This window comes from Spirosoma fluviale (genome assembly GCF_900230225.1).
Taxonomy (GTDB): Bacteria; Bacteroidota; Bacteroidia; order Cytophagales; family Spirosomataceae; genus Spirosoma; species Spirosoma fluviale.
The window spans coordinates 2,305,886-2,421,228 of record NZ_OCNH01000001.1 but is presented as its reverse complement, the minus strand read 5'-3'; the positions used below and the strand labels follow the sequence as shown (position 1 = coordinate 2,421,228).

Sequence of the window (115,343 nt, the reverse complement as noted above, 5' to 3'; positions counted from 1 at the left end):
GCTTTACATTAATACTAATTCATGCGACAGTTTCTTAAATATGTACTGGCCACAATCGTCGGCCTGCTGTTGTTTTCCTTTGTAGGCTTTCTACTCCTCATTGGGATAGGAGCGGCCTTGTCGTCTTCGGATAAAAAAACAACCGTTAAGGAAAACACCGTTTTAAAATTAGACCTGGATAAACCGATTGAAGAACGGAGTGTCGAAAATCCGTTTAAGGGGTTTGGGCCAATAAGTGGCGGAGGTGATGCCATTGGCCTCATCGAACTGAAAAAAGCGCTGAAAGAAGCGAAAGACGATGATAACATCAAAGGGATCTACCTCCAAACCGAAAGCCCACAGGCTGGATGGGCATCGCTCGAAGAAGTTCGTGATGCGCTGGTTGATTTCCGGCAATCGAAGAAGTTCGTGTATGCTTACGGCGAAACGATGACCGAAAAAGGATATTACCTGGCTTCCGTTGCCGATAAAATTTACCTGAATCCGGCCGGCGATCTGGAATGGAATGGCCTGAATGCGGAGCTGTCCTTTTTTAAAGGAACACTTGATAAGCTGGGCGTTAAAGCCGAAATTTTCAAAGTGGGCGAGTTTAAAAGCGCCGTAGAACCGTTTATTCGGGAGGATATGAGCGACCCCAACCGCAAACAGGTGAACTCGTTCCTCAACTCCGTGAACGACCACATGCTGGTTCGGGTGGCGCAAAGCCGAAACCTGCGGGTCGATTCGCTCAAACGCTATGCCGATAATTTGACTATCCAGAAACCTGCCGATGCGCTTCGTACCAAACTGGTTACCAACATAGGCTACCAGGATGAACTGGAAAGTGTGATCAAAAAGCAGTTGGGCGTCGACGAGAAGAAGAAAATCAACTACGTATCCCTGAGCAAATACGAAGATTCGGAGAAAATCGAAACGGATTCGGAAGGAACGGGTTCGAACCGGATTGCCGTCATTATCGCTTCGGGCGATATTCAGTCGGGTAAAAGCGGAGATAACAGCATTGGTTCGGAAACGATTGTGGAGGAGATTCGCAAAGCTCGTCTCGACGACAAAGTGAAAGCGATTGTGCTGCGGGTTAACTCCGGTGGAGGCAGCGCCCTGGCGTCGGATGTGATGTACCGCGAAGTGCAGCTGGCCCGGAAAAGCAAACCTGTTATCGGCTCCATGTCCGACTATGCGGCTTCGGGCGGGTATTATATGCTCATGGGTTGCGACAAAATTGTGGCCCAGCCAAACACAATTACGGGATCAATCGGCGTTTTTTCGCTGCTGTTCAACACCGAAAATTTCTTTAAAGACAAACTTGGTATCACCTACGACCGGGTGAAAACCAACACCAATGCCGACTTCCCAACAGGCACGCACGAAATGACGCCGTTTCAGAAGCAGACCATGCAGCGTGCAACCGAGCGGATCTATGCCGAGTTTACGGGCAAAGCCGCAGCCGGTCGGAAACTGCCGATCGATAGCCTTCGGGCCATTGCCGGTGGCCGGGTCTGGACGGGTTCGCAAGGGAAAGCCATTGGCCTTGTCGACCAGCTTGGTGGCCTCGACGACGCCATAAAACTGGCGGCTCAGACGGCTAAACTAAAAGAGGGTGATTACAGACTGAAGTATCAGCCCCGGAAAAAAGAATTCTTCGAGCAACTGATGATGTCGTTCGGTAATGACGAGGAGGCCAAAATTCAGGCACAGCTTGGCGAACTAGCCCCGTATGTGAAGTACATGAAAAAGCTAAAAACGATGCAGGGCATGCAAATGCGATTGCCCTTCGAAGTAGAGATTCGATAACTACTCTGGTTTACCTGATTCAGACCTATACGCGTTAAAGCCAGCAGTGGCCCGGTGTATAGGTCTTTTTTTTACCTTGCAATCAGCAACGTTATCCTGATGCAGATCCTTCCTGTTCGTCTTGACCTCTTTGCCCTTATCATCCTTCTGGGCGTGGCACAGGGAATTTTTCTGGGCGTTTTCTTTCTGACCGGCGATCGGTCCAAACAGGTAGCAAATCGCTGTCTGGGCTTCTTCATGCTGGCTTTGTCCGCCATAAGTGGCGAGATCTTTCTGAATTACACCAACTACACGTTCAGGGTACTGTGGACGAGTGATTTTGCGGAACCCTTCAATTTTGCCATTGGGCCGTTGTTTTACTTCTTTGTTTATGGGCGAATCCGACAGCGATTGCCCCGTTTCTGGGGCTGGCATTTGTTCCCATTCGCTATCTGGCTGGTTAACTCAATAACCTGGCATTATCAGCCTATAGAAGTCAGGTACAATGCCTATGTAAACGCACAGCATCCTGAGTTGCCGTTTATTCACCAGAAACCGTATTGGCAGGATGACTTTACCGGGCTTCGGGACTTTATTGATGAGATGACATTGCTCAGCTGCATGGTGTATGCCGTACTAGCCTTTCTGACCATTCGAAGGGCCAATCGCGGAGAAGAGGGGAAAAAGGAATCCGCAATCCGTACGTCATTACGCCTGTTAAGTTTGCTCTTCGCGTTGGTGCCGTTTTTGATCGTCGTGGTAAAACCCCAATTTTACCACGACGTGGGCGATTATCTGCTGGCTACCTACATGGCTGCTACCATTTATGCCACCAGTTTTTTGGTCATGCGGGGTTCGGATTTTTTTCTCGACACGCCACCGCCTGAACCAACAGTGGTTGCAGCGGAACCTCTGGCAGAACCGAAAAAGAAATACGGAAAATCGGCGTTGTCAGGAGAAGTTGAAGATGCCGTTTTAAGTAAACTCACCCGTTTGCTCGAAACGGAGAAACCTTACCTCGACAGTGAATTGTCATTGCCGAAACTGGCCGCCCGGCTGGATACCAGTCCGCATCATTTATCGCAATTACTCAACGACCGGCTTGGGCAAACGTTTTTCGACTGGCTGGCAACGTACCGAATTGCCGAGGCTCAGCACTTACTCAGCGATTCGGCCACCAGTCACCTGAAAATCGACGAAATTGCCGAACGGGTGGGGTATAATTCACCCTCTTCTTTTCATACGGCCTTTAAACGGTTGACAAGCGTGACTCCGGCGCAGTTTCGGGCAAGGGGGCTTGGGCAAGGGGCCGAGCGATAGCCGAATATGCCGTTCTTTATTCATCCCGATAGGCGCGAAGTGCTTACTTGCCGGGAAATAGGGTATTGAGGGCTTTAGGAGCGCACTTTTGCTGCATCAACTCCATAAAGCGTAACACCATGCAACCAACCTCGTTTCCTGCTCCGACTCTCTCATCGACTACGATTTCTACCCGACGCCATGACCTCGACTGGCTCCGGGTAATCGCCATTGTAACTCTGCTATTCTACCATACCGGTATGATTTATGTTTCATGGAACTGGCACATTAAAAGTGCCGAACACAGCCTGCCCATGGAAGTCGTGATGCGTTGGCTGCATCGATGGCGCATGCCGTTACTGTTCTTTATCTCCGGTGCCGGTGCCTTCTTTGCCCTCAAAAAACGCGCGTATAGTTCCTATGCCGGTGAGCGCGTCCGGCGGTTATTTGTACCGCTGGTTTTCGGCATGTTCGTGATTGTACCCCCGCAAATTTACATCGAATGGCTGTTTCGGGGTCGTTTCTCGGGCAGCTATGCCGAGTTCTATCCGGAGGTCTTTCACTTTCAACCGTACGAAGATGGCGGAACGGGTGGGGCCTTTAGCTGGCATCACCTTTGGTTTGTCTGTTACTTGTTTTTGTATTCGCTGATTAGTATTCCCGTGTTTCGTTGGCTGAAAGGGGAGTCGGGGCAATGGTTCGTTGACCGCATCGGGCGGTTAATGGCCCGGCCTGGTGGAGCGCTCTGGTTAGTTGGCTTTTTATTGCTTAACGATGTGGTGCTTGGCGGATTCTTTCCCCACGAAACCCACGCACTGATCAATGACTGGGCGTATTTCATGAATAACCTGCTGCTCTTCTGGCTGGGTTTTATCCTGATCAGTCGAAAAAGTTTCTGGCAGATTATTACCGACCAGCGTCGTTATTTTGTGGTGGCTACGGTTATCTGTACAGTCATTATGTATGGCTCCCGGTCGTTACTTAGCGCTGATACCGTTGAAGCCTCCAAACTACTAACTACGCTGTTTAGCTTCAATCGGCTTGGGCTCACGTGGTTTTCCGTATTGGCCACGATTGGGTACGGGTATCGGTATCTGAACGTAAACCACCCGATTTTGCCGCACTTGAACGAAGCCGTTTATCCTTTTTATATCCTACATCAGACCGTTATTGTGCTCATTGGGTACTACGTCTTAACCCGTACACAATTAGGTATTTACAGTGGATTTATGGTTGTAAGTCTGACCACGCTGCTTATTTGCATAGCGCTGTATATGTTACTGATTCGGCCGTTTAAGTTGATGAGAGTAGTCTTCGGGCTAAAATGATTGTTGGTTTCTGACTTTTGATTTGCGATTTTTGATAACTCATAGCCATTAGGCTAACGCGTTTCACTGCTCCCTGTTTATTTCGGAGCTTATCATTAAAAAAGTAAATCCATGCGTACCGATTGGACTCGCGCTGAAATTGCCGAAATCTATAACTCGCCCGTTCTGGACCTGATGTACCGGGCCGCCACTGTTCACCGTCAACATCACGATCCGCAGGAAGTACAGGTATGTACGCTGCTGTCGGTCAAAACCGGCGGATGTCCCGAAGATTGTGCCTATTGCCCACAGGCTGCACGGTATCATACGGCGGTGAAGGTCCATAAACTGATGGAAGTGGGCGAGGTACTGACGGCCGCTCAACGGGCCAAAGACACGGGGAGTACCCGCTTTTGCATGGGCGCTGCCTGGCGCGAAGTACGAGACAACAGCGACTTCGATAAAGTGCTCGACATGGTACAGGGGGTCAATGAAATGGGGCTTGAAGTGTGCTGCACCCTCGGTATGCTCACCGAAACCCAGGCGCAGAAACTGAAAGATGCCGGGCTGTACGCGTACAACCACAACCTCGATACCAGCGAAGAGTTCTATGGGGATATTATCAGCACCCGTACGTATGATGATCGCCTGGATACACTTGGCCACGCCCGAAAAGCCGGTATATCGGTTTGTTCTGGCGGAATTATCGGCATGGGTGAGTCGGATCAGGACCGGATCGGGATGCTGCATACACTGGCAACCCTGCCACAACACCCCGAATCGGTGCCCGTTAATGCACTGGTACCGGTAGAGGGTACACCCCTGGAAGATCAGCCCCGGGTGTCGGTCTGGGAAATGATCCGGATGATTGCCACGGCCCGGATCATCATGCCGAAAGCCATGGTTCGGCTTTCGGCCGGGCGGGTACGGATGAATACCGAGGAGCAGGCCCTTTGCTTTCTCGCAGGAGCCAATTCCATCTTTGCCGGGGATAAACTCCTCACAACGCCAAATCCGAATGAGGATGCCGACCAGCAGCTCTTCCAGACCCTGAACATCCGTCCCCGTAAAGCCTTTAAAGACGCTACGCAACCCGCCGTAGTGTTTGAGCAGATTCCAATGTAAGTTTTGGAGTAAGTTAAGCAACTGGCTTGGTGCGAACTCATTAACGGAGGTAGAGAAATTGATTCAATGAGGGAAATCGTTCAAATGCAGACTCGGGAAGCGTATAAGCTGTTTCTGCTGCATTTGAACGATTTTTTTTGGTTAAGCTATTCATCATTAGCTAGTAATCTGGGTGGTTGCGTGCGTAGGGTATTGTAACCGTAAAGGTTGTACCGATACCTTCAGTGCTTATTACATTAAGGCCGCCGTTCAGTAGTTTGAGGTATTCCTGACAAATAACTAAACCCAGCCCGGTTCCCTTAAATTGGGAGGCATTTGTCGCTCTGAAAAATTTACCAAACAAGTTGGGAAGATCGGCTTTGGGAATGCCGATTCCTTCGTCTATAACCTCCAGTATTGTCGACTGAGACGTATACCTGATTTTTAGTCGGGGATTTTTAGCAGAAAATTTGAAGGCATTACTCAACAGATTCGTTAGAACATGTTGTAGCAGCTTTTTATCGGTCGTTACGACGGTGGGTGTCCCGGTTGTTTCCAGTTCCACTTGTCGACGGTCTTGCCGGTCACTGAATGTTGATTTTACTAACTCCCAACAAAGTATGGCAATATCTAGATCTTCCAGGTTGATTTGAATCTTTCCTTCTTCCAGTTTACTGATCGCCAGTGTATCGCCAATTAATTCATCAAGGGATATAACCTTACTGGAAATTGTGTTCAGATGTTTGCTGATGAGGGGTGCTAGTGAATTACTGGCTTCCCGCTCAACGTAGAATCTCATTAATTCGACGCTGGAACTGATGGCCGTCAGTGGCGTTCGGAACTCGTGCGAAGCTGTAGCAATAAACTGTGATTTCAAGGCATTTAACGCTTGCTCTTTTTGTAAAGATTCTTCTAACAGATGCTGTTTCTCAATGGTGGTCGTTATATCTGTTGCTACACCAATTCGACGTGTTACTTTTCCTGCCTCATTTGTAGCCTCAAATCCGCGTGCTTTCAACCAGCGAAGGCCACCATCGGCATGACGAATCTGATACTGGAGAATTGTACTCCATTCGTTTTCTACTACTGCGTTTAGAACCAGTGGGCGATCTTCTTCAACAATCAGGGCCAAAAATGATAGTGGGTTTTCGTTTAGGTCTTCCAGCGTAAGTCCCGTAAACTTTTCATAAGCCGGGTTAACGTACAGAAACCGGTTACTAACCCCATCCCGAACCCAGAATAGCTCGTCGACATTTTCGGCAATTTCCCGAAACCGCTCACTACTTTCAAGCATTGCCTCTTCAGCCGTTTTGCGGTCAGTAATATCGGTCAGAGTACCTGTAAAACCCGTTGGGGTATGGTTTTCATTTACTAATAACTGTGCGTGTAGACTAAACCAGCCATAGCCTCCTTCTTTATGACTGAATCGTACTTCCTGTCTAACCGTTGTACGTCGCCCAATTAGGGCTTCTTCATACAGTAAACGGGCCGTGTCCCGATCATTGGGTAAAACCCAGTCCAGAAATAAACCGCCTGTTGTTTCGTCGATCGAGAAGCCAGTGATGGTCTCCCAGGCTGGATTTAGATAAGTCCAGCAACCAGTTAAGTCTGTTTGAAAGACTACAGTATCCAGGTGATCAACTAACAAACGGTAGCGAAGTTCACTGGCCCGGAGTGTATCGTCTGCCAGCTTACGCGGGGTTACATCCCAGGCAACGCCCATCAGTCGGCTTGGCTTACCCTGATCGTCCTGCATCACCCGCCCGCTGATTTCGACGTAAAAAACTTCACCATCCGCTCGTAATCTGCGGCTGGTATGTGAAACAACCACGTTGTCTTCCTGTAAGTTTGTTTGCTCCAGGGGCAGCAAATGAGATCGGTCATCGGGATGAATCAGTTCCAGAAAACGCTCGAAGCTGAAGCCCGGTGTGTCGGTTGGTAGGCCATGAAGTTTCAGCAGGTAGTCGTCCCAGATGACAAGATCTTTACTGATATCATACTCCCAGATTCCCTGATTCGCAGCTTGGGTGGCTACTTGAAGGCGTTGGTTAATGCTTTGCAACTGGGCTTTGGCCGTGTTGAGGGCTGAAACATCACTGGCAATGCCTACATACCCAATGATTAGTCCATTTTCATCATCTAATCGACTGACTGTTAGTGTTAAATGGATTTTTGTGCCTTGTTTGTTCAGGAAAATGCATTCCTGTTTAACAGATTTTTGATCAACCAGCAGCGGTTTGAAAAAAGGAAAGCTGGATTCGTCAGGATTGTACGCACAAAACTCAAGTACGGGGCTTGTAGCCTGATCGAAATCGAATCTCAGGCGAACAACCCAACCGCAAAGCTCCTGAGCTGAATAGCCCAATAGGGTTTCTGAAGCCTGATTTACTGTTTGAATGATACCCGCCGAATCGGTTGTCAGGATGGCTTGACCAGTATAATTCAGAATTGCATTTTGCCAGATAGACAAAGATTTAACCTGTCTGGCTTGCTCGATAACCTGTTTTTCTAACTCCTCATTTCGTTCACGAAGATTGGCTGGACCGACTTCATTACTATGGGGAATACTGGTGGTAACAGATGGATTACTTTTTCCGAAGTGGAGTTCTGAGACGGGCATCGGCTCGGACAATGTCCTGGAAATTTTCTGGACTTGGTAGCCTTCATCGAGGGGAGTAATGTTCAGCTGGTCTGTTTCTGAGGAACTCACGCTGTATGTCAAACTGCAGGGTGCCCCTTTTTCCAGTGCCTGTAGCAAGGATGTGAACAAGGCTGGTGGTTGACTCCTTAACCAGTCGGATAGGTACGTAGGAACCGTGTCTTTTGCAGTGTGATAGCGAGTAACCCGATGACGCTTTAAGTCGACTAAGCAGCCTTTTCGGTCGAAGACAGGATCAAAAAAGAACAAATTTATAGGATCTTGAGTCAGAAAAGATAAATCCATTGGCCTAGCGGTTCATTAAAAACTATTCATGATCAGTAAGATAGTTTACCAAGATTTAGACACTTATATCCTCAGTATGTACTCTTATTACCACAATAAGCTTTTTAACCTTTTGCCAATGGAGTAAAAAACGAGTTAGTTAGTGACAATGTCAACCGTCTTTTTATTGGCTAATGTAATAAAAGGTATACTTATTTTAAGGCTATTGTGCGTATTTTTTCTTAAACCTATTTGTAAATATGTTATTGTTATTTAACCAGAGTCCTAAAAGAATTAATTAGTGAAAATATAGGCTAAGACGGATAGAGTGCGTAAATGTATAGTATGTATGTATTATCTATTGGGATTACGGTTATGTCAATTAGGCATAAAAAAAGGTAGCTGAAATCATTCAGCTACCTTTTCAATGGAGGTATCAGGAGTTACAAGCGCTTCGTGTATTCGTTTTCGGCGATCTTGTCAATTAAAACCTCGGCCAGACTCTGCGCGCGTTCTTTCTTAACCTCAGCCTTATCTTTCGATTCAACAGTTACGTTGATGATGTGATTGTTGTACAGGACGTGCATAACACCCGTCGATGCGTCCCAAACGGCTTTGTCACCAACATTCGAAACGGCCTCAAAGTGGCCTGTGCTTACCGCATGGCCGGTAAGGGCTGGTGCTGCGGATGTAACACCGGCATGTTGCGGGTGGTTATCGGCAGTGGTGTGCTTCGTTTCTTCCGGTACGGTTGTTTTCGCTGAAGTCTCCGAGTTGGTTCCTTCGGTTTCAGGACCGCTGGTGGTCGAGTCATTTGCTGTTTCAATCGGCTCCGTCATGGCAATGGCTGGCTTGCCTTGAAACTGTTTGTCGAACGTATACTCGGCCAGATAGGTAGACGAGTAGGGACGCTTACCACCAAACGAGACAAGAACTTTATTGCCTGCCCACTCAAATCCGCAACCGGAATGCTCAATCGATTCTTCCAGTTTCGTTGTTTCGTCCAAATTGAATGTTCGGCGAACATACTCTTCCCCAAGCAGGTTACAAGGTTCGTCGTAGTTAGCATCGGTTGATAGTGCGTTGACACCTGCGACACTTCTGGCCAGTACCGGGCTGGCATCCATTTGATTGGCAGAATCAGTAGTAGGAGCGGGGCTGCTGCAGGCTAAACACAAAACCGGGAAAGCCAGTATCAGTGATTTGATTTTCATGGGATGATTTTGAGAAAGCCCAAAATTAGCGTTTTCTTACATACCAGATGAGTAGTACAGATGTTTTTGTCGTACAGACCAGCTTGTCAATAAATTATTTTACTGAAAGGAACGGCAACAGTGAGGCTAACGCTAAGGCGATCAGCCGTTGTCCTTCCCGACAGAAAAGTATGCGTAATGTCAGAATAGTTAAGCTGAAACTCGAAATTTGCCGCTGGTGCGCCGACTTTATCAATCAGCACAATCGGAATACCAATGGCCCAGTTTAAAGCGTGGTAGGTACCCATGTTTTGTTCGAGAGACGAACTGAGGCCGATGTGCGATTCGGCCGGGTAGTAAACAACGTTAATTTTGGCCCTGGGCGTGAGGAATGACGCGTAATCGCCCACGAAAAGTGAGCGTGTATTCCGCTGTTTCAGGGTAAGTGTATCCAGCCCACCTGAATTTTTGTACTGGCTATAACTGATCGCTTCCGGTGAAAAGCTCTTAACGGAATTATTCAGGAAAACACTGCCCTCGAACGAAAGAAATAACCTCCCCATTTTTTTTGACTCCCAGAATCGTGTATGCGTAATCGCTAATTCGAACGGATACGATTTTTTCGTTTCCAACGGTTGAGCGTTTGAACGAGCTACGGTAAAGCGCTGAAGGATGATGGGTAAATAGGCGTTAAGGGTTGTCCAATGGGTAGTGATTTGCCTGAAACGCGCCGTTTCGGCTAATTCGAGGTATTGCAGGGTGGCAAACTTTCGCGAGAACTCATCCAGTAAACCAACATAGAAGTTTTGGTTCAACTCGACTTTGATTTGAGCAAAGTCGGCATCCGAAAGGCCGTCCTGGTTAAGTGAGGCTATGGATTTAGTGAAGTCAGCTTCTTTATTTTGTAGTTCACGTTTGAGCAGGTTTAACATGGATGCCCGCTTTGTGTCCATTATGTTTTTCTCCCGGCAATTGTTTATCGTGGTTTTAGGCTTTGCAATCCATGCCTTTTTTAGGGTAGCTCCCAATTCATTCGTAAAGGGTTTGTCCGTAAAGGTCGACGCCAGGGCGGTCATCACGTTGGCTTTGACGCCTACAACAAGAAATGATCTGACGGGTTCATCGACGCCGGTTGCCTGAAAGAAATTATGGTTCAATGAAAAGACGCCCTCTCTGGTATTAAACGTAACGTAGTTTTTGTAGAAGGAAAGATCTTTGTAATCAGCAAGGTAACTCCCAATCCTGTCGGACAGGTACAGGTTCATGGCCCGGTTCGAAATTACCTGTTGGTTCGCGCAGGCAGTACTCTGAATAGCTTTATGAATAGAATCCAGCTCAGCAATCAACTTTGCCGACTCTTGTGCCTGTACTCCGTAACCTGGCCAAATTAGTAAGATTGAGATAAGAAGCGTTCGGGAGAGCTGATACATCTTTTAGCCTTAAAGATGTATTTTTTATCGACATCCGGTCTGGTTCACTGAGTGAACGGTAATCGTTGTGTAGTTTTACGGTCGAATTCCCGTATGCATGTCTGATATCGAAACCATTTCGCTTGCCCCTGGCCGTAACGTTTATTTTGCGTCCGATTTTCACCTCGGTACGCCGTCAATCCAGAAAAGCCTCGACCGGGAACGGGCCGTGGTGGCCTGGCTGGATGCCATCCGACACGATGCTGATGTGATTTTTCTGGTAGGCGATGTGTTTGACTTCTGGTTCGAATACAAGCATACCATCCCCAAAGGATTTATCCGCTTGCAGGGAAAGCTGGCCGAACTAACGGATGCCGGTACGCGGATTATCCTCTTCACGGGCAATCACGATATGTGGATGAACGACTACTTTACGAAGGAGTTGGGCATACCCGTCTACCGAAACCCGCGTCGGTACGCCATCAACGGGAAGCAGTTTTTCATCGGGCACGGGGATGGCCTCGGCCCCGGCGATTTCGTTTATAAACGCCTGAAAACGGTTTTCGAAAGCAAACTGGCCCGTGGTCTGTTTCGCTGGTTACACCCCGACCTGGGCATTGGTGTGGCGCAGGCATGGTCGCGCCGGAGTCGCATGAGTAATCAGGAAAAAGGGGAGGATCATTTTCTGGGCGAAGACCGGGAATGGCTCATGCTGTACAGCCGTGAAATCGAAGCCAAACTTCATCATGATTATTACGTGTTTGGCCACCGCCACCTGACGCTCGATCTGGCCGTCACGCCATCGAGCCGCTACATAAACCTCGGTGAATGGGTATTCGCCAAAACCTACGCCGTATTCGACGGAAGTCAGCTGAGTCTGAAAACGTGGGCGGTATAGACGATATACCCGGTAGAAGAAAAAAGCGGAGCAACTGGTACCAAATCGTGGACTCAATTACCGTCCTGAAGAATATCTTTCCGCGTCATATTTTCGCGCGGGGCTTTATTTAGCTCACTTCGCCATTCTTTATTTTTAAGATCACCCCGCTTAACGGAGCGAATAAAGTTAGCCCAGGCAAAGGGGTTTGTAAAGGCAAACGTGGGGGTTGCACTTCGGCCAAGGAGCGATTCTCGCCCAAAAAACTGCTGATTCACGAAATTCTGGTGGTTGGCCAGAGCGCCCATAGGCATAGTAGCCGCCTGCCGCATGATGGCTTCGGGACTAGTGTTGCGGGCTAAATTCTCGCGTTCTTTTTCGTCGGGGAGTTTTAAATTGACGAAGGCTTCTTTAAACAACTCTTCCGTAGCATACGGGTAAACCTTTACTTCGGCCAGGGTTTTTACATCTTCCTGCAACGCTACAACCGCCGAGTACGTAAGGTCAGTTAAACGGCGGGGAATGATATGGTACTGCGTCCGGAAACCGACATAGCTGAAAATAACACTGTCGCCCGGAAATACCGGCAGCGCAAAATAGCCGTTTGGCGCCGACAAGACGCCTTTTCCTGCTTTGGGAATATAAATATAGGCACCGGGAAGCGGTTCGTTCGTTTTACCACCGGTGATAAAGCCAGTGAACGTGATTTGCCGTTCCTGCCCCTGCGCCTGTGCGGTGGAAAAGAGTCCACCCAGCGCCGAAAGCACCAGAAGACAGACCAAAAACGTCAATGACTTCTTCATAGACAAATGAACCATACTACAAAGTAAACGAGGAAAAGGCAGGTTATGGTTTCTGTTACCCGAATTTTAAGAGATTTTAGGCTTTTTGGCGTTATTTTAATTTTACTTACCTCAGGCAAACAGCTTCAGAAACGTGATGATAAAAGGTGCCGCCAGCAGTAAACCGTCGAATCGATCCAGAAACCCACCGTGGCCGGGAATACTGCTGCCGGAGTCTTTGATGGCAATACTCCGCTTAAATAACGACTCGACCAGATCACCATACGTGCCGGTTACGACGATGATACCCCCCACGCAGTACCACTGCCAGGGCCGTAACTCGGGTGCCCAGAAGGTAAGACCCAGCGCCACCAGTGCAGCAGCGGCTGCACCGCCAATGCTGCCTTCCCAGGATTTTTTTGGCGATACCCGCTCAAAAAGCTTGCGACGGCCAAATTTAGTACCGGCGAAATAGGCACCGATATCGCTTGCCCATAAAAGAAGCAAACAACCGGTAATGATCATCGGGTGAAACTTGCCTCCCTGAAGCGCCAGAATGATGAGCAGGGCAAACGGCATGGCCACGTAGATGATCCCCAGAAACGTAAAGCCAATATTGGTGAAGGGCTTCATGTCCTTCTTTTTGTATAGCTTGATGAGGAAGATCATTGACGATGCCGGGCAAATAAGAAAATAGTTACCCGTGCCCATCTGGTCCGTTTCGATAAAATAAGCCAGTACGCAGATCATGGTGCCCACTACCGTCCCGTAGGCCGTTAGCGGTTCGAAGCCGTCGAGGCCGAGCAACCGGTAAAATTCACGCTGGGTTAGCGCACTCACCAGACAAAAGAGGAGCGCAAATGTCCAGTCGGCATACCAGATCATAAATAAAATAAAGGGAACTCCCGCTACGGCCGCAACGACCCGTTGTTGAAGGTTCGTAAGTTTAGCTAAACGTTGCTTCATTCTCCAGGATTACTTTGGCCAGGATGGCGTCTTGGGTTGGTACATGCACTTCGCTTTGCCCCAAGCCATAGGTGGGGTAGCTGCTGCTTTGTTTGTTAATAACTACGGCTGCGATTTCGTGTTCGAGCAACAGGGCCTTTACCAGTTCGGCCCGGTGAGGCAGCGGTGTTGCATAAATTACTTCCCAGTTTTCGGTCATATTCATGTGAGGGTTAGGTGTCGGCAAAAGGAAAGCGCCAGCATACTTGCCGTGGTCAGCTCGCCCGGCTTGCTGCCGCCTGCCCGTCATTACTTTTCTTGAAATAATAAAGTAACACCAGTGTCAAAGCGCCTGAAACCAGAGCGCCGGCCAAAGGTACTGTTTCTGTATCTTCAATATTCATGGAGGTCACTTTCTGCTGGTGCAAATAAACCATCAATACGGTAAAGCCATTGTTGACAAAGTGCGCCAGAATCGGAATCCACAGATTACCCGACCACAAATAAAGGTAACCAAACAATGCCCCGAGGAGCATTCGTGGAAAAAAGCCGAGAAATTGTACGTGAATCGCACTGAACAAGGCAGCCGCCAGCCAGATGCCAACGTGAACATTGCCCGTCCAGTAACTCAAATTGCGCTGAAGAACACCACGGAACAAGGTTTCCTCACCAATAGCCGGGATAATGGCGATCACCAGAAGAGCCATAATTAACTGTCCCGGTGTTCGAAAAGTAGTAAGGTATTTGGTGATGCCTTCCAGGCCTTTCTCTTTATCCCGAATCCACTGCTCAACCGGCGCAAGCGTTTCCGGCAAATGCAGATTCTGGTTCCAGTCGATGATCAGCCCATCGAACGGCATAAAGACAATGACGATGACGCTGACAAAGCCCACGCCCGCCACCTGCCAGATAGACCGGTTATTAAACTCCGACCACGTTCGCCGTTCGATCAGGTACCAGTAAGCAAGGCTGGGTAATAGAAAGGTGCCCAGGTGGTTAACGGCTTGCAGGGTCATTAGCTCGTACCAACTGCCGGGTGAGTTCGCTGGTTGAGTGGCCAATGTAGTCAAATAAGCCTGGGCCTCGGCAAGACTCATGCCGTTGACAACGGCCAGAAGTACAAACAGAATCAGTGTGCTGATAACCCCCCCGATGAGTACAAACCCAACGAGCATGGATAGGCCGCCGAGGGTGGGTGGTCGTGATGTAGCGCCCTGGGGCGTATAACTAGGTTGCATAATTTCCGGTCAATTTATTGAAAATCGGGCACCCCGTTAGTATATAAGTCATTTAAAAGACGCTGCTGAAGCATTACAGAAAGGATCAGTGGCTTTAATCGCAAATGGCGCAATTTACACCTAAAAAAATAAACCCCGACCGCATTCGAGTCAGGCCTTCCTAATCTACCCTTAAAAAGTTATTTAACATGCCCGGCCAATCGACTAACTTCGTCTTTGCGAAGGCTTTTCTAAGTTGGCTCTTTAGTCGGAGCGGCTTATGCAGGTCTGTTGTAAAGAGTAGCTGTGTTTGGTTAAACGTTATTTACTCAACGTATGAAACAGATTTTTCAGAAGTACACCCTGAGAGCAATACTGTTCTTGCTCCCACCCATGTTGATGTGCTGCCGGGAGGTTACAGTCCTTAATCGGACATCCCAACGCATCCACATCACCGATTTTTCGGTACCGGTTCGTACCGTGCTTCCTGCCCCCGAACCCTATCCAAACTCCATGACGATTCGGGTTAGTGGTACCATTAGCCAGCCGGTTACGATGCATGTCGATCCACTTACGCCCAGTCAAGGAGGTTCTTATCCGATTCGGCGGGATACGCTGGCGGCCGGTACCTATATGGATAAATCCTTTCAGGGCGACTTTTATTCAACTTATCAAACCGAACTGGTGGTAACGGGGGCTCCGGGCACCACCGGCGCTCTGACCATCGAATGGTTCTGCCAGTAAACTCCCTATACGTTATGAAACATTATTTTCTCCTGCTCATTGGCTTGTTGGTATCGGGTTTACTGAATGCCCAGACTCCCATTGGCCGAAATTCTATCCGTTTTGGTGTTGACCTGACCACACTCGATGGGCCTGACGATGTAGGACCGCGTTACGTAGGCCGGTTGGCGCATCATTTCCGAAATGATCGTGTTTTGATAGCCGCCGAACTGGGTTATATGCGGGTTTCGTCAATCAATCTACCGTTCAATGACGTTGTTCCGGATCCTGACCGCAGAGATCGGTTCACCACCGATGTTACCCTACTCGTGGACCTGCTGCGGCACCCGCGTCATGCACTTCGACTGGGTGTGGGGTTTTCGGCCTGGTATCGGCGTGATGATATCTACCGGGGTGGAGCGGCTCTGTTCTCGCCAAACCGCTTACAGGCTGTCGCGATCAATCGGCAAATAGACCATGCGTTGAACACCGGCGGGCACGTCGCTACTGAATACGAGTGGCTTTTTGATCCACGCTGGAGTGTCGATGCTCGACTGCGGATGGCCAATTTTAAGGATACAGGCATGAGTTTCATGCTTGGCACGGGCATCAGTCACCGGTTTTAGCCAGGTCTGTTTAAACGTTTTAGTTATGCACTCCCTCTCAGTCAAAACGGCTAGGCAAATTGGTCGTTTTGGATGCTCAGGCCGTTCCGTAAGGTTACCGGCCGGTTTGCCGAAAACGCACAGGGGAACCAATTTGCTTCATGGATTGTGCTAAATCAATAGTACGCGTCGGAGCCGACTTCTCAAATTCTAATGAATTAACCGGAAATTTGTGTCTCGTTTAACGGCTGAATTATAACATAAGCAGACAATGGTCAACATTGGCAATATACAATTACCGGATTTTCCGTTATTACTGGCTCCCATGGAGGATGTGAGCGACCCGCCGTTTCGGGCGGTTTGCAAAGCAAATGGTGCCGATTTGATGTACACGGAATTCATTTCCTCGGAAGGGCTCATTCGGGATGCCGCCAAAAGTGTTCAGAAACTCGATATCTTCGAGTACGAACGGCCCATCGGCATTCAGCTCTTTGGCTCCGACGTGGAAACAATGGGCGAATGCGCCCGGATTGCTTCCCGCGCCAACCCCGACTTAATTGACATTAACTACGGTTGTCCTGTTAAAAATGTAGCCTGCCGGGGTGCCGGAGCCGCTTTGTTGCAGGATATTCCCAAGATGGTGCGCATGACCGATGCCGTTGTCAAAGCGACCCATTTGCCCGTAACGGTAAAAACGCGGCTTGGCTGGGACGAGTCTACCAAAAACGTGGGCGAAGTGGCGGAACGACTACAGGATATTGGCATCAAAGCGCTCACCGTGCATGGCCGCACGCGGGTGCAGATGTACAAAGGTGATGCCGACTGGACGCTCATCGGGCGCATCAAAGAAAATCCCCGCATCCAGATTCCGATCTTTGGCAACGGCGATATCGACTCCCCCGAGAAGGCGCTGGAATACAAAAACCGGTTTGGCGTGGATGGCGTGATGATTGGCCGGGCCAGCATTGGGCATCCCTGGGTTTTCAACGAAATCAAGCACTTCGTGCAAACGGGTCAGCATTTGCCCCCGCCAACCGTAGCCGATCGGGTATCCGTTTGTCGGCAGCACCTCGATTTCTCGATTCGCTGGAAAGGCGAAATCCTGGGTCTTTTTGAAATGCGACGTCATTACGCCAATTATTTTAAAGGCCTGCACGATTTCAAACCCTACCGGATGCGGCTGGTTACCACCGATTCGTACAGCGGAGTGAGTGACATTCTCGACGAAATTCAGGAGAATTATATTGTAGAACTTGTTTGAGGGGATCGCGGATATTTTCCGCGATTCTGTTTCCACTGCTGATGACTACCGAAGAACCCGTTGTTATTCCCCAAAGCCGCCCCTTGCTGGCGTGGGTATTGTTATGTGCCCTGGCGCTGGTTTGGGGTAGTTCATTCATTCTCATCAAGCGAAGTCTAGGCATCTTTCCACCGGAGCAGGTAGCCGCCGGTCGACTGGTGTTTGCTCTATTATTTTTTAGCCCTTTCCTGGTCCGGCAAAGTCAGCAGTCTGATATTCGGGTTATGGTTCGGCATCGCTGGGTGGCGTTGCTGGCATCGGCCATCATCGGGTTTGTAATACCGGCGTTTTTATTTGCCGAAGCGGGTGCCCACCTCAACAGTTCCCTGGCCGGGGCGCTCAACTCCCTGAGTCCCCTGTTTACGCTTATTCTGGGAGCTGTTTTCTTCGGACAGGCACTCAGGCTGAAACAGGTGGCCGGGATTTTACTCGGGCTGGCGGGGTCACTGTTATTGGTGTTTTTTAGTGCTACCGGTTCCTTTCAAATCAACGGGTACGCGCTGCTTATTGTCCTGGCAACCATCTGCTACGGCCTGAATACCAACCTGATTGGCCGGTATCTGAGTCACTTACCGGCCCTGGTCTCAACGGCCTGGCTCTTTGCCTTTGCCGGACCTATCGCCTTATTAACGTTGGCACCTACCGATTTTTTTAATCGCGTAGTGGATGCACATAGCAGCTGGTCGTTATGGGCGCTGGTTACGCTGGGCGTATTTGGCTCGGGGCTGATGTCCATCTTCTTTAACCGGGTCATGCAACTGGCTTCTCCCTTGTTCGCGGCCTCCGTCACGTACCTCATTCCCATTGTAGCCCTCATGTGGGGCGTACTGGATGGCGAAACAATTTATCTGATACAGTTTGCCGGGATGGGTGTCTGCCTGATCGGCATCTGGTTAGTAAATAAATCGTAGGTTGCGGTTTTAGAAATGTAACGCTTCGCTGGACGAAGGCTGCACCCCGAACTTCAATACGACACAACAAGTATTCGACTATGTACACGGCAACCCTGACCAATACAGATACTCCGCCCGTTAGCATTGATTTCCTGAACGGACAACCCGTTATTAACGGCGAGCCCTTTGACTGGGATCTGGTTAAACTCAACGACCGGACATTTCATATTCTTCACGACAACAAGTCGTTTACGGCCGAAGTAGTGGAATTCAATACAGCCGATAAGACGGTTACCCTGAAGCTGAATGGCCATATTCACTTTGTTCAGCTAAAAGACCGGTTCGACCTGCTGCTCGAAAAAATGGGCATGAGTTCGGTGGCCAGCAGCAAGGTCAATGAACTGAAAGCACCCATGCCGGGGCTGATCGTTGGCATCAGTGTACAGCCGGGCGATGAGATTCACAAAGGCGATAGTCTCCTCATTCTGGAAGCCATGAAAATGGAAAACCTGCTCAAAGCACCCGGCGATGGTACCGTAAAAAACATCCGGGTCAACAAAGGCGACCGGGTTGAAAAAGGACAGGTACTGGTAGAATTTGCGTAAGCAGGCTTTTGCTGGTATGGATACCCTCTACACCCGACGACGCTTTGTCAAGCAGACGGCCCTTGCTGCCGGTGCGCTTCCGCTGGTAGCGGCCTCGTTTCCCGCACTGGCTGGGGAAGCCGCCCTGCCGCTGCCCGACGTGCATATTTTCTCGAAGCATTTGCAGTTCCTGAACTATGCCGATATGGCCACTGCCGCGGCCGAAATGGGATTCGCCGGTGTTGACGTAACCGTTCGTCCGGATGGGCACGTTCGTCCGGACAGGGTTGAAGAGGACTTGCCGAAAGCGGTCGAAGCGCTGAAAAAAGTAGGCTTACCTCCCAAACTCATGACCACGGCGGTGGGTGATGCCACAAATGCCGTTGATGTTCGGTTGCTCAAAACCGCGTCGAAAGCCGGATTTAAGCTGTATCGGATGAAGTGGTATCAGTATGAGGAAAAAAAGTCCATACCCGACTCTATCCAGGGGTTTCAGCAGCAGTTGCGGGCGCTGGGTGAGCTGAACAAATCATTGAACCTGATTGGCTGTTATCAGAACCATGCAGGTTTGCTGGTAGGTGCCTCCGTCTGGGAAATCTGGGAAATGCTGAGAACGGCTGAACCAGCCCACATGGGCGTGCAGTATGACATACGTCATGCCACCGTAGAGGGAGGCCAATCGTGGCCCAATGGCCTTCGCTTGCTGCAACCTTCGGTTAAGTCGATTGCCATTAAAGATTTTGTCTGGTCGACGAAAAATGGCGTCACAACCGTACAGGACGTACCGCTGGGCGAGGGCATCGTTGATTTTAAACGCTATTTCTCTCTGCTGAAGAAATATGCCATTCAGGTGCCTGTCTCTCTGCACATTGAGTACCCGACGGGTGGGGCCGAACATGGCGCAACTCAGTTGACTGTCCCCCAAAAAGAGGTGTTTGCCGCCATGAAACGGGATTTAAAACGACTCCGTGAACTTTGGGAATCGGCCTGACATTAATTTTCCTGGCCGAACGTTCGGCCTTTTTCTTATCTTTGCCCGCAAATTTTCCCTTCATGACATCGCAAACAACGTATAAACGCATCCTGCTCAAGTTGAGCGGGGAGGCTCTTGCTGGGCCTAACGGATACAACATTGACCCGGCTATACTGGAGCAATACAGTCAGGAAATCAAACAAGTCGTTGACTTAGGTGTCGAAGTAGCCATTGTTATTGGCGGGGGGAACATCTTCCGGGGTGTCTCGGGCGAACGTTCCGGTATCGACCGCGTACAGGGCGACTACATGGGTATGCTCGCTACGGTTATCAATGCTATGGCCCTGCAAAGCTCCTTCGAAAAACACGGTATGTACACCCGCGTGATGTCGGCCATTAAAATGGAGCAGGTCTGCGAGCCGTATGTACGTCGGCGGGCGGTGCGTCACCTCGAAAAAGGCCGTGTCGTGATTTTTGCAGCCGGTACCGGAAGTCCCTATTTTACCACCGATACCACGGCCAGTCTGCGGGCTATTGAAATCGAGGCCGATGTCGTCCTGAAAGGCACCAAAGTTGATGGTGTGTACACCGCCGACCCGATGAAAGACAAAACGGCTACCCGATATACCACCATTACCTTCGATGACGTTTACGAAAAGAAACTGAGTGTAATGGACTTAACCGCCTTTACGCTTTGCCAGGAAAACAGCCTGCCCATTATCGTGTTCAACATGAATACAAGAGGCAGCCTGCTCAAACTGGTGCAGGGCGACAGCGATCAGGGTACACTCATTACCATGAAATTACCAGAATAAGTAGTCTGAATTAATCTGTTTAATGAGTAAGGTGATTGAATCGACTAAGTAACTATTCACTCATTCGCTCATTCACCCATTCAATTAGTATAAAATGGAAGAAATTGAGTTATATCTCGACGATGCAAAAGATACAATGGAGAAGGCGCTCAAGCACCTGGCCATTGAATTGACAAAAATCCGCGCGGGAAAGGCGAACGCGGGTATGCTCGACGGGATACAGGTAGAGTATTACGGAACCCTGTCACCGTTGCACACGGTCGCGTCTGTCAATACGCCCGATGCCCGCACCATTGTTATCAAGCCGTTCGAGAAGAAGCTCATCAGCGAGGTCGAAAAGGCGATTCGTAACTCCAACCTCGGCCTGAACCCCAACAACGACGGCGAACAGATTCGTCTGAGTATTCCACCCCTCACCGAAGAACGTCGGCGCGACCTCGTCAAAAAGGTGAAACAGGAAGTGGAAACGGCAAAAATCAACGTGCGCAACATCCGCAAAGACACCAACGACGACATTCGTAAACTAACCAAAGACGGTGTCTCGGAAGATGCGGTGAAAGTAGGCGAGGAGCGCGTTCAGAAACTAACCGATGCCTTCATCGCCCGCATTGAAGAGGTATTCGTCGCCAAAGAAAAAGATATAATGGTGGTGTAATCCTTTGGATACCTACAACGAATAAGAGCCGCTTACCATCGAGGTGAGCGGCTTTTTGTTGTAACGTGGACGGGGTCGCCCGAGCGATGGTATTCCGCGTAGCCGTCAGTCTACAACAGGGTGCGTTTGCTTAGGGGACACAAAGATGCCGCCCCTGCCGGAGCGGGTTGATATGGGAAACGCCCTCCCCAATCGGAAACACCGTTGGCATTTCCGATTGGGCTACAAAGATGCTGCTCCTGCCGGAGCAACACGGTGTGAGTTCCATCGCGTTGTGCGTGGCCATTGCATGGCATGTGGGGGCGCTCAATCCGGTAATGGGGATGGTTGCGGCTGGCCGGCGTAAAATACGCCAACAAAAGGCTCCAGAGGAGCCCAATCTTTGTAGCCTTGATGACCGGATTACGTGATGATTGTCTAATGAGAACGCCGTTCGCTTACAAAAACGATAATCTCATGGCCGACACCTACACCCAACTCTACATACATCTGGTTTTTGCTGTGAAATACCGGCAATCGCTGATCCACGAATCCTTTCGCGATGAACTTGAAAAATACATGTGCGGTATCGTCAACGAAAAACGGCACAAACCCCTGGCCATTTACTGTATGCCCGATCACATTCATCTGTTTGTGGGGTTAAATCCTGCCGAAGCTATCTCAACCCTGGTGCGCGATCTGAAAACAGCTACAAATACTCTAATCAAAGAAAAACAATGGGTGGCTGGCCGGTTCCAGTGGCAGGAAGGCTACGGTGCTTTCTCACACGCCCGGTCGCAGCTGGATACTGTGGTGCGGTATATCCGAAACCAGCCTATTCATCACCAGAAACAACGATTCCGAGATGAATACCTCGATATGTTACACAAAGCAGGGGTCGATTTCCAAACTCAATACCTGTTCGACTGGCTTGACGAACCTCTTGGAAATGTAACTACCGAGTCTGTTGTACCTTATGGTGATTCCAGCAAAACCAACGTACCAAACCCATGAAAAAAGGACTCGATGCCACCTTCGTGCATTACGGTATTCGCAAAGACGATTTGCCGCTGATCGAAGCTATCTGCCATCAACACGGTATTGATTTCGATTGGCTACAAGAAGATGTGCTGAAACGCTACCACGCTCATTAAACGCATCCCCGCCATCAATTTTAAGACCTGCCTGAACTTCGACCTGTCGGTCACCACCAGCGACCGGCCTATCATTCTGATTGGTTAGGTATGGGGAAACGATACAAGGTAATTAAGGTGCGGCATCTGGTTTAATCGTAAGGAATTCAGAGCCAGTTAGCTTGTCTTTTGTTTGTTTTGTTTCACACCCGTCTGCCGCATGGCCGATTTTATATAATCCAAGGCAATTCGCCGTATGACGGGCTCCTCTATGTCTGCTGTGCGTTCGCCCCGGTGTTGGTACGGGATGATTTCGCCCGTGAGCATATCGAAAATGCCGTAGGGAAGCAGTTCGTATTCTTCGTAACCCCAGAATAAAAAGTCGACTGCATCGGAAGGATCTTCGAACGCAACGGCATAGCTGATTTCCTGCTTGGCAAAAACAACGATGTAACGCATGCCAACCTATACGAAATGTGGCGTCAAAGGGTTGCGTATCAGGAGGGGTTTTTCGTTACCGACTGCCAGCCCCTCCAGCCTTTCCAGTTTAACAATCATCCTGGCACGTTATCCGTTTTAGTACAAACATGTATCTTTGGGCTACGTACCTGTTGATTTTATGAACCAACCAACCCTTTTACAACCGAACCGGCGTACCGGCCTGGTCCCACACCTGATTGCCGTGCTTGGGCTTTTTGTGCTGGCCGTTATTTATTTCTCGCCGGTCATGTCCGGTAAAACGCTCGCCATGCACGATGTGCAGGAATCCGTGGCATCGGCCCGCGAAATCCGCGAAATCGCCAAACAAACCGGCGAGAAGCCGCAATGGACCGACGCCGTCTTTAGCGGAATGCCCGCCTACATGATTGATTATCGGTACCCCTATATTCTGGTCTACAAAGCCGTAATGGGAGTTGTGGAAGCACTGCCCAACACGGCCAACGTCATTTTCGTGGTACTCCTGAGCATGTACGTGCTGCTGGTTGTACTCGGCTGTAATCCCTGGCTCTCGGTATTGGGAGCCGTTGCTTATGGGTTCGGGACATTCAGTATTGTCAGTCTCGAAGCAGGGCACGTGTCAAAATTATTCGCACTGGGTTACGGAGCCGGTGTACTGGCCGGGGTAATTCTGGCGCTGCGGGGCCGGTACCTGCTTGGGGCTGCGCTGATGGGCTTTTTTACCTGTATGGAGTTTGGCGCCAACCACATCCAGATTACCTACTACCTGTTCATGACGGTGGGCCTGTATGTACTTTTTGAAAGTGTTGCCCTGATTCGCGCCGGAAAAGGACGGCAGCTGGCGTTAGGGCTGGCCACACTGGCTATTGCCGGTGCGCTGGGTGCCGGGAGTTTTGCCAAGCGGGTACTGGTACTGAACCAGTACACTAAAGAGACCATTCGTGGTAAGTCGGAACTGACGGCTAAGACGACGAACCCCGACGGAAAAGCGCCAGCCAGCGAATCAAAAGGGGGACTGGATAAAAATTACGCCTTTACCTATAGTTATGGCAAAGCCGAAACATTGACGCTCCTCGTCCCGAATGCTGCGGGCGGATCGTCGGCGGGGGGCGGCTTAACGACCGATTCTGAATTTTACAAAGCGATGGCCAGTCGCGGCATTGACCCGGCGGCAGCTAAGCAAATGGCTGAACTCGGTGCGCCAACTTACTGGGGCGACCAACCAATCGTGGGCGGTCCCGCGTATGCCGGGGCGGCTCTGTTATTCCTGTTTGTGCTGGGGTTGTTCGTCATCCGGGGGCCAATCCGGTGGTGGTTGCTGAGCGCTGCCGTGCTGATGATTATGCTGGCCTGGGGTAAAAACCTACTGTTCTTCAACGAGTTCCTGTTCGACTATCTGCCTTACCTCAATAAGTTTCGGGCCATGACTATGGCGTTTTGTTTGGCGCAGCTATTCTTTGCGGCTGGCGCTGTGCTGGGACTTCAGACGATCATCACACAAAAGCTGACTCTGGCTCAACTCCGACAGCCCTTGCTCATTAGTCTGTGCCTAACGGCTGGTGTGGCGCTTATTCTGGCGGTGATGGGTGGTGCCCTCTTTAGCTTCCAGTCACCCGGTGACGCTGATATGCTGTCCAGAATTTTTGGCGAAGCGGGTCGCGAGTTTCAGTCGGCGCTCATTAGTGACCGGCAGAGCCTGTTGCGGGCCGATGCGTTTCGGTCGGTTATCCTGATCCTTCTGACAGCCGCGGCCCTGTGGTTGTTCCTGACGAATAAGATCAAAGCCGGGCTGTTTTATCCGATTGTCCTGGCGATTGTAATTTTCGACCTGTTCTCGGTCGATAAGCGTTTCCTGAATAATGCTGATTTTGTCTCGAAAGCTGCGGCAAGCGTTCCCTTTGAACCAACGCCCGCCGATCAACAGATTTTGCAGGATAAGTCGCTGGGGTACCGCGTGTTCGATCAGACGGGCTCGTTTATGGAAACGAACCGGACATCGTACTTCCACCGATCCGTTGGTGGGTATAACACGACGCGCTTACGGCGGTATAACGAGTTGATCAATTATGCGTTTCAGAACAATACGCTGCATATTCTGAACATGCTGCATGCGAAATACGTGATTCAGCCGGGGCAGCCTGATCCCGCCAATCCGCAACAGCAATCGGGGCCGGTTGTTATTCCTAATCCCGATGTACTCGGTGCTGCCTGGTTTGTGGGTACGGTGCAGCAGGTAGCCAATGCAGACGAAGAATTAGCGGCCATGAAAACGCTCAATCCACGGGATTCGGCCGTTGTCGATAAACGGTTCGCGGCTGAACTTGGTAATCTGCCCGCCACGATGGACCATACAGGCAGTACTATTGAACTGACAAGCTACCGCCCGGATAAGTTGATCTATACGGCAAATGCTACCCGCGATGGCCTCGCTGTTTTTTCGGAAATATACTACCGGGGACACGAGGACTGGCAGGCATTCATTGATGGCAAAGCGGTGCCCCATCTTCAGGCGAACTACGTACTGCGGGCTTTGCGGATTCCGGCCGGGAAACATACCATCGAGTTTCGATTCGACCCACCGCTGGCGCATACCGGCGATACCATCGACTTAATTTGCAACGTGTTGCTGATTGGTCTCATCGGTTTTGTCATCTTCGCCGAAGGCCGGAACCGGCGTACGCAGCCTGTAAACAAGCCTGAACCTGTACTGCCGGTAACCCCGGTTGAGGTAACGCCCGTCGCTGAATCAGCAAAACCGAAATCGGGAGGAGCAAATCCAAAAGGGACCAGGTCCCGCTAGTGTATCTGTAATGCGACCGTCCCGGTCGGGTGTAAGTTTAGTTGCTTTACACCCGACCGGGACGGTCGCATTACAGATATCATCAGGCTTCTACTTCTGGTACGGCTTCTGGCTGTTTAGCGACAGGAACCGGTTTATTTGCTTGCTTAGGACGGGTTTTACCGTACGAACCTCTGGCAATCTTACCTCTCTTTGACTTTATATCGCCCCTTCCCATAATCGTAACGGTTTTTGGATTTGTGTACTGTACAATACATGAAAACCGCTTGCTTTGTTCCAACGTACATTTACTTCGACTGGCTGGGGAGTAATCGATTACTTCAATAACCGGGCTTCCACGCCCTCAACCGTGATTTTGACGGGTTTTATCTTGCCATCGGCATCAAAATACATTTTGTCGATGCAGGTTTCGCGGTGGTTGCCATCCGTTTCAGTCAAGGGGCGACGGTGATACACAATGTACCACTCATCTTTGCCGGGAACCTGAATAACCGAGTGGTGGCCCGCTCCAGTGGCTACCCTGGGGTCTTGCTGCAAAATTTTGCCCACCCGCTCAAATGGCCCAAAAGGTGAGTCGGCTACGGCATACGCAACCGAATAGTCAGGCCCCGTCCAGCCTCCTTCCGACCACATAAAGTAACACTTACCCTTCCGGACAAACATCGTCGGACCTTCGACGTAGCCTTTGGGCGTGATTTCCCGGAACATGGTGCCATCGGGAAAGGGCAGGAAGCCCGTAAAGTCGTCCTTTAGCCGGGCAATGTTGCAGTGACCCCAGCCGCCATAGTATAGATAATACTGGCCGTCTTTGTCTTTAAAGGCAAACTGGTCGATGGGTTGCGCGCCATTATGAATTTGCCCGACGAGGGGTTTGCCCAGGTAATCACGAAACGGACCGGCCGGATTGTCGGCCACGGCTACGCCAATGCCGCCAACTTCTTTTTTGTCGTCGTGAATATCATTGGCACCAAAAAACAGGAAGTACTTGCCCCCTTTTTCAACGATAGCGGGTGCCCACATGGCTCGTTTCGCCCATTTAACGGCGGTAGAGTCCAGAATGCGGGGATGTTTTGTCCAGTTCACTAAATCGGGCGACGAGAAGGCGTCGAAAAAGACCTGTTGGTTGTAAGGAGCCGAATAGGTTGGGTAAATCCAGTATTGTTTTTTGAAGAGGACGCCTTCGGGGTCGGCGTACCACCCAGGAAAAATGGGGTTGCCGCTTTTTCGACCAGCCGAGGCCGAACGCTGAGCGAATGAATAAATCGAAAGTTGAGTAATGAGCAGGAAAATGATACTGAAGCGGTACATACAGCGTATACGTTTGTTAGGAATGCCGTAAAAGTAAAGCCGAAAGCGCGAATAACGTAATCAGAGGACGCCACTCATCAACTATACACCACCGCGTACTTTTTCCCGGGCATCGAACGGATAAAGCCCTGAAATTCCAGCGTCAGCAGGAGGGAGGCCAGCCGACCCATTGGAATCTGACTTTTCCAGCTTAACTCATCCACGTGCAGATCGGTCACTTGCCGGAGCAAAGCCAGAATCTGACTTTCTTCTTCAGTAATAGACACGGGTAAAGCCGGGGCCGTCTTCGTTCGGGAGGCCGACGCACTGGATTGATCCCAGTTCATGGCCTCGATGATGTCTTTCGGGCTGGTATAGATCTGGGCTTTGTTCTCCCGGATGAGCTTGTTGCAACCCGCCGAGAAGGCCTGATTCAATTGGCCGGGTACGGCGAACACCTCACGGTGGTAATTATTGGCGTATTCGGCCGTGATCAGCGCACCCCCTTTGGCGGCTGCCTCCACCACAACCACGGTGTCGCTCAGGCCCGCAATGATCCGGTTTCGGGCGGGGAATAAATGGGCATCCGGTTTCGTGCCGGGGCGACTCTCCGTGAGTAAACCACCTTGAACAAGCATTTCTCCGGCTGTTCGCTGGTGAACGTTCGGGTAAATAACATCCAGTCCGCTGGCCATGACCCCAATGGTAGGCAGGTTGTGCGTCAGGCTGGCCCGGTGAGCGGCAATGTCGATCCCATACGCCAGGCCACTAATGACGTGAACACCCAAAGGTGCCACCGCTTCAACAATCTCACTGGTAATTCGACGGCCATAATCCGTGGCTTGCCGGGTGCCCACCAGCCCGATTGTACGCGGGGCATTCAGGTTGCCCGTACCCTGAAAATAGAGCAGGGCGGGGGCGTCGTACAGCGTTTTAAGTCGGGTTGGGTAGGCTTTATCGGTGTAAAACAAGGCCGTGGCACCCAGTTTCTCCAGCCGACTGAGCACTTGTTCGGCCTCGGTCAGACTGCCGGGTTTGAGAATAGCGCGGGCCGTAACCTCCCCAACCCCGGGAACTTTCATTAGCCGCGCCAGTGGCGACCGGAAGACATCCGGGGCCGAGCCGCAGTAGCTTATTAACTGACGGATTAAAATACTGCCAACGCCGGGAACCAGCGTCAGGGCAATTTGATGGTGAGTATCGGTGGACACGAAACAGGAATCAGGTTATGTATACGAACGGGCAGTATGCGTAACGTTTGCAAGCTTACAGCTTTCTGACGGGAAAAACCAGTTTGATCTGGATTGATGAACGATTGGCTGTAATTCGGTAGATTTAGGTCGGGCCGGAGCCGGATTTAACACTTAACAAAACCAGATCTTAGTGGCACTTTAGCGATGATCGACTTTGACGCAAAAAATGACATAAATCCAGAAGCGCCCCTGGTCAACAAAGCGTATGTTCTCGAAAAATTCCCCGTTAGAGGTGGCTGGACCTATGCCGTTATCCCGGAAATACTGCCGAACCCACACGCGCATTTTGGGTGGGTTCGCGTTCGGGGGACGATTGATGGCTTTGCAATCAGTCGCTACCATTTGATGCCAATGGGTAATGGCAATCTGTTTTTGCCCGTCCGGGCTGAAATCAGGAAAAAGATTGGGAAACAGGCAGGTGATTCCGTTCAGGTGATATTGTACGGCGATGACCTGCCAACCGAGCTTCCCGAAGAATTGCGCCTGTGTTTACAGGACGAACCTGCGGCCTATAAAGCCTTTTTAACGTATCCGGAGACCGAACAAAGCACTCTGATTGACTGGATCTATTCGGCTAGAACGGAGGAGACGAAAGTCGAACGTATCGCCCAAGTAATCGACAAGCTGGTCAGAATAGGTAAGTAATCAATGGGAGTAGGGCAGGAATGGCGTACGCGATACCCATTCAGTCAGCGTCTGGTTCTTTTTCCTGATCGGGCTGGGGTTTATCCAGACCAGCCCGCATTTTCTCCATAAACGTTTTAATGCGTTTCAGCTTATTTATATAAACAGCGTGCTCGCGCTGGTTGGACTCTTTGATTTTGAGGTACTCCCGCGCACCGGGTAGGGTGTAGCCTTTTTCGTTGGTCAATTCCAGAATTTCTTTCAGATGGTCGATGTCGGCCTGGGTGTATATGCGGTCGCCGGAGCGATTTTTTTTGGGCTGAAGGGTCGGAAATTCTTTTTCGTAATACCGTAGTTTGGAGGCATTGATGGCAAACATATCCGCTACTTCCTTAATCCCGTAATACAACTTACTGCCGTTTTCCATACCGCAAACTTGGAAAGCCATCGGAATAAACGCAAGTTTTGGCGTAAATTTGCGGCACTTACGTGAACTACATGATGACTTCCCACGAAATACGTCGGCATTTTCTCGACTTCTTCCAGTCTAAACAACACCTGATTGTTGCCTCTGCTCCGCTCGTCGCCAAAAACGACCCGACGCTGATGTTCAACAACTCGGGCATGGCTCAATTCAAGGATTTCTTTCTGGGCAACGGCACGCCCCCGTCAAAACGGGTAGCCGATACCCAAAAATGCCTGCGCGTATCCGGTAAGCATAACGACCTTGAGGATGTTGGGTTCGATACCTACCACCACACCATGTTCGAAATGCTGGGAAACTGGTCGTTCGGTGATTATTTCAAGAAAGAAGCCATTACCTGGGCGTGGGAACTGCTGACGGAAGTCTATAAACTGCCGAAAGACCGGCTGTACGTGTCGGTGTTTCAGGGCGATGCCAAAGACAATGTTCCCTTCGATCAGGAAGCATTCGACCTCTGGAAACCCATCGTGGGCGAAGACCGGATCATCTACGGCAACAAAAAAGATAACTTCTGGGAAATGGGCGATACGGGTCCGTGCGGCCCCTGCTCCGAAATTCACGTCGATCTGCGTACGCCCGAAGAGATTGCCGAAAAGTCGGGTAAAGAGTTGGTGAACGCCGATCATCCGCAGGTTGTCGAAATCTGGAACCTCGTGTTCATGCAGTTCAACCGCAAAGCGGATGGTTCACTGGAGCCGCTGCCTGCCCGGCATGTCGATACAGGCATGGGTTTTGAACGCCTGTGCATGGCGATCCAGAACAAACGGTCGAACTACGACACCGACGTATTTACGGGTACGATAAACGTGATCGAAGAGATTTCGGGCATCGCCTACACCGCCGGTACCGGCATGACCGACGTGGCCATGCGCGTAATCGCCGACCACATTCGGGCCGTTTCGTTCGCCATTGCTGACGGGCTGGTGCCGTCCAATGCCAAAGCGGGTTACGTTATCCGGCGGATTCTGCGCCGGGCCATTCGGTACGGGTACTCGTACCTGAACCTGACCGAGCCATTCATGACCAAACTCGTGCCGACACTCGCCACGCAGTTTGCCGACGTATTCCCCGAGCTCACCGCCCAGCGCGATTTTGTCGCTACTGTTATTCGGGAGGAGGAGATTTCGTTTCTGCGGACGTTGGGTACGGGTTTGGGTCGCCTGGATCAGATCATCGGCCAGCTAACGACCGAAGGCAAGACCGAAATTCCCGGCGAAACAGTTTTTGAATTGAACGACACCTTCGGCTTCCCCGCCGATTTGACCGCCCTGATCGCTCGCGAAAAGCGTCTGACGATTGATGAAGCCGGTTTTTCGAAAGCCTTGCAGGAACAAAAAGCCCGGTCGCGGAAAGATGCGTCCTCGTTGGCAGGTGACTGGATCGACGTAAACGAAACCGACCGCGTTGAATTTGTTGGCTATGATCAGCCCGAAGCGTATGCCCAGATTGTAAAATACCGGAAGATTCAGAACAAGCAGGGTACTCAGGTTCAGGTGGTGCTCGACAAAACGCCATTCTACGCTGAATCGGGCGGGCAGATTGGTGATACGGGTACGCTTGAATTGTTTGCCGGCTCCGACCAGATCGGGACGCTGACGGTGCTGGATACAAAAAAAGAAAATGACCTGACCATCCATATCGTTCAGGACGTTATGGGCATCGACGAACTGCTCACCGAAGCCGATTCGGTCTATGCGGTTATTAATACCACCCGTCGCGGCCTCACCAGCAGCAACCACTCGGCAACGCACCTGCTTCATGCTGCCCTGCGCGATGTATTGGGTACGCACGTAGGTCAGAAAGGTTCGTACGTTGGGCCGGACGCATTACGGTTCGACTTCTCGCACTTCAGCAAAGTGACGGATGAGCAACTTGCCGAAGTGGAGCGGATTGTAAATGAAAAAATCCGCGAGGACATCAAGCTGGACGAGAAACGCAATGTACCCATCGGTCAGGCCAAAGAATTAGGCGCAACGGCCCTGTTCGGGGAGAAGTACGGCGATTTCGTTCGGGTGATCACGTTCGATCCCAACTATTCCGTTGAACTCTGCGGAGGAACGCACGTACCCGCAACGGGCCACATCGGTCTGTTCAAGTTCACGGGTGAAGGTTCAGTATCGACGGGTATTCGCCGGGTCGAGGCTAAAACGTCGAAGGGTGCCGAAGCGTTGGTCAACGAACAGATGGCCGTGGTTTCTGAATTGAAAGAACTGCTGAAAGCGCCCAAAGACGTTGTGAAAGCGGTTCAGTCGTTACTCGACGAACGGACGGCTTTGCAGAAACAGGTTGAAGCCTTGCAGAATGAGAAAGTGCAGCAGTTGAAAAATCAGCTTCTGGGTAAAATCGAAGCGGTAAACCACAACGGCGGACCGGGCCATTCCCGTCTGGTGGAGCGCGTGGAGGTTCCCAATGCCGATGCCCTTAAGCAACTGGCCTACGACCTGAAAGCGAAGGTCGACAATCTGGCTCTGGTGCTGGGTGCCGACATCAACGGGAAGCCCCAACTGGCGGTCATGCTGCCCGATTCACTCATTCAGGATAAGAAACTGAACGCCGGTCAGGTGGTGAAAGAACTGGCGAAAAACATTAAAGGCGGTGGGGGAGGCCAACCCTTCTTCGCCACGGCGGGTGGCACCGATTTGTCGGGACTCGATGCGGCTCTGGCGCAGGGGAAAGAACTGCTGGGGTAAACTGACTGGAAAGCCACAGCAATAAGTCAACTGGCACGAGTATATCCATCATCTGTAAAGGAAAATCACTGGCTATCACTTAGTTCTCATTTCTGGATGAAAACTAAGTGATAGCCAGATTACTCATACCAATGGTCTTCCTATAGATTCAAGCAATTCTCTATCAAGCGAAGTGAACTAATTATTATTTTAAATACGAAATTGCCTATTTTTGTTTCTAAAGCGTATACTCTGAGTTTCTTGACTATCTGAAAAATATACTTCTATTACTTTTAGTAGCTTTTTTGTCAAGTTGCCGGCAAACGACAATAGAGTCGCATAGAAGTAATTTTAAGCCAATTGAAAGTTTCATACTAAGGCCTGGGCCACAGATTCTACTACATGAATAACCTTGATGTCAGTTATTACATATTTCAGGATTGGAAGGCAAATCGAGGCAATGTAAAGGCTCAGTTTGTGTTAACTCTATTTCGCTTAGCCACATGGGCTCGAAGCAATAAAATTCTAATTATACTCTTTTTCTGGTACTTACTCTTCTATCGGTTTTTTGTAGAGTGGGTGTTGGGCATTGAACTACCGTGGAGTTTAAAAGCAGGCAGTGGCTTAAGACTTCAACATGGCCAGGGCCTGGTGGTACATGGACAAACCATCATTGGAAAAAATTGTAGTATCAAACACTCGACAACCATTGGCATCCGCATCAATCCTGATGGTAGTATTGGCAGGGCTCCTATTATTGGTAATAATGTAGATATAGGCACGCACGTATGTATTATTGGTGAAATAGAGATTGGCGATAATGTAGCGATTGGGGCAGGCTCTATCGTTATCAAGAGTATTCCACCGAACTGTGTAGTCGTAGGAAATCCTGCTCGTGTTGTTAAAGTTAAAGAGGTCACAGAGAGTATTCTATAGGCGTCGTTAGACACTCCGCACAGAATGGCTATTACCTCTCAACCTATTGGCGTATTTGACTCCGGCTACGGCGGCCTGACCGTTCTTCGGGAAATTGTTAAAAAGCTACCTCAGTACGATTACATCTATCTGGGCGACAACGCCAGGACGCCTTACGGAACCCGCTCCTTCGACACTGTATACCACTACACCCTCGAATGTGTACAGCACCTGTTCGACCGGGGATGCCGATTGGTCATTCTGGCCTGTAATACTGCGTCGGCCAAAGCACTGCGGAATATTCAGCAGCTCGATTTACCTGTACAACACCCGGATCGGCGCGTTTTGGGCGTTATCCGGCCAACAACCGAAGTGATTGGCAACTATTCGAAAACCGGTCAGGTGGGGGTGTTAGCAACGCGTGGAACCGTAACGTCCGAGTCGTATGTGGTTGAAATTGAGAAGTTCTTCCCCGACTTGCGCGTTTTTCAGGAAGCGTGCCCGATGTGGGTGCCGCTGGTCGAAAATGGCGAGTATGCCAGCCCCGGTGCCGACTACTTCGTCAAACAACACATCGATCGCCTGCTGACACAATCCCCCGACATTGACACAATCCTGCTGGCCTGTACTCACTACCCACTGTTGCTTGATAAGATAAGACAGCTTGCGCCACCCAACGCGACCATTTTGAGTCAGGGCGGCATCGTTTCCAATAGCCTGTCCGATTACCTCGTTCGTCACCCTGAAATAGAAGCGCAATGCAGTAAACAGGGTCAGCGAACCTTCCTGACCACAGATTCAACCGAGGATTTTGACCGGCAGGCCACCGTTTTTTATGGGCAGCCTGTTCAGTCAGTGCATCTGGCTTTGTAAGACCTCAAAACGCAACCCGATAGCTCAGAACGGGAATCAGGCCATTGGCATAACTGGTTCTGACCAGACCACTGGCCGGGTCGAAATAATAACCGAAAACGTTTTTGCGGTTGATAGCATTCTGTAAATCGAGGGAGAGGGTTCGGGTCGAATGGGTGCGGTTTTTCTTCCAGCTTAAGCGAATGTCGGGGCGCAAATATTCGGGAAGCTGTTCGGTATAGGACTGGTCATCGACAAAAACGGTTTCGCCCAGCCGCTTCGATTCGGCAATGGCAACGGGGGTATACCGGTACCCGCCGTAGTAGCTCATTTTCAGGTTTATGCCGAATACATTCGCCCCAGATACCCATTCCCTGCCGATCAATAAGCTCTGAGCATGTCGGCCATTCCAGCGGGTACTTCGCCAGATCTGGTCCGACCCCTGATACTCGGAACTATACAGCGACGACGACAGCAGAAAGTACAAACTGTTTCCGGAGGCTGCCTGAATCAGGAACTGTTCCAGCGTGAGTTCCAGCCCGTAATTTCGGCCAATGCCTGTGTTGATCAAGGGCCTGTCGGTGAGGCCGTCGAATTGGTTGATGATCGAAAAGGCGTCATGCTGGCCGGCACTGATCGGAATATTGACCAGATGCTGGTAATACGTCTCAACTTTCAGCCGTAAGGGCGGGCCGTCACTCCGGCTGTTGAGCCGCTGGTCATAGGCAAGCACATACTGGTGGGATCGGCTGAAACCAAGATTTCGGTTAGATGCCGTATTCTCCGACGGCTCAGCAGGCAGCACAAAATACGTAGCCGGATTCTGCAACTGACTGTGCAGCCCGTAACCCAGGCTGACCGATTTGTCGGGCGAAAAGGCCCAGCGTACCGAACCGCGTGGTTCCAGACTCGATGTACCATTGAGTGCCAAATGAAGGTAATGCACCCCTGCATTCATGGTTAGCTGCTCCGACAGTCGGTAATTCCACTGCCCGAATGCTTGCAGCGTGCTGGTTTGGTCGTTCACACGAACGCGGGTCAGTAGCCGCTGACGCTCCGCTTCCCACGATTTCTGCGACAGATCATAACGTAGCTGCGCCCCAATCAGGCCGGTTCGGAACGTGTGCCGGGGAGTGAGTTTATACGTGAGGGTGGTCGAAAGAATCCGCTTCTGCGTTAAAAACGATTCGTCATTTCGTTCCGAAGGAGTATAGTCAAAGGCCGGTTCCAGGCGAGCACTTCGGTACCGGTTTTCATACCCGGAAGCCAGCAGTACCGTTTTCAGTACAGCTTTCCGACCAATGGGCAGGGTATGCGTGAGGCCGATGGCACCTGTATTCGCCCGAAAATCTTCATTATAACTGTCATAGTCTGACGACCATTTTGTCGAATCGGCCGGGGCGTCGATTTTGCTGCTGCTGAGGCCGCCAAAGCCAAATAGCGTGAACGTACCCGCTTTCCGGGTTGGCAAATACACGTTGAACGACAAATCCTGAAACACCCGGTCGCCGGTGCCAATGTCGACGCCTAGTTTTGAGATCAAACCCAGGGTCGAGTACCGGTAGTTGACCAGGAATGAACCACCATACCCTTTGGCAATGGGTCCTTCGGCCGCCAGATCGACGCCCAGCACCCCGGCCTGAATGGTGTACTCCCGTTTGGTCGTGTTGCCCCGGCGAAGTTTCAGGTCAAATACGCCGGACAATGCATTGCCGTATTCGGCAGGGAAGGCACCGGTGAGAAAATCGGAATTGGCCAGGAGCTGGGCGCTGAGGATGGAGATGCCCCCGCCAGCCGCGCCCAGATTCGAGAAGTGATTCGGGTTGGGGATTTCGACGCCCTCCATGCGCCACAGAAGTCCGTTAGGGGCGTTTCCCCGAATAACAATCGAGTTGCCGCCATCATCGGCACCCACAACCCCGGCATACGCGGTAGCCATCCGGGCTGGGTCGTTCACGGCGGCCGCAAATTTCTGCGTTTCTTCCACCGAAAACGTCCGGGCCGACACGGTAGCCATCTCGTTGAGAGGTTTATCCTTGTCGACCGTCGGCTTTACCGTTACTTCCGATAACTGGCTGACGGCCTCTTCCAGGGAAACGGTCAGCACCAGCTCTTTCCCCGCATCGACCGTGATGTTTTGCAGGGTAGCGGTCTTATAACCCACAACGCTTATTTGCAGCGTTTGCCGACCCACAGGAACCTGAGTGAGCCGAAACTGCCCGCTGGCATCGGTACTGGCTCCTTTTAGGGGTGAACTGTTGAGGAGCGTAACGGCTGCACCGGGCAGGGGCGTTTGCAGACTTTGGTCGACAACCGTGCCCCGGATGGTCTGGGTGAATGATTGAGCATGAAGTAGTGACGAGGTCAGAAGAGAAACGAGAATGAAGCACCGAAAAGCGAGATTCATGGCTGATGGATTGGATTGATTTGCCTTCCTGACAGGCCTATACCGATTTACCCCTATGCCCGATGTTGTTTTTTGTGTAGTACCGAGCGTCGCCGGGCCTACGGTCGGTACTACACAAAAAATAAATTTTCAACACTCGTAGGGGTATACCGTCTGCTAATTGTCATAGGGCCAACCAACTGTGTGTTCCGCGAAAAATGATAGCTTTACAGCCTCCTATCATCCAAAAGCCTTTCGTTGTGCTACCGAACGAGCAGGATATCCTTTCGGCCATTCGCGATGGCAATGAGCGTGCGTTCGAGTCTGTCTTTCGGCAGTACTACGCACCTCTTTGCCGCTATGCCCGGCAACTGGTGCCCGACCCCGACGAGGCCGAGGAGGAAGTGCAGGCTATGTTTTTGACCGTTTGGGAAAAGCGGGAGAACATAAGCATTGCCATTTCGCTGAAAGCTTATTTGTACCGGGCCGTACATAACCGATGCCTGAATCGAATCAAGCACGTTTCTGTTCGGGATGAGCACCGCGAGCATACCCGCTACCTGGGCGAAACGCTGGTGGAGTCGCCCATGCAGACGCTCCTGGGCCACGAACTGTCTGACCGGCTTCAGCGGGCCATTCAGAAATTACCCGAACAATGTCGGCTGGCGTTTACGTTAAGTCGGTTCGACGAGTTGAAATATGGGGAAATTGCCGATCAACTGGGTATTTCAATTAAAACCGTTGAAAACCAGATCGGGAAAGCCCTACGCATTTTACGTACTGAACTGAGTGAATATTTACCTGTTTTAATCCTGTGGCTACTAAGTCACCCTGAGCAATGGCCGATCAACAACCCATAGACGACGCCCTGCTGGGTAAGTTTCTGGCGGGCGAAACCGATCCAGCCGAATCGGCGCGGGTGAGGCAGTGGCTGGCCTCCACCGAGGATGGCCCCACACAACCCAGCCCCGACGATTTTACCCGGTTCGAACACATCTGGGATGCGGCAAAGCCAGACTCCACCGAAGTCGATACCGACGCAGCCTGGCGGTCCCTTCAGCAAAAGATGCGGGTGTCGGACCGAAATCCGGTCAGACGACAAGAGCCGGTTGTCAAACCGATGCCTGTCCCGCAACCGGAACAGCGTGTGTTCGGCGCAGCGTCGTTGTGGCGGATTGCTGCCCTGCTGACGCTGGTAGCGGGTATGGGCTGGCTGACGTTAAAACTCCGGTTCTACGGGCATCATCATCCAGCCGAAGGCATCGTGGTGCTAACCGCCAATGAGCAGCCAATCAGCAAGACTCTGCCCGATGGCACCCATATTTTACTGAACCGGCATTCGACGCTGCGGTACCCGACGGCTTTTGCGGAGGAACGCCGGGACGTTACCCTGACGGGTGAAGCTTTCTTCGAGGTGACTTCTGATTCCACCCGGCCGTTTCATATCGACGCCCGCAACAGTGTAGTTCAGGTGTTGGGCACTTCGTTTACCGTTCGGGCGTACGACGCCAATGTCAGCGTGGCCGTTCAGACGGGGAAGGTGCGGTTTTCGAGGGGGCGCAAAGCTGTTTTGCTGACGAAAAACCAACAAGCCACCTTTGAGGCTTCGGGCGATACCATTCGACGGCTACCGGCTTCCCCAAACGCGTTTGCGTATAAAACGGGGGTGCTGGTGTTCGAGAAAGAACCGCTGCGCGATGTTATTCAGGCCATCAATCAATATTACAATGCTGATGTTCAACTGGCCAATGCCAAACTCGGCAACTGCCTGCTAACGACCCGTTTCGAGAAAACGCCCCTGGAAACCGTGCTGAATGTGACCGCCGAAACGCTTGGTCTACAGCTGCGCTACGTGGGCAAACAGGTAATTTTAGACGGAAATGGCTGCCAGTGATAGGGGGAAACCGGCATACGGCTGTCATGAGGTAAAAAAAGAACCTTCTGATGAATTCGCTTCGATCTTGTCTCCTTTTGCTCTGTCTTCTTGCTCAATCGTACGCATTTGCCCAAGGCGTACCGCCACTCGAACGTCTGATTACGGTCGACATTCGAAACGCAACGCTTGAAAACGCCCTTCGTGAGATTAGCCGGGCCGGACGGTTTGAGTTTTCGTACAACCCCGCCCGCATCGACGGGAAAGCTGTGGTAACTGTCCGACTGACGAACGCGCCCGTTCGGGAGGTGCTGAACCGGGTCTTTCAAAGCCAGATGACGTTTAAGTCGCGGGGAAATTATGTCATTCTGGTTCGTACCGACGCGCCTGAATCAAGTCCGAAAAACTTTCTCCTCGACGGCTATATTCTGGACGAGCAAACCGGCGAACGAATTGCACAGGCCAGTATTTTCGAAAAAACGACCCTGGCCTCTACTGTCAGCAACCCCTTCGGCTACTACCGCCTTCGCTTGCCAACCGACCTCCCGGCGGTGCGGCTCGACGTTCGGAAGCAGGCTTACGTGGGCGAAACCGTCCTGATTCGCTCGCGGACTTCGCATTCCGTGAGTATCCGGATGACACCCGTTCCGCCCCGGCTGTCGCTGGAAACGCTGCCCATTCGGGTGTCGGAAGATACGACCCGGCCGGTGAATACACTGGCCGCCGTAACGGTCGACCTACCTGCTCCAGAACTGGATTCCACAGCGCAGACGCGGCCAAAATCCATCCTTGATAAAGGCCGCGATGGTATCACCCGGTTTTTCGTATCGGCCCAGCAATCCATCCACGATGTGAACCTGAGCCGGGATACCCTCTACCGCGACTGGCAGGTGTCGTTTTTGCCCTTTATCGGTACCAATCACCGCCTGAGCGGACGCATCAGCAACCGCATCTCGGTCAATGCCTTGATTGGGTATTCGTTCGGCGTTCGGGCCTTTGAAGTGGGTGGTTTGTTCAACCTTGTCCGGTCGGATGTGACTGGTTTTCAGGCGGGCGGCATTGGGAATATAGTAGGGGGCAACGTAAGTGGCGTGCAGCTTGGTGGCCTGTTTAATCTCAATGGGGGTATGGTACAGGGCGTACAGGCGGGCGGGTTATTCAACGTTAATGTGAAACAGGCGCAGGGTGTTCAACTAGGCGGTCTGTTCAATGCCAACGCCGGTGAGCTGACGAATATCGTTCAGGTTGGCGGGTTGTTCAACGTAGCGGGGAAGTCAGTAAAAGGGCTTCAACTGGCGGGAATTGCCAATTTAGCCGTGGGCGATGTTCAGGGCTGGCAGGTGAGCGGAATCGTCAACCGTGCACGGTCGGTGCAGGGCGGGCACCAAATTGGTCTGATCAACCTGGCCGATTCGGCAGGTAATATCCCGATTGGTCTGTTTAGCCATGTGCAGAAAGGGGGCTTCCGGCGGTTCGAAGTGGCCGCTACGGAAATCAATCTGCTCAACCTGACCTACCGAACGGGCGTTCGACGGTTCTACAATATTATTTCGGCAGGGTCTAATTTTGGGCGGGAGGGAAGTGCCGATCTGACGGCGGGCTATGGACTGGGTACGGGCTTCGTACTGTCGCGGTCGACCCTGTTCACGCTGGAAGGAACGCACCATCATCATTTCTACTTTAACCAACCAGACAATGGTGGCTGGAACAATCAGATTCGCCTGAGCACCCTCTTCGAAACAAAACTAAGCAGGCACCTGTCCCTCGCCTACGGACCATCGCTCAACTGGTATTTCAGTGGCGACGACACCACTCCACCCACCCGGCGGCCCAGCGTTCCGCTTTTCTCCAATGGCACGGATGCGTTCAGTACCAGCCGCCACTGGGGTTGGGTAGGTTTTCAGGTCGGGCTCCGGTTCGGAAATTCGTAAGAGCAGGGTAGTTTGCTACGACTATTTGTTACTTTCTTCTACCTTTTTATCGATGGGTATTACCGCCACATCCCGTTCCCGCTCGGTTTGTTCGACGTACACGGCATAGTCCGCCGGTTCGATTTTTATCCCGAAATGGTTGGCATACGCCTGGGTAAACTCCGCCCCGAAGTACAGAATAGCCGCTGTGTAGTAAATCCAGGTCAGGATCACGATGAGCGACCCGGCGGCCCCGTAGGCTGAACTGGTGCTGGTTGTTTCGATGTACAACCCAATCAGGTACCGGCCCAGCATGAAGAGCAAGGCCGTGAAAAAGGCACCCCATCGCACATCTTTCCAGGAAATCTTGGCATCGGGCAGCACTTTAAAAATGATGGCGAATAAAACGCTCACAACGGCCGTGCTGATCAGGAAATTAAAAGCACTGACCAGGTAAACGCCGATGCCGGGCAAATAGCGGGATAAGAAGTCGCTCATGGCCAGGATGATGCCATTGACGATCAGCGAAACCAGCAGTAGAAAGCCCAAACTAACGACTAGTGACGACGATAGAAGCCGGTCTTTAATGAGTTTTAGCCAGCCCCGTTTGGGTTTCGCTTTCACCCGCCAGATCATGTTGACGGAATCCTGTATTTCGACGAATATACTGGTAGCACCAATGACGAGTGTAAGGATACCAATGGCCAGCGCGGTATTTGTCTTCCCCGACAGACTCACGCTTTTGATCATGTCCTGAATCTGTTTGGCGGCTTCGTTGCCCACCAGTCCGTTTATTTGGGAGAAAATCTGCCCCTGAATGGCATCCTGCCCCAAAAAGATGCTCACTACCGAAATGATTAGTACCAATAATGGGGCCAGCGAAAAGACAGTGTAATACGCCAGTGCTGCGCTTAGCTTCAAACACCGGTCGTTCAGAAAACCATTGAAGGCGTCTCTGATAACAATCCAGGCGTTGGTAAAGAAGAGTTTAAGTGTGTTGGCGGTCATGGTCGTTGAGTGGTTTACATCGGCACCGATAGGCGTCACCCATACGGATAGACGGCTGGTGTCTACAGAAACAACCAGAATGCAGGGGAGTTGTTGGCTTTCCGGTTTCGGAAAAGCAGGTGGATTGATCATTCAGGATATTTTCCCATTCATTTAGATTTTCAAACAACCGACCTATACACGTGTTTCGACACTATATCTCGACTTACTTCAACTGCTATGAATCCTGCTGTAGAAACCTACCCGCCCGATGTGCGGCCCCCTTCCCTGCCTCCCGTTCACTCGGTAAAACTTACGGTCAACGGCAAAGACACCGAATTGCAAATCTCCCCCTGGACAACCCTGCTCGATGCGCTGCGGGAGTATATGGACCTGACCGGTACCAAAAAAGGTTGCGACCACGGCCAGTGCGGGGCCTGTACTGTGTTGATAAATGGTAAACGCATCAACTCCTGCCTCACGCTCGCCATTATGCAGGAAGGTGCCCAGATCACAACGATCGAAGGGATCGCGCCGACCGAAGGCAACGCAAGTCAGCTGCATCCCCTGCAAAAGGCGTTTATCGAGCACGATGCGTTTCAGTGTGGCTATTGCACACCCGGCCAGATCTGTTCGGCAGTAGGGCTGATGAACGAAGGCAAAGCAAAAACGACTGCCGATATTAAAGAGTTGATGAGCGGTAATATCTGCCGGTGTGGGGCCTACACGAACATCGTGGATGCCATTGAGGATGTTATGAACCAGAAAAACGCATGAATAGCTTCACCTACTTCCGAACGGATGCCGTAGATACCGCCGTACGCGAACGGGCATCGGAGCCAACTGCCAAATTCATTGCCGGGGGCACCAATCTCCTCGACCTGATGAAGGAAAATGTGGAGCATCCAACGCACCTGATCGACATTACCCGGCTGCCGCTGACCACCATTTCCGACAATGTAGATGGCGGTCTTCGTTTAGGGGCGCTTGTCACCAATGCCGATACGGCTTATAATGAGCAGGTTATTCAACGATACCCGTTGTTGTCGCAGGCAATTCTGGCGGGGGCATCGCCCCAGTTGCGGAACATGGCTACCGATGGCGGAAACCTGTTGCAACGCACCCGTTGCTACTATTTTTATGATACGGCCACGCCCTGCAACAAGCGCGAACCGGGTTCCGGTTGCTCAGCTCTTAACGGCTACAACCGAATTCATGCCATTCTGGGCGCGAGCAATCACTGCATCGCCACCCACCCATCCGACATGTGCGTGGCGCTGGCGGCTCTCGAAGCGGAAGTTCGGGTAACGGGCAGTAACGGCGAACGGACCATCCCATTTGCGGACTTTCATCGCTTACCCGGCGATACCCCCAACATCGACAACACCCTCGAACCCGGCGAACTGATCACCGCGATAGACCTCCCCGCCAGAGGATTTCCGGAATACTTCCAGTATCTGAAACTCCGCGACCGGGCCTCGTATGCCTTTGCGTTGGTGTCGGTGGCGGCTGCTCTGGAGATGGAAGGCGGAACGATCACCGCTGCCCGGATTGCCCTGGGCGGGGTAGCACACAAACCCTGGCGCAAGCCCGAAGCCGAAGCCGCGCTGGTCGGAAAACCCGCCAATAAGGAAAACTTCCAGGCCGCAGCCGAATTACTACTGGCTGGCGCACAGGGCTATGAACATAACGCATTTAAAATCGAACTGGCAAAACGCGTTATTGTGCGCGCATTGGGCCAGGCCGCTAAACTTGAACCAACCGCATGAGTACGCCACTAGTTACCAATACAATAGGAAAGCCCATTAACCGCGTCGACGGGGTCGAAAAAGTGACGGGCAAGGCCAAATATGCGGCCGAATTCAATGTGCCTGATCTGGCTTATGGCGTGGTGATCTCCAGCGCCATTACCAAAGGCAAGATAAAGTCGTTCGATGCCAGTGATGCCCTCAGTCTGGAGGGTGTGCTACAGGTGTTCACGCACGAAAACCGGCCCAAACTGGCCTGGTTCGACATCAGTTACAAAGATCAGGATGCTCCACCGGGGGCACCGTTCCGACCCCTGCATAATGCAACCATAAAATACAGCGGCCAGCCCATTGCGCTGGTCGTTGCAGAAACCTTCGAGTTGGCGCGCTATGCCGCCACGCTGGTACGGGTCGAGTACGAAGAACTTACGCACGAAACCGACCTGGAGGCTAACCTGCATAAAGCCCGAAAGCCCAAGCATGGCGTTGCGGATCTGTTAAAGCCACCGCCACCTAAGCCCCGTGGCGATTTTGACCGGGTTTATGCCGAAGATCCGAATAAAGTAGCCGGACGCTATGTGCATTCGGCCGAGCACCACAATCCGATGGAACTGTTTGCCACGACGGTGTCGTACGAGAAAAATGGCAAGCTGACCATTTATGACAAAACACAGGGCGTAACGAACAGCATCCTGTACGTGACCCAGGTGTTCAACATCCCATTCAGCGATGTTCGGGTACTTTCGCCGTACATGGGTGGTGGATTTGGTTCGGGGTTACGTCCGCAATACCAGCTATTCATGGCCGTGATGGCGGCTCGTGAACTGAAGCGTTCGGTACGGGTTTCGTTGACGCGCCAGCAGATGTTTACGTTTGGTCATCGCCCGGCCACCGTGCAGCAAGTGGCGCTTGGCGCTTTGGCTGATGGGTCCATGAACGCGCTTTATCACGATGCGATGAGCGAAACCTCGAAGTTTGAGGATTATACAGAAGTGGTCGTAAACTGGGGTGGCCAGCTTTACCCGCCCGAAAACGTTACGCTGGATTATAAACTGGTGCCGCTGGACGTATACAGTCCGCTCGATATGCGGGCGCCGGGGGGTGTAACGGGGATGTCGGCGCTGGAAGTGGCCATGGACGAACTGGCCTACAACCTAGGCATGGACCCGCTTCAGTTGCGGCTGAAAAATTATACCGATCACGATTACAATCAAAACAAGCCCTATTCCAGCAAGGAGTTACGGGAGTGTTACCGGCAGGGGGCCGAACGCTTTGGCTGGCCGAGCCGCAACATGGAACCGCGCTCCATGAAGAAAGACCATAACCTGATTGGCTGGGGAATGGCCACCGGCATGTGGGAGGCCAACCAGATGCCCGCCCGTGCCGAAGCCGTTCTGATGGTGAATGGAAAACTCCGGGTAAGCAGTGCTACCGCCGATATTGGTACGGGTACCTACACGATTATGACCCAGATTGCCGCCGATACACTTGGCCTGCCCATTAGCGATGTGTTGTTCAAATTAGGCGATACCGACATGCCGGTGGCCCCCATTTCGGGCGGTTCCTGGACGGCGGCTACCGTTGGGACGGCGGTACAGACTGTGTGTCAGGAAGTGGGGAAAAGCCTACTGAAGCTGGCGAAGAATATGCCCGATTCGCTTTTTAAGGGGGCAAAGTGGGAAGATATCACCTTCTCCGACAAGCACATGCGGCTCAAAAACGATCCGAACGTAGCGGTTTCTCTGCAAACGCTCGTTGATTTGAATGGTGGAAAAGCCGTTCGCGAAACATCGACCGGGCTGCCAAATGCACTGAAACAGAGAAATTTCTCGCGCGCTACGCACTCGGCTGTTTTCGTAGAGGTCATGGTCGACGAAGATCTTGGAACGGTTAAGGTAACCCGCGCCGTGACCGCCGTTGCGGGTGGCCGTATCCTGAACCCCAAAACGGCCCGCAGTCAGATTCTGGGCGGCATGGTCTGGGGTCTCAGCAAAGCCCTCGAAGAGGAGAGTGTTATGGATCACAACTTTGGTCGGTTTATGAATCATAACCTCGCCGAGTACCACGTAGCGGTCAACGCCGACATTCACGACCTCGATGTTATTTTCGTGGAAGAGCATGATGATGTTGTTAACCCGCTGGGTGTAAAGGGACTTGGTGAGATCGGTATTGTGGGCATGCCAGCCGCCATTGCCAACGCTATTTTCCACGCCACCGGTCGCCGGGTAAGGGATTTGCCGATCCGACTGGATGCGCTGTTGTAAATTCGTGGAGTATAAAAAAACAGATGGGACAAACGCCATATCTCCAACGATATGGTGTTTGTCCCATCCGCATTTTTATACCTTATTACGCCACTACTTTCCCGTCCAGAACCGGCCGTTTGTCTTTTGTTTTGTTCAGGATACTCAGGCTGCTTTGAAACTCAACCTGAACGCCCTCTTTACCAAACCGGCAGGTAACTTTATCATAATGGGCCGTTTCCGTGAAGCGCCACAGCATAGCGAAAGTCGTATCGTCCTGCCAGCCGCCACTGCCGGCCACTTTCCGGACATTACCACCCGGCACGACCGTTGGTGTCAGGGAAAGCGGGGCCACCGAAAACGTGGTCGTCCCGTCGCGCCAGCGACCCATGCCGCACAGCACCTGATGGTCGCCCTGCTCATCGTTCAGTTTGAAAATACAGCCATCCTTGCCAAATGTCAGTGAGACATTTTTTACGTGCGAGGCATTATCGGCAACAACAAACGTCTTTCCGCTGATCTGGCTGGCTACCGATGAACTTGCCTGAGAGGCAGCGGGGGGCAAGGTCAATGCCCCAAGCCTTTGCGTCAGTGCTGCCTGTTTGATTTTCTCGGCGGGCAGACCTGTACCCTGAAGGGCTGGCAATATGTGGTCCCAGACAGCATTGAGAATGCCCTGCATATCCCCCGTTTCGGACGTTATCGCAATAACAGCATCTTCTTTGGGCAGTACGATACAGTACTGACCGAAGGCCCCATCGCCCCGGTAAGCGTCGTGGCGGCACCGCCAGAACTGATAGCCATAGCCCTGTATCCAGTCGTTGACACTCGCATCCCCTTTACCGCCTTTCGATTGAACTTCCTTACTCGTCGCATCGGCAATCCACGCTTCGGAAATGAGCCGTTTGCCGTTCCAGACGCCTTTTTGCAAATAAAGCTGCCCGAATTTGGCAATATCTTCTGTACGCAGTCGCAGGCCCCAGCCACCGGTGTTGATGCCGTTCGGATCAACTTCCCAATCCTCGCCCTCGATACCCAACGGTCCGAACAGGCGCGGTTTCAGATATTCGACAACGGGTTGCCCCGTGAGTTTCTGCACGATAGCCGACAGCATGTACGTAGCACCGCTATTGTACACGAAGAATGTACCCGGTTTGTGTTCGACGGGCTGGGCCAGAAACGCTTTGATCCAGTTGGTATTGCCGCCTTCGCGCAGGGCAGGGGTTGAATCCTTGTCGTGCCCCGTGGACATGGTCAGCAGATCCTTCACCCGCATGGCGGCCAGATTTTCGCTCACCGTGGCGGGTAACTCCTTCGGAAAGAAGGAAACGACTTTATCCTCAACGGTCAGCCGTTTTTCGGCAACGGCCATGCCAATGGCGGACGATGTGAAACTCTTGCTGAGCGAATACAGCGTGTGCTTCAGCTGGGGTGCATACGGTGCCCACCACCCTTCGGCCACGACGTGGCCGCGCTTCAGCACCATCATGCTGTGTACATTGAGCTTGTTGGTTTCGATGGTGTTGACGAAATCCAGCAGGCCGCCCGGCGCAACACCTTGGGCTTCGGGTAGGCTGCGGGCCAGTTTGCCCGTTTTGGTGGGTAATGCCCAGCCCGTTTCGGGTAGGGTTGCGGCAACGGCCAGCCCGGCCGCACCGAAGCCAAGTTGCCGGAGAAAATCGCGTCGATTGAGGTTCATAGGTTTTCGCAGGAAATTATAGGAAACGTGACGTACGTCAGTAGGTACAACAAATGAAGTAAGGGCAAAAGAGGATGGATTGGTAGAATTACTATTCCCGATGGGGTAAATAAGCCGACTACCTTATATTCGTGGATTACTTACGAATGGCCCGTGTCATTCAGTCAATTTATGACCAAACGCTTCGCATTTATTTTCCGACTTGCCGCTTTAAGCTTGTGCATATTACCGTGTCTGTTTCTGCCTGTTTTCGGTCAGACGAAAGCCCCGGACCTCACCCCATATGAGCGCGATACCACCCAGACCGCCACGTATCCGCAGATCATTGAGTGGTACCAGAAGCTGGACCGGCAGTACGATCAGGCCAAATTGATCGAAATCGGCAAGACCGACATCGGGAAGCCCCTGCATCTGTTTCTGCTGGCGGCTGACAAACAGTTCACGTCCCGTCCAGATCGCGTTACGCTATTGATTAATAACGGTATACACCCCGGCGAACCGGAAGGAATTGATGCCTGCATGATGCTGGTGCGTAACCTGCTGAAAGCGAACAAACTCCCCAAAAATGTGCTCATCGCCATTGTGCCCGTTTACAACGTGGGCGGTAGTCTGAACCGGGGTGTGTCGCGGGTGAATCAGAACGGGCCAGCGTCCTACGGGTTTCGTGGCAATGCCCGTAACCTGAACCTCAACCGCGACTTTATCAAGGCCGAAGCCGAAAATACAAAAGCCTTCCAGGCGATGTTCCAGTCCCTGAAGCCACAGGTTTTTGTCGACAATCACACCAGCGACGGTGCCGATTACCAGCACGTGCTGACCTATTTTGCCACGCAGAAAGACAAACTGAACCCGACGGTTTCGGGCTATATGACGACGCGCTTCCAGCCGGAGCTGGATAAGTTGCTCATCGCCAAAGGGTTTCCGCCCGCGCCGTACGTGAATCATGCCGGGGATACGCCCGAAAGCGGTTTGGTCGGGTATAACGATACGCCCCGCTATTCGACCGGGTACGCGGCCTTGTTCAACTGCTTCGGATTTACCTTGGAAACTCACATGTGGAAACCCTTTCCGGCGCGGGTCGAGGCATCGTATGTGTTCGACGAGGCCGTCATCCGCTTGTGTGAGCGTGAGGCCCAGACCATCCTGGCGAATCAAAAGCAGGCTAATGAAGCCGTTCGAACCCAGAAATCATTTGTGTTGAATACAAAGCTGGACCGAAGTAAAACGGATTCGGTAACGTTTCTGGGCTATGCCGCTGCCTACAAACCCAGCGATGTATCGGGACTGAAACGACTTTATTATGATCGGTCAAAGCCGTTTACCAAGCGCGTTCCGTACTGGAACACGTTCTCGGTCGAAACGAAGGTGGATAAGCCCCACAGCTATGTCATTCCGCAGGCGTGGCAGGAGGTTATCGGCGAACTAAAACGGAATGGCGTCCAGCTGCAAACCCTGTCCAAAGATACCCTGATGACTGTTTCGGCCTATTACATTATGGACTATAAAAGCCCCCAGCGACCATACGAAGGGCATTTTATTCACTCGGGTGTGAAGGTTCGGACAGAAATGCAGCCCATTCAATTTTACAAAGGCGATTACCTGGTTCAAACCGATCAGCCCACCAATCGGTACATCGTCGAAACGCTGGAGCCGCAGGGTGTCGACTCCTTTTTTGCCTGGAATTTTTTCGACAGCACCCTCGATCAGAAAGAGTATTTTTCGAACTACATCTTCGAAGACACAGCCGCCGAACTGGTAAAAAACGACCCGTCATTGCGCAAACAACTGGACGAAAAACGAGCTACGGATAAAGCCTTTGCCGAGAGCGCCAATGCCCAACTGGACTTCATTTACCAGCGAACGCCTTATTACGAAAAAACGCACAATCGCTACCCGGTTTACCGGCTTAATTAATTTACCATCATGTACGTACTGCGTTTCCTTCTGGTAATCCTCCTGCTGGTGCCCTACTCCTTAGCCGCGCAAAACAAGGTTCGTGCCAATACGACTGAATCAGCGGACGCGACGCTTATTCGGGCCTTGCGAAAACAGTCCAACCTCGCCATCGAACACCGTGACATTAGCGGCTTCGGCGAAACCATGATGCCGGAGATCGACGTCACGCGGGGGAGCGGGTCGCACGTATCGGGCCGGGATTCGGTACTGGCTTCGGTGGCGGTGCAGTTCAAAGACCCTGATTTTCTGGGGTATGTGCGTATGCCGGATAGCATACAGGTCAGCACGTCCAATCCACTGGCGGCCGAGCACGGGCACTGGACCGGGCGATTCAAACGCCCCGACGGCATTCAACTTATAACGGGAACCTATCTGTCGATGTGGCGTAAAACCGGGCAGGGCTGGAAAATCCGGTCTGAGCTGTTCGTGAGTTTGACGTGTACCGGGAGCGCGGCTTGTGGGAAGTGAAAATAGAATTGGTTTGACCGGGTGGGTCTCTGAACTTAATGCTTGCTATGGCAACCCGGTTCTTCGTTGAATAGGCTTATCAGATTTAAGTACTTGTCCTCCATTGCCTAGGGGCGGGTTTGCGGGATTCGAATAATAAATTGTCTTGGCGCGTCGAATGAGTTTCAGCGCAGCAGCCAGCCGTTCCTGTGGCGTTTTAGCCCACCAGTATTCCTTATCGTACGCCGGAATGTCGTTGATATTGCTGGATTTTCGGATGATAGACATAAGCAATAAAAATAGTGAAAGAATCTATTCGCTCTGCGAGGAAAAATGCAGTTGCGAATAGACTCTTTCACTGTCCTGTGATAAGTTGTCGTTCATTAAAACGTTACCCTTTCTTCTGCTCCTTCGCCCAGGCGTCTTTCAGCGTGACGGTTCGGTTGAAAACGGGGCGCTCGGCGGTAGAGTCCTGATCCAGAATGAAGTAGCCTTTGCGCATGAACTGGAAATTGGTCTGCGCACCCGACCGGGCCGCGTCGACCAGGGCAGGTTCCACAAACGCACGAACTACCTCCAGCGAATTTGGATTCAGTAAATCCTTGAAATCACGCTCGTCGGCGGCCGGGTTCTCGACGGAGAAAAGCCGGTCGTACAACCGAACTTCCGCTTCGACCGCGTGAGGCACCGAAACCCAGTGAATTGTACCTTTTACGTTAATGCCTGACGTATCGGAACCGCTCCGGCTTTCGGGAATATACGAACAGCGCAGTTCGATGATCTCGCCCGCGTTGTCTTTTACGACTTCATCACACTTGATGATGTAAGCACCTTTGAGCCGCACCATGCCGCCCGGAAAAAGCCTGAAGAACTTCTTCGGCGGATTTTCCAGGAAATCATCCCGTTCGATGTACACCTCCCGGCTGAACGGCACATTACGCTCACCCGCCGACGGATCTTCGGGATTGTTTTCAATCGACATGATCTCTTCCCGACCCACCTCATAATTGGTGATGACAAGCTTCAGCGGCTTTTCGTCGAGAACGGCCATTACGCGATGCGTCGTCTTGTTTAGCTCTTCGCGAAGGCAGAACTCCAGCAAACCCACGTCGATGAGGTTATCACGCTTGGCAATGCCTATGCGGTCGGCAAACTCGCGGAGGCTGGCGGGCGTGTAGCCGCGCCGACGAATACCCGCAATGGTTGGCATCCGGGGATCGTCCCAGCCGGTTACGTGGCCTTCTTCCACCAACAGCTTGAGTTTACGTTTGCTCATGACCGTATAGGTCAGGTTGAGCCGGGCAAATTCAATCTGGCGGGATGGGAAAATCTCCAGTTTGTCGATAAACCACTCATACAGCGGCCGGTGCACCTCAAACTCCAATGTGCAAAGTGAGTGGGTGATGTGCTCGATAGCGTCCGACTGTCCATGCGCGAAATCGTACATCGGGTAGATGCACCAGGTATCGCCGGTGCGGTGGTGATGCGCGTGTTTGATGCGGTAGATGATCGGGTCGCGCAACTGCATGTTCGGCGATGCCATATCGACTTTGGCCCGTAGTACTTTTGCCCCATCCGGATATTCGCCCGCTTTCATCCGTCGGAACAGATCAAGATTTTCGTCTACAGGGCGGTCGCGGTACTGGCTGGGGCGACCCGGTTCGGTAGGTGTCCCTTTCTGAGCGGCTATTTCTTCGGCCGTAGAGTCGTCGACGTAGGCTAAGCCTTTCTGAATCAGCGTTTCGGCGAATTGGTAGATCTGGTCGAAATAATCGGAGGCATAAAACTCGTTCTCCCATTCGAACCCTAACCAACGGACGTCATTCTTAATTGAATCGACGTATTCGGTATCTTCCGTAACGGGGTTGGTATCGTCGAAACGGAGGTTCGTTTGCCCGCCGTACTTATCGGCCAGCCCGAAGTTCAGGCAAATTGACTTGGCATGACCAACATGCAGATAGCCATTCGGCTCGGGAGGAAAACGCGTATGGATACGGCCCCCGTTTTTGCCGGTGGCCAGATCGTCTTCAACAATTTGTTCAATAAAATTCAATGAGCCCCCGGCATGGCTGGGTTCGTCAGTGTCTTTGGTTACGTCGGACATGTGGCTAAATCGCTACTGATAAAGGCCCGAAATTACAGTATTTGAGCGCGTTTGACAAACATGATAACGAGTTGTTCCGAAATCAAAGAGGATAGGTAATTTCTGGCAGATGGTTGTACGTAGAGGTAGTAGAGGCCGTAGCCGACCAAAATTGATTATTCTATTTTTCGGCCGATCAATCGGTTGAATAAGGCAAACTGTTTGAAAATCAGTTGAATATAATTAGTTAATTTCCAAGAGTGATACTTGACAATATTACTTAAGTAAGCAAAGTTCTTTAATTAATTTATTATGAATTGCGAACAAAAGCGCAAGCAGAAACAGTTGTTGGATAGTACACACTGTTGACTATCCCTTGTTGCGGTGTACCAATGCCACTTGTTGTTTTATGAAGAATTGTTGGTTTATCCTCTTAATTGCGCTGATGAGCGCACATTCGGGGGCGGTTTTCGCGCAAAAAACAACCGATTCGTTAGCCAGACAGGCCTACCTTCCCGATTGTATTCAATACGCCCTCGGGCATCAGCCCATTATTCGCCAATCCGTCATTGATCAGGAAATTGCTGAGCGAACGGTTCAAAGTTCGTTATCAGCCTGGTATCCGCAGATAGGGGCCGGGTACAACATCCTGCACTACCTCAAACTGCCCGTCACCCTTATTCCGGATGCCACTACCGGCGAACGCCGACCGGTTGCGCTGGGTGCTCAGAACACATCGACGGCCTCGTTTTCGTTGACGCAGAGTATTTTCAGTCGCGACCTGCTGCTGGCCAGTCGTACGGCGGATACGTACCGGGCGCAGGCGAATCAAACGACGGTTCGTAACAAGATCGACGTTGTGATTAACGTTAGTAAAGCGTTTTACGATGTCATTCTGACCCAGCGTCAGGTGGAAATTCTGAGTGAAGATATCGTTCGGCTCCAGCGCAGTTTGCAGGATGCCACCAACCAGTATCAGGGAGGCATTGTCGATAAGACAGACCCCCAGCGTGCGCGTATTGCGCTGAATAACTCCCGCGCCCAGCAAAAGCAATACCGCGATCTGGTCGGCGCTAAAGTGCAAACGCTTAAACAGTTCATGGGCTATCCGCCCAATATGAACCTGAATTTAACGTACGATACGCTTCAGCTGGCGAACGAGGTCATCATGGATACGACCCTGCTGGCAAATCCACAGACGCGCATCGAATACCAACTGCTGCAATCGCAAGGTCGGTTACTGGAAGCCAATGTGCGGTACAACCGATGGGCGTATCTACCCACAGTAAGCGCCAATGCAAACTATAACCTGCTGTTTCAGAATAACTTCTTTGGCCAGTTATATAATCAGACATTTCCTAACTCACTGATCGGCCTGTCCGTTGCGTTGCCCATTTTTCAGGGAGGTCGACGGATACAGCAGACGAAGATCGCCGAGTTACAGGTGCAGCGGCTCAACTGGGACCTGGCGGCTTTGACCAGTGCTGTCGATGCTGAATATGCGCAGGCACTGGCCAACTACAAGGGTAACCTGGCCAATTATCTGGCCCTGCGCGAGAATCAGTTACTGGCCGAAGATGTGTACCGAATTATCAACCTTCAGTATCGTTCGGGTATAAAAACGTACCTGGACGTTACCATTGCCGAAGCCGACCTGCGAACGGCCCGGCTGAATGTGTTCAATGCCTTATATGCCGTACTTATCAGCAAGCTGGATGTTCAACGTGCGTTGGGCGCCATTCAAATTTAATTTTTTGTTCAGTCGTACTGACGATGCCAGCCGGTGCCGTAGCACGACCAACGAGTCTCTGGAATTATGAAACAGTCTATAAATCTGGCCATTGCTGGTACTGTACTAACCATTTCGCTTGCAGCCTGCGGGGGTAAAAAAGAGGAACAGCAACAGGCTCCGCCACCACCTACGGCCGTTTCGGCGGTGAAAGTAGAGAAAGGTAACGCAACGTACTACGATCAGTTTCCGGCTACGATCACGGCGCTGGTTGAGGTTGAAATACAGCCGCAGGTAGCGGGCAATATCACAGGTATTTTCTTTCAGGATGGGCAGCAGGTTCGGAAGGGCCAGAAACTCTACACCATTGATCCGCAGCAATACCGGGCGGGGTACGATCAGGCCGTGGCGAATCTGAATGTGCAAAAGGCAAACCTCAACCGGGCGCAGAAAGACGCCGACCGGTACAACACGCTGGCGCAGCAGGACGCCGTTGCCAAACAACTGGTCGATAATGCCAATGCCTCGCTGGAGGCTACCCGGATGCAGGTGGAAGCCGCCCAGGCAACGATTCGTCAGGTGGGTACCAATCTGAAATACACGACTATATACGCACCGCTCAACGGCACCATCGGCATCTCGCAGGTACGGCTTGGCGCGGCTGTAGCACCGGGTTCGGCACCGCTTAACATCATCTCATCGGATAATCCGATAGCGGCCGATTTGCAGGTCGATGCAACGGAAATTCCGCGTTTCCTGAAGCTACAGAGTCAAAAGATGGCTGGTCGTGATTCGACGCTTGTGCTGGTGATGCCGGATGGCAGTACCTATAAATATCCCGGTACGGTTCAGATCGTTGACCGGGCTGTCGATCCGCAAACGGGTACCCTGCGTGTTCGGGTGGCGTTTCCAAACCCGGATAAACAACTAAAGGTTGGCCTGAACGCCAATGTTCGCGTGAAAAACAGCACGGGACAACCCGAGATCATGATTCCCTACCAATCGGTAACCGAGCAAATGAGCGAATACTTTGTCTTCGTGGTGGGCGACAGCAGCAAAGTGACGCAGAAGAAAGTGACGTTAGGGGCGCGCATCAACGACAAGGTCATCGTTAAAGAAGGCCTTAAAGAAGGTGAGACGGTGGTGACAGAAGGAACGCAAAAGATTCGTGAAGGCGCAAAGGTGAGGGTTAGTAATGGTAAGTAATAGGAGCGAGGAGTGAGGAACGTACCTACGGGTTTTAACCCGTAAATAGCAATATCATGATCTACGGGTTAAAACCCGTAGGTACGTTCCTCGCTCCTAACTCCTCACTCCTTAAAAAAAACACATGTTCGCAGAAATATTCATCAACCGACCTGTTACGGCTATCGTAGCGTCCATCGTCATTGTGTTGCTGGGCGTGCTGGCCTTGCTAAGCCTGCCGGTCAGCCAGTATCCGGATATTACGCCCCCCGTCGTGCAGGTGACGGGTACCTATACCGGTGCGGATGCCCAAACGGTGGAGCAAACGGTAGCGACGCCCATCGAAACCCAGGTGAACGGTACGCCGGGCATGGATTACGTGCAGACCAACGCCACCAACGACGGCCGCATGAGCATGAACGTGACCTTTAAAGTAGGCACAGACGTAAACATTGCCGCCCTCGACGTACAAAACCGGGTGGGTATCGCACAGCCGCAGTTACCGCAGGAAGTGACCCGCCTTGGGGTAGTCGTTCGGAAACGGAATCCATCGCTTTTTATGCTGGTGGCGATGTATTCGCCGAAGGGTACGCATAACGTTTCTTTCCTGGACAACTACACCAATATTTATATCCGGGATGCCTTGTTACGGGTGCCGGGTGTGGGCGATATTTTCAGCCGGGCCGACGATTTTAGTATGCGGATCTGGCTCAAGCCCGACCGGCTGGCGCAACTGAACCTGACTCCGGATGAGGTTGTAGCAGCCCTGCAGGAGCAGAATTTACAGGTAGCGGGTGGTTCGGTGGGGGCGTCTCCTCAGCCCGCGTCCCAGGCATTTGAGTACTCGGTCTTTACCAACAGCCGACTCAGTAAAGAAGAAGATTTCCGGAAGATAATTGTGCGAAGTGATCCGTCAAAAGGGTCACTGGTGTATCTGAACGATGTTGCCCGGGTGCAGCTGGGTAAATTCTCCTACGCCAGCAATTCGTTCGTCGATGGCAAGCGCGCGTCTTATCTGCTGGTTTATCAGTTGCCGGGCAGTAATGCGCTCGAAACGGCCAAGGGCGTTTATGCGGCCATGGACAAACTGAAAGAGACGTTTCCCAAAGACATCGAATACGTAGTGCCGTTTGAATCGGTTTCTGTGATTCAGGTGTCAATTGGCGAAGTGGTCGAGACATTGGCCGAAGCGCTGGTACTGGTTATTCTGGTCGTGTTCCTGTTCCTGCAAAGCTGGCGGGCTACCCTGATTACATTGCTGGCCATTCCGGTGTCCATTGTCGGTACGTTTGCCTTGTTCGTACCCCTTGGTTTTACAATCAATACACTCACACTTTTCGCGTTCGTACTGGCCATTGGTATTGTAGTCGATGATGCCATTGTGGTGGTGGAGGCCGTACAGGTGAACATCGACAAAGGCATGTCGCCCAAAGAGGCCACCCGAGAGGCCATGCGAGAGATTTCAGCGCCGGTAATTGCCATTGCGCTGATTCTGGCGGCCGTGTTTGTACCGGTGGGTTTCATCCCCGGCATCGTTGGGCGATTGTATCAGCAGTTTGCCATTACCATCGCCGTTTCAGTATTGATTTCGGCTTTTGTAGCCCTGTCGCTGACACCGGCTTTGTGTACGTTGTTGCTGAAGCCGATGCACATCGACGAAAACGCTAAAGGACTGAACAAGTTCTTTTACAAGTTCAACCAATGGTTCGAGCGGGTGACGAACGCTTACTCGAACGGGGTTCAACGGCTTATCAAAGCCACTCCGCTGGTCATTGTCGGGCTGGTGGTGGTATATATTGGAACCGGCTTGTTGTTCCGGGCGAAGCCAACGGGCTTTATCCCAACGGAAGATGAAGGGCGGTTGATCGTGACTTATGAAATTCCCGAAGCCGCTTCGACCACCCGTAGCCTTGAGGTGCTGAACCGAATCATGACGATTCTGAAAAAGCAGCCTTACGTCAATCACTTTGCAGCTTTGGGTGGTCTGAACGCCATTACGTTTGCTTCCAAATCGAATAGTGGTACCGTATTTATGCAGTTGAAACCCTGGGACGAACGCAAAGAGCGGAATATGCAGGCCGATTCGCTGGTGGTTAAACTGCAAAAGGAATTGTCAGTGTTGAACGACGCCCGCCCGCAGGTGCTGCAGCCACCCGCTATTCCGGGCTTGGGTCAGTCGTCCGGATTTACCTTCGAGATCCAGCAACGGGAGTCCAATGACGATGTTCGGGCATTCGATAACGTGGTACAGAACTTCCTGGCGGAGGCCAACAAACGTCCCGAAATATCCCGTGCTTTCACCTACTTCACGGCTAAATCGCCCGCCTATCGGGTCGACGTTGACCGGGACAAGTGTAAGAAACTGGGTATACCTGTCAGTTCAGTCTACACGACAATGCAAACGTTGCTGGGTAGTCAGTACGTCAACGACTTTATCATTTACGGTCGGAAATTCCGGGTGGTGGCCCAAGCAGACACCATGTACCGGGCCGATATAAAGGCGTTGAATAATTATTACGTCCGGAATAGTGGGGGGCAACTGGTGCCAATTAGCACCGTAATCAAAACCAGTGTGATCGAAAATGCGCCGTTGATCTCGCACTTCAACCTGTTTCGTTCTGTCGAAGTGAACGGTGGTGCCAAACCGGGGTACAGCACCAGTCAGGCCAACGATGCTCTGCGCGAAGTGGCGGCCAAAGTGCTGCCTGCCGGTTATGCGTATGATTTTGGTGGACTAAGCCGCGAGGAAATCAACGCGGGCAGCAGCTCGATTTATATATTTATGCTGTCGATTGGGTTCGTTTTCCTCTTTCTGGCTGCCCTGTACGAAAGCTGGTCGGTGCCGTTCTCGGTACTTCTCTCCGTTCCGATTGGAGCGCTAGGTGCCATTGTTGCCCTGATTATATTCCCGTACCTGACAAACAACGTCTATGCCCAGATTGGTCTGATCACACTCATTGGTCTGGCAGCCAAGAATGCTATCCTGATTGTGGAATTTGCCAAGGAACGCGTCGATAAAGGCGAAGACTTGCTTGAATCGACCATCGAAGCGGTTAAGCTGCGTCTTCGTCCAATTCTGATGACGTCGCTGGCGTTCATTCTTGGTGTGTTCCCGCTGGCATTGGCCAGTGGAGCGGGTGGCGTTGCCCGTGCTACCATCGGGCGGACGGTATTAGGCGGTATGCTGGCGGCTACCTCGTTAGCTATTTTCGTGGTACCGGTACTGTACGTCGCCATTACCCGGCTGGCATACGGTAAAAAAGGACTGGCAGCCCTGAAAGAGAAGGGTGAACAAGCCAAAAAAGATGAAAATCAACATGAAACAACTGAATTGACACCGCAACCTGTATTGTCAAATGGTCATTCCGGCGATAAGGTTCGTCACTAAATAGTTCACGCTTTTGCCAAACAAAAAGGCCATTCCTATCGGGGATGGCCTCTTTGGTTAACAGGTCTGGACTTGATGCCAGACTGGATTTTTCAGAACGATTATTTACATTTATCTGGAAACAAACAGTTCTCTAAAGAAGCCTATCATGTTAGACCAGGTTATCACGGCCCGATCCGCGTCTATTGGCAATGGTTTTGATGTAAAACGTATTCTGCCGTATCGACTGCGACGAATGCTCGGGCCATTTATTTTCATGGACCATGCCGGGCCGGTCAGTAAAACACCCGCCGAACTGGTGAAAATGGACGTGTTGCCGCACCCGCACATCGGCTTATCCACAGTAAGTTACCTCTTCGACGGGCAGGTGACCCATCGCGATAGCCTGGGCGTACAGCAGATCATACGCCCTGGCGAAGTAAACTGGATGACGGCCGGGCGGGGTATCGCCCATTCCGAGCGGTTCGAAGACCCGGCTCTGCTGGCGGCAACGGCCTTCGAAATGGTGCAAACCTGGGTAGCTCTGCCCGAAGCCGCCGAAGACAAAGCGCCCACCTTTACCAATTACCAACCCGACGCGCTGCCCATTTTTACGGAAACGGGCGTCTGGATGCGGTTGATTGCCGGGGATACCTATGGGCTCAAAAACGGAGTGGCGACCGATTCACCGCTTTTTTATGCGCACGTAGTCTTACAACCCGGCGCTCGTTTCGGTCCCCCAACCGGCTTTTCTGAACGTGGGGCTTACATTGCCAAAGGGAGCGTTGAGGTCAACGGGCATACGTATGGCGTGGGTCAGTTGCTGGTGTTCAGCAAAGGCGTCGATCCCATTGTGATCGCCAAAGAACCCAGCACGCTTATGCTGTTGGGTGGCGAGCCACTGGGTGAACGCTATATCTGGTGGAACTTCGTTTCATCGAGTCGGGAGCGTATCGAGCAAGCCAAAGCCGACTGGCAGGCGGGCCGTATCCCGCTGCCACCCAACGACAACGCCGAGTTTGTGCCCCTGCCGCCCGACGATAAGTCCCGCCCGGCGAGTTCCAATCCGCAACCGCAGGCGCTGTCCTAACCGCAATCAATCATCCATATTGTCGGTAGGAGGCAATGCCAGTTCAGCTAACGGGTGATTGAGCCAGGCCGCCAGTACTTCGACTAGGATACCGTGATCTTCGCGCATCGGCACGCCCGAGATAGTGATGGTACCAATGCAGGCCGACCCCCGAAGCCGGATCGGAAAACCACCGCCCGCAGCCGCATTGTCGCGCAGGGGAAGTCCCGCCTGGTCGGTGAGGGTGGTTTGTTTTTTCTTTAACGCAAGCCGTACAGCGTATGAACTGCGATGAAAGCGTTCGACAACGTTCCGTTTCCGCCGAATCCAGTCGATGTTGTCGGGTGTGGTGCCGGGCATGGCGTAAAAAAACAATGGATGGCCAAAGAGTTGAATGTCGATGGCTACAGCCTTACCACGGGCTTCGACGGCTTCTTTCAGCCGCATACCCAACTGCCAGGCCGTATCGGCATTGAAGGTGTCGAATTGGAGTTGCTCTTCCTGAAGCGCCAGCAGCGCCAGGTCGGTGTCAATGTATGAGTTCATGGGGCAAACATACGTAAAAGGGAGAATTGACCAGTCACGTTACTACTATACCGCACCAGCACGAGACTTTTACATTTCCTTTACATTGTTTTACAGCCGTTTGACGAATGGCAGGTTCATTGGCCAGTACATTTGTTACATCACTTAACAAGCAACTATCATGAAGAAGGTAATGCAATGTGTACTGTTTTGCGTTGGCTGCTGTTTCTCAACGATGAGCCTGGCGCAGGAGAAATTTTCCAATTGCTCAGCCGCTTTCGTAGGCAGCAAACTGATCGTTGATCGCTATACCCCAACCGGGACGTGTCGGCTGTCGGCCACTACCAAAGGGAATCTATCCGTTTCTACCGTTGCACTTACGCCAGCAAAAACGAAAGCGCTGAACAAAATTGATTTTAAATTGGCCATCCGTGATAAAGAAACCAAAACGGTACATCTGTTTTCGGAAAAGAGCTTCCGGCAAATTCCGGTGCAGAACGTATTGAGCCAATGTAAAAAAGGGGACCAGATTTTGCTGTTGACAACAGATAAGCGGTATTCGTTGCCCCATAATGAGATTCTGGTACAGTAAGTTATTAAATTTCAGACCTTTACTTAATGATACGTATGTTTTATCGACCCTTTGTTCTAGGTTGCCTTTTGCTTTTTGTCGCTCTTTCGGGGAATACCGAAGATAGATCAATTGTGTATAACAACGCCGTAACAATGGACGGCCATCCTATAAACTACGATGCCTTACCAATGTATAGCCGGGGTGTTTTAGCGTTTGTCTCCGGTGATCCAAGGTCGCCGAAACACAAGCCGATGCTCTTTCAGGTAACGCTGCGTCGGTCGGGAAAGGCCGTGCAGCAGTGGTCTGGTAAGAAGGAGGAAGGTATTTATTCGATTCAACTTGACGAAATCTGGCCGTTAGTTCAACTGGGCGATGAACTGGTTGTCGAGCCGGTTTATACCGCTGGTGAGACTCATAAACCGGGCAAACGAGTTTTTAAGCTCGGGATAATTAATTTGTTTACCTGGAATAAATGTTAGAAACAGCTGGCTGTGATGCGAAAACAAGGGGGCTTATTTACGGGTTTGCGTGTGCTGATCGTCAGTGGTTTTTTACTGATGACGGGGCTGCTGTTTATTCGATTTGTTGGGAAAAGTGCGCAATCGGATAGTCCCTACGCCCCCGAAAAGGTAAATCTGGCTCTCCGTCGGACGGCGCATCATTTGCTGCGGGCGGCTGGCGATTCCACATCCCGAATCCCAACTGTACAGCAAATTAATCCACAACGGTTTCGCATTCAGTTGGGTCGTAATTTCGATTATGATCAACTTCCCGGCATTCTTCAGACGTCTTTTCGGCTTCATAAGGTGAAGCAGCCGTACGACGTTGCCGTTTTGGACTGTGCTCGTGGACAATTGCAGGTAGGGTATTCATTCAACGACCTGTTGGGTGGCAATTCCATTCCCTGTCTGGGTCGATCCATGAGTGCGGGTTGTTACGTGTTGCAGGTTACGTTCGATGTTTCGGCTCCGGCTGATCAGCAAATGCCAATCTGGCCCATCATGAGCCTGACGGGATTATTGGTCGGTTTATTAATTATTGGCTGGAGCCGAAACAAGCGCACTAACGGGGAGTTTTCGGAAATTCCACCGGTGGCCCCAGACCCATCTCTGCTTTATTTTGGGGGCTCCGTGCTCGATTTCAATAACCTGACAGTTTATATTGGTATGCAACACCACAAGCTCACTTACCGAGAAGCCAAGCTATTGCGGCTATTGGTGAGCCATCCCAATCAGGTACTCGAACGCGACCAGATTTTAAAACTGGTTTGGGAGGACGAGGGTATCACGGTGGGCCGGAGCGTCGACGTGTTCATTTCCCGCTTACGGAAACTCCTGCAACCTGATCCGACTGTGACGATTGCGGCTGTTCATGGGGTCGGGTATCGGCTGGAGGTGCAGGAGACAAGACAGTAATGTTCATCCCATTTTTTGAGACGTTCACCCCATTTTTAACATACACCCGGTAGCCCCGCCTACTTTTGGTGAGTAATTAATTCAGTCAATGCGGGATTTACAACGTTTCCAACGTTACGAACTCATCTTCGTACTAACCACAATTCTTATTTACGTTTCCAGACGCTTGATCGAGGAGATCAACTACCTGAACGACATGGTGGAATCAGTCCAGAGGAACGGCATTAGTTCGGCTTCCGTCTGGCGAAATCTTGCCCGGTACGACCATACGCTCAATAATAATCTCCCGCTTATTGCCAGTGCCTGCCTGATACTGGGGGCCTGGTACGTCTTTCATTCGCTGGCTTTTCCACTCATCAACGACCTTTTGGACGATAAAAAAGGCTGGTTGTCTATAGGGCTGTCGTTCCTGCTGATTCTCGTAAGTGTTTTCATCTATCATTACCTGAAGCTATACGTTCGATTCAGAATGGACGAATCGGGTAGTGTAATTAGCTTACATGTGTTTTCGCTGTATCGAAAGCGGACGGTGCTGGCCGATACCATTGGCTTTGGGATTCTGATTTGTACGTATGAATTCTGGTTTCAGTGTTACAGGTACCTGTCGGCTCGAATCAGGCAGGAGTCCGAAGCGTACTTCCGGATTGTAAGTCTACTACTAGTAGGGGGTATTACTGTATTCGTCTTTATAGTCGCGCTGTTTGGCCACCTGCCACCAACGTTGTTTAAGGGGGACTGGCGAAATGCGTTGCTGGTTATGGGGATAGGTGTGCAGGTTTGGTTTCTTCAGGGATATTTTTACGCTTTTGTTCTACCTCTAACAAAAACTTCCTCTGCAATTGATGTACTGCGAGCAGGACGTATCGCGACGTACATGCTCTTTATCATGCCATTTCTGAAAACTTCCCTGACATCGGAAGTAGTACTGGCCAGTAGAATAGCAACGTTTCTTGTGATGGTTATCATAACCAGCTTACTCCTGTGGGGGGGCTGTACTGGATTTCATTATACCAATCGTACTCCGTTTCTGCTGATGTGCGTGGCGTTAACGGTCTCTGTTTCCGTTGCGTTTATTCGACAGTCGTTTCAAAAAGAGAAAACAGAGCTCCAGACGCAGGTATCCGCCACATCGGCAGAACTGGCCAGTCTACGGGCGCAAATCAATCCGCACTTTCTGTTCAACGCCCTCAATAGTTTATACGCGACGGCTTTGAAAGAGAATAGTGAGAAAACAGCCGATGGGATTCAGAAACTGGGCGATATGATGCGGTTCATGTTGCAGGAAAATAACCACGACCGCATTCCCCTTGATAAAGAAATCGAATACCTGCGCAACTACATTCAGATCCAGCGCTTACGCATTGACGAGACGCAGGGCATCGAAATTCGGGTCAATATTCAGGAACCGAACCGCGCTATCTACATCGCACCAATGATGCTGACGCCTTTTGTCGAAAATGCGTTCAAACACGGCATCAGTCTTCGGCACCCGTCCTGGATTTACATTACGCTGACGCTGGACGATACCCGATTGTATTTTAAAGTACACAATTCCCGGTATCCTAAAGCTTCTAATGACCCCGAAGAAGCACAGTCGGGTGTGGGGCTGGATAACGTTCGAAAGCGACTGGAGTTGATTTATTCGGGAAAATATCAGCTTACTATTCAGCAGTCGGAACAGGATTATTTTGTGTCGTTGACGCTGGTGTACGTGTAGTACTGCATCGCCAGTCCGGCAACCGTCCCGGTCGGTGCTACTTATAAACTACCTTTATCAATCATCAACCCCTAACACATGACCTTAACTGCTATCGCCATCGACGACGAACCACAAGCGCTTGAAGTCATAAAGCTTCATGCCGCTAAAGTGGCTTTTCTGGAGCTGAAAGCCTGTTTCACCGACGCGTTCGAGGCCATCGCCTGGTTGCAGTCAAACCGGGTCGACCTGTTGTTCCTGGATATAAAGATGCCGGATATTTCGGGCGTAGATGTCGTAAAGTGTCTGCCTAAAGTCCCGATGGTTATTTTTACAACCGCTTATTCTGACTTTGCCGTTCAAGGCTTCGAACTCGATGCTGTCGATTACCTGCTGAAACCATTTTCGTTGGTCCGCTTCCTGAAAGCCTGTACCAAAGCCCTCGACATGCATACACTCCGGTCGGATAAAGGGCAGGAGTATATCTTCGTGAAAACGGGCTACGAAGAAGAAAAAGTAGTGCTCAACGATATTTTGTACATCGAAGCTGAAGGCAATTACCTGATATTCGTGTTGAAAAACCGGAAAGTGCTAAGTCGTCAGACCATGACCGAGTTACTGGCCCATCTACCCGCTAACCAGTTTGCACGAGTACATCGCTCTTACTGTGTTGCGCTGAATAAAATTGAGAAAATAGCCCGGCAGGAAATTACGATAGCTGGTCAGGTAATCCCCACCGGGGCCTCGTATGAAGAGGCCATAACCGACATCCGGGCCAGATTAAAATAACGTCAGTTCATATCGCAAATACTGCTTTATTTACGGCATGAAAGCTATTCTCTGCCGCAGCTTCGGCTTACCCGATACCCTAACCCTTGAAGACATTCCCTCGCTCGTGCCGGGTCCGGGCGAGGTGCTCACGCAGGTGAAAGCCTGTAGCCTCAACTTTCCGGATACGCTTACTATCCGGAATATGTACCAGTTTAAACCCCCGCTGCCGTTTTCGCCGGGGAGCGAATCGTCGGGTATTGTGAAGGCGGTGGGGGAGGGCGTAACCCACGTCAAACCCGGCGACCATGTGTTCACCTTCGGCTCACACGGCGGACTGGCCGAAGAACGGATTTCGGACGCCCGCGCCACCCTGCCCCTTCCCGAAGGAATGGACTTCATAACGGGTGCATCCACAATGTATGCGTACGGAACATCTTACCACGCGCTGAAAGATCGCGGGCAGCTTCAGCCGGGCGAAACGCTGCTGGTTTTAGGGGCGGCCGGTGGAGTTGGACTAGCCGCCGTCGAGCTGGGTAAATTGATGGGAGCCACCGTCATTGCAGCCGCATCGACGGATGAAAAATTAGCCGTTTGCCGGGAAAAAGGCGCTACGCATTTAATCAACTACACGACAGAAGACGTACGGGAGCGTATTAAAGAGATGACGCAAGGGAAGGGCGTCGATGTGGTGTATGACCCCGTCGGTGATAAATGGGCCGAACCTGCCATCCGGTCGATGGCGTGGAAAGGACGCTATCTGGTTGTCGGCTTTGCCGGTGGCGAAATTCCCCGAATTCCGCTGAATCTGGCCTTGCTCAAAGGGTGTTCCCTCGTCGGCGTTTTCTGGGGAATGTTCGTCCAGAAAGAAGCGGCTTTAAGCATGAAAAACATGCAGGAAATCGCTACCTGGGCCATGCAGGGTAAAATTGCCCCGCATATTTCAAAGACCTATCCCTTGTCCGAAGCCTCTCAGGCGCTTACCGATATGATGGAACGAAGGGTAATTGGGAAGGCGGTAGTTGAAATTTCGTGACAACCGACCACCCCCAACCGAAGCGTCGGACCGCCCCCTCCTTGAAGAAAGGAGGGGGCGGTCCGACGCTTCGGTTGGGGGTGGTCACACTCACTTTCTCACTGGCTTATTACTCATGTAAAACGTCAGTTTCCCGCCTTTCATAATGTCCGAGTGGCTAATGGTTGGCTCTGCAAGCAGCTTGCCATTCAGCATTACCTTCTGCACATACACATTTTTATCACCCTGATTGATGGCTTCGATGGTGAACGTCTGGCCGTTTTCCAGATTCAGCCGGGCACTTTTGACGGATGGGCTGCCCAGTGAGTATACCTCAGAGCCCGGCGCTACGGGATAGAAACCCATGGACGAAAACATATACCAGGCGCTCATCTGCCCGCAATCGTCGTTGCCGCCCAGCCCGTCGGGCGTCGATTTGTACTGCATGTTGAGGATCATCCGAACGCGCTCCTGCGTTTTCCAGGGCTGGCCGGTCCAGTTGTACAGATAGGCGATGTGGTGAGCCGGTTCGTTGCCGTGGATGTAGCCGCCAATGATGCCTTCGCGGGTGATGTCCTCCGTTTCGGCGAAAAACTCATCGGGCAAATGCATTGAAAACAACGAGTCGAGCCGGGTGGTAAACTTTTTAGCACCGCCCATTGTCTCCATCAGCGATTTTGGGTCTTGCGGAACGAAAAAGCTGAAGTTCCAGGAATTACCTTCAATGAAGCCCTGACCATCGGTTTTGTACACATCGAACTCCTTTTTGAACGAGCCATCGGCCAGTCGGGGACGCATGAAACCGATCGATTTGTCATAGACGTTCTTCCAGTTCTCGGACCGTTTCAGATAGGTATCATACACATCCTGCCGGTTCAGTTTCTTCGCCAGTTGGGCAATACACCAGTCGTCATATGCGTACTCCAGCGTGTTCGATACTGAGGTACCATTTGCCGTTGATGGGATGTAGCCCCGGTCGATGTAGTCGCCAATACCTTCGTAGCTTCGGTGGTTTGAGGTAGCAATACAGGCATCGAGGGCTTTATTCGCATCACCTTTGTAAACGCCTTTATTAATCGCATCGGCCACGACCGATACGCTGTGGTAGCCGCTCATGCACCAATTCTCATTAGCGTAGTGCGACCAGACCGGCAGCATTTTCAAGGTGCTCTGGTCGTAGTGATTCATCATGGACTGCACCATGTCGTTATTGCGTCCCGGCTGAATGAGGTTGAAAAACGGGTGCAGTGCCCGGTAGGTGTCCCAGAGCGAAAAGGTCGTGTAATTGGTGAAGCCATTGGCCGTATGCACGCCCTGGTCCAGCCCTTTGTACTGCCCGTTGGCATCCATGTACATCGTTGGGTTGATGAACGAGTGGTAGAGCGAGGTGTAGAAATTTACTTTGTCCGTTTCCGACGCGTCGATCTGGATCTTGTTCAATTCCCGGTTCCAGTCGGCCTGCGCCTTGGCTTTGGTCTGCTCAAAATCCCAGTGGGGAATTTCGGTTTGCATATTCGCCAGCGCATTTTCCTGACTCACTGGCGACAAGGCCATTTTTAGTTTTACTTTCTCGCCCGTTTCCGTGTCGAAGTCGAAATACATCCGTATTCGTTTGCCCGCTATCTCGGGAAAGTTCTTCGTCTGATCGAACTTGCGCCAGAAACCTTTGTAGACCTGCGCTTTATCCAGATTTTTCTGGCCGTAGGATTTGAAGGGTTTGGAAAACGACAGCGCGAAATAGACCGTTCGGGTGCGGGCCCAGCCGTTGGTTTGGCGGTAACCCGTTATCAGCGTATCGTTCACGACCCGCACATACGTCCAGACAACCTTGTCCTCGTAATTGTAAATACCGTGCGTCAAGTCCAGAATGATGTGCGACTGGTCGGATTTGGGGAACGTGTACTGGTGAAAACCAACCCGGCTCGAAGCGGTCAGTTCGGCCGTGATGGCGTGGTCGTCGAGCTTGACTTTATAATAGCCCGCTTCGGCCACTTCATTGGCGTGGGAAAAGGCCGAGCGGTATCCGGTTCTTGGATCGGAGGCTACGCCTGGATTAAGCTGTAAAGCTCCCTGCGTGGGCATGATCAGAAAGTCGCCCAGGTCGGAGTGGCCGGTGCCGCTAAAGTGGGTATGGCTAAAGCCGACGATTGTTTTGTCTTCGTACTTATACCCCGCGCAATAGTTATACACCTTGCCGTTGTATTTTCCATTCAGTTCATACGAAAGCGTATCGGAATCCGGGCTGAGCTGGACGGAACCAAAAGGAACGGTGGCTCCCGGAAACGTATGCCCCATTTTTTCGGTGCCAATCAGCGGGTGGACAAACGGGACGAGGTTCTGTTGTGCGAAGGAGAAAAGTGCGAGAAATTGGAAAAGGATTGTTAAGCTAATTTTCATCATTTTTTGCCACAGAGATTCACAAAGAGACACGGAGATTCACAGAGATAGTTTTGATGGTTTTTGGAAAACGCACTCAGTCTGTAAAGCTAAGGGCTAAAAACCACAAAATCATTGGATATTCTGTGATGGCAGATTCTTAAATCTGCCTTGTGAGGTTTCTCAAAACCTTTGTTTAATCGGCTTTTAGGGAAGGGCATTTAGAACTGTGGCACGGCGGACCGTCTCCGTGGTTAACTGATTTTTTTATGCCTGATATTCGTGCGAAATCATAACCAACTGTGCGAAATCGCACAATTCCTCAATTGTTAGTTTTCGCTAATTGGTTGACTATTAGTGCAATATCAGCTGGCACGCTGTTTGGCTATCTATCTGTGAGAAACTGCACAGAAAATGGATAAGGAACTTGCCCCGGAAATTGCCAATCGTGGCCGCAACCGAAACTGGATCGTTGGGATTACGGTCGTGGTTGCGCTGGCTCTGGTGATTGCCTGGACGCGGAACGCACTCAAGACCTCTATCGATGCCAACAAAATCAGGACGGCGACGGCAGAGGTGGGGCCGGTCGAAAATTCGCTGAATGCCACCGGCGAAGTTATTCCGGCTTACGAACAAATCTACACCAGCCCCATTCGGGCCAGCATTCGTCGGGTGTTGCTCACGCCCGGTACGGCGGTTAAACCCGGTCAGGCGATTCTGGATATGGACAAATCCCTGACCGAAATCGAACTCGAAAAACTCAATGATCAGCTGGCCCTGAAACGCAACGGCATCGACCAGTTGCGGATGAAACTCAACAAAAGCTTGTACGATGCCGAAGTCAACGACCAGATAAAACTGCTCAACATCAACCGGCTCCGGGCTGATCTGGAAGGAGCCAGACGATTACAGAAAGTAGGGGGGAGCACCGGCGAAGACGTGACCCGTGCCGAAAACGCACTTCGGGTTGCCGAACTGGAAAAGAAACAACTGGAAAACGACCTCGCTTATAACCGGCAATCCATGAGCGCCAGCCTCCGCGAAACGACTTTACAGGCGCAGATCGAAGAGAAAAACCTGAAAGAATTAACCCACAAACTCAAACAGGCCGACATCATTGCCGACCGGCCGGGCGTACTAACCTGGGTGAATGAAAACATCGGTTCGGCCGTCAACGAGGGGGAGATGCTGGCCAAACTCGCCGACCTGGCCAGTTTTCGGGTCGAAGGGTCGTGCTCGGATGTGTATGCGGATCAGATAAAAGTGGGGCTACCGGTGACTATCAAATTGAACGAAACCAGTTTGCGGGGGCTGATTACCCAGGTGAAACCCGCTGTGAAAAACGGCATCGTCCAGTTTGTTATCCAACTCGACAACAACCACCACGCATCCCTGCGGCCAAACATGAAAGTGGAGGTATTCGTCATCACCGACCGGGTAGCGAAGGCGGTTCGGGTGGCCAACGGCCCGGCGTTTAAAGGCAAACGGAAACAATACGTATTTGTACTGCCGAAAGGGAGCCTGGTGGCACAACGTCGGGAGGTGGCCCTCGGCCTGTCGAACTTTGATTTTGTGGAGATAAAGTCGGGGTTACAGGCGGGTGATCAGGTGATCCTGACGGATTTGAGCGAGTACGAGAATCTGGAAGAAATCACCATTGACCCCAAACGCTAAATCCAGATGGTTATGACTCGTATTTATTATCTGCTGATTTTCCTGTGTTGGCTCCCCAGCCAGCTACTCGCTCAAACCCAATTAACCACCTTAACCGACGTCATTCAACTCGCACAGGGGCAATCGGTGGCTGCTAAGCGGGCCAATACGCAGCAACGGACCAACATCTGGGCCTACCGGTCGTTCCTGGCGCAGTTCAAGCCGCAGCTTAGTCTGGATGGGGGCCTGCCAAACTTCACCCGCTCGTACATACAGGTGACGCAGCCCGATGGAAACATTCGGTTTGAGCCAGTTTCGTACAATAACTCGATACTAAATTTATCACTCAGCCAGACCATTGCCCCAACGGGTGGGACGATTTTCGTCCAGAAGCAGATTCAGCGGTTCGATAATTTTATTCAGAACAATACACTCTACAATGGTATTCCGTTTGGCATCGGCCTGTCGCAACCCCTGTTTCAGTTCAATCCCATGCGTTGGGAAAAGAAAGTTCAGCCGCTGTTGTTTGCCGAGGGAAATCAGCAATTGATCGAATCGCTGGAACAGGTGTCACTCTCAGCTACGACTTTGTATTTCGACCTATTGGTGGCGCAGGTGAACCTTCAAATCGCCGAAACAAACCGCGCCAACAATGATACACTGTACCGGATAGCCCTGCATAAACTCGATCTGGGTAAAATATCGCAAAACGACTTACTCCAATTACAACTCAGTGTGCTGAATGCCGAAAAAGACCTGGCCTCTGCACGGCAAACGGCGGCTGTGGCATCGCTAAGGCTAAAAACATTTGTGGGTTACCGAAATGAGAATGCGGGGCAGTCGGCTCCGCTTGAACTGGCCATTCCGAATCAGATTCCTGAATTTGTCGTGGATGTAAAGCGGGCGCTCAATGAAGCGGTTGCTAATCGGGCGGGGGCCATCGGGTTTCGGCGGAGGTTGCTGGAAGCGGAACGCGATCTGGAGAAAGCTCGCAAAAATAACGGCCTGAATGCCACCCTGACCGCCGGATACGGCTTGTCCAATCAGGGACCGAACTTTGGCGACATTTACGTTCGGCCGCAAAACCGCGAATACATTGCCCTTCAATTTACGCTCCCCATCATGACCTGGGGCCGGGCGCAGGCTATTGTCGAGACGGCGAAGGCGAACCGCGAACTGGCCCAGCAAACGGTAGAGCAGGATAAGCTCACATTCGAGCAGGAGATTTTCACCCAGGTAACGCTCCTGCAGATGCTTCGGCAGCAGGTGACGCTCACGGCCAAAGCTGATGAAATCGGCCAGAGTCGCTACCAGATTGCGCAGGACCGCTTTAAGCTCAGCGACCTCAGTGTAACCGATCTGGGCATCGCCACGCAGGAAAAAGACCGCGCCCGACGTGACGCGATTCTGGCTCTGCGTGATTACTGGCAGGCCTATTACACGCTTCGTTTGCTGACATTATATGATTTTGAATTGAACCAGAAAATAAACTAGCAGAGGGCATAGGGTAAAAATCCGGCAAATTCGCCACGCCCCTAGCTCCATGCCCTCCGCCCCCTGCCCAACGCCAAAAATTATGATATCACTCCAGAACATCGAAAAAGTCTACCGAACCAGCACCATCGAAACGCTGGCGCTGAACAACATCAACCTCGACATCAAAAAAGGGGAATTCGTGTCCATTATGGGTCCATCGGGCTGCGGCAAAAGTACCTTGCTCAACGTCATGGGGTTGCTCGATGAACCCTCAAGTGGAACCGTGCAACTGGATGGCCAGCCGGTTATGAAGTACACCGACAAGGAACTGGCCAAATTGCGCAACCAGAAAATCGGCTTCATCTTCCAGAGCTTCCACCTCATCAACGACCTGACCGTGCTCGATAACGTCGAGATTCCGCTGTTGTATCGGTCCACGAACGGGAAACCCCGGCAGGAGTACGCCAAAGAAGCCCTCGCCAAAGTGGGCCTGAGCAACCGAATGAAGCACTTCCCGAAGCAATTGTCGGGCGGGCAGAAGCAACGCGTCGCCATTGCCCGCGCCATCGTCGGCAATCCCGATATTATTCTGGCCGATGAGCCAACGGGTAACCTCGACAGCGCCATGGGCAACGAGATCATGACTATTCTCCAGGACCTCAACAAGGAGGGCGCCACCATCGTCATGGTCACCCACGACGAACAAATGGCCAAACGTACCCACCGGCTCATCCGCCTTTTTGACGGCACGCAAGTGTTATGAATGTACCCGACAGCATCCTGCTGTCGGCGTTTATTTAAAATATATCAATTACACACCGACAGCAGGCCGGGTGGCCGGTGCCATGCTGTCGGGTACAAAATATGCTACTGAACTACATAAAAATCGCCTGGAAGGTGTTGCTGCGGCATCCGTTCTACACCTTTATCACCCTCTTCGGAATCAGCCTCACGCTGACCGTTCTGATGGTATTGACCTCCTTTCTCGACCACCTGATCGGGAGCCATTATCCCGAAACGAAGCGGGATCGAACCCTGTACGTTATGCAAATGCATCTTCAGGATTCGAGCCGGACATCGAGTAGTAATGGCCCAATGAGTTTCAAGTTTTTGACGGATTATGCCAAGTCGCTGAAAACTGCGGAGCGTGTTACGATCACAACCTTTATCAATAGCTCGAATGCCTACGTCGGCTCGCAGAAAATCAAGCTCAACACCAAGTTTACCGATGCTGATTTCTGGCAGGTGACCAGCTTTGAGTTTCTGGAAGGCAAACCCTACAACGAACAGAATATTGCAAATGGCGACAACGTAGCGGTCATCACCGATGATTTCAAAAAGCACTATTTTGAGAATTCCAGCGAGCCTGTCGTGGGCAAGGATGTCGAAATTGAAAACATTCATTACAAGGTCATTGGCGTGGTGAAAGCCAGCCCGGTTACCCGGCCATTTACGTATGCTGATGTTTTCTTTCCATATACCGCTCCCAAAAGTAATTACCAGGGCACCGGAATGCGGGGCGGTTATGTGGCTATGATCCTGGGAAAAGATAAAGCTGACTTGCCAGCCATTCAGGAGGAGTTTCAAAGTCATATCGACCGGATTCCATTGCCCATTATTCAGGATGGGACTAAGTTTGCGGTCATGGATGTGAAAAGTGTACCCTATCTGGAAAATTTTCTGGGGTCGATCCTGAACGGAAATCCAGGCATGAAAGCTATCTTTTTCGGCATCATTTTCTTCGTCCTGTTTATGCTAATGGGCCTACCGGCCATCAATCTGGTGAATATAAATGTGAGCCGCATTATGGAGCGGGCTTCTGAAATAGGTATCAGAAAAGCCTTTGGGGCACCCATTCGCACCCTCATGTGGCAGTTTATTGTCGAGAACATTTTTATTACGTTCATCGGTGGGGCGATCGCCTTGATATTGACATTCATCGTCATCCATCTGATCAATACCAGCGGCATGATTGCCTATGCCGACCTGACGATAAATTTGTATGTGTTCGTAATCAGCATAGTCGTATGCCTGCTCTTTGGCCTCCTCTCCGGTGTATTACCCGCCCTCCGCATGTCGAAACTAAACATTGCCGAAGCGCTTAAATCTTAATTCCCATGATCTCTCATCTGCTAAAATTAATCTGGAACAAAAAGAAAGCCCACGCGCTGCTGATCGTCGAGATCTGGGCTTCGTTTATGGTGCTTTTCGGGCTGGCAACGCTGATCGTTGTCAATGTGCGCAACTATCGTGAGCCGATGGGCTTTACGTACGAAAATGTCTGGGCCGTTGGGCTGAAGAGTAACCAGGATACTGTTGCTATCGCCGAGAAACTTCAGCGGGTGACGCAACGATTGAAGGCCTACCCTGAAGTCGAGTCGGTGTCGCGCATGAGCAGCAATTTCCCGTTTTCGGCCAATACCATGAACAACGGTATTGAGTATAACAAGCGAAAAGTGATGGCCGATTTTTACGCAACCGACGAAAACTTCGCCAAAACGCTCGACATCGCCGTAACGGAAGGAAAGTGGTACCAGTATGCGGACAGCGTTGGTAAATACACGCCACTTGTCATTAACCAGAAGGTAAAAGAAGAACTGTTCGAGAATGAAAATCCACTGGGGAAAATCATTGGCGAAAAGTTCAAAGTGGTTGGTGTCGTGAATACATTTAAATCAAAGGGTGAGTTTATGTCGGACAAACCCGCTGTCTTTGAGTTATTTAAGCCCGATGCTACCTGGAACGATACCGTGTTGGTGAAAGTCAAACCTGGTACCGACGCTGTCTTCGAAGCTAAACTGGTGAAGGAAATTGCCGCCATGATGACGGGCTGGAATGTAGAGGTAGATTATCTGACGGACTCGCGCAAAAATCAGCACAACCTCGTGCTCGTGCCCATCATCATCGCCCTGATTGTCAGTAGCTTTTTATTGATCAACGTGGCGCTTGGCTTGTTCGGTGTGTTAAATCTGAGCATTGCCAAACGCCGGGGCGAGATAGGGTTACGTCGGGCGCTGGGCGCAACGGGCAACGGAATCTCTACTCAGTTCATCGGCGAAATATGGGTTTTGGCTACCTTCGCGCTGTTGATCGGGCTGTTGTTTGCCGCACAATTTCCGTTGCTCAATGTGTTTGACGTCAAATCGGGCACCTATGTGACAGCCATTCTGATTGCCATGCTGATCATCTACGGAATTGTCACCCTGTGTGCCTTCTTCCCAAGTCGGCAGGCAGCAGGCATTCAACCGGCCACGGCTTTACACGAAGAATAAACTTAATGTAAAATGGATAATGTAAAATGAATAACACCCCATTTCAACCATTATTCGTTTTACATTATCCATTTTAAACCATGCTCCTCATCATCGACGACGATATTGCCATTCAGACTTCCCTTTCTCTGCTCTTCAGGAAAGAAGGGTTCGCCGTGCGCGTGGCCGATGGACCCTTCGACGCGTTTGAGGTGCTGGATCAGGAAACCCCCGAATTGATATTGCTCGATATGAACTTCTCGGTGTCTACTACCGGCGATGATGGTATGCGATTACTGCGTCGGCTTCGGGAGCGGATGCCTAATGTGCCGGTCATTTTGATTACCGGTTGGGGGAGTATCGACCTGGCGGTGGAGGGGATGAAAGCAGGAGCGAAGGATTTTATCACGAAGCCCTGGCAGAATGACCACCTGGTGCAGTCGGTTTGGACGGCGCTTAATCTGGCCCAAACGGCAACCTCGTCACCCAGCCGGCGGAAGCTCGACCAGCAGTTTCGGTTTGATAACATCGTTGGGGAAGACCACACGCTGCTCGACATCCTGACGACCATCGGGCGGGTAGCCCCCACCGATGCACCCGTGCTCATCACCGGCGAAAGCGGCACCGGCAAAGAACTCATTGCCGAGGCCATTCACCAGAACAGCCGTCGGCATCGCCAGCCGTTTGTGAAAGTAAATCTGGGCGGTATCTCATCGACACTGTTTGAAAGTGAGTTGTTCGGTCATGTGCGGGGCGCCTTCACCGATGCCAAAACCGATCGGGTAGGGCGCTTCGAACTGGCGAATAAGGGTTCTATTTTTCTGGATGAAATCGGTGATCTGGACCCCGCCAGTCAGGTTAAACTCCTGCGGGTGTTGCAGGACCGCACTTTTGAGCCGCTGGGCAGCAGCAAATCCCGAACGGTAGACGTACGCGTCATCTGTGCCACCAACCGAAATCTGGAGGAGATGGTGAGCAAGGGCCAGTTTCGGGAAGATCTGTTTTACCGGATCAACCTGATCTCGGTGCGGCTCCCCGCCCTGCGCGAACGTCCCGGCGACATCCCACTGCTGGTTACCTATTTCGTCAATAACCTGAAAACGATATACGGTCGGCCTGATCTGCGAGTGAGTTCGGCCGCGCAGAAGTGGTTGAAAAATCTGGCGCTACCCGGAAATATCCGTCAGCTGAAAAACGTGGTGGAGCGAACCGTACTGCTGTCGGCCAATGATGAATTGCAACCGGACGACTTTGAGCGAAACCTAACATCGGGCGCAATTAGCCAACCCCCACGGGCAATGCCCGACGTCGGCACGATGACGCTGGAAGAAATGGAGTACCAAATGATTCAGCGAGCTATGGCGTTTCATCAAAATCGAGTCTCGAAAGTGGCGCGGGCACTAGGCATCACCCGTTTTGCACTCTACCGCCGATTGGAGAAATTTGGCATTCCCTACACTACGGAGGAATGAAGCTACCCCTGCGAACGCGTTACCTGATTTACATTACCCTGCTGCACCTCGTGCTCGTGGGGTTGATTGGCTGGGAGTTGCGGGAGAATAAGCTCCTGTTCATTGCGTCGGAAGTCCTGATTCTTATATCGGGTTATGTGGCTATAAGGATCTATCGGGCGTTTCAGCAGCCGTCGGAGTTTATTGCGTCGGGTATCGAGGCCATTCGGGATAAAGATTTTACCGTCAAGTTCGTGCCGACCGGCAATCAGGAGGTCGATGAACTCATCACCGTATACAACCTCATGATCGACCAGCTGCGGCAGGAGCGTACTAGGCAGGTCGAGCAGCAGTTTTTCCTGAACAAGCTCATTGAAGCGGCCCCAATCGCCATATTGATCTTTGATTTCGATGGCAATATCGCGTCCATCAATCCCAGAGCCAGCCAACTGCTATCGGTGCAGCCCGATCAGGTCGTTGGCAAACAACTGTCGGAGATTGGTTTTTCGTTGCTGGCCCAGATGGCCGATCTGGCCGACGGAGAGTCGAAGGTGATGAAGCCGAACGGGATTGAGACGTTTAAAGTGCTTCGGTCGAATTTCATGGATCGTGGCTTTCGGCGGTCATTTCTCATTATCGAGGAGCTAACGCCCGAAATCCTGGCTACCGAGCGAAAATCGTACAGCAAAGTGATCCGGATGATGGCCCATGAAGTTAACAACTCCATTGGTGCCGTCAATTCCATCCTCGATGTGACGACATCATACGTGAACGAGCCGGATGTAAAACACGCTATTAAAGTCGCCATTGAGCGAAATAACCGGCTCAATCGCTTCATGAGCCGCTTTGCCGATGTTGTCCGCCTGCCGCAACCCCAAAAACGCCCTGTAAACGTAAATGAACTGGTCCGTAACGTGGTGCAATTGTTACAACCCCAGGCTGCTGGAAAAGGCGTTTCATTGGTGGCCGTTTCGACGGAAACGAACTGGCAATTGGTCGATATTGAGCAGATGGAGCAGGTATTGATCAACGTTATCAAAAACGCCATCGACGCCTGCGAAGCCGGACAACGGGTGGAAGTCATCGACACCCCGACCTCCCTGCTGATTCGCGACAACGGGCAACCAATCCCCGAGGAGGTAGCCCTCAACTTATTCAATCCGTTCTACAGCACCAAACCCGAAGGGCAGGGTATTGGCCTGACCCTCACCCGCGAGATTCTCCTCAGCCATCAGTTTGTGTTTTCGTTGAAAACAAACGAGGACGGCTGGACGGAGTTCCGGGTTGAGTTTGTGTGATGGCCGTGATGGCGCAAGGCTCTGGCTTTGTGTCTACTATTCTCCGGCCTCTGGCCGGTATAAACTAGCTATTGTGACTTACCGGCCAGAGGCCGGAGAATAGCAGACACGAGGCAGGAGCCTCGCGCCATCGTTCATTATAACATAAAACGCGGGCTTTTAACGACTATCGTTATATTTGTGCGAATACAACGATAGTCGTTTTAGCTTATGAAAAAACTAATTCTCTGTCTTCTCCTTTGCCCGATAACCCTCCTGGCGCAATCGCTCAGGGTAGGGGTGGCAGCGAATGCCCAGTTTGTGATGGAAGAGTTGAAGACGGCTTATAAGAAAAAGACGGCTATAGAACTGGAAACGATTGTCAACTCGTCCGGCAAACTCACCACCCAGATTCAGCAGGGTGCCCCTTATGATGTGTTCCTGTCGGCCGATATGAAGTACCCGCAGACGTTGTACAAAGCCGGTCTGACGCTGGATGCGCCGGTGGTTTACGCGTACGGGTCGCTGGTGCTCTGGACAACAGGCGAACTGCCGGTGACTGCTGATCTAAGTGTGTTAACCAATGCCGCTGTTCGGCATGTCGCCATTGCCAATCCGGGAACGGCTCCTTATGGCGAAGCCGCCATTTCGTATCTGAAACGCAAAAGGCTGTTGGACAAGGTAAAGCCCAAATTAGTCTACGGCGAAAGTATTGCACAGGTCAACCAGTACGTCATATCGGGCGCGGCCGCGATGGGGTTTACGGCAAAATCGGTGGTGCTCGACCCCAGCCTGATCAGGAAAGGGCATTGGGTCGATTTGCCGCAAACGGGTTATTCGCCCATTGCGCAGGGCGTGGTGATTTTGAAACGCACGAATCAGGCGAAAGCGGCCCGGCAGTTCGTTCAGTTTTTGCGTAGCCCGGAAGCCCGGCGTATTTTGCAGCAGTTTGGTTACCGTTCACCCGCTTCCTGATTTTTTCTCATGCCCATCGACTGGGAACCCATTTGGCTGACCCTGCGCTTAGCCTCCGTAACCACCATTTTACTTCTCCTGATCGGCGTGCCGTTGGCTGGATGGCTGGCACTTAGCCGTTTTCGGCTCAAGCCGGTAGTCGAAGCACTCATCAGCCTGCCACTGGTGTTGCCGCCTTCGGTCGTGGGGTTTTATTTGTTACTCACCTTCAGCCCGACGAGTTGGCTCGGTGCCTGGCTGCTGAAAACGGTCGATATTCAATTGGTCTTTTCGTTTGAGGGGCTGGTTGTGGCATCATTGCTCTATAGTTTACCGTTTATGGTTCATCCGATTCAGGCCGGTTTGGAAAACCTTCCCGTTTCGTGGCGGGAAGCGGCTTATACCCTCGGCCAATCGCCAACACGAACGTTCTGGCGGGTGTTGCTGCCCAACTGCAAACCAGCGTTGCTTACCGGAATTGTTCTGACCTTTGCCCACACCATCGGCGAATTTGGTCTGGTCTTGATGATTGGCGGGAATTTGCCGGGGCAAACGCGGGTGGCCTCCATCGCGATTTACGACGAAGTGGAGCAGCTTCATTTCGAAACCGCCCACGCCTACGCGGCCCTTTTGCTGGGCGTTTCGTTTGCCATACTGTTACTGGTGTACGCCATCAATAAACGGGTTACGGTATGATTCATCTGGACGTTGTCATGCCCCGCCTGTTTACCGAAGGAACCCGCGACCTACAGGTCCGGCTGGACATTCAGACCGGAACACTCACCGCGTTGATCGGCCCGTCGGGCTCTGGCAAAACGACCCTTTTGCGATTACTGGCCGGACTAGAAAATCCGTCGAAGGGACGTATTACGGTCAATGAGGAGGTATGGCTGGATAAAAGCAATCGGGTCAATCTACCTCCGCAGCAACGGTCAATTGGCTTTGTATTTCAGGATACGGCCCTGTTCCCTAACATGACCGTTCTGGAAAATATTCAGTTTGCCGCCCGAAAAGACCAGCCCGATTTTTTGCAGGAATTAATCAGCGCAACCGGGTTAAATGCTTTCGTCAACACCAGGCCAGCAGCCTTGTCGGGCGGGCAGCGCCAGCGGGTAGCCCTCGCCCGCGCCCTCGTCCGCCAACCGAAACTCTTATTGCTCGATGAGCCGTTTGCGGCTCTGGATTCGACTTCCAGTCAACAGCTTCGGCAGGTACTGCTTGAGTTACATACCCGTTGGGGCACAACAACCCTGTTGGTCAGCCATCACGCAGCCGATGTGAAGGCCCTCGCGGATCGGGTCGTTCAACTGATGCAGGGACGTATCCAGTCTGATAGCCTCAGGGACGAGCGTTTGTCTACGACGCCCGTTGCAGAACCCATAACGCGTATCACGTATGACGAAGTGTTAAGCCTGTGGGTCATCGAGACAGCAACCACCCAAATACGCTCCGCCAATCCAGCCTGGGAACAGTGGAAAGTGGGGGATTTGCTTCAGCTATCTGCCCGTAAGCCAGATAGGAATGGCTAGCTGAAATAGGGGTTTGCCAAACGGTTTAGCTTCTAAGCTTTACATCAGGTAGCTAGAGGGCCAGACAAATATGACTTCGCAAGTCTGTATCAGATCACGAAGTCGTTATTTTGCTTGCTTTGGACTTGCTACATTTAACTGGACATTAAGTTAAGCATGATTTAACTTAGTGTTTTGAGCGGTAACAAAAAGAGCGCACCTGCGTTTCAGTTGGGAGCGTTCGATAAGGTTGTTCAACCTCTTTATTGCCATTAAGCGTCCCTGTCAACCAATAACCCGTTATCAAATTCCATTCAAAATCATTCTGGTTCGTTTACACCACTGGTTTCGTGGTTGCATACTTCTTTTCTGGCCCATAGAATTAAAAGCTTAGACCAATTTGGTAGGTTATGATTGATAATGAACTGTTGATGAACGCCCGTTGATTGTCCTGATTGTTGATCTCGCGTTTCCGTCGGAACAATGGCAAACCCCCCGTCTCTTTCAGATAAAGCCGGTCCGATTCGTGCAGGGGTACCCGGTAGGTCAGCCCAATGGTTAGTTTTCGGTGTCGCTTAAGCTCAATGGACGTTTGCAGTGAATAAGCTAGATTACGGTAACGCTTCTCCAGAATCGGCTCGACGGCATCACCTCTGAGCCGGATGCTGCCCAGATAATCTGGATAAGCAACTATGTCGTCGAAGGACCGCGCCAGCCGCACCGATTCGACACCGATGAAGGGTAGAAAACGAATGGGCCGGTGCTGCCGGTTCATGACTATCGTATGGGAAAGGCCAAGCAGATTGGCCCGGTTCGATATGCCCCCCAACCCAAAGTTGGTGCTGTTCTGATTATAGATCGAAAAACGGTAGGGCAGGTCGAGCCGCTGGCTGAGGTAAATGCCGTAGCTGTGGAGGACCGATATGCTACGCTGCTGATCGATGCTAAATTGGGCCGAGTTGTCCCTGGCGATACCAACTGTGCCGCCATTCACCAGACCCGGTAACGTGCTCAACCCATACCCCCCGTGAACATGCCGAACAATGTAGGTCAACACCTTCACCAGAGGAGCCGGTAGCTTTGCGGGGGGGATGGCTGCTTTTTGCAAGGCATTAGTTGATGGAGCAACAACAGCACTGGTATCCCGCTGAAGAAGAAAGGCTTCCAGATCGTCATTTCGTACCGTGCCGGGTTGTTGCGCCCAAAACAGACTATCGTAGGCAATGGGCTTATGGAGCAAAATATCCAGTTTTTGCATGTTCCGGGCGTAGCCAATAGACTGGACCGTTGTTGTGTCAATCCCGGTGCTGAAAAACTCTACCAAAATTTCGGAATGCCGGGACATTAGATTCGATGTTCTCGAAATAGTAGTATTGCGTAGGTACCATTTCCCACCGGAAGGCTGGTAGTACGTTTTGGTAGATCGCTCGCTCGTGTCATCCACGGCTTCGGCCCCGGTTTTGTCCGGTTTTACCGGGGCACTGTACTCACCACCCACAAACGCCATCGATTGCGCGTCAATAAATAGCTTGCCTCGCTGCTTCGCTTTGTCGGCTTTGTGACTAAAGCCAATCACATAAACTGTCTGACCGTCGAGACTGGTCACGTCGAGTAGTTCGTAGGCGTAATTTGCCATTTTCTTTTTGTCGAGAAAGGCAGGTTTGTTATGCACAAAGTCGCCGATATCCATGACATAAGCGGTGTTTCTCCAGTGTATGAACAGCGTTGAGTCGAGGTTACGGAATACCTGCTTTCTTTTTTGCAGAACTTCCACCTTTGGCTCATCATTACTGGTGTAGGGCTTAATATGGGCGTTGAGCTGGGCTTCGAGGAGGTAGAGGTAATCGGTTTTGCTGACCCGGTTGTACTCGCGCAGCATTCCCTGCATCATAAACGACTTAGTGGGGTAGTTAGCGGGTATCCTATCGATGGCACTCCGTACAATACCCCGTGCGCTACTGTGTACGACGACTTCATTTAACGCTGTTGTGCTCTGGTTTAAGGCAATGGTCAGCTTCGACAGCCCCGTGTAAGGAACAACTTTGCTGGCGTAGCCCAGGTTTGAGAACGTAATTGACGTTTTGGCAACCGATGCCCCTGGTAGTTTCAACGAAAACTTGCCGTCCTCGTTCGTAATCGTGCCTTGGCTGCCCACCCGCACCGAGCAGCCCGGCAGAGGCCGCCCAGTTTTGGCATCCACCACGCTGCCCGTGACCGACTGCGCCCACGAACCAATGAATGAGAGGGCGAGGCAAACTGCAAGAAGTACTAGTTTCATCAAAAGTGGGGAGATTGAGTACAAATAAATGCTTCGTTGATTGACCACTTGGTTTGACGATATGTCTAGTGGTTTGTCACGGCGACTTTGATCTGGACTGGCTATATGGTAAGTTAAGCATGATCTAACTTAGTGTCCAGTTGTATGTAGCAAGTCCACTTCGTTTAAGCTGAACAAACCATTCGTTTTAGGGATCAGTATTAAAATGAATGGTTTGTCCAGCTTAAACGTCAGGCAACTGTCCTAGATCGTTTTTATATTATCTCTTGGATGGCGGTCAATCAAAAGATTCAGCGGATCAATACCCGCCCGATCGGGTTGCTGATTTACCCGTACCGTTATCGACTGTTTTGGTTTGGTAATGTGGTGCCGTTGGTAGTAGAGTAGCTTATCGACCGTGCTACCCTTGGCTTTGGGAGCATAGACGCCAATCCATATCCATTCGTTCAACGGTCGACGCGTTTCGTTGCCCAGACTGTCGGCTCTGACTTTTTCAACGGATAGATCCAGTGTTACCTCGAATTGCTTACCCACCGGCTTCATTTTTACCTGTTCGGCCTTTAGTTCGTATAAGGTAATGGCGTTGACCCAGTCATCCAGAAGTCCCCGTACACTGTCGGGCGTTACGGCCCGTAGCTCGGCTGTCAGATCAGCAGCCGTTGGATAGATACCCGTTTGGGCAACGGTTGCTGCATTCCAGCGATCTCGGTAAGTGCGAAGGGCCTGATTCAGCCGATTCTCCCCAATCTGATCCTGAAGGGCATAAAGCACCAGCGCCCCTTTGTTGTAATGGATGTACTGTTGACCTTCGCATTGCGCCAGCGGTTGTTCTTTCTTGCTTTCCGTCTGGCGTCCTCGTAAGTAGTAATCCAGTTCATAGCTTAAAAACTCCTGCATACGCTCTTTCGGATAGTGGTGTTTCATCACCATCAGGGCACTGTATTCGGACAGTGATTCGGACAACATGGCACTCCCTTTTACATCGGCCTCCGTCACCTGATGGCCCCACCATTGGTGAGCCGTTTCATGAGCCGTTACAAAGAAGGGAATGTCAATATCGGTCTCATCGTTAATGTTGGACACGAAGCCCATGTCTTCACCAAACGGGATGGTATTGGCAAACGACTGCGCATAGCCACGGTAGCGGGGAAACTCCATAATCCGTAATTGCCGATGTTGAAACGGACCGTAGTTAGACTGATAATAGTCCAGGGCGGCTTTCATTCCACGCATCATACGGTCCAGATTTTTGGTGTGCCCGCGGTGATAGTAGATTTCCAGACTAACCAGCTGCCCTCCCGGACTGGTGTAACGCTCTTTTTTGATCTGATACCGGGCCGAAACAATGGAATAAAAATTGGCGATGGGCGCATCCATCTCATAGCGAAAATACCGTCGGGGCTGGCCATCGGGGCCGGTCTGCCGCCATTCTTTCTGAAGATAACCCGGCGCAATGGCAATCTGGTCGGGGGCGGTACTCAGCGTCATGGCAAACCGAACCTGGTCGGCATCACCGCCCATCACGCTCTGCCGTCGGCCGGTTGAGTCGGTTTGTGCCCGTTGGCGCTCTTTGGGCTTAAGGCCATGCTCCCGGCGCGTATCATCACTGGCCAGTTCATAGTTTTCGTTGTAGCCAATGCCGGGAAAATACTGGTTGGTAAAAAACGTACCGTTCTGAACGATGTCGATGTTTGTTCCCCCATTTTTGAAACCGCTGGTACGATAGAGCAGTTGAAAGTCAAGTTTCAGGCTATCGCCGGGTTGCAGGGGGGTATCCAGCTGATACATACGATAGGCGTAATCTGCGATGTATTTTGTGTCCAGCCGATTCGGAACCGATAGGCTGAGCTGTTTTACCTGCATTTCGTCGGCCGGATAGGTTTGCAGGTGCAGGGTCCGAATCGGCACTTTCGTCTTGTTTTTTAACATATAATGGCCCTTCGCCATAAAATCGCGCGTTTCGGGGAACAGGTCTACCTGCACCACAATAGCCGTAATTCGGGGCTGAGGCAGTCCGTCGTATTGCTTCAATGTCTTTTCGTAAGCCGCCTGCTGAGCTTCGCCGGTTTTGCTGTTCTGGTATTCATTCAGCACATTGGTGTTGTAATAGATATAGGACCCGCTCGACACAAATACGATCAGTATAGCCAACCCAAACGTCAGCACCGGGCGCGTTAACTGATGCCGCCCAATGCGCAGGCGCAATTTGAACAGTTCATCGGAGCCGCGAACAGACAGCACTACGGCAGTGGCAAACAACAACGCGCCAAAGGCCGACCAGTATAGGCTTGTCCAGGAGAACGGGGTTACATTATGGCCAAAGCCGTTCATATCCGAGTACAAACCCAGCGAAGCCGAATCGAATAACAACAACCGGTGTTCAACGCCCAGATACGAGACCACACCCAGGGCAACGAAAAACAAAATTAAGAGTGCATGACCGGCAAACTTGTTGTTTACCAGCGTATGGATAAAAAAGCCCAGCAGCATGAATATCAACAGCCCACCCAGCGCATCCCCGTAGAGGCTCACGGCATACACCGACCAGTCAATCAGGGAAGCGCCCCCTTTTACAACCTGTATCAACGCCCCGATGCCAATCGCCAGTGTCAGCAGTAAAACAAAGGCCAGCCCCAGCCCCAGGTATTTACTCAACAGGACCACCCAGTTGGGCACGGGCAGGGCATCATGAATCAGGTTAATGCGTACATCTCGCTCTTTCCAGATTAAATCACCGACGTACAAAACCATCAGGATAAACAGAAACAAGCCCGTGAAAATGCTCATTTTGTTGAGCATTACGTAGGTCGTTGGTAAGGTTCGGGAGCCGTACCAGCCGCCGGCATCGTCGAGCGCGACAAAGAGGAACATACCCAACCCGCCAAGGCTGAGGGCCATAAAGGGCAGGTCTTTCCCGATCAGCCGAGCATAAAATAGCGTTAGCCGTCCTAAATCACTGATTCTGACCCAGGTGCCATACCGGTGCTTAACCGACTGAGGAAGCGCATGGATGGGCTGGCGCTGGTTGATGCCCCCCCCGGATGGCAGGATTCCATCCGCCAGGGGCCGTTTCCGGACCATCAGTCCCCCCGACGTTTGGTAGGAGAAAAACCGAAAGGTAACGCCCAGCATGAGCAGGGCGACGCCCAGCCAAAGCAACCGGTTCCAGAGCAGCGTATCGGATAGGGTCACCAGCTGGTTATTTTGCTGAGCAATTGACCAATACTGGGTCAGATAACCAACCGCCCGCAATCCGAAAGGATCGAGTAGAGCTGCCGTTTCCCGACGATCCAACTGCGAAAGCAGGATGCCAGACAGTAAATACAGCATCAGTAGGCCCATACCCTGCGTGAAGACAACCAGCATTTTCCGGCTCAGCGCCCCCACCGCAAAGAACAGGCTACCCACAATCAGTGCGTTGGGTACCAGCATGGTCCAGTAAGGTTGCCAGTAGCTGATCGCCCGAAAAGGCAGTAACCGCTCGGCCTCCCGCCAGGGAGCCGCTTCGCCAGCCATCATGCCCAGCGGAATGGCCAGGAGGGTTAGCAGCAGCAGCAGCATGGCCCCTAGATAGCGCCCTGCCAGGTATTCCCAGGTACGAATGGGTTTGGTGAAAAAAAGTGAATCGGTGCGGTGTTCAAAATCCCGTACGACGGCAACCCCCATGATAGCCGAAGCCATAAAAACGCCCATGATCAGAAATAAAAGCAGGCTGAGTTGGTTAATGACCGTCGTGGCATTGTCCTTTATGGCCCCTCCCGACAATCCTTTCAGGACATCAGTGGTGACCAGCGTAAAACTAAGCGCCAGCAAGAGGCTGAAAAACAGGTAGGTGGCCGGTCGATTCCGGCGGTAGCGGAATTCAAAACGGAGAATAGATAACCAGTTCATAAGACAAAGAGAGTGTAACCAACCAGCGGCTGGCGCTGTCGGTAGGGTAGCGTATATAGAAGTCCGTTACAAAGTTGGTGATGACAGGGCAGGCTGCTTTTTGGCTCGCTCGGAGGCTCCGGTAATCTCCGTAAAATAGACCTCTTCCAGACCCGCATCAACGGGTATGAAACCCGATGCCGGCATGGCTTCTGCATACGCGTACAGGACAGGGTCTCCGGCAACCATGCGTTCATTAATAATGACAAAGTCTTGATGCAGGCTCTCGACTTCAGCCGCCTGAACGTGTTTCTTCCAGATTTTGCCTTCTAATTGCCGGACAGCTTCCAGCGGATGCCCCGACAGCAGTAACTCCCCTTTGTTGATAATGGCCATCTGTCGACACAGTTCCTGCACATCCTGGACAATATGAGTCGATAAAATAACGATGGCATCCTGGCCCAGATTCGCCAGCAGATTAAGAAAACGGTTGCTCTCGGCGGGGTCGAGCCCTGCCGTGGGTTCATCGACAATGATCAGTTTAGGATTACCTAACAGAGCCTGGGCAATGCCAAATCGCTGGCGCATTCCCCCCGAATAGCTACTCAGGTTTTTCTTACGAACGTCCCATAGGTTGACCCGGTGTAGCAATGCTTCGACACTTTCTTTGCGTTCTGCCCGGTTATGAATGCCTTTCAGAACGGCCAGGTGATCCAGGAGCGTGAGGGCGTCGATGCGCGGATATACCCCAAAATCCTGTGGCAGATAGCCCAGCACTTTCCGAAGTTCGTCAGGTTGCGTAACCGCGTCAATCGACTGCCCGTCTGCATCCTGAAGAACAACCCTGCCTGAGTCCGGTAATTGCAGGGTGGCAATCGTACGCATGAGGGATGATTTTCCGGCTCCGTTAGGGCCTAGCAGGCCAAACAAGCCCGGTTCGATGGTCAGGGAAATGCCGTTGAGGGCCCGAACCCCATTGCTGTACGTTTTGGTCAGATTCTCGATAACTAAATTCATGCGACAGGCAGTAAAAGGTAGTAGTTTGTTCAAAACAAGATTACCCCTGACTGGGAAAAAACTTTATTCGACCAATTGCCACCTTTCTTCGACCAATTTGCCTAACTATTAGCTGAATGAGATCAATGGTCTTTTAGGCACCCTACGTCAACCTGTTGCTTAGTTAATGATGAGTCTCCGTTATTCGAAAGGCACAACCCACTCGAACGATTAAATTGGAATGACTGGCTATCCCTTTAACTTCCCCTGTCTACAGGATATTAACTGGCAGTCTATTAATTGAAAGTAATGGATAACTATCAGAAAATCAATAAGTTAATGTAATGGATTTCTGAACCAAACCCATTGGATGGCTGTTAATTAGTTACATCTGCAAACGCACGTTATGCCCGATTTCAATCCGTCAATTATCCTGTATACTGCCGACGCGCTCAACGATAGGGGAAAAGCGGTTTTGTCTCAGTTCCCGCAGGCCGAAACGCTCGAAGTGAAGCAGCATAACCGCTTGCCGGAGCTGGGGATGAACCACTTTAAGGTGAAGTCCGACGTGCTGGTGCTGGGTAAACTCAAAACGCAGGACATCAAATGGAGCGGCCGGAGTTCGGATTACATCGCGCCGAGTCTGGCCAATGGCTGCTTTGGTGCCTGTACCTACTGCTATGTCGACCGGCACAAGAACGTGAATCCCATCACGCTCTTTACCAACATCGACGAAAACCTGAGCAGTATCGACACCCACGTCAACACGCTGGCCTGGCCCAAACCCATTAACCAAACGGATGCCACCTTCTGGACCTACGACATTGGCTGTAATTCCGATATATCCGTCGACTACGACCTGACGCCGGGTATTCAGCAGGTGTTCGAATTCTACCGCGACCATCCCAAAGCCAAAGCCACCTTCGCGACGAAGTTCGTGAATCCAATGATGCTCGACTTCGACCCGAAGCGGAAGATACGTATCCGGTTTAGCCTGATGCCTGCCCATGTCAGCAAGCTGGTCGATGTGCGGACCGATTCCATTGAAAAGCGCATAGCCGCCATCAATGATTTTTACGATGCCGGGTATGAGGTACACGTTAATTTCTCACCCGTTATCGTCTATAGTGGTCCCGACGGGGATAAGAAAGCCTGGCGAAACGATTACCGCGAGTTATTCCGCCAACTCGACGCATCCCTCCGCCCCGAAGTTCGGCAACAGCTCAAGTGCGAAGGCATATTCCTGACGCATAACCAACGGCAGCACCAGGCCAATCTGGCCATCAACCCAAAGGCCGAAGAACTGCTTTGGGTACCCGAATTGCAGGAAAGCAAAGTGAGTCAGTTCGGGGGCTGGAACATCCGATACGAGCATCAGCTGAAACGAAAAATGATTGCCGTTTTTGAGGATATGGTCCGTGATGAGATACCCTGGTGCGAGATTCGCTATATTTTTTAATGAAGAAGGCCCGTCAGTAACGGGCCTTCTTTTTGGTTAATCGACGCTGTTGGCGTTCTTTTTTGTATTCTCGGTTTTATCCGGATCGCTCTTCTCCGTCGTCTTTTTTGTCGACCGTTGATGGCTGCCGTTTTTACCGGCTTTGCCTTCTTCTTTCTGGTTCTTTGAACTATTGGCCCCACCAATCTGTGGCGAATAATACCTGATAAACAGGTTCATACCAGTATCGCTTTACGGATTTAGTTGGACTTACTGCCGCCTTTGCTACCCCCCGTTGAACCACCTGCACTACGGCTGCTTTTCGACGAGCTTTTGTGCGAGGTTGAACTCCGACCGTTTCCTTTCTCGCCATGACCAGTGCCGTTGTCCTGATTATCGGTAATGCGCTGGCCTTCGTACGATTCTTCGACTTTTTCCAGAGTCTTGTCTGCCATAACGTTGTTTGGTTTAGTTGTGGCAGAAAAACCGGTTAGCGAGCGTTTTGTTTGACGTGTTCGTCCATTGAAAAGCGACCGGAACCGAGCACCAAAAAGGTCAACAACAGCGCCAGAACGATGAGCGAAAGCCACAATTCAGAATTCATCGGCGAGAAGCCCTGACGAATATTGACGAAGAAAAGCGCACCCACCAGAATAGGAAGCTGAAGGATGACCATCAGGCGGGTCAGACAGCCAACGGCGATCAGAAACCCGCCCATCAAATGCGCGAAGGCTACGTAATGAACGAGAATAACCGGGAAAAGGCCGAAGTGAAGGCCACCCACCAGATTGGTCAGGTAAGCCGTGTCGCTAATGAAACTTACGCCTTTCAGAAAGAGAATAATCCCTAACACAATCCGCAAACCATCCGTCCACGCGGGGTGATGCGTGTCGCCCCAGTGTTCAACGCGATTTAATAGGTTCATAGCTGTAAGCGGTTTAGTGAATACAAACCGAATGTACGCTAAATGAACTTGATTGTCAAGGGGTTATTAGGTGTAGTGTTAGCTGGCGCGGGTCGGTCCGGCGTTCCGGTTTGCCCGCGCCAGCTATCGTATACTATAAACTGTAAACCTACTCCAGCGGCCCAACGTGTACCGGGGCCAGGTGTTCCATTTCGTCGGGCTCGAACAAGCGCGACCGAATCATAAACCGAACGCCCATCGGTATTTCCAGTGAGAAACTGGCGCCCCGGCCGGGGGTAACATCGATGGTTAAGTGCGTATGTTGCCAGTACTCGAACTGGTCGCTCGACATCCAGAAATTACATCCGTCAATCTGCCCTAGTAATACGTCCGACGAGCCAATGATAAATTCGCCATCTTCATAACACATCGGCGAGGAACCATCGCAGCAGCCCCCGCTCTGATGGAACATCAGCGGGCCATGCTCTGCCCGAACTTTACTGATAATATCCGAAGCCGACGGGGTTACATTAACGCGGGAAGTTGTTTGAGTCGTCATAAGCGGGAATTATTGACAAGATTTTAAAGTACCCGAACTACCTGAGTCAGGGGTTCAACATCCGTAAAGTTAGGAATATCACCCAGCAGTTCACCGCCATGTGTTCCCATGCCTTTATCCAGCTCTTCCGGTGTGTTGAATGCCAGAAAAGTTATCATGGCATAAGGAGGAAGCGCGTCGCCACCCGGCAACGCTTCATTCATGTCAACCTCAACAAGGCCAAACGGTGTCAGCCGCTCTTTAACCAACGGAATGTGTTTTTCCAGGTAATACGTCAGATCGAACTGACTAGTTTCTGTTTTCGGGTAAAGAACGGTAAGACGAATCATAACGAAATGAGAAAAGTGGTGAACTGGTAAACGAGTGAACGAACGAAAGAGTGAACGAGCGAAAGTCAGGCGTGGGCCAGTTCGTTCGCTCGTTCACTCTTTCGTTCGTTCACGCTTTATCAAAAGAAGCCAAGCTTGTTCTTGCTGTACGAGATCAGCAGGTTTTTCACCTGACGGTAATGGTTTAACATCATCAGGTGGTTCTCGCGACCGAAGCCCGACTTCTTGTAGCCGCCAAACGGTGCGTGCGCCGGGTAATCGTGGTAGCAGTTGACCCACACACGACCAGCCTGAATTTGCCGGGGAATGGTGTACAGCTCATGGGCATCGCGCGACCAGAAACCGGCACCCAGACCATATAACGTATCATTGGCAATGGCAACGGCTTCGTCGGCGTCTTTAAAGGTCGTTACCGACAGGACAGGTCCGAAGATTTCTTCCTGGAAAATCCGCATTTTGTTGTTGCCTTTGAAGATGGTTGGCTGAATGTAGAAACCACCCTCAACGCTATCGGCTGGGCCGCCACCGGTCAGCACTTCGGCACCTTCCTGCTTACCGATGTCGATGTACGACAGAATTTTCTCGTACTGGTCGTTGCTGGCCTGGGCACCCATCATGGTGTCCGGATCGAGCGGGTGACCGAGTTTGATGGCTTTGGTACGAGCGATAACCCGCTCCATGAACTTGTCGTAGATGTCTTCGTGAACCAGCAAACGCGAGGGGCAGGTGCAGATTTCACCCTGGTTGAGCGCAAACATCACGGCACCTTCTACGCACTTGTCGAAAAACTCATCGTCGTGGTCGGCAATGGATTTCATGAAGATGTTCGGCGATTTACCGCCCAGTTCCATCGTAACCGGAATGAGGTTCTCCGATGCATACTGCATAATCAGCCGCCCGGTGGTGGTTTCGCCGGTGAAGGCTACTTTATTGATGCCCTTGTGTTGAGCCAGTGGTTTGCCCGCTTCCGGACCGAAACCCTGAATGATGTTCACCACCCCGGCCGGTACGATGCCTTCCAGCAGTTCGAACATAATTGCCAGCGACGTTGGCGTTTGCTCGGCGGGTTTGATCACGACGCAGCAACCGGCAGCCAGGGCAGGAGCTAACTTCCAGGTAGCCATCAGCAGCGGGAAGTTCCAGGGAATGATCTGGCCCACGACGCCTACCGGCTCTTTAATAATCAGGGATAGTGTATCAGCGTTCAATTCGGTGGCTGAGCCTTCTTCAGCGCGGATAACACCCGCAAAATAGCGGAAGTGATCGACGCAGAGGGGTAGATCGGCAGCCATCGTTTCGCGGAGGGCCTTGCCATTTTCAACCGTCTCGACACGAGCCAGAAATTCCAGATTCTTTTCAATCACATCGGCAATTTGTAACAGCACTTTGCTGCGCTCCGTCGCCGATGTTTTCCCCCAGGTTTCAAATGCTTTTTGAGCTGCCGCAACGGCCAGATCAACGTCGGCCGCTTTCGAACGGGGCATCTTGGCAATCAGGCTGCCATCTACCGGCGATGTGTTGTCAAAATATTCACCTCCAACGGGTGGTACCCACTTGCCGCCAATATAGTTATCATAATGCGACCGGAATTTAGGTCGGTTTGCGTGTGTTTCTACGAGTTCCAGGGTTTCCATACAGATGTAAGAAAGGATTGTGTTGTAATAAAATCGTTACAAATTTTGCCAGAATTATTCAATTAAAGTTAAGCAAAAGTATCGCATTCTTGCACTATCCTATCAAACAATTGAGTAATACCTTTTTTAAAGGCTAAAAACAGCAGTATCGATGGTCGGTACCACGAAACTCAGCCGCTTAACATCTTTCTGGAAGTATGCCAATAAAGTATAGGAAAAAGCATATAAGCTTGACAAGCTGTAGTAAATTGCAAAGCACTACCATAGCCCCGACCATTAACTAACCATTGATTCCCATCATGAAACGTGAAGCGATAGTTTCTTTCGATGTTTCCCGCCACCTGAAGGGTCGAAAGCTTGAGCAGGAGGTTGAAAATAGGACGGCATACACTATCGATACCGCAGAACTGAATATCTATGAAACCCAGCATGTTGCCGAAAAAGTAGAACTGACGTTTACCAGCCCGGTATTAGCCAGCATGATTCGGGGCAAAAAGGTAATGCACCTGCCCGGCACACCCTCCTTCGATTTTTTACCGGGAGAGTCCGTAATCGTGCCCGGCGACGAAACCATGTGCATCGACTTTCCGGAAGCGCAGGTCCAGAACCCAACCCAGTGCCTGGCGCTGGCGATTGCCCCTGATAAAGTCCGCCAGGTTACCGATCTGCTCAACGACCGCACACCGCTGATTGACACGCAGCAGGGCTGGCAGTTTGGACAGCATAATTTTTTCCTGACCAACGATGTGCCCATTCACCAGTTAATTGCCCGGCTGGTTTATATTTTCACCGAGAACAACCGTGCCAAGGAGGTCTTCGCCAATCTGGTTATTCAGGAGTTGGTGGTTCGGCTCATGCAAACCCAGGCCCGAACGTTACTCCTGAGTCCCGAAACAGCCTTTGCTAACGTGAACAGGCTGGCGCACGTGGCTCAGTACATTAATAAACACTTGCACAGAAGTCTGCAGATCAAGGAGCTGGCCGACGAAGCCTGTATGAGTGAACCCAATTTTTACCGAACGTTCAAACAAACGTTTGGCATGACGCCCGTCGATTACATCAACCAGCAACGGCTCGCGCTGGCGTCCCAGTTGCTGCGTACCACAAATCGCAGTTTAGACGACATTAGTATGGAGTGCGGCTTTAACAACCTGACGTATTTTATGAAGTTGTTCCGGCGCGAGATTGGGTCGTCGCCTACGCAGTACCGTAAACGGATACTACCGTCCTGATAGGGCCATGCTTTAGACGTAAAAGGTAATTCGTGTTGCCGAACTCAGGTCTTGATTGGTTATCTTTGACTAATCATGACAACAAAAACTTCTTCAAAAGCTGCCTTTACAGCGCCTACACTTGCGTTCATGCGCGAACTCGTTGAAAATAATAATCGGGAGTGGTTTCACGGCAACCGCCCTCGATACGATGCCGCCAAAGCCGAACTCATGGGCGTGGTAGAACGGGTGCTTACCGGGATGAGTGCGTTTGAGCCGCTTGCCAACACGGCCGTGAAAGACTGTATCTTCCGGATCAACCGCGACATTCGTTTCTCCAAAGATAAAGCGCCGTATAAATCCAATCTGGCGTTCGCCATTGGTCCCGGCGGACGGCAATCGGGTCGTATTGATTACTATGTACATATTCAGCCCGGTAATCAGTCGTTTCTGGGGGCAGGCATGTGGCAACCCACGCCAGCCAACCTGGCCAAGTTCCGGCAGGAGATCGACTATAATGTGCAGGAGTTAAAGGACATTATCGAGGCCGATGCGTTTAAAGCTTATTTCCCGGAAGCATCGGGCGAGTCGATGAAAACATCGCCCAAAGGCTACTCCGCCGACCATCCGGAAATTGATCTGCTGCGCCGGAAAGAGTTGTTCTTCCTGCACCGCTATACCGACAAAGAAGTTCTCAAGCCGAACTTCGCAGACGAAATCATACGCGGCTGCCGAATCATCAAACCCTACTGCGACTTACTGAACTACCTGTTCTTCGACGAAAAAGAAGAGCCGGTGACGTTATAATACCGACTGTGTAGTGCCGACCGTCGGCCTGTCGATGCGTCGAACCGTCGATGCGTCGAACCGTCCCGGTCGGTACTACTCTCTTCAAGATAAATCGCTGTGGGCAAGCCTAACCCGGTCCTTCTCCGGTAAAGACTTCATAGCTGATTAGCGTCCAGGGAAGTTTGATAAAAGAGGATAGTACGAGCGTAGTACCGACCATCGTTTAATCTCGGTCAGAAAAGAGAAGGTGGACTGTAAACCGGGAAAATGGCGGTTTGTCCTGTTTAACAGGTAGCCTATACATACCCGTTGACAAGTCTATACGGCATCCCTCGCTTTTCCCATGAAAAATACCCTCCGATTACTTCAGTTTAGCCTGTTTCTGTCGAGTAGCGCCCTTGTAGGCTGTGATCAAAAAGCGGTCAGTGACCTGATCGTCTCCAGGCCTCCAACGGTCGATGCGTCAATAAAGCGGTATTACGTTTCGGATGCGTTAGGGTCCGATGCCAACACGGGGCTTTCGGCTTCATCCCCGTTAAAAACAATCACCGCCGGTCAGAATGCCGCCCTCCCCGGCGATACGGTTTTCATCATGAACGGGTTGTATGTACCCGCCACAACCATTCAACTGAAAAAGTCAGGAACCGCCGATAAGTACATCACGTATAAAGCGTATCCGGGCCATACGCCTAAATTTTTTTTTTCGGGCAGCCTTTGGAACGCTGTTAGTATCAATGCATCGTACATTGTTGTGGATGGGATTGAGTTTCAGGGTAATAATCAGAATCTTACCTACGCTGACGCCTATGCCTCATTTGCGGATAAACAGGCCGGTGGCACGAAGAACGACCTGTATGCGACCTACAACATGAATGGCATTTCAATTGGCGGGCCGGCCACTGAGTCGAAGTTCCCTCATCACGTAGTTATTCAGAATTGTAAAATCCATGATTTTCCGGGGGGCGGACTTTCGGCTATTCAAACGGATTACATCACATTTGACCGGAATGTGGTATATAACAACGCCTGGTACATGATGTATGGCGGTAGCGGGATCAGTATTTTAACCCCCTTCGACAGCGACGCCAATACCGGTTATAAGAACATCGTCCGAAATAACATCTGCTCGAATAACCGGACAACCATTCCCTGGATTGGTATCACGCCCGCCCGGCTTTCGGATGGCAACGGAATTATCATCGATGTGAACGTGCGTCCATATAGCTCAACGGCAACGGACAAGCCGTACAAAGGGCGAACTCTGGTGGAAAACAATGTTAGTTTTAACAACGGCGGGTCGGGTATTCACGCATTTGATGCCGCACACGTCGACATCATCAACAATACTACGTACAATAACGCCCAGATCATGGTCGATTATGCCGAGCTATTCGCCAACACCTGTAACGACGTAAAAATCATGAACAACGTCATCTACGCAAAGCCGGGTGGGAGGTGCAATTCGAACAACAAGAACACGAACGTAACCTACGATTACAATATCTATTTTAACGGCGCTACGACTGTAAAAGGGGCGAATGATAAAGTAGCGGACCCCCAATTCATCAACCTGACGACCGATCGGGTAACGGCAAATTTCTCGTTGAAAAGTGGTAGCCCGGCCATTGATGCGGGAACAAAAAATATTTACTCCGCGACTGATATAAACCGTGTGAGCCGACCTAAAGGTGCATCGGTCGACTGTGGTGCCTACGAAGTCCAATGAACTACAGAACGGGTTTTATACTGCTAATTACTGTACGGGATGCGTCTCCATAGCAGTAGCATTTACGTCAGATGCGCTTAACGTGTGAAACGGGTTGGTATTTTAACAAAGCAGCATCTAGTCATACAATGTTTATCAAGACAGGAATAATCGTAGCATTGCTCACCGTTCAGCTGACGTCGGCATTTTCGCAAAACCGAGTGCCGGTTATCCGGGAGAACATACCGCTGGATTCTATCCGGCTTAGCGATCCGTGTATTCTGGCAGATGAACGCACCTCTATGTACTACATGACGGGGACGGGAGGGATGCTGTGGAAAAGTAAGGACCTGAAAAACTGGACTGGACCGTTCAGCGTAGCGAAAACTGACCCTGAGTCCTGGATGGGAAAGAATCCGATGATCTGGGCCGCCGAACTGCACCCGTATAAAGGCAAGTACTACTATTTTGCCACGTTCACGAATCGGGCCGTGAAAATTGATACGGTGGGCGAGAATGTCATCGAACGCCGGGCGAGCCATATTCTGGTGAGCGACAAACCTGAAGGGCCGTATGTGCCCATGAAAGACCCGACTTATCTGCCCGCCGATAAACCAACGTTAGATGGTACTTTCTGGGTGGATAAAGACGGAAAACCATACATGGTGTACTGTTATGAGTGGCTGCAAAATCTGAACGGAACCATGGAGAAAATTGCGCTCAAGCCTGATTTAAGTGGTTCCATAGGGGAGGGGAAACTGCTTTTTCGAGCCAGCGATAGTCCCTGGAGCCGTGAGAAGTCGACGGGTGGACCCAATAAAGTAACGGATGGCCCGTACCTGTTCCGTACCGGAACCGGCCGGCTCGGTATGATCTGGACCAGTTGGATCGATGATGTATATACGCAGGGCGCTGTCTATTCGAAAAGCGGCACGCTGGATGGTCCCTGGATACATGATAAAGAGCCGATTACCCCGCCTAACTACGGTCACGGCATGCTGTTCCGTACCCTGACCGGCAAGTGGCTTATGTCCGTGCATAGTCATCGAAATAGTAACGGTCGCTACATCCGGAATCCCCATTTGTTTGAGGTCGACTTTTCGGGCGACAAACTGATAATAGGTAAGCCTTACATTCCTTGATCAGGTACGATTGCCAGTAAACTCCCCCTGGTACGAAGTTGTATTTAATGGATGTCTTTGATAAAACAGACAATTCGTTCGACTTCTTCGAAGCCTGCTTTCTTGTGAAAGTCAATGCTCGTTATGTTCGTTATTTCTGTATCGGAGGCAATTTGCGTCAGTCCTTTTTGTTTAGCCCAATCCTCAGCCGCTTGAATCAACTTTTTGGCGACTCCCTGCTTTCGATATAAGCGCTTTACATAAATACCTTCAATGTAGGCTACCGGTAATGCTACAGACCCTTCTACGTAATCATGTCGGCGGCTTACATGAACAAACGCCATGTATGATTCCCCGGCTTTAGCCAGATAGCAACCGTCATTTTCAGAGCCAATTAGACGGGTATAATTTTGTAGCTCTTCATCGAAAGTACAGTCCGGCCACAGTTCCAAGACGAGGTCTACGACGGCATTAAGGGTATATCTGGACAGCGGTTCGATTTCCATTACTGATAGTGAAATTTTAGTAAAGAGCAGGTTTCCAAAATGGAACTCTACTTATTGGTTTGATAGTCAGACCCGTAACATACCACGGAACCCCCTGGCAGCGTAGTAGGATTCTGCACCGTTATGATAAACGAAAACGGTGCCATAGCGGTAATCAGCAAAGAGCGCACCACCGAGTTTTCTGATATGGGCAGGGGTTTCAATCCAGCTCGAAGTTTTCGAATCGAACTTACCGAGCTTTTGTAAATTCTGGTATTGTTCTTCCGTCAGTAACTCAACGCCCATGGCTGCTGCCATCCCGATGGCGCTATTTTTGGGTTTGTTTTCTTTTCTCGACACTAATGCCTCCTCGTCGTAACAAACACTTCGGCGACCTTTGGGACTCTCTTCTGAACAATCATAAAATATATACTCGCCTGATTGTTCATCATAACCAACCACATCCGGTTCTCCGTCGGTGCTTTCCATTTCATTGAGTGACCCTAGTTTTTCGGGAGCCGCTTCCAGCTTAGTCCGCACGTTTGTCCAATCGAGGCCCACATGCCGGTGCCTGTTTTTCTCAAAACGGATTTTTAGTGTGTTGAGTAATGATTCGCGGTGCTCTGAAGATAATTCCTGATTCATTTTATAGGTTGATTAACTATACAAAAACAAGGTAATTAACCTGAACTACTGTAAGGAAAATTGCTCTTCGGACTTTTGGCCTAATTGTTTTATCAGAGTGATACTTCATCGCTTGCTAAAGAAATCAAGCATAGTCGATAATGCGTTTTTACCGTGCATCCGTTCGCCACTATCAAGTGATTCCTGAGCCATTCGTGAGGCTCGTTTGAGCATTGTTCGTTCATAAAACGATATGGCCTTCTGCACTGTTTTGCAGAACCCATCAAAATCGTTCAAGTCTTCAAGGCTGAAATCCGAAAAGTTATCGGGGAGAGCTTTTCCACTATTTACGATGTCAGCAATTGAAAACCTGAAAATATAGTCTACAGCAAGCGGATTAAAACTCACTGCAAAGAAATTTGAAACATCCTGCTTTGCATATTTAGGCTGCGTCTCTAAACCCAGTAACGAAATACGAAGCTGGCTGTCCACAGTTTTTGAAAACATCAAATCAATTTTCCCATTAGGAATAATCACCGCTTCATTGCTGAAAGACAAATTTTGTAAGGATGAATAACAATAAATGTAATCGGCCAGTAACTTGTCTGGCCTTATAAGTTTGTAGCTTAAATTAGTTTCCATTGCTCAATAATAATAGCTTCTCATTAGGTTATACAGGCTGGCTGAGTGAATTATTTCTGGTACTAATCTAATCAGGGGAAAGCACAAATTGTCGGTTATTTTGGCCGGACGTTTTATGCCAGGCCACTCAACATTTTATGCAACCTTCTGTGAAACAAAGGGTTGCAAAATTGCCGCTTGTTTCGTATTTTTCCCGGAAACTCATTTGACAAACTGGTATGTTAATTCCTCAAATCAAGAAGACTGGCGTTTTGCTGGCCATGACTGCTACTGCAGTGTTGGCCCAGCCTTCGCCCCAACAACCTAAGATGACCCAAAATCCATTTCTCGCGTCGTACACAACACCGCATCAGACGGCGCCATTCGACAAAATTAAGAATGCCGATTACCTGCCCGCCTTGAAAGATGGTCTGGCACAAGGCCGTAAGGACGTGGATGCAATCGTTACAAGTACCGCTGCGCCAACCTTCGAGAATACCATTGTTGCCCTCGAACGGGCGGGCGATTTACTCGGTAAAGTAACATCGGTGTTGTTTAACCTGAACAGTGCTGAAACAACCCCCGATCTTCAAAAAATTGTGAAGGAAGCGTCGCCCCTGCTGAGTGAGTACGGGAACGATATTACCCTGAACGCAAATTTATTTGCCCGAATCAAAACCGTATATGAGCAGCGTACTAAGCTGAAACTAGATCCGGAAAGTGCCATGCTGCTCGAAAAAACGTACAAACGTTTTTCACGGAACGGAGCTAATCTCGACGATAAAGGCAAAGAACGTTTGCGGGCTATTGACAAAGAGCTGTCGCAACTGTCGCTGCAATTTGGTGAGAATGTCCTGAACGAAACCAACGAATACATGATGGTCGTGACGGACGAAAAAGACCTTGCCGGTTTGCCCGACTTTGCGCGTGATGCAGCCAAAGCAACGGCAAAGCAGAAAGGTAAAGAAGGCTGGGTGTTTACCTTACAGGCTCCAAGCTATGGTCCTTTTATGCAGTATGCCGACAACCGGGAGTTGCGTAAAAAGCTATATATGGCTTCTAACGGTCGCGGGTTTCACGGCGACAAAAACGACAACTCGGCTATCATCAACAAGATTGTAAACCTGCGCTACGAGCGGGCCAATCTGCTGAGCTATAAGACTCATGCTGATTTTGTGCTGGAGGAGAGCATGGCCGGTTCGAGAGATAAGGTGCAGAGCTTTCTGGATGAACTTGTTTCCTACGCCCGTCCGGCAGCCGAGCGCCAGCTTGTCGAACTAACGACCTACGCCAAAGGTCATGGCTTCCGGGAGGATAAATTACAGGCCTGGGATAGCGGTTACTATTCCGAAAAGCTCAAGAAGGAGAAGTACGATCTTGACGACGAAACGTTGAAGCCGTACTTCAAACTGGAAAACGTCCTGAACGGTGTGTTTACCATAGCCAACAAGCTGTATGGGGTTACCTTCAAGGAGCGTACCGATATTCCGGTGTACAACCCGGAGGTGAAAACCTTCGACGTTTTCGATAAAGACGGTAAGTTCCTGGCGGTTTTTTACGGCGATTACTTTCCCCGGGCGGGCAAGCGGAGCGGTGCCTGGATGAACGACATTCAGGGACAGAAAATCGAGAACGGGACCAACATTCGACCACATATTGTGAACGTCTGTAACTTCACCCGGCCCACGGATACCAAGCCTTCGCTGCTGACATTCTACGAAGTGACAACCCTGTTCCATGAATTTGGGCATGGCCTGCATGGTATGCTGGCGAACGGTAAATACGAAAGCCTAAGCGGCACCAGCGTTCCCCGCGATTTCGTTGAGTTGCCCTCGCAGGTGATGGAAAACTGGTGTTACGATCCGGAAGCGCTAAAACTTTTTGCGAAGCACTACCAAACGGGCGAAGTGATCCCCAATGAACTGATTGAAAAAATCCGCGCTAGTCAGAACTTCATGGCGGGTATGGCCAACCTGCGTCAGTTGCGTTTGGGTTTGATCGACATGTACTATCACGGGCAAAAACCCACGGGAGAAACGATCTCGCAGGTTGAAGGTCGGGTCGATTCGGTGGCGAACTTGTTCCCGCACGTGGATGGGGTGGCTATCAGCCCGGCTTTCTCGCACATTTTTGCGGGCGGTTATTCTGCCGGTTATTACAGCTACAAGTGGAGCGAAGTGCTGGATGCCGATGCCTTTGAGTTCTTCAAAGAAAAAGGTGGACTCGAAAACAAAGCAGCCGCCGAAAGTTTCCGGAAGAACGTACTGGAAAAAGGCGGCAGCGAGAAGCCAATGGAACTTTACAAAAAATTCCGGGGTCGCGAACCATCACCCAAAGCCATGCTCCGACGCAGCGGATTAATACTGTAAATTAGTTTAAGTCAAAAGGAGCTGCCATTAACCGGCAGCCCCTTTTTTATTGCTTAATGGATTTATTTGCAGCGTAGAATCGATAGCTAATTAAACGATTGCCTGAACTCCAGGGGCGACACATGGGTCTTGCTCTTGAACAGTTTGTTGAACGATTGCGGGTACTCAAAGCCAAGCTGATACGCAATTTCGCTGACCGATAAAGAGGTAGTCGTTAGTATTTCTTTCGCTTTATCAATCAGTTTATTGTGAATATGCTGCTGGGCGCTTTGGCCCGTAAGTTTCCGGAGCATATCGCTCAGGTACGTGGGCGAAACATGGAGTTTCTCAGATAAGTACTGCACCGTTGGCAGGCCCAACTCCCGAACCTGTTCCTTGTCGAAATAATCAGACAGCAGAGCCTCCAGATTGGTGAGCAGGTCATGACTGGCGTTTTTGCGGGTGATGAACTGCCGGTTGTAATATCGGTTGGCGTAATTGAGCAGAACGTCAATGTGCGACACAATTACATCCTGGCTGTAGCTGTCGATAACAGACCGGTATTCCTGTTCAATCGTCTGCATGATCGAGTTGATCGTCACTTCTTCCTTATCTGACAGGAAAAGAGCTTCATTGACGGCATACGAAAAAAAACCATGTTCTTTGATGCTTTTTGCTAACGGATAGTTCTGAATAAAGTCGGGGTGAATCACCAACCAGCAGCCCGTAAGCGCCATGCCGTCTGGACTGACCGTAGAAATCACCTGACCGGGAGAAAAAAAGGTCATTACACCTTCATCGAAATCGTAATAATTCTGGCCATATTTCAACTTCCCCGTAAAATCCTTTTTGATACAGATCGAGTAAAAGTTGTAGACCACACTTGTCAACGTCTCGTCGAAGTGACACTTAACGTCGGCCAGATTGATGACGCTCACACACGGATGCTCTGGTTTGGGTAAACCCAACAGGCGGTGCAGCTCGGAAATAGAGTTAATGATGTATGGGGAATTCATCTCTTTTCTCATCGGTAAATAGAGTAGACGCTATTGATCGATCCACTGCATGCCGGCCGCATCATACCGGTCACCCGTTGATGTCCCTAACGGGATAATAGCCTCCAGACGTTCCAATTCATCGGCCGTTAGCGAAATGCGGGTTGCTGCAATATTCTGCTCCAGGTACGAAACCCGCTTAGTGCCCGGAATCGGAACAAAGCCCTTGGCCATCACCCACGCCAGCGCCAATTGAGAAGGCGTCACCTCTTTTTCGTCGGCCAACTGTTTGATCGCTTTTACCAGTTCCAGATTTCGGTAAAAATTCTCCCCCTGAAAGCGGGGAATGCTACGCCGGAAATCATCGGCCGGAAAGTCGTCCGGGCTTTTAAAAGTCATATCTCCCGACAGGAAACCTCGTCCCAGGGGCGAGTACGCAATAAAACCAATACCCAGTTCCTGTAATGTATTGGTGATGCCCACTTCCTCCGCTGTTCGTTCAAACAAAGAATACTCCGTTTGGACGGCGGTTAGCGGATGAGTCTGATGGGCTTTCCGGATGGTTGCAGACGATACTTCCGAGAGGCCAATGTACCCCACTTTGCCTTCTGTTACCAGATCGGCCATAGCGCCAACGGTTTCTTCAATTGGCGTGTTAGGGTCCAGGCGGTGTAAATAATACAGGTCGATAAAGTCGGTGCCCAGATTCTGCAATGACCGCTCAACAGCTTTTCTGACATAGTCTGGCTTTCCATTAAATTGCCAGGTGAGTTGTTCATTGTCGTCAATTTCAAAGCCGAATTTGGTTGCAATGATGTAGCTGTTTCGGTTGCCCCGGATGGCTTTGGCGATTAGCCGTTCGTTGGCTAACGGGCCGTATAAATCGGCGGTGTCGAGAAAATTGCCGCCTAGTTCAAGTGACCGATGAATGGTGGCGATGGCTTCCGCTTCATTTGCTTTGCCGTAAATATCGGCTCCTGCAATCTGGGTCATACCCATGCATCCCAGGCCAATGTTGGGTACCAATAAGCCCTGACTTCCTAAATTAACTGGTTGAATCCTTTCCATAACTTGTCTACTCGTTGTTTAAATTTCTGTCACAAAGGTCATGGTGAGCAAAAATCAAACAGTAGCCAAATTGAGGAATGTTGTATCCGAATTTAGTGCCGGGGAAATCAAGGACCATAACCCCGGTAAACTAACGGGGGAGATTCTATCAAAATCTCCCCCGTTGCTTAAACTTACTTCTCCGTGCCTACTGCCAATTCCTGGGGTTGGGTTTGGTACTTGTAGAGATACTCGATCAGGTCGGCAACGAGGCCCGTCCAACCGGTTTGGTGGCTGGCCCCAAGCCCCATGCCATTGTCGCCATTGAAGTATTCGTAAAAGAGATACAAATCTTTAAAATGCGGGTCGTCCTGCATTTTTTTGTCGGCTCCAAAAGCAGCAATACGACCGGATTGATCGCGACGGAAAATATTCAGCAGCCGTTCGATCACCAGCAGCGTTGCTTCTTTCACGCTCATGATGTGGCCCGAATGAGTCGGGTATTCAATCTCAAAATCGTCGCCGTAGTATTGGTAAAACTTCAGCAGGGAGTCAATGAGCAGGAAGTTAACGGGGAACCAGATGGGGCCGCGCCAGTTGGAGTTGCCGCCAAACATGCTCATCTCCGACTCGGCCGCTACGTAACGTACCTGGAATATCTCGCTGTTCAGTTCAAACTGATAGGGTGTTTTTTCGTGGTATTTCGATAACGCCCGAATCCCGTAATCCGACAGGAACTCGGTTTCGTCGAACATCCGCTTCAGGATCATCTTCATCCGGTGACCGCGCAGCAAACTCAGCAGGTGCGTTTCGCCCTTGCCCGGCTCGTGCCAGCGCGAAACGAGCGAGGCCAGGTCCGGCCGGTTCGTCAGCACCCATTCCACCCGCCGTTTGAAGTCGGGCAGTTGCGAAAGCAGCGACTCGTCCAGAATCTCGACGGCAAAGAGCGGGATAAGTCCCACCATCGAGCGAATTTTCAGCAGCCGCGCATTATGGTCGGGCATGTGCAGAACATCGTAATAGAACTGGTCCACCTCATCCCACAAGCTGATATTCTGCTTGCCGAGGTTGTTCATGGCCGATGCGATATGCAGGAAGTGCTCGAAAAACTTGCTGGCCATGTCCTGATAGGAGGGGCGGGTGAGCGAAATCTCGCAGGCAATCCGGAGCATGTTCAGCGTATACATGGCCATCCAGCCCGTGCCATCGGCCTGTTCGATTCGGCCGCCCATGGGTAATGGCTGGCTCCGGTCAAAGACCCCGATGTTATCCAGCCCCAGGAAGCCCCCGCCAAAGATATTGTTGCCCGAAACGTCTTTCCGGTTCACCCACCAAGTGAAGTTCAGCAAGAGTTTGTGGAAAACCCGTTCCAGAAAATTGACATCACCAACGCCATTCTGCTCCTTGTCGATCTCATACACTTTCCAGGTGGCCCAGGCATGAACGGGTGGGTTCACATCGCTGAAGTTCCATTCATAGGCCGGAATCTGACCATTGGGGTGCATGTAATACTCGCGCAGAATTACCGCCAGCTGTCGTTTGGCGAAATGCGGGTCGAGTCGGGCGAGGGTTAGCGTGTGGAAAGCCAGATCCCAGGCGGCAAACCAGGGGTATTCCCACTTGTCGGGCATCGACAGGATGTTGGCCGTGTACATATGCCGCCACGTTTCATTGCGGGCATACACCCGACCCTGAAACGGCACCGGCATTTTAGGGTCGCCCTTCAGCCATTCATTGACATTGTAATAATAGAACTGCTTGCTCCAGAGCATACCGGCGTAGGCTTGCCGCTGAATGGCCAGCAGTTCCGTATCCTGTACATTCTTTTGCAGATCGGCATAAAAGGCGTCCGCTTCGCTAAGCCGGTTTTGCCAGATTTCATCGAAGTCCTCAAACGGACCGGTCATCGTCGTTTGATCGCTGAAGCGAAGCCGAACGCTCACGCTACCGCCCGCCGGTACCATCCGTGTGTACTGGGCCGAGGCTTTCGTGCCGATCTGGTTTGGATTAATGAAGCTTTTCTTTCCTCCCGAAACGATGTAATTATTTATGCCATCTTTCGTGTATTTCGATACGTTCGGTCGACCGTAGAGTCGTTCGGAGTTGGTGTCATTATCACAGAAAAGGAGCGCATCGGCATCTTCGCAGTAGAGCTTGTATTTGCCTAACTGCTTGTGATTGACTTCAATCTGGTTATTGGCAATGCCGTTGAGCATGGGCCGGGAGTTGTACTGCTCGTATCCCCACGACCAGGTATTCCGGAACCAGATGGTTGGTAATAAGGTCAGCGGAGCTTCCGTAGCCGAGCGGTTATGGGCCGTAACGGTAACGAGCCAGTCATTCTGATCGGCTTTGGTATACTCGATGAAAATATCGAAATATTCGTCCTTATCAAAGATGCCGGTATCAGTCAGTTCAAATTCGGGTTCCTGCCGATTTCGGCGGGACGATTCAATGACCAGCCGGTTGTACGGAAATTCCTGCTGCGGGTACTTGTACAGCATTTTCATGTACGAGTGCGTTGGGGTGCTGTCCAGGTAATAATACAGCTCCTTCACATCTTCGCCATGATTGCCCTCCGGTCCGGCCAGACCAAAGAGTCTCTCTTTCAGAATATTATCTTTATGGTTCCAGAAGGCGAGGGCGAAGCAAATGTGCCCTTTGTTGTCCGAAATGCCGCCAATGCCTTCTTCGCCCCAGCGGTAAGCGCGGGAGCGGGCCATGTCGTGACTAACAAAATTCCAGGCATCTCCATACGGACTGTAATCTTCGCGGACAGTACCCCAGGCTCGTTCGGAGAGGTAAGGCCCCCATTTTTTCCAGCCCTTGTTATCGGCTCGTTCGTAAATGCGTTCGCGTTCAGCAGTAGGCATAATGAGTAGCTAGGATCAAATTTTACGGTGGTTGAGTGGTTAACTCGGTAATTTTAGCTATCAAAGATAGTATGCATGCCGAGTAAATTGGTGAAAATTCTTTTGCACTCTACCAACTGTTCATGGAAATTGTTTGGCAAATCCCTCGTTAATACTGCATTTTTCTCGATGAAGAGACATATTTCAAAATATTAATATATATCTTCATCGAAAAACGCCTTTTCTGTACTGCCTGTTTAGACTGTCCTTTTTCCTGGTTTGTCACGGCCAAACTATAGATCAACAAGAGAGGAGTAGGTTTATTTTTTTTACGGAGACATTTTGTCTTTAAACATCACGATTCTACGAAGTGTTTTTCGCCGTTCTTCCTATAAAATGTTTTTGTGGTTGAAAACCGGCACCCAGGTTGATAATGATCGGTATTAATGGGCTTCATGATGGCTCACCACCGCTTAAACGCAACAAGAGCAGGCTGAGGAGCCTGCTCTTGTTGATGAATCAATAGCATTAATAAGTTCAAACAACATCGGCAATCAATGTCGGCAAAAACTCATCCACGAGTGTCTGAAGGCGTTCCTGCGCCAGCGACAGTCCACTGGAAAAGGCTGTCCGGGCGGCCGACGTCCGGGTGAGGTCAGGGGTCAGCTGACGGTAATAGGCTATACCATCCATTAAATTCCGGTAGAAATTCCTGCAATAAGTAACCCGTTTTTTGTCAGCGGAATCCAGATCAAGGAATAGCTCGTTCAGGTAATCGAGGTATTGGGTAAGTTCATTCAGAAACATGTGCGGTCGTTCGGTATGATCGAGCAGGCTTGTACGGCCGTAGATGTGGTCGGTCATTTCTTCCAGCGATGCGATTCTGGAGAAGTAGGCAATGTTCGGGCCGGGGCAGATCGTTACGGCATGTAGTTTCTTAAGAAACGGAACACCGTATACATGAGAAACGGCATTGCTTAAACCAACACACAGGCACTCTTTCTCCGTTACGTCGGCAGCTTGCCTGCGGTACTCCTCAACGGGTAAATCAAGTGATTTGAGTTGGGCCAGTTTTAGTTTCTGGTACTGGTGCGAAGCCGTGCAGATAGGTGCCGTAGTAAATTCCGTATTGGTAACCAGGTGTTTTTCCGTGCAGGGGCTTCCGGGTCGGCCGTGCTGGATTCGGTTGAGCTTCTCCACTTCCGATGTGGTTCCTTTCAGGTAAAAAAAACGAACACCCAATGGAGAGGCTTTACTCAGCACAACATCGGTCTGTTTTGCCTTCTGGAGTTTTTCTAATGTATCCTCATCGACCGTCGTGGCTTCCGGGACAAGCAGAAATGGCGTTCCCCAGCCCGTACTATCCGCTCCATAGTACTGGTGCAGGAATTGATCTTCTTCGTGGGTACCAATTCCTCCCTGAACGGTTAATTTGATCGGGTGGGGTCTTTCGAAAACCGCTTTGCCTTTCTGTATCAGTGCATGAGTGTAAAGACTGTGGAGGGCGTCGACCAATTCCTCCTTTTTCTGTTTGAATTCTTCCAGAATTGGTCCCATCAAATACCCATCGGTTGCAAACGCGTGCCCCCCGCAGTTCAATCCCGACTCTACCCGGAATTCACTCACCCAGACGCCTTTCTTGGCCAGGTATTTCCCCTGAATCAGAGCCGACCGGTAATCGCTTACCTTGATGACAATTTTTTTGTCAAACTGACCAATGCCGTTGGCATCAAACTCCGGACAGTTTTCGAGGTAATTGAACAGTCTTGGGTTCAATCCGGCGGAGAAGATGATGGACGAATGCGAAAGGGTACTTTTAAGATAGCCCTGCAGGGCCATCAGGGCATCCGAACCACCCTCAATTACGGTTCCATCTGGATCGAGGTTGTTCTTGTCCACTTTTGTCATAATATTCACATCGATGCTTCCGGGTTGGATACTGCCCCTGAGAACGTTTTCCAGATGCGCTTTTTCCGACGTATTGTTCGACTGAACCATCGTTAGATAGAGGCCTTTCAGTGCACTATCGTCGGGTAGCATGTCGAAGTATTTGACCAGTTCTGAACCGGCTTCAAAAGCGGCATTTTTTAAGGTTTCCACCTGCGCCTGAACGGTTCGATTCATCAGGTTGAGGTAGTCTGTTATTCGACGGGCGCGGTAGTTTTCCTCGGTAGTGTCAATTGGTACGTAGGGTTCATTGGCCTGCTGGTAGTAATAACGACGCATGGTTTCAATCAGCCGGTCTTCCACGATGGAGAGGACGGAGTTTATCCCAAAACGGGCCACTTTAAATGGAGAATCGATCGTATAGGCCAGGCCCATGACCGGAATATGAAAGCCGTGAACGGAGTTGTTCATAGAAAATCAGGTGGGTACGACGGTAAAGGTAATCAGCCCTATCCGGGAGGATGCTGACGGCTATAAGGTAGCCACCTGATTCTTGTCAGTTCTCCGGTTTGCCGGACAATGAAGGCCACGAAACTGGAAGTGAAAGCCAGTCATGTGCTCATGTTGTCTCAGCCTGAAGAGGTTGCTGCTTTCATCGGAGATGCCGCTCGTAAGGTAAATTCCCAGTAACGGATCAGGATTGAGGACCAGCCGGATAAAAACTGGTACTTAAGCGATTTATGTCGTTTTTTGCAGCATGAATGCGCAACCAAATAACCCGCTCCACGGCAAAACACTCGAAGCTATCGTAACTGAATTAGTTGCTTATTACGGTTGGGAACGCCTTGGTCAGAAAATCAGGATCAACTGTTTTGTGAGTAATCCAAGCATAAAATCAAGCCTCACGTTTCTGCGCAAGACCGACTGGGCGCGTAAGCAGGTTGAAGAACTCTATCTGGAAATGAGTGAAGATTGAGACGCTTATTTATCTATTATCTGCTCGGTCAATTAGCCGCTATAGCGGCTCAGACAGCATCCTGCTGTCTGGTACAAAATGGTGAGGCTTATTGAATGGTTACTCGGCCACCAGCTTCAGGATGTCCTGCAGGATGGCATCGGTCTGGCTCGGACGTTTGGCATTTTCGTCAACAACGTTGCCTTTTTTACCGATCAACAAATAGCGCGGTATGCTTCGGATGCCGAAATATTGAACGGTTCGGGAATTCCAACCGCCTTTCGACAAGCCGTGTTCGCCGGGGAGCTGTAGGGTGTTGAGTGCTTTTTTCCAGGCCTCTTCGGAATCGTCGATAGAGAGGTACAAAAAGACGACCTGTTCTTTCTGCTTCTTTGTCAAACGTTCCTGTAATTGTTTGGAGAACGGAAATTCAGCCCGGCAGGGACCACACCAGCTTGCCCAAACATCCAGGTAAATTACTTTGCCAGCAAACTCATTGAGGGTAACGACTTCGCCATTTTGGTTGGTAAAGGAAAGCGCATTCGGGTCTGCCGGTTTCTTTTTGGTGGCGGTAACGGGTTCGTCTTTCCGCGCCATCACTTCCCCGCATCGCGCCTGCACAACTTGTACATACCCGGTTGCAGTTGGAGTGTTGCTCAACAAACCGAATACGGTTCGAACGGATGCGGGTGTTGCCTTTTCGCAGTTTTCGACCAGTAACCGCGCCAATGCGTACTGATACGGCTGCCCTGTTATTTGTTTACGCGCCACGGCCGCTTTATCGGTTATACTGGTGTGTATATCCGCCTGGGTGTATTTCACAAAATTGCGGGCTCTGGAGTTGACGTAAGTGATGTAGAAGTACAGGAAATTCTGGTAAGGTTCAGCGGGGAGAGCGGCTTCGTCATTCACATTCAGGCTTGCCAGTTCGTCGGTCATAATGGCGGGCAGCGACATCACGTTCAGCTGGCTCGTTTGGGCATTGCTGCGCAGAATGGGGTAAGCTAGTAGTAGATGCCAGTAGTTCCACCGGATACAGGCTTCGATGTAGTGCTTGAAAGGGGCTGAAAACTGACTTTCCTGCGGATAGGCTTTGTAAAAGGCTAATTGGGTCTTACGGGCGTCGAAAAGACTCATTTCCCAGGCGTCAAGGCCGGTAGCCGCTAGTTTGGTGTATTGGGCGGGAGTGTCGAAATCAGTTTTGAAGGTTAATGTGAAGGTAGCCAGAAACGTTTTTTCAGCGTCCGTCGTTGCCAGCGTTTCGGGTTGGGTGCCCTGGTAAATTGATTGAGCAAAAGCCTGGCCAAAGCCTATAAACCATAGTAAGATCAGGTAACGGTAAGGAGTCATGTGTATCGTTTGTCTAGTCGAGGGGCAAGACCAAGGTATGCTTAACCCATATTATGCGATCAGGTCGCCCGGATAAAGTCAGCCTTTTATCTGCAAAATCGTCAGTCACATCTTTCAGCTAACTTGCTCTGCGTGAATCACAGGCAAACATCATTCCAAATGAAAGAGAATAGCTACAAAACGGGGGAATCAACCCCAATCCGGCCTGGGTGAACACCTCTTATTACTACCAGAACCACAGAGGCCCCGCTGTGGCGGGGCCTCTGTGGTTCTATTTATTCTTTGGTGCTTTGAATAGCTCTACTATCGTTCCAGCTTAAAGCCCGGATCAACCCGCACCCGGTCCGGACGGTTCGCTACATTCCAGCCCGTCAGGTAAATCCACTTCGCAATGCGGGTTACCTTGGCGGTGTTGATACGGTCAGGTTCGTCTTTTGGCGTGTGGTAGTCGGGGTGGAGCAGGGTGGTGAAGGCAATGGCCGGTACGTTGGCACGAGCGTAGGGGAGGTGGTCAGACCGGAAATACCAGCCTTCCGGGTGTTCCGGTTTGTCCCACAACGTGTCGAGTTTAAAGTGCGCTTCCGTCTGGTTTACGGCCAGCGCGGCATTGACCAGATCGGTCGAGTTGCGGTGAGGAGGCTGCTGCCCCAGAATGGCCGCGCTGTCGGGGGCGTTGCGGCCAATCATCTCGGCATTCAGGACCGCCACAATAGACCCTTTGGGTACCGTTGGGTGCTCTACATAATAACGTGAACCCAGCAGACCGCGCTCTTCGGCTCCGTGAAAGACGATCAGGGCCGACCGCTTGCCGGGTTTCTGGGCAAAGGCCCGGCCAATCGCCATCGTGGCAACACAACCGCTGGCATTGTCGTCGGCCCCGTTCCAGATCGAGTCACCAGCTACCGCCCGACGAACGCCATCGTGGTCCTGGTGAGTGCTGAACAAAACGTACTCATCTTTAAGCTTAGGATCTGTTCCCGGCACTTTAGCGACAATATTGACCGATGGGTAGTTGAAGCTTTCCACATTTACCACGTTCGTAAACTGTTGTCCGGGTTGTTTTACCCATTCCAGCGCACTGGAAGGAAGCCAAACCGTGGGAGCCTGCGAAAATATCCGCGTGTTGGCACCGCCCGGCAAATCGTAGCGGCCCCGTTCCAGGCTGGTTGTCCAACGTTCAAAATAGGATTGAGCGGGCGTATCCGAGACCCAAACGACGGCCAGCGCCCCCGCCTTTACCAGCTCCGAGGCCCGGCGGCTCATGGTGCCAAAGAGATACCGGCGATAGCTGATGTCGGCCGGGCCGGTGCCCGAAAACTCCAGCGCGACGGCTTTGCCTTTAATATCGACCTTCGCCAGATCGTCGGGTGTTCCTTTGCCAATGAATACCAGGGGGGCGTCGACTGAGGCTATGGCTGGTGCCAGAATAAACGCATCCTGACCGTGAACGAGTTGATGCGAACCGATATTCAGGCGGCTGGTTTCCGTGATGCGGGTACGCTGGATATGAAAAAACTGGAAGAACGTGCCGTCATCGCCAGCGGGTTGCAGGCCCATAGCGCGGAGTTGGTCGGCAATCCAGACGGATGCTTTCAGCTCGTCGAGCGAACCGCCTTCACGCCCCCGGAAATGATCCCCTGCCAGAGCGAACAGATCGCGTTTGATATCGCTCTCTTTAATGGCCGACAGCGCATTCGCTGACTTGGCGGCACTCGCCTTGGGTTGTCCATAACCGGGACTCTGGCCGACCAGTACCGAAAAGGCCAGCAGGGCGGCAGGAATGAATCGCATCTTTTTCAAAGTAAGGTTAATCATTGATTTATTATATGTTGATGACTGGGTCAAAACAAATCTACTTCATAAGCCCGGATGATTTGGGCTGAATAGCTAAAAAAATGTCTTTTGACGCATTGAAAGGCAATAATGCGCTATCTTGGAGAGGTAAATAGCCTAAGATGAAAAATAATCTACTTGTTCTTACACTGATTGTTGGTTGTTGGGCGGCATCGCCGGTGGTGGCTCAATCGAAGAAAGCAACCCCTGACCCGGTGGCCCGCTACGATGCCTATATTCAACAGGCGGTGCGCGACTGGAAAGTGCCCGGCCTGACGGTTACGGTCGTAAAAGACGGTAAAGTTCTTCTGAAGAAAGGCTACGGCGTTCGGGTAAGTGGTAAACCCGAGCCTGTCGATTCGCAAACGCTCTTTGCCATGGCATCGACAACCAAAGCCATGACGGCGGCCTGTCTGGGAATGATGGTCGATGAGGGCAAACTAAACTGGGATGATCCCGTAACCGACTACCTGCCCGATTTTCAGCTGTATGACCCCGCCGTAACGCGGGAGTTGCGGGTCCGCGATCTGCTGATCCACAATACCGGCGTGGGCAATGCCGATGTGTTCTGGGCAGCCATGAAAATACCGAGCGACGAAATCCTGCGCCGGATGCGGTACGTAAAACCGTCCTATTCGCTACGGGCGGGGTTTATTTACCAGAATATTATGTATCTGGCAGCGGGAAAAGTGCTGGAAAAAGTGAGTGGCATGTCGTGGGATAAGTTTATCCGTACCCGTATTTTCGAGCCGCTCAACATGCGCCGGACAAAGGCGCTGTTTGGCGAGGTGACGGATGCCAACCGCGCTAAACCGCACGTGGAGGTAAATGACACCGTTCGGCTGGTCGATAGCAAGCTGGAAGAAGGTCTGGTTGATGTCGTTGGACCAGCCGGATCGGTCTGGACCTGTCCCGACGATGTGACGGCATGGATGCAGTGTATGCTCGACTCAGGACGGTATCAGGGTAAAACGCTCCTGAAACCAGCCACCTGGGCCGAGTTGTTCAAACCCCAGACCTTCGTGACCGACGCCGAGTTCTACCCGACCCAATTGCTCACCAAACCCGTCTGGAAAACCTACGGGCTCGGCTGGTTTCAGCAGGATTACCGGGGGCATCGCATCAATTTTCACACCGGAAGCCTGACCGGTATGATTGCCATCCACGGCCAGCTGCCCGACCAGAAACTGGCCGTCTATGTGCAGGGAAACCTCGATCATGCCGAACTGCGCCACGCGCTGATGTTCCGGGCTTTCGATGAGTTTGCTCTGGGGCTGGACCACGACTGGAGTACAGATTTTCAGAAATTATACGGTGGCTTTAAACAGAAGGCCAAACTGGGCGAGCGTAAAGCAGATAGTACGCGGGTGCTGAACACCAACCCATCGTTGCCCTTAGCGGCTTATGTCGGTTCCTACGTCAGCCCCGTTTATGGCAAGGTGGATGTGACCTTGCGGCAGGGCAAACTCTATGTCTCCATCAACGAAATCATGACCGGATTCATAGATCACTGGCATTACGATACTTTTCGGTTGGTGTATGACCAATTCTGGTACGGGAAAGACCCCGTCAGTTTTGTGCTGAATACCCAGGGGAAATCCGCTACAGTCAAAGCGTTTGGCCTGGAATTTACAAAGGCTGATTTAACAACCCATCACCCAGATCATTAATTATGTCCATTAAAACCAGTTTACTTTTATTGATTTTTCTGCCGGTAAGCGTTTACGCCCAAACACCGCAGCAGCGGGTTCGGCAATATCGGCAGGCGCAGGAAACTGCCCTGATGGATGAATACCGCGAGTTTCTGGCCATTCCCAATGTCTCCGCCGACTCGGTTAACATCCGCAAAAACGCAGCGTTTATTCTTCAGATGATGAAGAAACGGGGCATTTCGGGGACGCTCCTCGATGGTCCGACACTCGGTTCGACGCCCGCCGTATTCGGAGAGGTTCGGGTGCCGGGGGCGAAAAAGACGCTGGTGTTTTACGCCCATTACGACGGACAGCCCGTTAACCCAAAGCAGTGGGGCGAAGGCCTGCAACCGTTTGTACCCGTCTTTATCACCGCCCCGGTAGAGCAGGGGGGCAAGATTGTGACCACCTATAAATCGGGCGATCCCATCGACCCGAACTGGCGCTTATCGGGCCGGGGCAGCGCCGATGACAAGGCTGGTGTCATGACCATCCTGAACGCCTACGATGCCCTGGTAAAGTCGAACATACCCATCACGGCCAATCTGAAGTTCTTTTTTGAAGGGGAGGAGGAAGTGGGATCGACGCATCTGGGCGAGATCTTCGAGAAACACCGCGACAAACTCGCCAGCGATCTCTGGATTATTGCCGATGGTCCACGCCATGTGTCGGGTAAGCCCGTGGTGCAGTTTGGTGTTCGGGGCGATGTGAATATGCACCTGACGCTATACGGCCCTAAACGCCCGTTGCACAGTGGCAATTACGGCAACTGGGCACCCAATCCGGCCATGCGGATGGTGAAGTTGCTGGCCAGCATGAAAGACGACAACGACCACGTTGTCATCAAAGGATTTTACGACGATGTGGTGCCGTTAACGGCCAGCGAACGGGATGCCATGGCCAAAGTACCCAATATGGAAGCGGCTCTAAAGAAAGAACTGGGCATTGCCCAACCCGACGGAAATGGAACGTCGTTCGTGGAATTGCTCATGCGCCCGACGTTAAATATTAACGGGATGCAAAGTGCGAACGTAGGGGCCATGGCGGGCAACATCATTCCAACGAAAGCCGAAGCTGTCCTCGATCTACGGCTCGTTCGTGGCAACGAGGTAACCCGGCAAGTTGGGCGGGTGATCGATCATATCCGGGCGCAGGGATACCACGTACTGGATCACGAACCGACCGATGCCGAACGGCAGCAATTTCCGAAGCTAATCAAGATTACGACCGGTCACGGCTACAATGCCCAGCGGACACCAATGGATTTACCCGTCGCCCAGGGCGTTGTGGCGGCTGTTCAGGCAGTTAGCCCGGAACCCATTGTTTTGTCTCCATCGTCGGGGGGAAGTTTGCCGCTGTACATGTTCGAAAAAGTGCTGAAAGCCAATGTGGTATCGGTGCCGGTGGTTAATTACGACAACAACCAACATGCCGAAAACGAGAACGTAAAAGTCCAGTACCTTTGGGAAGGCATCGAAATTATGGCATCCATCATGCTGATTAAATAGCGTGAATAATCCTCATAAGCGTGGTATCAGGGTCTTCAACCTAATACCACGCTTAAAAAGTCAACCAGCGAGCCGCAAGGTGCAATCGACCTCAGTGCACGTTGCGGCTCGCTGGTTGAAAAAATAGGCCCTTTGAAAAAAGATGAAGAAAATTTAAACTATATGAAACAAATCGTAAAAATTAAATGTATATACATCAAATACTTTTACACGTAATTAAACGACTCAAACAATGGAAACACAAACCGCAACCGCTACTACCTGGTCTATCGACCCAACCCACTCCGATATTCAATTTAAAGTTAAACACCTGGTTATTTCGACCGTAACAGGTTCGTTTGGCCAATACGAAGGACAGGTAGAAACTATAGGGGATGATTTTGCAGATGCTAAAATCTCTTTTTCGGCCGACATAAACAGCATTAGCACGGGTCAGGAGCAACGCGACGGTCACCTGAAATCAGCTGAATTCTTCGATGCTGAGCAGTTTCCAAAACTGACGTTCGTATCGACCTCCATGACCAAAACGGGTGATGACACCTATTCACTGACTGGCGATTTAACCATTCACGGCGTTACGAAACCGGTTACCCTGAAAGTTGAACATGGCGGACAGATGGTTGATTTTTACGGACAAACCAAAGCCGGTTTTGAAGCTGCCGGTACCATCAAGCGTAAAGAGTTTGGTCTGACATGGGATGGCGTTACCGAAGCGGGTGGCGTTGTTGTCAGCGACGATGTTAAGCTGGTTCTGAATGTCCAATTAACAAAGCAAGCGTAATTTACGGGCTATACCATTCGGGTAGTTTGTTTCTAAATCCGGTAGGCGTTCAACGTGTACCGGATTTTTTTGTGGTTGTCCAGGCGTTCGGTTAGCGAACAAGCATGATCCGGCCATTTATGACGGGTTTCCCGGGGGCTGTATACAAGGTGTACCCATAAACCCCCGTTGGTAGTGCGGTTCCGTTAAGCGTTCCATCAAACGGATTCGTGTACCCTTTCTTTGACGAATAAACGACCTCGCCCCAACGGTTGAACAGGGTAAAAACTGCATCGGGAAAAGCTGCGATGCCGGGTAGTTCCAGAATGTCATTTTGACCATCACCATTGGGTGAGAAGGCGTCGGGTACCCAGGCGCGGGCAAAAACCCTAATATGAATTGTGTCTTTTACCTCACAGCCGGTGCTGTTTTTTACATCGATCGTGTACGTGACGTCGTCAGCAATATCCGTGATCGTTGGGTTAGCGGCAGTCGGGTTATCCAGATACGTAGATGATGTCCACTGGAACTGAACGGGATCGCCGGTGTACACGGGGTTTAGTGAAAAGGTATTGCCTCGGTAGGTCGTTAGTGAGTCGATCAGCTGAATGGTTGGGATAGGGGCCACAACGGCAATCCGGGTAGCTGCCGTTCCGGCGCATTCGGGCGCTGGTTTCACTGTGTACGTTATGGTATGATTGCCCACGCCCGCCTGCTCGGGGCTGAAGGCATTGGTGTCAATACCAGTCCCGCCAAAATCGCCACCCGGCGGGTTGCCCGTTAGGGAGTAAGCCGGATTGTTAGGGCCGCAAACCCCCGGAATAGAGTCCAGCGTAACTACAACCGGCGCAACGCCGGTGATCGTTACCGGATCAGATGTGCCTTCGCACCCGTATATATCCGTAGCCGTGACCACAAATGTGCCTGGGCTACTGGCAACCATTTGCGACGACTCGTTATTGCTAATCGGTTTTCCATCCTTCTGCCAGCGGTACAATAAGCCACCGCTGCCAATGAGGGGAAGTGAATTATCCGGGCAAATTCGGTTGAAGCCGGATGAGGAAGTTATGGTTGCCAATACAGCGGGGGAGCGGTCTAGAACG

At 51.2% G+C, this 115,343-nt stretch carries 96 protein-coding genes (1 of these 96 cut by a window edge); 58 read left to right on the top strand and 38 right to left on the bottom strand.

The genetic code is table 11. The features are described from left to right. Nucleotides 1-21 precede the first annotated feature (21 nt). From sppA to bioB, 4 genes are all read left to right on the top strand, one after another. A complete protein-coding gene (gene sppA / locus CRO74_RS10050; RefSeq protein ID WP_097125804.1) occupies nt 22-1,791 on the top strand; it encodes a signal peptide peptidase SppA in 1,770 nt (589 codons plus the stop codon). 99 nt (nt 1,792-1,890) lie between these two features. Further along, nucleotides 1,891-3,090 carry a helix-turn-helix domain-containing protein gene (locus CRO74_RS10045; RefSeq protein ID WP_097125803.1) on the top strand — a complete coding sequence of 400 codons (1,200 nt, stop codon included), beginning with the start codon at nt 1,891-1,893 and terminating at the stop codon, nt 3,088-3,090. A gap of 119 nt (nt 3,091-3,209) precedes the next feature. Beyond that, the gene (locus CRO74_RS10040; protein WP_097125802.1) at nt 3,210-4,397 is read left to right on the top strand and encodes an acyltransferase family protein; all 1,188 of its coding nucleotides are present in this window, start codon (nt 3,210-3,212) and stop codon (nt 4,395-4,397) included. A 111-nt stretch (nt 4,398-4,508) separates the two neighbouring features. Then, entirely contained in the window at nt 4,509-5,501 is a 993-nt protein-coding gene (bioB, locus tag CRO74_RS10035; protein WP_097125801.1) for a biotin synthase BioB, read from the top strand. Between the two features lie 160 nt (nt 5,502-5,661). Here bioB and CRO74_RS10030 read toward each other — a convergent pair whose 3' ends face one another. The 3 genes from CRO74_RS10030 to CRO74_RS10020 form a co-directional block, all read right to left on the bottom strand. Beyond that, nucleotides 5,662-8,250 (bottom strand): sensor histidine kinase, encoded by a 2,589-nt coding sequence (locus CRO74_RS10030; RefSeq protein WP_179830157.1) that lies wholly within the window; start codon nt 8,248-8,250, stop codon nt 5,662-5,664. Nucleotides 8,251-8,846: 596 nt separating this feature from the next. Continuing rightward, nucleotides 8,847-9,617, bottom strand: coding sequence for a hypothetical protein (locus tag CRO74_RS10025; RefSeq protein ID WP_097125799.1), 771 nt, complete (start codon nt 9,615-9,617; stop codon nt 8,847-8,849). An 86-nt stretch (nt 9,618-9,703) separates the two neighbouring features. After that, the gene (locus tag CRO74_RS10020) at nt 9,704-10,861 is read right to left on the bottom strand and encodes a hypothetical protein (protein WP_144035893.1); all 1,158 of its coding nucleotides are present in this window, start codon (nt 10,859-10,861) and stop codon (nt 9,704-9,706) included. Between the two features lie 262 nt (nt 10,862-11,123). On the opposite strand from CRO74_RS10020, the gene CRO74_RS10015 reads away from it, so the two are divergent. Beyond that, a complete protein-coding gene (locus tag CRO74_RS10015) occupies nt 11,124-11,903 on the top strand; it encodes a UDP-2,3-diacylglucosamine diphosphatase (protein ID WP_097125797.1) in 780 nt (259 codons plus the stop codon). Nucleotides 11,904-11,956: 53 nt separating this feature from the next. Here the strand turns inward: CRO74_RS10015 and CRO74_RS10010 are convergent, their stop codons facing one another. The 4 genes from CRO74_RS10010 to CRO74_RS09995 all read right to left on the bottom strand — a co-directional run bounded on the left by CRO74_RS10010 (nt 11,957) and on the right by CRO74_RS09995 (nt 14,784). Beyond that, a complete protein-coding gene (locus CRO74_RS10010; RefSeq protein WP_097125796.1) occupies nt 11,957-12,685 on the bottom strand; it encodes a carboxypeptidase-like regulatory domain-containing protein in 729 nt (242 codons plus the stop codon). 111 nt (nt 12,686-12,796) lie between these two features. Then, nucleotides 12,797-13,630, bottom strand: a complete 834-nt coding sequence (locus CRO74_RS10005; protein ID WP_097125795.1) for a phosphatidate cytidylyltransferase — start codon at nt 13,628-13,630, stop codon at nt 12,797-12,799. Beyond that, nucleotides 13,611-13,835, bottom strand: coding sequence for a putative signal transducing protein (locus tag CRO74_RS10000; RefSeq protein ID WP_394341883.1), 225 nt, complete (start codon nt 13,833-13,835; stop codon nt 13,611-13,613). Before CRO74_RS10000 ends, CRO74_RS10005 begins: the two co-directional genes overlap by 20 nt. 49 nt (nt 13,836-13,884) lie before the next feature. After that, nucleotides 13,885-14,784: a CPBP family intramembrane glutamic endopeptidase gene (locus CRO74_RS09995; RefSeq protein ID WP_097126089.1), complete on the bottom strand. Its 900-nt coding sequence runs from the start codon at nt 14,782-14,784 to the stop codon at nt 13,885-13,887. Nucleotides 14,785-15,162: 378 nt separating this feature from the next. Here CRO74_RS09995 and CRO74_RS09990 point away from each other — a divergent pair, with 378 nt between their 5' ends. From CRO74_RS09990 to CRO74_RS31535, 10 genes are all read left to right on the top strand, one after another. Continuing rightward, complete coding sequence (locus CRO74_RS09990; RefSeq protein ID WP_097125794.1) at nt 15,163-15,570, top strand: hypothetical protein; 408 nt, start codon at nt 15,163-15,165, stop codon at nt 15,568-15,570. 14 nt (nt 15,571-15,584) lie between these two features. After that, nucleotides 15,585-16,175: a hypothetical protein gene (locus CRO74_RS09985; RefSeq protein ID WP_097125793.1), complete on the top strand. Its 591-nt coding sequence runs from the start codon at nt 15,585-15,587 to the stop codon at nt 16,173-16,175. 250 nt (nt 16,176-16,425) lie between these two features. Beyond that, complete coding sequence (dusB, locus tag CRO74_RS09980; protein WP_097125792.1) at nt 16,426-17,415, top strand: tRNA dihydrouridine synthase DusB; 990 nt, start codon at nt 16,426-16,428, stop codon at nt 17,413-17,415. A gap of 41 nt (nt 17,416-17,456) precedes the next feature. Next, on the top strand, nt 17,457-18,365 hold the full coding sequence (locus CRO74_RS09975; RefSeq protein ID WP_097126088.1) for a DMT family transporter: 909 nt from the start codon (nt 17,457-17,459) through the stop codon (nt 18,363-18,365). An 80-nt stretch (nt 18,366-18,445) separates the two neighbouring features. Next, on the top strand, nt 18,446-18,952 hold the full coding sequence (locus CRO74_RS09970; RefSeq protein WP_097125791.1) for an acyl-CoA carboxylase biotin carboxyl carrier protein subunit: 507 nt from the start codon (nt 18,446-18,448) through the stop codon (nt 18,950-18,952). A 16-nt stretch (nt 18,953-18,968) separates the two neighbouring features. Further along, nucleotides 18,969-19,922 (top strand): sugar phosphate isomerase/epimerase family protein, encoded by a 954-nt coding sequence (locus CRO74_RS09965; protein WP_097126087.1) that lies wholly within the window; start codon nt 18,969-18,971, stop codon nt 19,920-19,922. Nucleotides 19,923-19,984: 62 nt separating this feature from the next. Further along, nucleotides 19,985-20,719, top strand: coding sequence for a UMP kinase (gene pyrH / locus CRO74_RS09960; protein WP_097126086.1), 735 nt, complete (start codon nt 19,985-19,987; stop codon nt 20,717-20,719). 94 nt (nt 20,720-20,813) lie between these two features. Continuing rightward, on the top strand, nt 20,814-21,374 hold the full coding sequence (gene frr / locus CRO74_RS09955) for a ribosome recycling factor (RefSeq protein ID WP_097125790.1): 561 nt from the start codon (nt 20,814-20,816) through the stop codon (nt 21,372-21,374). Between the two features lie 456 nt (nt 21,375-21,830). After that, nucleotides 21,831-22,367 carry an IS200/IS605 family transposase gene (gene tnpA / locus CRO74_RS09945; RefSeq protein ID WP_449448531.1) on the top strand — a complete coding sequence of 179 codons (537 nt, stop codon included), beginning with the start codon at nt 21,831-21,833 and terminating at the stop codon, nt 22,365-22,367. Further along, the gene (locus tag CRO74_RS31535) at nt 22,364-22,507 is read left to right on the top strand and encodes a hypothetical protein (RefSeq protein WP_179830085.1); all 144 of its coding nucleotides are present in this window, start codon (nt 22,364-22,366) and stop codon (nt 22,505-22,507) included. Before tnpA ends, CRO74_RS31535 begins: the two co-directional genes overlap by 4 nt. 156 nt (nt 22,508-22,663) lie before the next feature. On the opposite strand, the gene CRO74_RS09935 is transcribed toward CRO74_RS31535, so the two are convergent. Next, on the bottom strand, nt 22,664-22,945 hold the full coding sequence (locus CRO74_RS09935) for a hypothetical protein (RefSeq protein ID WP_097125788.1): 282 nt from the start codon (nt 22,943-22,945) through the stop codon (nt 22,664-22,666). 160 nt (nt 22,946-23,105) lie between these two features. Between CRO74_RS09935 and CRO74_RS09930 the strand changes: the two genes are divergently transcribed. Then, complete coding sequence (locus CRO74_RS09930) at nt 23,106-25,745, top strand: putative glycosyltransferase family protein (protein WP_097125787.1); 2,640 nt, start codon at nt 23,106-23,108, stop codon at nt 25,743-25,745. 82 nt (nt 25,746-25,827) lie between these two features. On the opposite strand, the gene CRO74_RS09925 is transcribed toward CRO74_RS09930, so the two are convergent. The 3 genes from CRO74_RS09925 to dprA all read right to left on the bottom strand — a co-directional run bounded on the left by CRO74_RS09925 (nt 25,828) and on the right by dprA (nt 28,243). After that, complete coding sequence (locus CRO74_RS09925) at nt 25,828-25,962, bottom strand: 30S ribosomal protein THX (protein ID WP_097125786.1); 135 nt, start codon at nt 25,960-25,962, stop codon at nt 25,828-25,830. 98 nt (nt 25,963-26,060) lie between these two features. Continuing rightward, on the bottom strand, nt 26,061-27,053 hold the full coding sequence (locus CRO74_RS09920; RefSeq protein ID WP_097125785.1) for a glycoside hydrolase family 43 protein: 993 nt from the start codon (nt 27,051-27,053) through the stop codon (nt 26,061-26,063). Between the two features lie 77 nt (nt 27,054-27,130). Further along, nucleotides 27,131-28,243: a DNA-processing protein DprA gene (dprA, locus tag CRO74_RS09915; protein ID WP_097125784.1), complete on the bottom strand. Its 1,113-nt coding sequence runs from the start codon at nt 28,241-28,243 to the stop codon at nt 27,131-27,133. Nucleotides 28,244-28,429: 186 nt separating this feature from the next. Here dprA and CRO74_RS09910 point away from each other — a divergent pair, with 186 nt between their 5' ends. Beyond that, nucleotides 28,430-28,930, top strand: coding sequence for a YdeI/OmpD-associated family protein (locus CRO74_RS09910; protein WP_097125783.1), 501 nt, complete (start codon nt 28,430-28,432; stop codon nt 28,928-28,930). 40 nt (nt 28,931-28,970) lie between these two features. Here CRO74_RS09910 and CRO74_RS09905 read toward each other — a convergent pair whose 3' ends face one another. Then, a complete protein-coding gene (locus tag CRO74_RS09905) occupies nt 28,971-29,357 on the bottom strand; it encodes a MerR family transcriptional regulator (RefSeq protein ID WP_245877796.1) in 387 nt (128 codons plus the stop codon). A 53-nt stretch (nt 29,358-29,410) separates the two neighbouring features. On the opposite strand from CRO74_RS09905, the gene alaS reads away from it, so the two are divergent. The 3 genes from alaS (at nt 29,411) to murI (ending at nt 33,850) form a co-directional block, all read left to right on the top strand. Beyond that, the gene (gene alaS, locus CRO74_RS09900; protein ID WP_097125782.1) at nt 29,411-32,083 is read left to right on the top strand and encodes an alanine--tRNA ligase; all 2,673 of its coding nucleotides are present in this window, start codon (nt 29,411-29,413) and stop codon (nt 32,081-32,083) included. A 381-nt stretch (nt 32,084-32,464) separates the two neighbouring features. Continuing rightward, complete coding sequence (locus tag CRO74_RS32295) at nt 32,465-32,998, top strand: serine acetyltransferase (RefSeq protein WP_097125781.1); 534 nt, start codon at nt 32,465-32,467, stop codon at nt 32,996-32,998. Nucleotides 32,999-33,022: 24 nt separating this feature from the next. Next, complete coding sequence (murI, locus tag CRO74_RS09890; RefSeq protein WP_097125780.1) at nt 33,023-33,850, top strand: glutamate racemase; 828 nt, start codon at nt 33,023-33,025, stop codon at nt 33,848-33,850. Nucleotides 33,851-33,854: 4 nt separating this feature from the next. Here murI and CRO74_RS09885 read toward each other — a convergent pair whose 3' ends face one another. After that, nucleotides 33,855-36,236 (bottom strand): TonB-dependent receptor, encoded by a 2,382-nt coding sequence (locus tag CRO74_RS09885; protein WP_097125779.1) that lies wholly within the window; start codon nt 36,234-36,236, stop codon nt 33,855-33,857. 197 nt (nt 36,237-36,433) lie between these two features. Between CRO74_RS09885 and CRO74_RS09880 the strand changes: the two genes are divergently transcribed. The 3 genes from CRO74_RS09880 (at nt 36,434) to CRO74_RS09870 (ending at nt 40,019) form a co-directional block, all read left to right on the top strand. Continuing rightward, on the top strand, nt 36,434-37,075 hold the full coding sequence (locus tag CRO74_RS09880; RefSeq protein ID WP_097125778.1) for an RNA polymerase sigma-70 factor: 642 nt from the start codon (nt 36,434-36,436) through the stop codon (nt 37,073-37,075). Then, nucleotides 37,054-38,109, top strand: a complete 1,056-nt coding sequence (locus CRO74_RS09875; RefSeq protein ID WP_097125777.1) for a FecR family protein — start codon at nt 37,054-37,056, stop codon at nt 38,107-38,109. The genes CRO74_RS09880 and CRO74_RS09875 overlap by 22 nt, the downstream gene beginning before the upstream one ends. A 77-nt stretch (nt 38,110-38,186) precedes the next feature. Next, nucleotides 38,187-40,019, top strand: coding sequence for an STN and carboxypeptidase regulatory-like domain-containing protein (locus CRO74_RS09870; protein ID WP_245877795.1), 1,833 nt, complete (start codon nt 38,187-38,189; stop codon nt 40,017-40,019). Nucleotides 40,020-40,040: 21 nt separating this feature from the next. Here the strand turns inward: CRO74_RS09870 and CRO74_RS09865 are convergent, their stop codons facing one another. Then, nucleotides 40,041-41,006, bottom strand: a complete 966-nt coding sequence (locus CRO74_RS09865; protein ID WP_097126084.1) for a YihY/virulence factor BrkB family protein — start codon at nt 41,004-41,006, stop codon at nt 40,041-40,043. Nucleotides 41,007-41,225: 219 nt separating this feature from the next. On the opposite strand from CRO74_RS09865, the gene CRO74_RS09860 reads away from it, so the two are divergent. The 3 genes from CRO74_RS09860 to CRO74_RS09850 are packed head-to-tail and all read left to right on the top strand — an operon-like array spanning nt 41,226 to nt 44,997. After that, nucleotides 41,226-41,762: a (2Fe-2S)-binding protein gene (locus CRO74_RS09860; RefSeq protein WP_179830156.1), complete on the top strand. Its 537-nt coding sequence runs from the start codon at nt 41,226-41,228 to the stop codon at nt 41,760-41,762. Beyond that, entirely contained in the window at nt 41,759-42,754 is a 996-nt protein-coding gene (locus CRO74_RS09855; RefSeq protein ID WP_097125775.1) for an FAD binding domain-containing protein, read from the top strand. The genes CRO74_RS09860 and CRO74_RS09855 overlap by 4 nt, the downstream gene beginning before the upstream one ends. Beyond that, a complete protein-coding gene (locus CRO74_RS09850) occupies nt 42,751-44,997 on the top strand; it encodes a xanthine dehydrogenase family protein molybdopterin-binding subunit (RefSeq protein WP_097125774.1) in 2,247 nt (748 codons plus the stop codon). Before CRO74_RS09855 ends, CRO74_RS09850 begins: the two co-directional genes overlap by 4 nt. Before the next feature lie 85 nt (nt 44,998-45,082). Here the strand turns inward: CRO74_RS09850 and CRO74_RS09845 are convergent, their stop codons facing one another. Continuing rightward, nucleotides 45,083-46,675 carry a serine hydrolase domain-containing protein gene (locus CRO74_RS09845; protein ID WP_097125773.1) on the bottom strand — a complete coding sequence of 531 codons (1,593 nt, stop codon included), beginning with the start codon at nt 46,673-46,675 and terminating at the stop codon, nt 45,083-45,085. Nucleotides 46,676-46,846: 171 nt separating this feature from the next. Here CRO74_RS09845 and CRO74_RS09840 point away from each other — a divergent pair, with 171 nt between their 5' ends. Then, on the top strand, nt 46,847-48,589 hold the full coding sequence (locus tag CRO74_RS09840) for a M14 family metallopeptidase (RefSeq protein ID WP_097125772.1): 1,743 nt from the start codon (nt 46,847-46,849) through the stop codon (nt 48,587-48,589). Between the two features lie 9 nt (nt 48,590-48,598). Then, the gene (locus CRO74_RS09835; RefSeq protein ID WP_179830155.1) at nt 48,599-49,099 is read left to right on the top strand and encodes a YybH family protein; all 501 of its coding nucleotides are present in this window, start codon (nt 48,599-48,601) and stop codon (nt 49,097-49,099) included. A 45-nt stretch (nt 49,100-49,144) separates the two neighbouring features. Here CRO74_RS09835 and CRO74_RS09830 read toward each other — a convergent pair whose 3' ends face one another. Both CRO74_RS09830 and CRO74_RS09825 read right to left on the bottom strand, forming a co-directional pair. Continuing rightward, the gene (locus CRO74_RS09830; RefSeq protein ID WP_097125770.1) at nt 49,145-49,366 is read right to left on the bottom strand and encodes a hypothetical protein; all 222 of its coding nucleotides are present in this window, start codon (nt 49,364-49,366) and stop codon (nt 49,145-49,147) included. Nucleotides 49,367-49,469: 103 nt separating this feature from the next. Further along, complete coding sequence (locus CRO74_RS09825) at nt 49,470-51,182, bottom strand: glutamine--tRNA ligase/YqeY domain fusion protein (RefSeq protein ID WP_097125769.1); 1,713 nt, start codon at nt 51,180-51,182, stop codon at nt 49,470-49,472. Nucleotides 51,183-51,570: 388 nt separating this feature from the next. On the opposite strand from CRO74_RS09825, the gene CRO74_RS09820 reads away from it, so the two are divergent. The 4 genes from CRO74_RS09820 to CRO74_RS09805 all read left to right on the top strand — a co-directional run bounded on the left by CRO74_RS09820 (nt 51,571) and on the right by CRO74_RS09805 (nt 58,532). Next, nucleotides 51,571-52,911 (top strand): TolC family protein, encoded by a 1,341-nt coding sequence (locus CRO74_RS09820; RefSeq protein WP_097125768.1) that lies wholly within the window; start codon nt 51,571-51,573, stop codon nt 52,909-52,911. 66 nt (nt 52,912-52,977) lie between these two features. After that, a complete protein-coding gene (locus tag CRO74_RS09815) occupies nt 52,978-54,096 on the top strand; it encodes an efflux RND transporter periplasmic adaptor subunit (protein ID WP_097125767.1) in 1,119 nt (372 codons plus the stop codon). A gap of 124 nt (nt 54,097-54,220) precedes the next feature. Next, on the top strand, nt 54,221-57,463 hold the full coding sequence (locus CRO74_RS09810) for an efflux RND transporter permease subunit (RefSeq protein ID WP_097125766.1): 3,243 nt from the start codon (nt 54,221-54,223) through the stop codon (nt 57,461-57,463). Nucleotides 57,464-57,611: 148 nt separating this feature from the next. Then, entirely contained in the window at nt 57,612-58,532 is a 921-nt protein-coding gene (locus CRO74_RS09805) for a pirin family protein (protein ID WP_097125765.1), read from the top strand. 6 nt (nt 58,533-58,538) lie between these two features. Here CRO74_RS09805 and CRO74_RS09800 read toward each other — a convergent pair whose 3' ends face one another. Continuing rightward, a complete protein-coding gene (locus CRO74_RS09800) occupies nt 58,539-59,057 on the bottom strand; it encodes a heme-degrading domain-containing protein (protein WP_097125764.1) in 519 nt (172 codons plus the stop codon). Between the two features lie 160 nt (nt 59,058-59,217). Here CRO74_RS09800 and CRO74_RS09795 point away from each other — a divergent pair, with 160 nt between their 5' ends. From CRO74_RS09795 to CRO74_RS09770, 6 genes are all read left to right on the top strand, one after another. After that, complete coding sequence (locus tag CRO74_RS09795; RefSeq protein WP_097125763.1) at nt 59,218-59,628, top strand: hypothetical protein; 411 nt, start codon at nt 59,218-59,220, stop codon at nt 59,626-59,628. Nucleotides 59,629-59,762: 134 nt separating this feature from the next. After that, nucleotides 59,763-60,089, top strand: coding sequence for a hypothetical protein (locus CRO74_RS09790; RefSeq protein ID WP_097125762.1), 327 nt, complete (start codon nt 59,763-59,765; stop codon nt 60,087-60,089). Nucleotides 60,090-60,104: 15 nt separating this feature from the next. Beyond that, a complete protein-coding gene (locus tag CRO74_RS09785) occupies nt 60,105-61,025 on the top strand; it encodes a winged helix-turn-helix domain-containing protein (protein ID WP_179830173.1) in 921 nt (306 codons plus the stop codon). Between the two features lie 88 nt (nt 61,026-61,113). Beyond that, a complete protein-coding gene (locus tag CRO74_RS09780) occupies nt 61,114-62,742 on the top strand; it encodes a sensor histidine kinase (protein ID WP_097125761.1) in 1,629 nt (542 codons plus the stop codon). Between the two features lie 78 nt (nt 62,743-62,820). After that, on the top strand, nt 62,821-63,510 hold the full coding sequence (locus CRO74_RS09775; RefSeq protein ID WP_097125760.1) for a LytR/AlgR family response regulator transcription factor: 690 nt from the start codon (nt 62,821-62,823) through the stop codon (nt 63,508-63,510). A gap of 37 nt (nt 63,511-63,547) precedes the next feature. Continuing rightward, nucleotides 63,548-64,525: an NADPH:quinone oxidoreductase family protein gene (locus CRO74_RS09770; protein ID WP_097125759.1), complete on the top strand. Its 978-nt coding sequence runs from the start codon at nt 63,548-63,550 to the stop codon at nt 64,523-64,525. Between the two features lie 90 nt (nt 64,526-64,615). Here the strand turns inward: CRO74_RS09770 and CRO74_RS09765 are convergent, their stop codons facing one another. Next, complete coding sequence (locus CRO74_RS09765; RefSeq protein ID WP_097125758.1) at nt 64,616-66,904, bottom strand: GH92 family glycosyl hydrolase; 2,289 nt, start codon at nt 66,902-66,904, stop codon at nt 64,616-64,618. 390 nt (nt 66,905-67,294) lie between these two features. Between CRO74_RS09765 and CRO74_RS09760 the strand changes: the two genes are divergently transcribed. From CRO74_RS09760 to CRO74_RS09715, 10 genes are all read left to right on the top strand, one after another. Next, nucleotides 67,295-68,554, top strand: coding sequence for an efflux RND transporter periplasmic adaptor subunit (locus tag CRO74_RS09760; protein WP_097125757.1), 1,260 nt, complete (start codon nt 67,295-67,297; stop codon nt 68,552-68,554). A gap of 12 nt (nt 68,555-68,566) precedes the next feature. Then, nucleotides 68,567-70,027: a TolC family protein gene (locus CRO74_RS09755; RefSeq protein WP_097126081.1), complete on the top strand. Its 1,461-nt coding sequence runs from the start codon at nt 68,567-68,569 to the stop codon at nt 70,025-70,027. Nucleotides 70,028-70,109: 82 nt separating this feature from the next. Beyond that, nucleotides 70,110-70,772: an ABC transporter ATP-binding protein gene (locus CRO74_RS09750; protein WP_097125756.1), complete on the top strand. Its 663-nt coding sequence runs from the start codon at nt 70,110-70,112 to the stop codon at nt 70,770-70,772. A gap of 101 nt (nt 70,773-70,873) precedes the next feature. After that, complete coding sequence (locus CRO74_RS09745; protein WP_097125755.1) at nt 70,874-72,121, top strand: ABC transporter permease; 1,248 nt, start codon at nt 70,874-70,876, stop codon at nt 72,119-72,121. A gap of 5 nt (nt 72,122-72,126) precedes the next feature. Beyond that, nucleotides 72,127-73,281, top strand: coding sequence for an ABC transporter permease (locus tag CRO74_RS09740; protein WP_097125754.1), 1,155 nt, complete (start codon nt 72,127-72,129; stop codon nt 73,279-73,281). An 80-nt stretch (nt 73,282-73,361) separates the two neighbouring features. Then, complete coding sequence (locus tag CRO74_RS09735) at nt 73,362-74,732, top strand: sigma-54-dependent transcriptional regulator (protein ID WP_097125753.1); 1,371 nt, start codon at nt 73,362-73,364, stop codon at nt 74,730-74,732. Next, nucleotides 74,729-76,009: a sensor histidine kinase gene (locus CRO74_RS09730; protein WP_097125752.1), complete on the top strand. Its 1,281-nt coding sequence runs from the start codon at nt 74,729-74,731 to the stop codon at nt 76,007-76,009. The genes CRO74_RS09735 and CRO74_RS09730 overlap by 4 nt, the downstream gene beginning before the upstream one ends. A gap of 210 nt (nt 76,010-76,219) precedes the next feature. Next, complete coding sequence (gene modA / locus CRO74_RS09725) at nt 76,220-76,963, top strand: molybdate ABC transporter substrate-binding protein (RefSeq protein ID WP_097125751.1); 744 nt, start codon at nt 76,220-76,222, stop codon at nt 76,961-76,963. A 9-nt stretch (nt 76,964-76,972) separates the two neighbouring features. Continuing rightward, complete coding sequence (gene modB / locus CRO74_RS09720) at nt 76,973-77,638, top strand: molybdate ABC transporter permease subunit (RefSeq protein ID WP_097125750.1); 666 nt, start codon at nt 76,973-76,975, stop codon at nt 77,636-77,638. Continuing rightward, nucleotides 77,635-78,471, top strand: a complete 837-nt coding sequence (locus CRO74_RS09715) for a sulfate/molybdate ABC transporter ATP-binding protein (protein WP_097125749.1) — start codon at nt 77,635-77,637, stop codon at nt 78,469-78,471. Before modB ends, CRO74_RS09715 begins: the two co-directional genes overlap by 4 nt. A gap of 361 nt (nt 78,472-78,832) precedes the next feature. On the opposite strand, the gene CRO74_RS09710 is transcribed toward CRO74_RS09715, so the two are convergent. From CRO74_RS09710 to CRO74_RS09700, 3 genes are all read right to left on the bottom strand, one after another. Further along, nucleotides 78,833-80,728 (bottom strand): carboxypeptidase-like regulatory domain-containing protein, encoded by a 1,896-nt coding sequence (locus CRO74_RS09710; RefSeq protein ID WP_144035892.1) that lies wholly within the window; start codon nt 80,726-80,728, stop codon nt 78,833-78,835. A gap of 243 nt (nt 80,729-80,971) precedes the next feature. Then, nucleotides 80,972-84,619: an ABC transporter permease/M1 family aminopeptidase gene (locus CRO74_RS09705; protein ID WP_097125747.1), complete on the bottom strand. Its 3,648-nt coding sequence runs from the start codon at nt 84,617-84,619 to the stop codon at nt 80,972-80,974. 66 nt (nt 84,620-84,685) lie between these two features. After that, nucleotides 84,686-85,615 carry an ABC transporter ATP-binding protein gene (locus tag CRO74_RS09700; protein ID WP_097125746.1) on the bottom strand — a complete coding sequence of 310 codons (930 nt, stop codon included), beginning with the start codon at nt 85,613-85,615 and terminating at the stop codon, nt 84,686-84,688. 385 nt (nt 85,616-86,000) lie between these two features. On the opposite strand from CRO74_RS09700, the gene CRO74_RS09695 reads away from it, so the two are divergent. Further along, nucleotides 86,001-87,053 (top strand): spore photoproduct lyase family protein, encoded by a 1,053-nt coding sequence (locus CRO74_RS09695; RefSeq protein WP_097125745.1) that lies wholly within the window; start codon nt 86,001-86,003, stop codon nt 87,051-87,053. A 36-nt stretch (nt 87,054-87,089) separates the two neighbouring features. On the opposite strand, the gene CRO74_RS09690 is transcribed toward CRO74_RS09695, so the two are convergent. From CRO74_RS09690 to CRO74_RS09665, 6 genes are all read right to left on the bottom strand, one after another. Further along, on the bottom strand, nt 87,090-87,272 hold the full coding sequence (locus CRO74_RS09690; protein WP_097125744.1) for a hypothetical protein: 183 nt from the start codon (nt 87,270-87,272) through the stop codon (nt 87,090-87,092). A 20-nt stretch (nt 87,273-87,292) separates the two neighbouring features. Beyond that, on the bottom strand, nt 87,293-87,487 hold the full coding sequence (locus CRO74_RS09685) for a hypothetical protein (RefSeq protein WP_097125743.1): 195 nt from the start codon (nt 87,485-87,487) through the stop codon (nt 87,293-87,295). Nucleotides 87,488-87,522: 35 nt separating this feature from the next. Further along, nucleotides 87,523-87,957, bottom strand: coding sequence for a DoxX family protein (locus CRO74_RS09680; RefSeq protein WP_097125742.1), 435 nt, complete (start codon nt 87,955-87,957; stop codon nt 87,523-87,525). A 148-nt stretch (nt 87,958-88,105) separates the two neighbouring features. Beyond that, nucleotides 88,106-88,495 (bottom strand): DUF779 domain-containing protein, encoded by a 390-nt coding sequence (locus tag CRO74_RS09675; RefSeq protein WP_097125741.1) that lies wholly within the window; start codon nt 88,493-88,495, stop codon nt 88,106-88,108. Between the two features lie 23 nt (nt 88,496-88,518). Beyond that, a complete protein-coding gene (locus CRO74_RS09670) occupies nt 88,519-88,824 on the bottom strand; it encodes an EthD family reductase (RefSeq protein WP_097125740.1) in 306 nt (101 codons plus the stop codon). A gap of 119 nt (nt 88,825-88,943) precedes the next feature. Then, nucleotides 88,944-90,458: an aldehyde dehydrogenase family protein gene (locus CRO74_RS09665; RefSeq protein WP_097125739.1), complete on the bottom strand. Its 1,515-nt coding sequence runs from the start codon at nt 90,456-90,458 to the stop codon at nt 88,944-88,946. Between the two features lie 299 nt (nt 90,459-90,757). On the opposite strand from CRO74_RS09665, the gene CRO74_RS09660 reads away from it, so the two are divergent. The 4 genes from CRO74_RS09660 (at nt 90,758) to CRO74_RS09645 (ending at nt 95,305) form a co-directional block, all read left to right on the top strand. Beyond that, nucleotides 90,758-91,690 (top strand): AraC family transcriptional regulator, encoded by a 933-nt coding sequence (locus CRO74_RS09660; RefSeq protein WP_097125738.1) that lies wholly within the window; start codon nt 90,758-90,760, stop codon nt 91,688-91,690. Nucleotides 91,691-91,765: 75 nt separating this feature from the next. After that, nucleotides 91,766-92,476 carry a DUF2461 domain-containing protein gene (locus CRO74_RS09655; RefSeq protein ID WP_097125737.1) on the top strand — a complete coding sequence of 237 codons (711 nt, stop codon included), beginning with the start codon at nt 91,766-91,768 and terminating at the stop codon, nt 92,474-92,476. Between the two features lie 325 nt (nt 92,477-92,801). After that, entirely contained in the window at nt 92,802-94,184 is a 1,383-nt protein-coding gene (locus CRO74_RS09650) for a right-handed parallel beta-helix repeat-containing protein (protein ID WP_144035891.1), read from the top strand. Between the two features lie 128 nt (nt 94,185-94,312). Beyond that, a complete protein-coding gene (locus CRO74_RS09645) occupies nt 94,313-95,305 on the top strand; it encodes a glycoside hydrolase family 43 protein (RefSeq protein ID WP_097125736.1) in 993 nt (330 codons plus the stop codon). Nucleotides 95,306-95,349: 44 nt separating this feature from the next. Here the strand turns inward: CRO74_RS09645 and aac(6') are convergent, their stop codons facing one another. The 3 genes from aac(6') to CRO74_RS09630 form a co-directional block, all read right to left on the bottom strand. Beyond that, entirely contained in the window at nt 95,350-95,790 is a 441-nt protein-coding gene (aac(6'), locus tag CRO74_RS09640) for an aminoglycoside 6'-N-acetyltransferase (protein WP_097125735.1), read from the bottom strand. 66 nt (nt 95,791-95,856) lie between these two features. Beyond that, entirely contained in the window at nt 95,857-96,414 is a 558-nt protein-coding gene (locus tag CRO74_RS09635; protein ID WP_097125734.1) for a DUF4256 domain-containing protein, read from the bottom strand. Nucleotides 96,415-96,519: 105 nt separating this feature from the next. Beyond that, the gene (locus tag CRO74_RS09630) at nt 96,520-97,035 is read right to left on the bottom strand and encodes a DUF6597 domain-containing transcriptional factor (RefSeq protein WP_097125733.1); all 516 of its coding nucleotides are present in this window, start codon (nt 97,033-97,035) and stop codon (nt 96,520-96,522) included. Nucleotides 97,036-97,295: 260 nt separating this feature from the next. Here CRO74_RS09630 and CRO74_RS09625 point away from each other — a divergent pair, with 260 nt between their 5' ends. Beyond that, nucleotides 97,296-99,383, top strand: coding sequence for a M3 family metallopeptidase (locus tag CRO74_RS09625; RefSeq protein ID WP_218840206.1), 2,088 nt, complete (start codon nt 97,296-97,298; stop codon nt 99,381-99,383). 86 nt (nt 99,384-99,469) lie between these two features. Here CRO74_RS09625 and CRO74_RS09620 read toward each other — a convergent pair whose 3' ends face one another. From CRO74_RS09620 to CRO74_RS09605, 4 genes are all read right to left on the bottom strand, one after another. Further along, nucleotides 99,470-100,390: a helix-turn-helix domain-containing protein gene (locus CRO74_RS09620; protein ID WP_097125731.1), complete on the bottom strand. Its 921-nt coding sequence runs from the start codon at nt 100,388-100,390 to the stop codon at nt 99,470-99,472. An 18-nt stretch (nt 100,391-100,408) separates the two neighbouring features. Beyond that, nucleotides 100,409-101,425, bottom strand: a complete 1,017-nt coding sequence (locus CRO74_RS09615) for an aldo/keto reductase (protein ID WP_097125730.1) — start codon at nt 101,423-101,425, stop codon at nt 100,409-100,411. Nucleotides 101,426-101,598: 173 nt separating this feature from the next. Then, the gene (locus CRO74_RS09610) at nt 101,599-104,277 is read right to left on the bottom strand and encodes an MGH1-like glycoside hydrolase domain-containing protein (protein WP_097125729.1); all 2,679 of its coding nucleotides are present in this window, start codon (nt 104,275-104,277) and stop codon (nt 101,599-101,601) included. Between the two features lie 516 nt (nt 104,278-104,793). After that, nucleotides 104,794-106,614 carry a hypothetical protein gene (locus tag CRO74_RS09605; RefSeq protein ID WP_097125728.1) on the bottom strand — a complete coding sequence of 607 codons (1,821 nt, stop codon included), beginning with the start codon at nt 106,612-106,614 and terminating at the stop codon, nt 104,794-104,796. A 286-nt stretch (nt 106,615-106,900) separates the two neighbouring features. Between CRO74_RS09605 and CRO74_RS09600 the strand changes: the two genes are divergently transcribed. Then, nucleotides 106,901-107,119: a VF530 family protein gene (locus CRO74_RS09600; RefSeq protein ID WP_097125727.1), complete on the top strand. Its 219-nt coding sequence runs from the start codon at nt 106,901-106,903 to the stop codon at nt 107,117-107,119. 99 nt (nt 107,120-107,218) lie between these two features. On the opposite strand, the gene CRO74_RS09595 is transcribed toward CRO74_RS09600, so the two are convergent. Continuing rightward, entirely contained in the window at nt 107,219-108,448 is a 1,230-nt protein-coding gene (locus tag CRO74_RS09595) for a TlpA family protein disulfide reductase (RefSeq protein WP_097125726.1), read from the bottom strand. 303 nt (nt 108,449-108,751) lie between these two features. Then, complete coding sequence (locus CRO74_RS09590) at nt 108,752-110,263, bottom strand: M28 family peptidase (protein ID WP_097125725.1); 1,512 nt, start codon at nt 110,261-110,263, stop codon at nt 108,752-108,754. Between the two features lie 140 nt (nt 110,264-110,403). Here CRO74_RS09590 and CRO74_RS09585 point away from each other — a divergent pair, with 140 nt between their 5' ends. From CRO74_RS09585 to CRO74_RS09575, 3 genes are all read left to right on the top strand, one after another. Further along, a complete protein-coding gene (locus CRO74_RS09585) occupies nt 110,404-111,951 on the top strand; it encodes a serine hydrolase (RefSeq protein ID WP_097125724.1) in 1,548 nt (515 codons plus the stop codon). 2 nt (nt 111,952-111,953) lie between these two features. Further along, complete coding sequence (locus CRO74_RS09580; RefSeq protein ID WP_097125723.1) at nt 111,954-113,480, top strand: M20/M25/M40 family metallo-hydrolase; 1,527 nt, start codon at nt 111,954-111,956, stop codon at nt 113,478-113,480. 232 nt (nt 113,481-113,712) lie between these two features. Further along, nucleotides 113,713-114,261 carry a YceI family protein gene (locus CRO74_RS09575; protein WP_097125722.1) on the top strand — a complete coding sequence of 183 codons (549 nt, stop codon included), beginning with the start codon at nt 113,713-113,715 and terminating at the stop codon, nt 114,259-114,261. 91 nt (nt 114,262-114,352) lie between these two features. On the opposite strand, the gene CRO74_RS09570 is transcribed toward CRO74_RS09575, so the two are convergent. Further along, nucleotides 114,353-115,343, bottom strand: the 3' end of a protein-coding gene (locus CRO74_RS09570; RefSeq protein ID WP_097125721.1) for a T9SS type B sorting domain-containing protein. Its footprint extends 1,394 nt past the window's final position; only the last 991 of its 2,385 coding nucleotides appear in the window; the start codon falls outside the window, past its right edge — the gene reads right to left on this strand; the stop codon is at nt 114,353-114,355.

What these genes read in the sequence shown, in the direction of transcription:
- CRO74_RS09825 (WP_097125769.1), bottom strand. Translation starts at nt 51,182, where the DNA reads ATGTCCGACGTAACCAAAGACACTGACGAACCCAGCCATGCCGGGGGC.
- CRO74_RS32295 (WP_097125781.1), top strand. Translation starts at nt 32,465, where the DNA reads ATGAATAACCTTGATGTCAGTTATTACATATTTCAGGATTGGAAGGCA.
- CRO74_RS09835 (WP_179830155.1), top strand. Translation starts at nt 48,599, where the DNA reads ATGTACGTACTGCGTTTCCTTCTGGTAATCCTCCTGCTGGTGCCCTAC.
- CRO74_RS09905 (WP_245877796.1), bottom strand. Translation starts at nt 29,357, where the DNA reads ATGGCTTTCCAAGTTTGCGGTATGGAAAACGGCAGTAAGTTGTATTAC.
- CRO74_RS10010 (WP_097125796.1), bottom strand. Translation starts at nt 12,685, where the DNA reads ATGAAGAAGTCATTGACGTTTTTGGTCTGTCTTCTGGTGCTTTCGGCG.
- CRO74_RS09635 (WP_097125734.1), bottom strand. Translation starts at nt 96,414, where the DNA reads ATGAATCAGGAATTATCTTCAGAGCACCGCGAATCATTACTCAACACA.
- CRO74_RS09620 (WP_097125731.1), bottom strand. Translation starts at nt 100,390, where the DNA reads ATGAGAAAAGAGATGAATTCCCCATACATCATTAACTCTATTTCCGAG.
- CRO74_RS10045 (WP_097125803.1), top strand. Translation starts at nt 1,891, where the DNA reads ATGCAGATCCTTCCTGTTCGTCTTGACCTCTTTGCCCTTATCATCCTT.
- CRO74_RS09790 (WP_097125762.1), top strand. Translation starts at nt 59,763, where the DNA reads ATGGACGGCCATCCTATAAACTACGATGCCTTACCAATGTATAGCCGG.
- CRO74_RS09700 (WP_097125746.1), bottom strand. Translation starts at nt 85,615, where the DNA reads ATGAATTTAGTTATCGAGAATCTGACCAAAACGTACAGCAATGGGGTT.
- CRO74_RS09735 (WP_097125753.1), top strand. Translation starts at nt 73,362, where the DNA reads ATGCTCCTCATCATCGACGACGATATTGCCATTCAGACTTCCCTTTCT.
- CRO74_RS09780 (WP_097125761.1), top strand. Translation starts at nt 61,114, where the DNA reads ATGCGGGATTTACAACGTTTCCAACGTTACGAACTCATCTTCGTACTA.
- CRO74_RS09580 (WP_097125723.1), top strand. Translation starts at nt 111,954, where the DNA reads ATGTCCATTAAAACCAGTTTACTTTTATTGATTTTTCTGCCGGTAAGC.
- murI (WP_097125780.1), top strand. Translation starts at nt 33,023, where the DNA reads ATGGCTATTACCTCTCAACCTATTGGCGTATTTGACTCCGGCTACGGC.
- CRO74_RS31535 (WP_179830085.1), top strand. Translation starts at nt 22,364, where the DNA reads ATGAAAAAAGGACTCGATGCCACCTTCGTGCATTACGGTATTCGCAAA.
- CRO74_RS09975 (WP_097126088.1), top strand. Translation starts at nt 17,457, where the DNA reads ATGACTACCGAAGAACCCGTTGTTATTCCCCAAAGCCGCCCCTTGCTG.
- CRO74_RS09595 (WP_097125726.1), bottom strand. Translation starts at nt 108,448, where the DNA reads ATGACTCCTTACCGTTACCTGATCTTACTATGGTTTATAGGCTTTGGC.
- CRO74_RS09665 (WP_097125739.1), bottom strand. Translation starts at nt 90,458, where the DNA reads ATGGAAACCCTGGAACTCGTAGAAACACACGCAAACCGACCTAAATTC.
- CRO74_RS09850 (WP_097125774.1), top strand. Translation starts at nt 42,751, where the DNA reads ATGAGTACGCCACTAGTTACCAATACAATAGGAAAGCCCATTAACCGC.
- CRO74_RS09995 (WP_097126089.1), bottom strand. Translation starts at nt 14,784, where the DNA reads ATGCTCGTTGGGTTTGTACTCATCGGGGGGGTTATCAGCACACTGATT.
- CRO74_RS10015 (WP_097125797.1), top strand. Translation starts at nt 11,124, where the DNA reads ATGTCTGATATCGAAACCATTTCGCTTGCCCCTGGCCGTAACGTTTAT.
- CRO74_RS10025 (WP_097125799.1), bottom strand. Translation starts at nt 9,617, where the DNA reads ATGAAAATCAAATCACTGATACTGGCTTTCCCGGTTTTGTGTTTAGCC.
- CRO74_RS09865 (WP_097126084.1), bottom strand. Translation starts at nt 41,006, where the DNA reads ATGACCGCCAACACACTTAAACTCTTCTTTACCAACGCCTGGATTGTT.
- CRO74_RS09715 (WP_097125749.1), top strand. Translation starts at nt 77,635, where the DNA reads ATGATTCATCTGGACGTTGTCATGCCCCGCCTGTTTACCGAAGGAACC.
- CRO74_RS09605 (WP_097125728.1), bottom strand. Translation starts at nt 106,614, where the DNA reads ATGAACAACTCCGTTCACGGCTTTCATATTCCGGTCATGGGCCTGGCC.
- CRO74_RS09755 (WP_097126081.1), top strand. Translation starts at nt 68,567, where the DNA reads ATGACTCGTATTTATTATCTGCTGATTTTCCTGTGTTGGCTCCCCAGC.
- CRO74_RS09880 (WP_097125778.1), top strand. Translation starts at nt 36,434, where the DNA reads ATGATAGCTTTACAGCCTCCTATCATCCAAAAGCCTTTCGTTGTGCTA.
- CRO74_RS09630 (WP_097125733.1), bottom strand. Translation starts at nt 97,035, where the DNA reads ATGGAAACTAATTTAAGCTACAAACTTATAAGGCCAGACAAGTTACTG.
- CRO74_RS09610 (WP_097125729.1), bottom strand. Translation starts at nt 104,277, where the DNA reads ATGCCTACTGCTGAACGCGAACGCATTTACGAACGAGCCGATAACAAG.
- CRO74_RS09885 (WP_097125779.1), bottom strand. Translation starts at nt 36,236, where the DNA reads ATGAATCTCGCTTTTCGGTGCTTCATTCTCGTTTCTCTTCTGACCTCG.
- CRO74_RS09585 (WP_097125724.1), top strand. Translation starts at nt 110,404, where the DNA reads ATGAAAAATAATCTACTTGTTCTTACACTGATTGTTGGTTGTTGGGCG.
- CRO74_RS09935 (WP_097125788.1), bottom strand. Translation starts at nt 22,945, where the DNA reads ATGCGTTACATCGTTGTTTTTGCCAAGCAGGAAATCAGCTATGCCGTT.
- CRO74_RS09615 (WP_097125730.1), bottom strand. Translation starts at nt 101,425, where the DNA reads ATGGAAAGGATTCAACCAGTTAATTTAGGAAGTCAGGGCTTATTGGTA.
- CRO74_RS09860 (WP_179830156.1), top strand. Translation starts at nt 41,226, where the DNA reads ATGAATCCTGCTGTAGAAACCTACCCGCCCGATGTGCGGCCCCCTTCC.
- CRO74_RS09925 (WP_097125786.1), bottom strand. Translation starts at nt 25,962, where the DNA reads ATGGGAAGGGGCGATATAAAGTCAAAGAGAGGTAAGATTGCCAGAGGT.
- CRO74_RS09970 (WP_097125791.1), top strand. Translation starts at nt 18,446, where the DNA reads ATGTACACGGCAACCCTGACCAATACAGATACTCCGCCCGTTAGCATT.
- CRO74_RS09930 (WP_097125787.1), top strand. Translation starts at nt 23,106, where the DNA reads ATGAACCAACCAACCCTTTTACAACCGAACCGGCGTACCGGCCTGGTC.
- pyrH (WP_097126086.1), top strand. Translation starts at nt 19,985, where the DNA reads ATGACATCGCAAACAACGTATAAACGCATCCTGCTCAAGTTGAGCGGG.
- frr (WP_097125790.1), top strand. Translation starts at nt 20,814, where the DNA reads ATGGAAGAAATTGAGTTATATCTCGACGATGCAAAAGATACAATGGAG.
- CRO74_RS09760 (WP_097125757.1), top strand. Translation starts at nt 67,295, where the DNA reads ATGGATAAGGAACTTGCCCCGGAAATTGCCAATCGTGGCCGCAACCGA.
- CRO74_RS09645 (WP_097125736.1), top strand. Translation starts at nt 94,313, where the DNA reads ATGTTTATCAAGACAGGAATAATCGTAGCATTGCTCACCGTTCAGCTG.
- CRO74_RS09920 (WP_097125785.1), bottom strand. Translation starts at nt 27,053, where the DNA reads ATGTACCGCTTCAGTATCATTTTCCTGCTCATTACTCAACTTTCGATT.
- CRO74_RS09750 (WP_097125756.1), top strand. Translation starts at nt 70,110, where the DNA reads ATGATATCACTCCAGAACATCGAAAAAGTCTACCGAACCAGCACCATC.
- CRO74_RS09815 (WP_097125767.1), top strand. Translation starts at nt 52,978, where the DNA reads ATGAAACAGTCTATAAATCTGGCCATTGCTGGTACTGTACTAACCATT.
- CRO74_RS09655 (WP_097125737.1), top strand. Translation starts at nt 91,766, where the DNA reads ATGACAACAAAAACTTCTTCAAAAGCTGCCTTTACAGCGCCTACACTT.
- tnpA (WP_449448531.1), top strand. Translation starts at nt 21,831, where the DNA reads ATGGCCGACACCTACACCCAACTCTACATACATCTGGTTTTTGCTGTG.
- CRO74_RS09985 (WP_097125793.1), top strand. Translation starts at nt 15,585, where the DNA reads ATGAAACATTATTTTCTCCTGCTCATTGGCTTGTTGGTATCGGGTTTA.
- CRO74_RS09670 (WP_097125740.1), bottom strand. Translation starts at nt 88,824, where the DNA reads ATGATTCGTCTTACCGTTCTTTACCCGAAAACAGAAACTAGTCAGTTC.
- CRO74_RS09690 (WP_097125744.1), bottom strand. Translation starts at nt 87,272, where the DNA reads ATGAACCTGTTTATCAGGTATTATTCGCCACAGATTGGTGGGGCCAAT.
- dusB (WP_097125792.1), top strand. Translation starts at nt 16,426, where the DNA reads ATGGTCAACATTGGCAATATACAATTACCGGATTTTCCGTTATTACTG.
- CRO74_RS09965 (WP_097126087.1), top strand. Translation starts at nt 18,969, where the DNA reads ATGGATACCCTCTACACCCGACGACGCTTTGTCAAGCAGACGGCCCTT.
- modA (WP_097125751.1), top strand. Translation starts at nt 76,220, where the DNA reads ATGAAAAAACTAATTCTCTGTCTTCTCCTTTGCCCGATAACCCTCCTG.
- CRO74_RS09805 (WP_097125765.1), top strand. Translation starts at nt 57,612, where the DNA reads ATGTTAGACCAGGTTATCACGGCCCGATCCGCGTCTATTGGCAATGGT.
- CRO74_RS09830 (WP_097125770.1), bottom strand. Translation starts at nt 49,366, where the DNA reads ATGTCTATCATCCGAAAATCCAGCAATATCAACGACATTCCGGCGTAC.
- CRO74_RS09590 (WP_097125725.1), bottom strand. Translation starts at nt 110,263, where the DNA reads ATGATTAACCTTACTTTGAAAAAGATGCGATTCATTCCTGCCGCCCTG.
- modB (WP_097125750.1), top strand. Translation starts at nt 76,973, where the DNA reads ATGCCCATCGACTGGGAACCCATTTGGCTGACCCTGCGCTTAGCCTCC.
- CRO74_RS09785 (WP_179830173.1), top strand. Translation starts at nt 60,105, where the DNA reads ATGCGAAAACAAGGGGGCTTATTTACGGGTTTGCGTGTGCTGATCGTC.
- CRO74_RS09695 (WP_097125745.1), top strand. Translation starts at nt 86,001, where the DNA reads ATGCCCGATTTCAATCCGTCAATTATCCTGTATACTGCCGACGCGCTC.
- CRO74_RS10040 (WP_097125802.1), top strand. Translation starts at nt 3,210, where the DNA reads ATGCAACCAACCTCGTTTCCTGCTCCGACTCTCTCATCGACTACGATT.
- CRO74_RS09745 (WP_097125755.1), top strand. Translation starts at nt 70,874, where the DNA reads ATGCTACTGAACTACATAAAAATCGCCTGGAAGGTGTTGCTGCGGCAT.
- CRO74_RS09730 (WP_097125752.1), top strand. Translation starts at nt 74,729, where the DNA reads ATGAAGCTACCCCTGCGAACGCGTTACCTGATTTACATTACCCTGCTG.
- CRO74_RS10005 (WP_097125795.1), bottom strand. Translation starts at nt 13,630, where the DNA reads ATGAAGCAACGTTTAGCTAAACTTACGAACCTTCAACAACGGGTCGTT.
- CRO74_RS10000 (WP_394341883.1), bottom strand. Translation starts at nt 13,835, where the DNA reads ATGAATATGACCGAAAACTGGGAAGTAATTTATGCAACACCGCTGCCT.
- CRO74_RS09600 (WP_097125727.1), top strand. Translation starts at nt 106,901, where the DNA reads ATGAATGCGCAACCAAATAACCCGCTCCACGGCAAAACACTCGAAGCT.
- CRO74_RS09705 (WP_097125747.1), bottom strand. Translation starts at nt 84,619, where the DNA reads ATGAACTGGTTATCTATTCTCCGTTTTGAATTCCGCTACCGCCGGAAT.
- CRO74_RS09675 (WP_097125741.1), bottom strand. Translation starts at nt 88,495, where the DNA reads ATGACGACTCAAACAACTTCCCGCGTTAATGTAACCCCGTCGGCTTCG.
- CRO74_RS09795 (WP_097125763.1), top strand. Translation starts at nt 59,218, where the DNA reads ATGAAGAAGGTAATGCAATGTGTACTGTTTTGCGTTGGCTGCTGTTTC.
- CRO74_RS09775 (WP_097125760.1), top strand. Translation starts at nt 62,821, where the DNA reads ATGACCTTAACTGCTATCGCCATCGACGACGAACCACAAGCGCTTGAA.
- CRO74_RS09770 (WP_097125759.1), top strand. Translation starts at nt 63,548, where the DNA reads ATGAAAGCTATTCTCTGCCGCAGCTTCGGCTTACCCGATACCCTAACC.
- CRO74_RS09875 (WP_097125777.1), top strand. Translation starts at nt 37,054, where the DNA reads ATGGCCGATCAACAACCCATAGACGACGCCCTGCTGGGTAAGTTTCTG.
- bioB (WP_097125801.1), top strand. Translation starts at nt 4,509, where the DNA reads ATGCGTACCGATTGGACTCGCGCTGAAATTGCCGAAATCTATAACTCG.
- CRO74_RS09740 (WP_097125754.1), top strand. Translation starts at nt 72,127, where the DNA reads ATGATCTCTCATCTGCTAAAATTAATCTGGAACAAAAAGAAAGCCCAC.
- CRO74_RS09680 (WP_097125742.1), bottom strand. Translation starts at nt 87,957, where the DNA reads ATGAACCTATTAAATCGCGTTGAACACTGGGGCGACACGCATCACCCC.
- CRO74_RS09855 (WP_097125775.1), top strand. Translation starts at nt 41,759, where the DNA reads ATGAATAGCTTCACCTACTTCCGAACGGATGCCGTAGATACCGCCGTA.
- CRO74_RS10020 (WP_144035893.1), bottom strand. Translation starts at nt 10,861, where the DNA reads ATGAACCTGTACCTGTCCGACAGGATTGGGAGTTACCTTGCTGATTAC.
- CRO74_RS09625 (WP_218840206.1), top strand. Translation starts at nt 97,296, where the DNA reads ATGACTGCTACTGCAGTGTTGGCCCAGCCTTCGCCCCAACAACCTAAG.
- CRO74_RS09800 (WP_097125764.1), bottom strand. Translation starts at nt 59,057, where the DNA reads ATGAACTCATACATTGACACCGACCTGGCGCTGCTGGCGCTTCAGGAA.
- CRO74_RS09685 (WP_097125743.1), bottom strand. Translation starts at nt 87,487, where the DNA reads ATGGCAGACAAGACTCTGGAAAAAGTCGAAGAATCGTACGAAGGCCAG.
- CRO74_RS09810 (WP_097125766.1), top strand. Translation starts at nt 54,221, where the DNA reads ATGTTCGCAGAAATATTCATCAACCGACCTGTTACGGCTATCGTAGCG.
- CRO74_RS09820 (WP_097125768.1), top strand. Translation starts at nt 51,571, where the DNA reads ATGAAGAATTGTTGGTTTATCCTCTTAATTGCGCTGATGAGCGCACAT.
- CRO74_RS09910 (WP_097125783.1), top strand. Translation starts at nt 28,430, where the DNA reads ATGATCGACTTTGACGCAAAAAATGACATAAATCCAGAAGCGCCCCTG.
- CRO74_RS09650 (WP_144035891.1), top strand. Translation starts at nt 92,802, where the DNA reads ATGAAAAATACCCTCCGATTACTTCAGTTTAGCCTGTTTCTGTCGAGT.
- CRO74_RS09990 (WP_097125794.1), top strand. Translation starts at nt 15,163, where the DNA reads ATGAAACAGATTTTTCAGAAGTACACCCTGAGAGCAATACTGTTCTTG.
- CRO74_RS09765 (WP_097125758.1), bottom strand. Translation starts at nt 66,904, where the DNA reads ATGATGAAAATTAGCTTAACAATCCTTTTCCAATTTCTCGCACTTTTC.
- CRO74_RS09710 (WP_144035892.1), bottom strand. Translation starts at nt 80,728, where the DNA reads ATGAAACTAGTACTTCTTGCAGTTTGCCTCGCCCTCTCATTCATTGGT.
- sppA (WP_097125804.1), top strand. Translation starts at nt 22, where the DNA reads ATGCGACAGTTTCTTAAATATGTACTGGCCACAATCGTCGGCCTGCTG.
- CRO74_RS09575 (WP_097125722.1), top strand. Translation starts at nt 113,713, where the DNA reads ATGGAAACACAAACCGCAACCGCTACTACCTGGTCTATCGACCCAACC.
- CRO74_RS09845 (WP_097125773.1), bottom strand. Translation starts at nt 46,675, where the DNA reads ATGAACCTCAATCGACGCGATTTTCTCCGGCAACTTGGCTTCGGTGCG.
- CRO74_RS09840 (WP_097125772.1), top strand. Translation starts at nt 46,847, where the DNA reads ATGACCAAACGCTTCGCATTTATTTTCCGACTTGCCGCTTTAAGCTTG.
- CRO74_RS09660 (WP_097125738.1), top strand. Translation starts at nt 90,758, where the DNA reads ATGAAACGTGAAGCGATAGTTTCTTTCGATGTTTCCCGCCACCTGAAG.
- alaS (WP_097125782.1), top strand. Translation starts at nt 29,411, where the DNA reads ATGACTTCCCACGAAATACGTCGGCATTTTCTCGACTTCTTCCAGTCT.